Origin of the sequence: Marinomonas aquimarina, from assembly GCF_900089755.1 — a bacterium.
GTDB classification, from domain to species: Bacteria; Pseudomonadota; Gammaproteobacteria; order Pseudomonadales; family Marinomonadaceae; genus Marinomonas; species Marinomonas aquimarina.
The window spans coordinates 1-107,554 of sequence record NZ_FLOC01000016.1; the positions used below are offsets into that span (position 1 = coordinate 1).

The 107,554-nt window shown below is 48.9% G+C and carries 94 protein-coding genes; 56 read left to right on the top strand and 38 right to left on the bottom strand.

Features of this window, described 5'->3' with window-relative positions; translation table 11 throughout:
* Nucleotides 1-158 precede the first annotated feature (158 nt).
* Complete coding sequence (locus tag MAQ5080_RS12965; RefSeq protein ID WP_067210864.1) at nt 159-1,937, bottom strand: Na/Pi cotransporter family protein; 1,779 nt, start codon at nt 1,935-1,937, stop codon at nt 159-161.
* Between the two features lie 358 nt (nt 1,938-2,295).
* Here MAQ5080_RS12965 and MAQ5080_RS12970 point away from each other — a divergent pair, with 358 nt between their 5' ends.
* Nucleotides 2,296-4,269, top strand: a complete 1,974-nt coding sequence (locus tag MAQ5080_RS12970; protein WP_067210866.1) for a methyl-accepting chemotaxis protein — start codon at nt 2,296-2,298, stop codon at nt 4,267-4,269.
* 61 nt (nt 4,270-4,330) lie between these two features.
* Here the strand turns inward: MAQ5080_RS12970 and MAQ5080_RS12975 are convergent, their stop codons facing one another.
* Together MAQ5080_RS12975 and MAQ5080_RS12980 are read right to left on the bottom strand one after the other, a co-directional pair.
* Entirely contained in the window at nt 4,331-4,660 is a 330-nt protein-coding gene (locus MAQ5080_RS12975) for a DUF1840 domain-containing protein (RefSeq protein ID WP_067210869.1), read from the bottom strand.
* Nucleotides 4,661-4,787: 127 nt separating this feature from the next.
* Nucleotides 4,788-6,005 (bottom strand): BCCT family transporter, encoded by a 1,218-nt coding sequence (locus tag MAQ5080_RS12980; protein WP_067210871.1) that lies wholly within the window; start codon nt 6,003-6,005, stop codon nt 4,788-4,790.
* 1,074 nt (nt 6,006-7,079) lie between these two features.
* Between MAQ5080_RS12980 and mqo the strand changes: the two genes are divergently transcribed.
* Entirely contained in the window at nt 7,080-8,717 is a 1,638-nt protein-coding gene (gene mqo / locus MAQ5080_RS12985) for a malate dehydrogenase (quinone) (protein WP_067210872.1), read from the top strand.
* An 89-nt stretch (nt 8,718-8,806) separates the two neighbouring features.
* Here the strand turns inward: mqo and MAQ5080_RS12990 are convergent, their stop codons facing one another.
* Nucleotides 8,807-9,559, bottom strand: coding sequence for a DUF4013 domain-containing protein (locus MAQ5080_RS12990; RefSeq protein WP_067210874.1), 753 nt, complete (start codon nt 9,557-9,559; stop codon nt 8,807-8,809).
* Nucleotides 9,560-9,774: 215 nt separating this feature from the next.
* Here MAQ5080_RS12990 and MAQ5080_RS12995 point away from each other — a divergent pair, with 215 nt between their 5' ends.
* Nucleotides 9,775-10,068, top strand: a complete 294-nt coding sequence (locus tag MAQ5080_RS12995) for a hypothetical protein (RefSeq protein ID WP_067210876.1) — start codon at nt 9,775-9,777, stop codon at nt 10,066-10,068.
* Between the two features lie 109 nt (nt 10,069-10,177).
* Here the strand turns inward: MAQ5080_RS12995 and MAQ5080_RS13000 are convergent, their stop codons facing one another.
* Nucleotides 10,178-12,976, bottom strand: coding sequence for a bifunctional aconitate hydratase 2/2-methylisocitrate dehydratase (locus MAQ5080_RS13000; protein WP_067210879.1), 2,799 nt, complete (start codon nt 12,974-12,976; stop codon nt 10,178-10,180).
* Between the two features lie 290 nt (nt 12,977-13,266).
* Between MAQ5080_RS13000 and MAQ5080_RS13005 the strand changes: the two genes are divergently transcribed.
* The gene (locus tag MAQ5080_RS13005) at nt 13,267-13,638 is read left to right on the top strand and encodes a YceB family lipoprotein (protein WP_197464620.1); all 372 of its coding nucleotides are present in this window, start codon (nt 13,267-13,269) and stop codon (nt 13,636-13,638) included.
* 88 nt (nt 13,639-13,726) lie between these two features.
* On the opposite strand, the gene MAQ5080_RS13010 is transcribed toward MAQ5080_RS13005, so the two are convergent.
* The gene (locus MAQ5080_RS13010) at nt 13,727-14,443 is read right to left on the bottom strand and encodes a YccT family protein (RefSeq protein ID WP_156496578.1); all 717 of its coding nucleotides are present in this window, start codon (nt 14,441-14,443) and stop codon (nt 13,727-13,729) included.
* Nucleotides 14,444-14,866: 423 nt separating this feature from the next.
* Here MAQ5080_RS13010 and MAQ5080_RS13015 point away from each other — a divergent pair, with 423 nt between their 5' ends.
* Nucleotides 14,867-15,976 (top strand): S-(hydroxymethyl)glutathione dehydrogenase/class III alcohol dehydrogenase, encoded by a 1,110-nt coding sequence (locus tag MAQ5080_RS13015; RefSeq protein ID WP_067211121.1) that lies wholly within the window; start codon nt 14,867-14,869, stop codon nt 15,974-15,976.
* A gap of 296 nt (nt 15,977-16,272) precedes the next feature.
* Nucleotides 16,273-17,436, top strand: a complete 1,164-nt coding sequence (locus MAQ5080_RS13020; protein WP_067210886.1) for an OprD family outer membrane porin — start codon at nt 16,273-16,275, stop codon at nt 17,434-17,436.
* Between the two features lie 65 nt (nt 17,437-17,501).
* Here MAQ5080_RS13020 and MAQ5080_RS13025 read toward each other — a convergent pair whose 3' ends face one another.
* Nucleotides 17,502-18,719, bottom strand: coding sequence for a ribose-phosphate diphosphokinase (locus tag MAQ5080_RS13025; RefSeq protein WP_067210889.1), 1,218 nt, complete (start codon nt 18,717-18,719; stop codon nt 17,502-17,504).
* Between the two features lie 331 nt (nt 18,720-19,050).
* Here MAQ5080_RS13025 and MAQ5080_RS13030 point away from each other — a divergent pair, with 331 nt between their 5' ends.
* On the top strand, nt 19,051-19,596 hold the full coding sequence (locus MAQ5080_RS13030; protein ID WP_067210892.1) for a hypothetical protein: 546 nt from the start codon (nt 19,051-19,053) through the stop codon (nt 19,594-19,596).
* A 133-nt stretch (nt 19,597-19,729) separates the two neighbouring features.
* Nucleotides 19,730-19,975: a DUF6868 family protein gene (locus MAQ5080_RS13035; protein ID WP_067210895.1), complete on the top strand. Its 246-nt coding sequence runs from the start codon at nt 19,730-19,732 to the stop codon at nt 19,973-19,975.
* A gap of 15 nt (nt 19,976-19,990) precedes the next feature.
* Here MAQ5080_RS13035 and MAQ5080_RS13040 read toward each other — a convergent pair whose 3' ends face one another.
* On the bottom strand, nt 19,991-21,352 hold the full coding sequence (locus MAQ5080_RS13040; protein ID WP_067210899.1) for a formimidoylglutamate deiminase: 1,362 nt from the start codon (nt 21,350-21,352) through the stop codon (nt 19,991-19,993).
* A gap of 113 nt (nt 21,353-21,465) precedes the next feature.
* Here MAQ5080_RS13040 and hutC point away from each other — a divergent pair, with 113 nt between their 5' ends.
* From hutC to MAQ5080_RS13075, 7 genes are all read left to right on the top strand, one after another.
* Nucleotides 21,466-22,221: a histidine utilization transcriptional repressor HutC gene (hutC, locus tag MAQ5080_RS13045; protein ID WP_156496580.1), complete on the top strand. Its 756-nt coding sequence runs from the start codon at nt 21,466-21,468 to the stop codon at nt 22,219-22,221.
* Nucleotides 22,222-22,366: 145 nt separating this feature from the next.
* Nucleotides 22,367-24,046, top strand: a complete 1,680-nt coding sequence (gene hutU, locus MAQ5080_RS13050; RefSeq protein ID WP_197464622.1) for a urocanate hydratase — start codon at nt 22,367-22,369, stop codon at nt 24,044-24,046.
* A 21-nt stretch (nt 24,047-24,067) separates the two neighbouring features.
* A complete protein-coding gene (gene hutH / locus MAQ5080_RS13055) occupies nt 24,068-25,606 on the top strand; it encodes a histidine ammonia-lyase (RefSeq protein ID WP_067211128.1) in 1,539 nt (512 codons plus the stop codon).
* A 14-nt stretch (nt 25,607-25,620) separates the two neighbouring features.
* Complete coding sequence (hutI, locus tag MAQ5080_RS13060; RefSeq protein WP_067210906.1) at nt 25,621-26,850, top strand: imidazolonepropionase; 1,230 nt, start codon at nt 25,621-25,623, stop codon at nt 26,848-26,850.
* Nucleotides 26,847-27,635 carry an N-formylglutamate deformylase gene (gene hutG / locus MAQ5080_RS13065; RefSeq protein ID WP_197464623.1) on the top strand — a complete coding sequence of 263 codons (789 nt, stop codon included), beginning with the start codon at nt 26,847-26,849 and terminating at the stop codon, nt 27,633-27,635. Before hutI ends, hutG begins: the two co-directional genes overlap by 4 nt.
* Nucleotides 27,636-27,720: 85 nt before the next feature.
* Nucleotides 27,721-28,389, top strand: a complete 669-nt coding sequence (locus MAQ5080_RS13070) for an SDR family oxidoreductase (protein WP_067210910.1) — start codon at nt 27,721-27,723, stop codon at nt 28,387-28,389.
* A 26-nt stretch (nt 28,390-28,415) separates the two neighbouring features.
* Nucleotides 28,416-29,111, top strand: a complete 696-nt coding sequence (locus MAQ5080_RS13075) for a phosphoglycolate phosphatase (protein ID WP_067210913.1) — start codon at nt 28,416-28,418, stop codon at nt 29,109-29,111.
* A 121-nt stretch (nt 29,112-29,232) separates the two neighbouring features.
* Here the strand turns inward: MAQ5080_RS13075 and MAQ5080_RS13080 are convergent, their stop codons facing one another.
* A complete protein-coding gene (locus MAQ5080_RS13080) occupies nt 29,233-30,723 on the bottom strand; it encodes an FAD-dependent oxidoreductase (protein ID WP_067210916.1) in 1,491 nt (496 codons plus the stop codon).
* A 371-nt stretch (nt 30,724-31,094) separates the two neighbouring features.
* On the opposite strand from MAQ5080_RS13080, the gene MAQ5080_RS13085 reads away from it, so the two are divergent.
* Both MAQ5080_RS13085 and MAQ5080_RS13090 read left to right on the top strand, forming a co-directional pair.
* The gene (locus tag MAQ5080_RS13085; protein ID WP_231870835.1) at nt 31,095-32,540 is read left to right on the top strand and encodes an FAD-dependent oxidoreductase; all 1,446 of its coding nucleotides are present in this window, start codon (nt 31,095-31,097) and stop codon (nt 32,538-32,540) included.
* An 85-nt stretch (nt 32,541-32,625) separates the two neighbouring features.
* A complete protein-coding gene (locus tag MAQ5080_RS13090) occupies nt 32,626-33,162 on the top strand; it encodes a DUF924 family protein (protein ID WP_067210921.1) in 537 nt (178 codons plus the stop codon).
* A gap of 2 nt (nt 33,163-33,164) precedes the next feature.
* Here the strand turns inward: MAQ5080_RS13090 and MAQ5080_RS13095 are convergent, their stop codons facing one another.
* Entirely contained in the window at nt 33,165-33,572 is a 408-nt protein-coding gene (locus tag MAQ5080_RS13095) for an acyl-CoA thioesterase (protein WP_231870836.1), read from the bottom strand.
* On the opposite strand from MAQ5080_RS13095, the gene MAQ5080_RS13100 reads away from it, so the two are divergent.
* Nucleotides 33,571-34,599 (top strand): DUF3080 family protein, encoded by a 1,029-nt coding sequence (locus MAQ5080_RS13100; RefSeq protein WP_067210924.1) that lies wholly within the window; start codon nt 33,571-33,573, stop codon nt 34,597-34,599. The genes MAQ5080_RS13095 and MAQ5080_RS13100 overlap by 2 nt on opposite strands.
* Here the strand turns inward: MAQ5080_RS13100 and MAQ5080_RS13105 are convergent.
* On the bottom strand, nt 34,596-34,919 hold the full coding sequence (locus MAQ5080_RS13105; protein WP_067211138.1) for a hypothetical protein: 324 nt from the start codon (nt 34,917-34,919) through the stop codon (nt 34,596-34,598). The genes MAQ5080_RS13100 and MAQ5080_RS13105 overlap by 4 nt on opposite strands.
* Nucleotides 34,920-35,125: 206 nt before the next feature.
* Here MAQ5080_RS13105 and MAQ5080_RS13110 point away from each other — a divergent pair, with 206 nt between their 5' ends.
* From MAQ5080_RS13110 to MAQ5080_RS13130, 5 genes are all read left to right on the top strand, one after another.
* Complete coding sequence (locus MAQ5080_RS13110) at nt 35,126-36,190, top strand: diguanylate cyclase (RefSeq protein ID WP_067210927.1); 1,065 nt, start codon at nt 35,126-35,128, stop codon at nt 36,188-36,190.
* Between the two features lie 111 nt (nt 36,191-36,301).
* Nucleotides 36,302-37,276 carry a glucokinase gene (glk, locus tag MAQ5080_RS13115; protein ID WP_067210930.1) on the top strand — a complete coding sequence of 325 codons (975 nt, stop codon included), beginning with the start codon at nt 36,302-36,304 and terminating at the stop codon, nt 37,274-37,276.
* 20 nt (nt 37,277-37,296) lie between these two features.
* Complete coding sequence (gene zwf / locus MAQ5080_RS13120) at nt 37,297-38,772, top strand: glucose-6-phosphate dehydrogenase (RefSeq protein ID WP_067210932.1); 1,476 nt, start codon at nt 37,297-37,299, stop codon at nt 38,770-38,772.
* An 18-nt stretch (nt 38,773-38,790) separates the two neighbouring features.
* Nucleotides 38,791-39,414, top strand: a complete 624-nt coding sequence (locus MAQ5080_RS13125) for a bifunctional 4-hydroxy-2-oxoglutarate aldolase/2-dehydro-3-deoxy-phosphogluconate aldolase (protein ID WP_067210935.1) — start codon at nt 38,791-38,793, stop codon at nt 39,412-39,414.
* Nucleotides 39,415-39,538: 124 nt separating this feature from the next.
* A complete protein-coding gene (locus MAQ5080_RS13130) occupies nt 39,539-39,733 on the top strand; it encodes a hypothetical protein (RefSeq protein ID WP_067210938.1) in 195 nt (64 codons plus the stop codon).
* A 132-nt stretch (nt 39,734-39,865) separates the two neighbouring features.
* Here the strand turns inward: MAQ5080_RS13130 and MAQ5080_RS13135 are convergent, their stop codons facing one another.
* On the bottom strand, nt 39,866-40,237 hold the full coding sequence (locus MAQ5080_RS13135; protein ID WP_067210941.1) for a glutathione S-transferase N-terminal domain-containing protein: 372 nt from the start codon (nt 40,235-40,237) through the stop codon (nt 39,866-39,868).
* 172 nt (nt 40,238-40,409) lie between these two features.
* Here MAQ5080_RS13135 and MAQ5080_RS17285 point away from each other — a divergent pair, with 172 nt between their 5' ends.
* Nucleotides 40,410-41,273, top strand: a complete 864-nt coding sequence (locus MAQ5080_RS17285) for an N-acetyltransferase (RefSeq protein WP_197464624.1) — start codon at nt 40,410-40,412, stop codon at nt 41,271-41,273.
* A gap of 17 nt (nt 41,274-41,290) precedes the next feature.
* On the opposite strand, the gene MAQ5080_RS13145 is transcribed toward MAQ5080_RS17285, so the two are convergent.
* Together MAQ5080_RS13145 and MAQ5080_RS13150 are read right to left on the bottom strand one after the other, a co-directional pair.
* A complete protein-coding gene (locus MAQ5080_RS13145; protein ID WP_067210944.1) occupies nt 41,291-43,729 on the bottom strand; it encodes a putative bifunctional diguanylate cyclase/phosphodiesterase in 2,439 nt (812 codons plus the stop codon).
* Nucleotides 43,730-43,746: 17 nt separating this feature from the next.
* Complete coding sequence (locus MAQ5080_RS13150) at nt 43,747-44,541, bottom strand: substrate-binding periplasmic protein (protein WP_067210946.1); 795 nt, start codon at nt 44,539-44,541, stop codon at nt 43,747-43,749.
* Between the two features lie 241 nt (nt 44,542-44,782).
* Between MAQ5080_RS13150 and MAQ5080_RS17430 the strand changes: the two genes are divergently transcribed.
* The 3 genes from MAQ5080_RS17430 (at nt 44,783) to MAQ5080_RS13165 (ending at nt 46,348) form a co-directional block, all read left to right on the top strand.
* A complete protein-coding gene (locus MAQ5080_RS17430; RefSeq protein WP_156496581.1) occupies nt 44,783-44,968 on the top strand; it encodes a hypothetical protein in 186 nt (61 codons plus the stop codon).
* Nucleotides 44,969-45,022: 54 nt separating this feature from the next.
* Nucleotides 45,023-45,715, top strand: a complete 693-nt coding sequence (locus MAQ5080_RS13160; protein WP_067210952.1) for an aspartate/glutamate racemase family protein — start codon at nt 45,023-45,025, stop codon at nt 45,713-45,715.
* Between the two features lie 96 nt (nt 45,716-45,811).
* A complete protein-coding gene (locus tag MAQ5080_RS13165; RefSeq protein WP_067210955.1) occupies nt 45,812-46,348 on the top strand; it encodes an NADPH-dependent FMN reductase in 537 nt (178 codons plus the stop codon).
* A 66-nt stretch (nt 46,349-46,414) separates the two neighbouring features.
* Here the strand turns inward: MAQ5080_RS13165 and MAQ5080_RS13170 are convergent, their stop codons facing one another.
* The 6 genes from MAQ5080_RS13170 to rpsU form a co-directional block, all read right to left on the bottom strand.
* The gene (locus tag MAQ5080_RS13170; RefSeq protein ID WP_067210959.1) at nt 46,415-48,196 is read right to left on the bottom strand and encodes an SLC13 family permease; all 1,782 of its coding nucleotides are present in this window, start codon (nt 48,194-48,196) and stop codon (nt 46,415-46,417) included.
* 158 nt (nt 48,197-48,354) lie between these two features.
* The gene (locus MAQ5080_RS13175) at nt 48,355-49,752 is read right to left on the bottom strand and encodes a PhoH family protein (RefSeq protein WP_067210962.1); all 1,398 of its coding nucleotides are present in this window, start codon (nt 49,750-49,752) and stop codon (nt 48,355-48,357) included.
* A gap of 381 nt (nt 49,753-50,133) precedes the next feature.
* Entirely contained in the window at nt 50,134-51,990 is a 1,857-nt protein-coding gene (gene rpoD, locus MAQ5080_RS13180; protein ID WP_067210966.1) for an RNA polymerase sigma factor RpoD, read from the bottom strand.
* A gap of 115 nt (nt 51,991-52,105) precedes the next feature.
* Nucleotides 52,106-54,139 (bottom strand): DNA primase, encoded by a 2,034-nt coding sequence (gene dnaG / locus MAQ5080_RS13185; RefSeq protein ID WP_067210969.1) that lies wholly within the window; start codon nt 54,137-54,139, stop codon nt 52,106-52,108.
* A 9-nt stretch (nt 54,140-54,148) separates the two neighbouring features.
* The gene (locus MAQ5080_RS13190; RefSeq protein WP_067210971.1) at nt 54,149-54,595 is read right to left on the bottom strand and encodes a GatB/YqeY domain-containing protein; all 447 of its coding nucleotides are present in this window, start codon (nt 54,593-54,595) and stop codon (nt 54,149-54,151) included.
* A 141-nt stretch (nt 54,596-54,736) separates the two neighbouring features.
* Entirely contained in the window at nt 54,737-54,952 is a 216-nt protein-coding gene (gene rpsU, locus MAQ5080_RS13195) for a 30S ribosomal protein S21 (protein WP_067210974.1), read from the bottom strand.
* Nucleotides 54,953-55,335: 383 nt separating this feature from the next.
* Here rpsU and tsaD point away from each other — a divergent pair, with 383 nt between their 5' ends.
* Both tsaD and folB read left to right on the top strand, forming a co-directional pair.
* Nucleotides 55,336-56,376: a tRNA (adenosine(37)-N6)-threonylcarbamoyltransferase complex transferase subunit TsaD gene (gene tsaD / locus MAQ5080_RS13200; protein WP_067210977.1), complete on the top strand. Its 1,041-nt coding sequence runs from the start codon at nt 55,336-55,338 to the stop codon at nt 56,374-56,376.
* 2 nt (nt 56,377-56,378) lie between these two features.
* Nucleotides 56,379-56,732 carry a dihydroneopterin aldolase gene (gene folB, locus MAQ5080_RS13205; protein ID WP_067210980.1) on the top strand — a complete coding sequence of 118 codons (354 nt, stop codon included), beginning with the start codon at nt 56,379-56,381 and terminating at the stop codon, nt 56,730-56,732.
* Between the two features lies 1 nt (nt 56,733).
* On the opposite strand, the gene MAQ5080_RS17680 is transcribed toward folB, so the two are convergent.
* From MAQ5080_RS17680 to MAQ5080_RS13245, 8 genes are read right to left on the bottom strand one after another with little or no spacing between them, the layout of a single operon-like run.
* Complete coding sequence (locus MAQ5080_RS17680) at nt 56,734-57,819, bottom strand: tRNA nucleotidyltransferase/poly(A) polymerase-related protein (protein WP_067210983.1); 1,086 nt, start codon at nt 57,817-57,819, stop codon at nt 56,734-56,736.
* On the bottom strand, nt 57,820-58,140 hold the full coding sequence (gene glpE / locus MAQ5080_RS13215) for a thiosulfate sulfurtransferase GlpE (protein WP_067210987.1): 321 nt from the start codon (nt 58,138-58,140) through the stop codon (nt 57,820-57,822).
* Nucleotides 58,141-58,147: 7 nt separating this feature from the next.
* A complete protein-coding gene (locus MAQ5080_RS13220) occupies nt 58,148-58,963 on the bottom strand; it encodes a symmetrical bis(5'-nucleosyl)-tetraphosphatase (protein WP_067210990.1) in 816 nt (271 codons plus the stop codon).
* A gap of 8 nt (nt 58,964-58,971) precedes the next feature.
* A complete protein-coding gene (gene apaG / locus MAQ5080_RS13225; RefSeq protein WP_067210993.1) occupies nt 58,972-59,349 on the bottom strand; it encodes a Co2+/Mg2+ efflux facilitator ApaG/CorD in 378 nt (125 codons plus the stop codon).
* 2 nt (nt 59,350-59,351) lie between these two features.
* A complete protein-coding gene (gene rsmA / locus MAQ5080_RS13230; RefSeq protein ID WP_067210995.1) occupies nt 59,352-60,146 on the bottom strand; it encodes a 16S rRNA (adenine(1518)-N(6)/adenine(1519)-N(6))-dimethyltransferase RsmA in 795 nt (264 codons plus the stop codon).
* Nucleotides 60,147-61,139 (bottom strand): 4-hydroxythreonine-4-phosphate dehydrogenase PdxA, encoded by a 993-nt coding sequence (gene pdxA / locus MAQ5080_RS13235; RefSeq protein ID WP_067210998.1) that lies wholly within the window; start codon nt 61,137-61,139, stop codon nt 60,147-60,149.
* 16 nt (nt 61,140-61,155) lie between these two features.
* Complete coding sequence (locus MAQ5080_RS13240; RefSeq protein ID WP_067211001.1) at nt 61,156-62,418, bottom strand: peptidylprolyl isomerase; 1,263 nt, start codon at nt 62,416-62,418, stop codon at nt 61,156-61,158.
* Complete coding sequence (locus MAQ5080_RS13245) at nt 62,418-64,682, bottom strand: LPS-assembly protein LptD (RefSeq protein WP_067211004.1); 2,265 nt, start codon at nt 64,680-64,682, stop codon at nt 62,418-62,420. The genes MAQ5080_RS13240 and MAQ5080_RS13245 overlap by 1 nt, the downstream gene beginning before the upstream one ends.
* A gap of 127 nt (nt 64,683-64,809) precedes the next feature.
* Between MAQ5080_RS13245 and djlA the strand changes: the two genes are divergently transcribed.
* A complete protein-coding gene (gene djlA / locus MAQ5080_RS13250; protein WP_067211007.1) occupies nt 64,810-65,598 on the top strand; it encodes a co-chaperone DjlA in 789 nt (262 codons plus the stop codon).
* A 34-nt stretch (nt 65,599-65,632) separates the two neighbouring features.
* On the opposite strand, the gene MAQ5080_RS13255 is transcribed toward djlA, so the two are convergent.
* On the bottom strand, nt 65,633-66,601 hold the full coding sequence (locus tag MAQ5080_RS13255) for a DUF3530 family protein (protein ID WP_067211011.1): 969 nt from the start codon (nt 66,599-66,601) through the stop codon (nt 65,633-65,635).
* Between the two features lie 74 nt (nt 66,602-66,675).
* Here MAQ5080_RS13255 and rpe point away from each other — a divergent pair, with 74 nt between their 5' ends.
* The 4 genes from rpe to MAQ5080_RS13275 all read left to right on the top strand — a co-directional run bounded on the left by rpe (nt 66,676) and on the right by MAQ5080_RS13275 (nt 70,601).
* Nucleotides 66,676-67,347 (top strand): ribulose-phosphate 3-epimerase, encoded by a 672-nt coding sequence (gene rpe, locus MAQ5080_RS13260; protein WP_067211014.1) that lies wholly within the window; start codon nt 66,676-66,678, stop codon nt 67,345-67,347.
* Nucleotides 67,347-68,027 carry a phosphoglycolate phosphatase gene (locus MAQ5080_RS13265; protein WP_067211017.1) on the top strand — a complete coding sequence of 227 codons (681 nt, stop codon included), beginning with the start codon at nt 67,347-67,349 and terminating at the stop codon, nt 68,025-68,027. The genes rpe and MAQ5080_RS13265 overlap by 1 nt, the downstream gene beginning before the upstream one ends.
* Nucleotides 68,028-68,150: 123 nt before the next feature.
* Entirely contained in the window at nt 68,151-68,537 is a 387-nt protein-coding gene (locus MAQ5080_RS13270; RefSeq protein ID WP_067211020.1) for a DUF2946 domain-containing protein, read from the top strand.
* 42 nt (nt 68,538-68,579) lie between these two features.
* Entirely contained in the window at nt 68,580-70,601 is a 2,022-nt protein-coding gene (locus MAQ5080_RS13275) for a TonB-dependent copper receptor (RefSeq protein WP_067211022.1), read from the top strand.
* A 65-nt stretch (nt 70,602-70,666) separates the two neighbouring features.
* On the opposite strand, the gene MAQ5080_RS13280 is transcribed toward MAQ5080_RS13275, so the two are convergent.
* From MAQ5080_RS13280 to MAQ5080_RS13290, 3 genes are all read right to left on the bottom strand, one after another.
* Nucleotides 70,667-71,875 (bottom strand): mechanosensitive ion channel family protein, encoded by a 1,209-nt coding sequence (locus MAQ5080_RS13280; protein WP_082861106.1) that lies wholly within the window; start codon nt 71,873-71,875, stop codon nt 70,667-70,669.
* 33 nt (nt 71,876-71,908) lie between these two features.
* Complete coding sequence (mgtE, locus tag MAQ5080_RS13285; protein ID WP_067211026.1) at nt 71,909-73,240, bottom strand: magnesium transporter; 1,332 nt, start codon at nt 73,238-73,240, stop codon at nt 71,909-71,911.
* A gap of 105 nt (nt 73,241-73,345) precedes the next feature.
* Nucleotides 73,346-74,062 (bottom strand): GntR family transcriptional regulator, encoded by a 717-nt coding sequence (locus MAQ5080_RS13290; RefSeq protein WP_067211030.1) that lies wholly within the window; start codon nt 74,060-74,062, stop codon nt 73,346-73,348.
* Between the two features lie 202 nt (nt 74,063-74,264).
* Between MAQ5080_RS13290 and MAQ5080_RS13295 the strand changes: the two genes are divergently transcribed.
* The 7 genes from MAQ5080_RS13295 to MAQ5080_RS13325 all read left to right on the top strand — a co-directional run bounded on the left by MAQ5080_RS13295 (nt 74,265) and on the right by MAQ5080_RS13325 (nt 80,897).
* Nucleotides 74,265-75,353: an aromatic ring-hydroxylating dioxygenase subunit alpha gene (locus MAQ5080_RS13295; RefSeq protein ID WP_067211033.1), complete on the top strand. Its 1,089-nt coding sequence runs from the start codon at nt 74,265-74,267 to the stop codon at nt 75,351-75,353.
* 9 nt (nt 75,354-75,362) lie between these two features.
* Entirely contained in the window at nt 75,363-76,328 is a 966-nt protein-coding gene (locus tag MAQ5080_RS13300; RefSeq protein WP_067211037.1) for a PDR/VanB family oxidoreductase, read from the top strand.
* Between the two features lie 220 nt (nt 76,329-76,548).
* The gene (locus MAQ5080_RS13305) at nt 76,549-77,790 is read left to right on the top strand and encodes a hypothetical protein (RefSeq protein WP_156496582.1); all 1,242 of its coding nucleotides are present in this window, start codon (nt 76,549-76,551) and stop codon (nt 77,788-77,790) included.
* Between the two features lie 214 nt (nt 77,791-78,004).
* Nucleotides 78,005-78,583, top strand: coding sequence for an anthranilate synthase component II (locus MAQ5080_RS13310; protein WP_067211044.1), 579 nt, complete (start codon nt 78,005-78,007; stop codon nt 78,581-78,583).
* A gap of 10 nt (nt 78,584-78,593) precedes the next feature.
* Nucleotides 78,594-79,643 (top strand): anthranilate phosphoribosyltransferase, encoded by a 1,050-nt coding sequence (trpD, locus tag MAQ5080_RS13315; RefSeq protein WP_067211047.1) that lies wholly within the window; start codon nt 78,594-78,596, stop codon nt 79,641-79,643.
* Nucleotides 79,644-79,657: 14 nt separating this feature from the next.
* Entirely contained in the window at nt 79,658-80,470 is an 813-nt protein-coding gene (gene trpC, locus MAQ5080_RS13320) for an indole-3-glycerol phosphate synthase TrpC (RefSeq protein ID WP_067211051.1), read from the top strand.
* Nucleotides 80,471-80,489: 19 nt separating this feature from the next.
* Entirely contained in the window at nt 80,490-80,897 is a 408-nt protein-coding gene (locus MAQ5080_RS13325) for an OsmC family protein (RefSeq protein WP_067211144.1), read from the top strand.
* Between the two features lie 81 nt (nt 80,898-80,978).
* Here the strand turns inward: MAQ5080_RS13325 and MAQ5080_RS13330 are convergent, their stop codons facing one another.
* Entirely contained in the window at nt 80,979-82,028 is a 1,050-nt protein-coding gene (locus tag MAQ5080_RS13330) for a GlxA family transcriptional regulator (protein WP_067211054.1), read from the bottom strand.
* A 499-nt stretch (nt 82,029-82,527) separates the two neighbouring features.
* On the opposite strand from MAQ5080_RS13330, the gene MAQ5080_RS13335 reads away from it, so the two are divergent.
* The 6 genes from MAQ5080_RS13335 (at nt 82,528) to MAQ5080_RS13360 (ending at nt 90,228) form a co-directional block, all read left to right on the top strand.
* Nucleotides 82,528-83,781 carry a sarcosine oxidase subunit beta family protein gene (locus MAQ5080_RS13335; protein ID WP_067211057.1) on the top strand — a complete coding sequence of 418 codons (1,254 nt, stop codon included), beginning with the start codon at nt 82,528-82,530 and terminating at the stop codon, nt 83,779-83,781.
* A gap of 15 nt (nt 83,782-83,796) precedes the next feature.
* Nucleotides 83,797-84,081, top strand: a complete 285-nt coding sequence (locus MAQ5080_RS13340; protein ID WP_067211061.1) for a sarcosine oxidase subunit delta — start codon at nt 83,797-83,799, stop codon at nt 84,079-84,081.
* Between the two features lie 11 nt (nt 84,082-84,092).
* A complete protein-coding gene (locus MAQ5080_RS13345) occupies nt 84,093-87,110 on the top strand; it encodes a sarcosine oxidase subunit alpha (protein ID WP_067211064.1) in 3,018 nt (1,005 codons plus the stop codon).
* Complete coding sequence (locus tag MAQ5080_RS13350; protein WP_067211067.1) at nt 87,103-87,756, top strand: sarcosine oxidase subunit gamma; 654 nt, start codon at nt 87,103-87,105, stop codon at nt 87,754-87,756. The genes MAQ5080_RS13345 and MAQ5080_RS13350 overlap by 8 nt, the downstream gene beginning before the upstream one ends.
* Before the next feature lie 66 nt (nt 87,757-87,822).
* Nucleotides 87,823-88,689 carry a formyltetrahydrofolate deformylase gene (gene purU, locus MAQ5080_RS13355; RefSeq protein WP_067211070.1) on the top strand — a complete coding sequence of 289 codons (867 nt, stop codon included), beginning with the start codon at nt 87,823-87,825 and terminating at the stop codon, nt 88,687-88,689.
* A 159-nt stretch (nt 88,690-88,848) separates the two neighbouring features.
* Nucleotides 88,849-90,228, top strand: coding sequence for an L-serine ammonia-lyase (locus MAQ5080_RS13360; RefSeq protein WP_067211072.1), 1,380 nt, complete (start codon nt 88,849-88,851; stop codon nt 90,226-90,228).
* 102 nt (nt 90,229-90,330) lie between these two features.
* On the opposite strand, the gene MAQ5080_RS13365 is transcribed toward MAQ5080_RS13360, so the two are convergent.
* The 5 genes from MAQ5080_RS13365 to MAQ5080_RS13385 form a co-directional block, all read right to left on the bottom strand.
* Nucleotides 90,331-90,795 carry a MarR family winged helix-turn-helix transcriptional regulator gene (locus MAQ5080_RS13365; protein WP_067211075.1) on the bottom strand — a complete coding sequence of 155 codons (465 nt, stop codon included), beginning with the start codon at nt 90,793-90,795 and terminating at the stop codon, nt 90,331-90,333.
* Between the two features lie 183 nt (nt 90,796-90,978).
* Entirely contained in the window at nt 90,979-92,298 is a 1,320-nt protein-coding gene (locus tag MAQ5080_RS13370; protein ID WP_067211078.1) for a TRAP transporter large permease, read from the bottom strand.
* Nucleotides 92,291-92,794, bottom strand: coding sequence for a TRAP transporter small permease (locus MAQ5080_RS13375; protein WP_067211082.1), 504 nt, complete (start codon nt 92,792-92,794; stop codon nt 92,291-92,293). The genes MAQ5080_RS13370 and MAQ5080_RS13375 overlap by 8 nt, the downstream gene beginning before the upstream one ends.
* Nucleotides 92,795-92,814: 20 nt before the next feature.
* A complete protein-coding gene (locus tag MAQ5080_RS13380) occupies nt 92,815-93,816 on the bottom strand; it encodes a TRAP transporter substrate-binding protein (protein WP_231870838.1) in 1,002 nt (333 codons plus the stop codon).
* A 183-nt stretch (nt 93,817-93,999) separates the two neighbouring features.
* Complete coding sequence (locus MAQ5080_RS13385) at nt 94,000-95,034, bottom strand: TRAP transporter substrate-binding protein (RefSeq protein ID WP_067211089.1); 1,035 nt, start codon at nt 95,032-95,034, stop codon at nt 94,000-94,002.
* Between the two features lie 303 nt (nt 95,035-95,337).
* Here MAQ5080_RS13385 and MAQ5080_RS13390 point away from each other — a divergent pair, with 303 nt between their 5' ends.
* The 9 genes from MAQ5080_RS13390 (at nt 95,338) to MAQ5080_RS13430 (ending at nt 106,942) form a co-directional block, all read left to right on the top strand.
* A complete protein-coding gene (locus MAQ5080_RS13390) occupies nt 95,338-96,903 on the top strand; it encodes an acyl CoA:acetate/3-ketoacid CoA transferase (protein ID WP_067211092.1) in 1,566 nt (521 codons plus the stop codon).
* Nucleotides 96,904-96,920: 17 nt separating this feature from the next.
* Nucleotides 96,921-98,129, top strand: a complete 1,209-nt coding sequence (locus MAQ5080_RS13395; protein ID WP_067211095.1) for a thiolase family protein — start codon at nt 96,921-96,923, stop codon at nt 98,127-98,129.
* Nucleotides 98,130-98,297: 168 nt separating this feature from the next.
* Nucleotides 98,298-99,059 (top strand): crotonase/enoyl-CoA hydratase family protein, encoded by a 762-nt coding sequence (locus tag MAQ5080_RS13400; RefSeq protein WP_067211098.1) that lies wholly within the window; start codon nt 98,298-98,300, stop codon nt 99,057-99,059.
* A gap of 20 nt (nt 99,060-99,079) precedes the next feature.
* Nucleotides 99,080-99,847 carry a 3-hydroxyacyl-CoA dehydrogenase gene (locus MAQ5080_RS13405; protein WP_067211101.1) on the top strand — a complete coding sequence of 256 codons (768 nt, stop codon included), beginning with the start codon at nt 99,080-99,082 and terminating at the stop codon, nt 99,845-99,847.
* Nucleotides 99,848-99,854: 7 nt separating this feature from the next.
* Nucleotides 99,855-101,606: an acyl-CoA dehydrogenase family protein gene (locus tag MAQ5080_RS13410; RefSeq protein ID WP_067211105.1), complete on the top strand. Its 1,752-nt coding sequence runs from the start codon at nt 99,855-99,857 to the stop codon at nt 101,604-101,606.
* Nucleotides 101,607-101,672: 66 nt separating this feature from the next.
* Entirely contained in the window at nt 101,673-103,523 is a 1,851-nt protein-coding gene (locus tag MAQ5080_RS13415) for a feruloyl-CoA synthase (RefSeq protein ID WP_067211108.1), read from the top strand.
* Between the two features lie 87 nt (nt 103,524-103,610).
* Nucleotides 103,611-104,360, top strand: coding sequence for an electron transfer flavoprotein subunit beta/FixA family protein (locus MAQ5080_RS13420; RefSeq protein ID WP_067211111.1), 750 nt, complete (start codon nt 103,611-103,613; stop codon nt 104,358-104,360).
* Entirely contained in the window at nt 104,360-105,289 is a 930-nt protein-coding gene (locus tag MAQ5080_RS13425) for an electron transfer flavoprotein subunit alpha/FixB family protein (RefSeq protein WP_067211115.1), read from the top strand. Before MAQ5080_RS13420 ends, MAQ5080_RS13425 begins: the two co-directional genes overlap by 1 nt.
* Before the next feature lie 27 nt (nt 105,290-105,316).
* Nucleotides 105,317-106,942 (top strand): electron transfer flavoprotein-ubiquinone oxidoreductase, encoded by a 1,626-nt coding sequence (locus tag MAQ5080_RS13430; RefSeq protein ID WP_067211118.1) that lies wholly within the window; start codon nt 105,317-105,319, stop codon nt 106,940-106,942.
* The last annotated feature ends 612 nt before the right edge of the window (nt 106,943-107,554 follow it).

Below are 107,554 nucleotides of genomic sequence, written 5' to 3' on the forward strand. Positions count from 1 at the left end.
TGGAAAACGAGCCGTTATGACTCGTTTCGAGATATCAAAAAATGAATGGCGGGACGGCATCAGGCAGTTGCTCCAACAGCTGGAGAAAAGAGTCTGATCATGAGTAAATTTGTGGGGATACCTCAGGATCTGACCCCTTAGAGTAGACCTCGTCTAAATCACCCCTCTTGCAATTGCATCTTGGCAATACGATTGGTCATCCCGTAAATGTTTTTCAGAATATGACCCCATTCCATTTCGTAGCGGAACACACGCAGGCGGTTAGGCTGGTCATCGGATAAATGCAACGCCTGATGTGCCAACACGGCATCCAACAGTGTATACAGCTCTTGTTTCGCTTCCACCGCCCGTCGCGCCAGGTCTGGGTCATTACGACGAATGCCATTAACACAGTCCAACAATAGGCCATTGACCATATCTTGTATGGTATCCAAGGTTTGGCGCATGGTGGCACTGACGCTGAGCTGGTCATTGAGCGCTTTATTGGATAGGGGCAATAGTCCATTAATGATCAAGTCGGCGATGTTTTCCAAGTGATCGGTCATGCCCACCAAGGTGATTTGTCGTGTACTTTGTTCGGCAGAAAGCGGGCCGCGACGGAGTTTTCCTAAATGGAATAAGATGGCGACGTGCAGTTGATCCACTTCTTCTTCTAGCGCTTCAATCTCTTTGAAGGTGGCCCGTACTTTAGCCAACTGCGCGGGTGTTTTCGCGTCGGGTGCCAAGGGCGGCAGCTGCGATAGCATGCGACAGACACGGCGACCGAGGCGTGCGACTTCTAATTGCGTTTGCTCAAGGGCAATGTCCGGCGTTTCTAGGAAATCGTCATTGATGTACTTGGGGGTGATAGGCGTCACGGCATCTTTGTCGGCCGGCGTCGGCGGGATCAATTTCTGCACGGCCCAGACAAAAGCCCCTGCAAACGGCAGCATAATCAGTGTGTTGATCACATTAAACAGGGTGTTGGCGTTGGCGATTTGACGGGGGATTTCTGCGGCGAGACGCTGAACGCCGTCGAGTTCTGGATACGCGGGGGACATGGCGATACTGCCTTGTCCTAAGTAGCTGATCAGTGGCAACCAAATCACCACCCCGAGCACGTTAAACAAAACGTGCACGGTGGAGGTTTGTAACGCTTCACGACCCTTACCGATAGCGGCCAAAATCGCTGTCACGCAGGTGCCGATATTCGCCCCCATCGACAATGCAATACCGGTTTCCAGCGGAATAAACCCTTGGGCCGCCATCACAATCACAATCCCTGTGGTGGCCGAGGACGATTGCACCAGCGCGGTAAACACCGCGGCAATCAGGATAGCTAGCAACACGTTGTCCATTTGTGCCATCAGATTGATAAAGGGCTCATAGCTGCGCAGTGGCGCCATGGCGTCACTCATCAAGTTCATGCCAAGGAAGATTAAGCCCAGGCCAAAAATCATATTGCCATATTGCTGTACGTTTTCTTTTTTCGAAGCAAAAAACATCATAAAGCCCACTCCGACCATGCCAAGGGCCGCTTTGGTGACTTTAAAAGCGATGATTTGAGCGGTCATCGTGGTACCAATATTGGCTCCCATAATGACGCCAATGGCTTGCGGCAAGGACATTAAACCGGCGGAAATAAAGCCGACCACCAATACCGTGGTGACAGAAGAAGATTGGATCACCGCAGTGAGTCCGGCACCGGTCAGCATACCGCTGAAACGGTTGGTGGTGAGTTTCGCTAACAGGTTTCTGGCTTTGGTGCCGGCCACTCGTTTCAGGGCATCCGACATGGTTTCCATGCCGAACAAAAAGATCGCCAGGCCACCTAATAGGCCAACCGACATCGAAAAGAACGCTATGTCATCGCTGGCATCGGCCGCCAGTAAAGGAAGAGAGAGCAGCAGTAAAGCAGGAAAGATGAGCCAGCGTGGCTGTCGGAGTCCTTGTTGCATGTGAGTGTCCGTTTGTATTTTTATTTAAGGGGGCAGCCCCGCTGTTAGCGTAAGAATAATCACAAAATGGCAGCTTGGGAATAATGTACCTTAAGACAAAAATTTGGCGCTCAGCCATTGGAGTCCAATAAAAGATACCTCCTATCTTGCAAGTGTTGCAGTTTGGCCGCGATACAGGAGAGAAAAATTAACTCAGATCAAATAATGATCAGAAAGCGTCCTTATTGTTTCCGTATTTTGGTGGATTTCATGTAATTCTAGGGAATGGGATGTATGAAGAACTTTCTCAATACTTGTACTTCGCTGTAGAGCCCTACAGACAAGAGCAATGTGACTCTATTAAAAGGACTTTGAGTTCATGAAAATCAAGACAAAACTGATGCTGGCGTTATCTATGGCGACGATTGTGCCAGTGTTAATCGTCTGCATTACGATGTCGCTGTTAAGTACCGAGCAAGCCCGTAGCGATTTTAAGCATAGTAGTAGTCAAACGCTTTCTGCGGTTGAGCACAATTTCGTTGGTTTCGTAGACAGCATTAAAGACACGGTTAAGTATTTAGCTAACCATCAACTGGTTACCTCACCCGAAGCGACATCTTATACGACTTACTATGAGGCAGATGGGAAATCACCTAGAAGCGTGGTCGAGCGTCGTGGTAGTTACGAATATGAAGTATTCAAATTGCTACAAGGGTTGGGAGAGTCGCATGATGATTTTGCCTATGTTTACAGCGCAGATTTAGACGGTGGCTATGTGGAATGGCCTGGAACCTATGCTTACAGCAATTGGGATCCGAAAAGCCGTCCTTGGTATCGCATGGGCATGCAAAATAATGGACAAGTGGCGCTGGGAAGCGCTTATTATTACCAGCCTGATGACGATGTCTATGTGTCGGCCGTCTCGTCTTTTAAACGCGATGGCCAAACCGCAGGGGTGGTAACGGTCGACTTTTCTATTAAGACGCTGATGAGGATGGCATCAGAAACAGTGATTGGTCAGCAAGGCAGCTTGATGGTGGTTGAGGGCTCTGGTGCCATCTTGGTCGATGTGATTAATCCTGAAAATAGCTTTCAGCAGTTGTCCCAGCTATCGGGGGAGGCTTATCAAACCTTGGCCAATACTCAGTCCGGTGTAATCAATGTGGCGTTAAATGGTCAGGACTACCACGCCAATGTGTATACGTCGCAGGACTTAGGTTGGAAGTTTGTTGCACTCGTGCCTGAGACTGAGATTTATGCCAGCGCTAATCGTATAGCACAAACAACAGTGATCATCAGTGCGTTATTGCTCGCCCTGTTCTTATTAGTCAGTTTTTTCCTTGCAAAACGTTTAGTGACACCGATAGAAGCGGTGTCTGCGGTCTCTCAAGATTTGCAGGTAATTGCCAAAGGTGAAGGGGATTTGACGACTAAGATAATGGTGGACAGTAATGATGAAACAGGCCTGCTGTCAAAATGGTTCAATCACTTCTTAGAAAGTATTCGTATATTGATTGGCAATATTAAGCAGTCTGCTGTCACCATCGCTGGGGCAGCCGAGCAAACCTCAGCGAAAGCACAGCGTGTGGCAGAGGCGACCTCGAAGCAGTTAACCTCCATTGAGCAGATTGTGGCTGCTGGACAACAGATGGTGGAGGCGTCTAATGATGCGGCACAAAACTGTGCTGACTCGGCGCAGTTTTCAGAACAGGCGCTAGCGAAAACCCTGCATGGTAAAACCTTGATTAAGCAAAGTTCTGAAGGCGTTAATCGCCTAGGTGAGCGTTTAAGTGATTCGCGGAAGGTCATCATCGAATTGGAAAATGAAACCAGTGATATCAATCAGATATTGTCGACCATTCAAGAAATTGCTGAGCAGACGAATTTATTGGCCTTAAACGCTGCCATTGAAGCGGCACGTGCCGGTGATCAAGGGCGTGGCTTTGCCGTTGTCGCGGATGAAGTCCGTGGTTTAGCCAAACGCACTCAGGAATCAACCGAGCAAATTAATAAGATACTGAGCTTATTATTGCAGCGTACCAAGACAGCAAGTCACACGATGAATGAAAGTTTCACGGAGTCCGAAAAAGCGATTGCCCTGTCAGAGGAGGCTTTGGAGGCGTTTGAAACGGTGGAGACCATGGTTGGTCAAATGAAAGATATGACCTTGAGAACGGCAGCATCGGCCGAGCAGCAACGCACCGCGACAGGGGATATCAACGACAATATTAATCGCATCAGTGAATCAGCCCAGGAGTTGTCACATATCTCCGATGAAGTGGCTGAACTGTGTCATCAAACGGACGATTTGAGTCAGCAAATCTATGGTATGGTCGCGGGTTTTAGAACTTAAAGAAATGGGGGGCAGATGAAGCTTAGGCGCTCTTTTCATCTGTCCCAATTTAGCGAAAGGCTTACTTGCTTTCCCACATAATCCCGCATTCATCACGGGTAGCCGCGTTCAGCATCTCGATCAGTGGTAGGGCGCGCTTAGCTAAGCTGACGACGACCTCTTGTTGTTCCTCATCCTCCTCGTCTTCGTCTTGTTCGAGGTCTGGCTGCTCGATGTCCTCTGGCGTATTAGATAAGCCAGTTTGTAGACGCGCCAGTGCCTGTGGAATGTCTTCTGCTTTGATGGCGCCCGATGAGGATTCTCCGTAGCCCATCATCTTTACCAATTGCAGGCCAACCGAGCCAAACATCATAATGTTGGCGTAAGCGTTACAGCGGAAAGTCATTAACATTGTCGAGCCTCATTGTTAGATCTTTCAAGTTAAAGGGTCAGATCCCTAGCGATAGCGATTTGTGCTTTGACAAATTGTATCAGTGTAGAAGAGATCTGACCCCTAGGCTCTATCAATGAACTCTGATTTAGCCTGTTACATCGACTTGTTTAAACTCGTAGTTTGTTTCCTCACATGGGCCTGTGATGCTGGCTACTTCGGCACGCTTTTTCAGTAGGATGTAGCCACAGCAGCTGAAGTACAGACCGATCACCAGCGCGCCCACCCATTCTATTTTTAGGAAATCCAGTTGGAATAGCAGCGTTAAGCCACACATCACCACTAGGTTACCGGCTAGGTAAGGAACCAAACCAAAGCGTTGTACGGTTAGGTTCAGGTTGTCGGTGTAAAGGCGAATCAAAGAGTCCAACGAGTTCACCACCATCAAGATGCCGACGATGATCATTAAGGCATTGATAAATCCTGCAATCTGTAAACCTTCGACATGGTAGTGGTACAAGATCGTGAACCAGACGCCGATGGCGATCGATGGAAACACCACCATGGCCAGCAGTAGCTGCCAAGTACGAATGCCACTGACGAAACGTGCGGTGAATTGGCCGATCATGATGCTCCAAGAGAACCACCAGAATAAGTAGAACGCATGGTAGTCATTCAGCGGTAGCATGAAGTGGTGCAGGTTGGTGAAGTATTCACCGATAAGCCCGGCATTATTAACGAAGTCGGCTGGGTTGCCATTGTCCGTCATATAAGCACGGAACCACATAATACCGATCAATGCGATAAACAGAATGCTTGAGCCAAGGCTAAGCAGACGCAGTAGTTTCATACTGCTGCTGGAGTAGACCGCCAAGCCGATCGAGGCGAATACGATCAAGTAAAACGCTGGCATCATAGACTCACCATCGCCCATTTGTGGCAGATACCAAGGTAAGTTAATCAGCAGTAGGCAAGCGGTGAAGGCACAGGTGCCGATGATCACGATATTGTTGATCAGTTTGACCAAAGGAATTTCAAAGAATTTAACGCGTGGTTCAATGATGCAGAAGTAGAAGCAGGTGAGGAAGTAGAAGCCCCAGATCAAGAATGCCCAGTAGCCAAACTCGATCGCTAGGGGATTGGCAAAGCTGTACTCGGGGTTCTCGACCAAGTTGGCGTAGCCACTAAACTCCGTCAGTGGGAACATGATCAAGCCCACATCCAACCCAGACGTAAACAGTATCGCGATAAAGGTCAGGGTGCTGACTGGGGTGACTCCGACGCATTTCACATTCCACCACTTGAACAAAATCACCGCGATGGCGATGAAAGAGAAGATCAGGCCGGAGGATAACAGGATATTCATAGTGCTGCCCCCTGCTGAGCGTTTTCAGTGCCTTGCAAATTTCTCTTGTTTTCAGTCAATCGGTTGGCTGGCACACAACTGACAGAGCCCGCATCCACAATCATGTGATCATATTGTCTTGCTCGCATCGAATGTCTCCTGGTCGGTTCGCCGACTTAAAGCGCTGCTTATCTATCCTGCATTTCCGTTTCTCTTATCGCTGTGACAGTGGACTTGTGCACTGGCAGCGTTCGAGGTTCCTTGTACGGCTTTAGGTCTTGTAGTTATAAATTCTTTTTTAATTAAACGTTCAATTAAGAAAAATCCTAAAAGAACTATGGAAACATTTCAATAATATTAAGGATGAGGGATTTCCCAGATCTGGGTAGGAATCGAGCCTGTGGCAGCGCGTTAAGCCGAGTCAATTTCTGAACAAGATGAGCACTGCTGGCTTTCTTCAATAATGAGTAATACAGGCCTATTTTCTAGAAAGTAAGTGATTTTTTATTAATTTTAGCGACACTTTTGCTTGGTTTTGAGTAGTTGCCTGAAGCACAAGGTCACCATGTTCGTGCTTGTGTAGACAATTTAAACAGCAGCATGAGCTTGATCATGGTTTAGTGAAGTTTTTAGTTGGAGTGTCGCTTATGGATAATTTCTGCTCGCAATTTGTAAGCCTTAAGTGTTGCTAGAGTATCGCATTGAGCCAATTTCTCGACGAGTGTCGAGCTTGATTGGCCTGACGGTTGGCAGGCAAGGTTAGGAAAAAGGGGACGCTTTGCATGCACATTTGTACACAAAAAGGCCAAAAATAGCAGTGTTAAGAAAAGGGATCGGGCGCTTAGATGAGAGTCTGCCCATCAAGAAAAATAACTTACATAAGCCACCAAAACGCTCTAAACCTTTCCTATTTACCAAAGATTTTCTGTGACCTAGCGCAATGATAATTTAGCGCTGTTTTAGGGCAAGGGCTACCAAAATGGTGCAAAACCTTTCGCTGTCTTCTGACCTAAGTCCCCATTATTGGTTCGCGTTGGACACCGGCTTCGCGCGCGGCTGCCTCCATGCGAACTCACTATTACAGAGCCAATCCATATGAAAAAAATCAAACTGGTGCTGCTTACCGCCTTGGTAAGTGTTGCTAACGTGCTGACACCAGCACATGCGAAAGATGAACAAGTGGATGTCCTGCTTATTGGCGGCGGCATCATGAGTGCGACCTTAGGCACCTATTTACAAGAGCTAGAGCCAAACTGGAGCATGGCCATGGTGGAACGTCTAGATGGCGTGGCACAAGAAAGCTCGAACGGCTGGAACAACGCAGGTACGGGTCACTCTGCGTTGATGGAGTTGAACTACACGCCAGAAATGCCAGATGGCAGCATCAACGTTGAGAAAGCGATTAAGGTGAACGAGGCGTTCCAAATCAGTCGTCAATTCTGGGCTTACCAAGTGAACAACGACGTGATGCATGACCCTGAGTCTTTCATTCGTACTGTGAACCATATGAGCTTTGTCTGGGGTGACAAGAACGTTAACTTTCTACGTAAGCGTTATGCAGAGCTGCAACAGCACAGCTTGTTCCAAAGCATGGACTACAGTGAAGACCCAGCACAGATCGCTGAATGGGCCCCTTTGCTAATTGAAGGTCGTGACCCGAACCAGCCTGTCGCTGCGACCCACTCTGTGCTGGGAACGGATGTGAACTACGGTGAAATCACGCGTCAGCTAGTAAGCAACCTAACGACGAAAGATAACTTTGATCTGCAGCTAAACAGCGAAGTGCGTGGCCTTAAGCAAAACGCCGATAACAGCTGGACAGTCACTGTTGCTGACTTAGCTAACGGTGAAAAAGAGCGCACGATTGATGCGAAGTTTGTTTTCATCGGTGCTGGTGGCGCTTCATTGCCATTGCTACAAGCATCAGGCATCCCTGAAGGTGAAGCTTATGCAGGTTTCCCTGTGGGCGGTCAGTTCCTAGTGACTGAAAACCCAGAGGTGGTGAAGCAGCACATCAATAAGTCCTACGGTCAAGCGGAAGTGGGGGCGCCACCAATGTCGACGCCGCACTTGGATGCGCGCCGTATCGATGGCAAAGAAGTGCTACTGTTTGGTCCATTTGCTACTTTCTCAACCAAATTCCTGAAAAACGGTTCCCTATGGGATCTGCTGGGGGCGACCACTACGGATAACGTAGTGCCGATGATGAACGTTGGCCTAGATAACTTCAACTTGGTTCAATACCTAATCGAGCAGGTAATGTTAACTGACGAAGATCGCTTTGCTGAGCTACAGAAGTACTACCCAAGCGCGAAGCAAGAAGACTGGAAGTTGATTACTGGTGGCCAACGTGTACAGATCATTAAGAACGATCCTGAAACAGGTGGCCGTCTGCAGTTTGGTACCGAAGTAGTGTCGTCTGCTGACTCAAGCTTAGCGGCACTATTGGGCGCCTCGCCAGGTGCGTCAACGGCTGCGCCAATCATGTTGAACGTTCTGGAAGAAGTGTTTGCTGATAAAGTAGCTGGTGAGTGGAATGCCAAGCTAAAAGAAATCATTCCTTCATACGGTACAAAGCTAAACGGCAACGTCGAAGCGACACACCGTGAGCTAATGTACACCAGTGAATCATTGAAACTGCATCCACCACAAGCGCCGCAAACCGTAGCGCCCGCGGGTGATGAGTCGGTAACCATGCCAGTACGAGAAGACATCGCCAATATCGAGCTGTAATTTACGGTTATTGATCTGATTCTAAAAGCCCCGCTCAGTGAGAACTTAGCGGGGCTTTTTTGTGTTTCAAATTCTAATAATGTTGTCTATCAAGGCTGGCTAGATAATGCTGCTACTTCTGTACTTTCTACTCTATTTTCCTTTTTATTGATCTTGTAGGCCAAATGACCTAATTCATGCGCTGATGAAATATAGTAGAAAACGAAGCTTACAATAGGTACTAAAAGAAGGCCTATTCCTGTAACAGAAAGAACAGAGTCCATTGCAACTACAAGGATTATTAGCATGATCCAAGCAACATAGAACTTAAGAAAATAATGGATATATCTTAAAAAGAACATGAAATTCACTGGTACATTCACTAAAGATTTCCAATCACCAGAGATGACATAGCGGATCATTCCTGATTGAAAAACAGGGGCAGAAATAATCCCCCATACTACATACACGATTATCTTTAGTAATAAGTCTTGTGACTGAGATTGTGCCCATCCCGAAAGCCCATTGGCAAAGAACTCATAGATATCTTGGATTAAGCCTAGGGGACCACTGAGACCTAATAGGGCGCAAATGACACCAGGAATAAACATGTGGGCTATCATCACAGCCCAAAGCAACAAGCCTCTTTGAAACATGGTAACTATATCGAATTCAGGAAGGCTTCTATCGCCCGTGCTGAGTCGTTTAACCATCTCGAAGCGCCATCCTTTTAGAAGGATTACGCTAAGCACTCCAATGATGGGAAGTATTGCTAAAAGAGGTAGGGGCCAAAGCTTTTGGATCCATTGACTGTCCTCGAAAGGATAAGTTAAAGAATCCTTAAAATCCTGAATAAACGACATCTAGCATTCCTTTGTTGAGTTATTTGAATAATCCATTTGAATAAGAGTGTTGATCTAATCAACAACTTAATTTAGCAAAGAAGTGTAAGTAAGAGTTTACATAATGTCGATATATTTATATTAAGTCACAAGGCGTAGGACTATCTGGTAGATATAATTGATTTATGTCAGGTCTATTTTCAGAAAATCTAGGGTAATAAAGGGTGATTTAAATAATGAAGTGGAATTATAAAATAGCTGCAATAACGGTTTACTTTTTCTGTGTTGGCAGTGTGGGCGCGCAAGATATTGATCAGGCAAATCTGTGTGTCACTAAAAGCTGGAAGGCTGCAGACAATAGTACACTGTGTAAGGTCGGTCAAAAAGTGGCATTTTTGCCAAATAGTTTTGGAAATGAGCAATTGCCTGTGATGTTTGCTGCGTTGAATTGTGATCTAAAATATGGCATTGCTCTTACTAATGGTGGAGCAACTTGCATTTTCAAGCCTGTAGAAAAAGTGATTGAATAAGCGCTAATCTAGCCGCGAAGCAGATTGGCCTTTACAAGAATAAAAAAAGCCCTGACTCATTGAGTCAGGGCTTTTTGATTTCGCTTACGCTGTTCTAAGTCGACTTAGATTAGGCTACTGGCGTGATCGCGATGTCGCCGCCTTTAACGCTTAGGTCTTCGCTTGGTGGCGCGAAAGACGTTAGGTTAATGCCTGCAACCGCTTCTTTGTACTCTTCTAGAGAAGGGAAGCGACCAAGAATACAAGATAGAACCACCATAGGTGTTGAACCTAGTAGCGATTCACCTTTCTTCTCAGCTGTGTCTTCTACCACACGGCCTTGGAATAGGCGAGTAGACGTTGCGATGACTGTGTCACCAGGAGCAGCTTTCTCTTGGTTACCCATACATAGGTTACATCCAGGACGCTCTAGGTACATGATGTTTTCGTATTTAGTACGCGCTTCTTCTTTTGGGTTCTCGTCAGAGAATTCGAAGCCAGCGTATTTCTCTAGCAGTTCCCAGTCGCCTTCAGCTTTTAGCTCATCAACGATGTTGTACGTTGGTGGCGCAACAACAAGAGGAGCTTTAAACGTGATTGGGCCTTTCTGCTCTAGGTTACGAAGCATGGCAGCGATGATTTGCATATCACCTTTGTGAACCATACAAGAACCCACGAAGCCTAGGTCTACTTTACGGCCATCGTAGTAAGAAGTCGGACGGATCACGTCGTGCGTGTAGCGCTTAGATACGTCTTCGTTGTTTACGTCTGGGTCAGCAATCATTGGCTCGTCGATGGCGTCTAGGTCTACAACCACTTCAGCGTAGTACTTAGCTGTATCGTCTGGAGCAAGTGCTGGTGCTTCGCCTGACTTGATTTCAGCGATACGCTTGTCAGCAAGATCGATTAGGCCTTGAAGCATGTTGGCTTCGTTGTCCATGCCTTTGTTGATCATGATCTGGATGCGAGACTTAGCAAGCTCTAGAGATTCGATCAAGGTTTCATCAGTTGAGATACAGATAGAAGCTTTCGCTTTCATTTCTGCCGTCCAGTCTGTGAAAGTGAAGGCTTGGTCGGCAAGTAGCGTACCGATTTGTACTTCGATGACACGGCCTTGGAAAACGTTTTCGCCTTGGAACTGCTTCAACATCTGCGCTTGTGTCGCGTGTACGATGTCACGGAAGTCCATGTGCGGCTTCATTTGGCCTTTGAAGGTTACTTTAACAGACTCAGGGATTGGCATTTCTGCTTCACCAGTCGCTAGAGCAACCGCAACCGTACCAGAGTCGGCACCGAACGCTACACCCTTAGACATACGAGTGTGAGAGTCACCACCGATGATGATCGCACGATCGTCCACTGTGATGTCGTTCAATACTTTGTGGATTACGTCAGTCAGTGGCGCATAAACACCTTTAGGGTCACGTGCTGTGATGACACCGAAGTTGTTCATGAAAGACATTAGCTTAGGAATGTTTGACTGAGCTTTTTTGTCCCATACAGACGCTGTGTGACAGCCTGACTGGTAAGCACCGTCCACTGTAGGAGAGATAACAGACGCCGCCATTGACTCAAGCTCTTGGCAAGTCATTGGACCAGTGGTGTCTTGAGAACCTACGATGTTTACTTTAACGCGAACGTCAGAACCTGTGTGAAGAGGTGTCTTAGACTTAACGCCTACCGCATTACGGTTAAAGATTTTCTCTACCGCTGTTAGGCCTTGGCCTTCGTTAGAGATTTCTTTATTTTGTGCGTAAACCTCTGGAGTTTCGATGCCTAGCGTTTCTGCTGCGAAGGTTTGTAGTTTCTTACCGAATGTTACCGCGTAAGAACCACCCGCTTTCATGAATTCCACTTTTTGTGGTGTGAAAGCAGAAGAAACGTCGACTAGCTCTTTGTCACCGTTGTAAAGCTTCTTCGCCTTCGTATCGATAGTTAGAACCGTACCTGTTGCTACAGAGTACGCTTCTTCTAGGATTGGATCGCCGTTTTCGTCACGAACGATTTCACCGTTTGCGTCGGTTTTCTTAACCCAGTTTTTAAGGTCAAGACCGATACCACCGGTTACACCAACCGTTGTTAGGAAGATCGGAGCGATACCGTTAGTACCAGCAACGACAGGACGGTTGTTCACGAATGGAATGTATGGAGACGTTTTTTCACCGGCCCAAAGTGCAACGTTGTTTACACCAGACATACGTGAAGAACCTACACCCATTGTGCCTTTCTCAGCGATTAGCATCACTTTCGCGTTAGGGTGTTTTTTGCCTAGCTCAACGATGTCTTTTTGAGCTTCTGGGCTGATCATGCAAAGGCCGTGTAGTTCACGGTCAGCACGAGAGTGTGACTGGTTACCAGGCGATAGCAAGTCAGTAGAGATATCACCTTCTGCTGCAACGTAAGTTACAACGTCGATCTTCTCTGGAATGTCATCAAGCTTAGTGAAGAACTCAGCTTTGGCGTAGCTTTCTAAAAGTTCTTTAGCAATGGCATTGCCTTCTTTGTACGCTGCAGACAAACGGTCGTAGTCAGCGTCGTATAGGAATACTTGAGATTTAAGTACTTCACCTGCTGCTGCGGCTTGTGCGTGGTCAGACAGTGCAACGTCTAGTAGCGCGGCAACCGATGGGCCACCTTTCATGTGCGAAAGTTGCTCTAGAGCGAACTCTGGAGAAATCTCTGCAACCACTTCGTTGCCAAGCACGATGTCTTTAAGGAAAGCTGATTTTACAACCGCTGCTGGTGTGGTACCTGGCAGAGTGTTGTAGATGAAGAAGTTCAAAGAATCTTCACGGTGTTCATTGGCTGTATCTTTGATTTGCTCAATGATTTCAGACAGTAGTTCTGCACCGTCGATTGGTTTTGGGGCAAGGCCCAAATCCTTTTTACGAACTTCAATTTCTTGTAGGTATTCTGAATAGTAACTCATAGCGCCCCAATTCTCTCTCAAATCCAGTTTTGGTTGATAACAAGATATTAAAAACTGGCCTACAGCTCAACGGAAACCCTTCATAAGCGACTAATATTCGCCATCATCAAAATAAATAAACGCCCTAGGAATGTTCAAATAAGACCATGGGGTTGCGCAGCCAAGGTGCATACTGGCGTTGGTCACGCTAAACTAGTTTTTTGAATCGACGTTATGGACCCTAATATGAAAGCTTTCATGATCGCTTGCTTGACCGTCCTGATCAGTGGTTGTGCAACCTTGTCACTGCCGTGAACATCGGACCAGAAGGGCGCGATGTGGTGCAGTTAGGTACCATGGCGACAGCCAGTATCAATATCTTAGGGTTTACTTATCCAGCGAAACTCAATCTTGAATTGGAAGGTACGCCTTATTACGACAGTGAGAAGAAGGCGATCTTTGTGCACTCACTAGCCTTGCTCAACAGCTCAATTGATGCCGCGGGCTACCAAGGTAACTTGGCCCCTGTGAGTAAAGAGGTGATGATGCTGATCAACGGTTACTTGGCTTCAAACCCAGTGTACACCTTGGATACCAGCAATAATGCTGTACGTCTGTTGTCCAGCGTACCGTTGAACCTGACCATCGAACAGGGCCAACTGGCGTTACAACCGCGACAGTAACACGGCCATTGAGGTCGACAGGATCACTCTGAGCCAAAACAAAAAAACCGACTTATCGCAGTCGGTTTTTTTATGGCGCAGCGGTGGTTTATTCGTTTAACAACCAGATTTGAAAAGCTTTTTGGTCTTCTTTGGAAGCCTTATTGAACCAAAAGCCTAACATATCATAAGCGGTGCTAGGCGCTTTGGCTTGATGGGACGAGTCCACCATCCAAATGCGTATGTCTTTACGCGTGCTGGCGTCGGCTTTGTTGTACCAGAACTTCAGCATTTCCAGTTCTTCTGTCGCCGTGGCGCTGGCCGCAGCGGGGACTGGGCTATCAACCACTGGTTGCTTATAGGTGGCGGTGAAGTCTTTTACTTCGCGCTTGTAGTCACGCATGATTTGTACGCCAGATTGCTTAGGCAGCATGCGCACTTCGTAGTCAGGTTTGGCGTCTGTGGTTTTGTTAAGCAGCGAGAATTCAGGCTGTTTAGCAAACTTTGCCGCATCGTTTTTGCGGAAGAAGTAAGGCGCTTGCAGAACAATTTCAGCGTCTTCTGCCAGTTTAATATCAATGATGAAAGGCTCAGATTGGAACTGCTCGGCATTGCTGCCACCGCCCACGCGCTGATTAAAACGCACCACAAATTGGTGTTCGCCTGCCGCGACTTCGGTCTCGAAATCGCCACCGAAGCGACCTGGGTCTTCGAGATTCAAATACATAATTTCAAAGTTGCGTGGCACTTCAAATGAGGCCGCAAATGCTGGCAGACTGCTGGTCGCCAACAACATACCCATAACAACACTCGAACGTAAACTCACCTTGGTGACTCCTTAACAGTGGAACTGAGCGATTATTCTTAGAGGTTGTAACCTACCACAAACCCTTTAGAGATTATCTTCTCTAACCAGATCGCCAAATGGAAATGCTTATTTTTGCCTTTTTGATGAGGAAATTAGACTTAAAAAGGATGAGATGACGATTTATTTATATCTATCCGTGGCACAACAAGCGTTGGATTCTATCTCGCTATTGTTGCATATATGTAAAAGTAATTTTCAAAATCGCCTAATTATCATTATCAGTGAAACAAAATACAGTACGCCCCACTGAGTTGCTCGAGCCAACAGCATTCGAAAGTCATGCTGCTGCAGAGAGTAACGCACTTAAGCGCCGTATGAATGCGCCATCTATCCGCCGCATACGGCAATCAAACCTCTAGTGTCTAGTGGAGACCTAAGATGATAAAAACTCGTGCTGCCGTTGCCTTTGCGCCAAACCAACCGTTAGAAATCGTGGAGTTGGATTTAGAAGAACCAAAAGCCGGCGAAGTGCTGATTCGAAATGTGGCAACCGGTGTCTGTCACACCGATTACTTCACCTTGTCAGGTAAAGATCCTGAAGGCGTATTCCCTTGTGTATTGGGCCACGAAGGTGGCGCCGTCGTTGAAGCCGTGGGCGAAGGCGTGACCAGTGTAAAACCAGGTGACCATGTGATCCCACTTTACATCCCGGAGTGTGGTGAATGTAAATACTGTAAATCCGGCAAAACCAACCTTTGCCAAGCGGTTCGTGAAACCCAAGGCCGTGGCTTGATGCCAGATGGCACGACACGCTTTAGCTACAACGGCGAGCCTATCTACCATTACATGGGCACATCGACGTTCTCTGAGTATTCTGTGGTAGCAGAAATCTCTCTGGCGAAAATCGACAAAGAAGCGCCACTGGATAAAGTGTGTCTGCTCGGCTGTGGTGTCACCACAGGGATCGGTGCGGCACTGAACACTGCCAAAGTCGAAGAAGGCTCAACTGTGGTGGTCTTCGGCATGGGCTTTATCGGTTTGTCAGTCGTTCAAGGTGCTTTAAAAGCCAAAGCAGGGCGTATTATTTGTGTTGATATCAATGATTACAAACTGGAGAAAGCCAAAGACTTTGGTGGTACTGAGTTTGTAAACCCAAGCCATTACGATAAACCGATTGCCGAAGTGATCATCGAAATGACCGATGGTGGTGCCGACTACTCGTTTGAATGTATCGGTAGTACTGACATCATGCGTTCCGCGCTTGAGTGTACTCATAAAGGTTGGGGGAAAAGTGTGGTCGTCGGTGTGGCCGGTGAAGGCGAGGAAATCTCGACTCGTCCATTCCAGCTAGTGACTGGCCGTCAGTGGTTAGGTACTGCCTTTGGTGGTGTCAAAGGTCGAAGTGAGCTACCGGGCATGGTGGATGAATACTTGGACGGTGACATCATTATCGACCCAATCATTACGCACAACATGGGGCTGGAAGACATCAATACTGCTTTTGATTTGATGAAGAGTGGTGAATCGATCCGTACCATTATCCATTATTAATTCTGGGTAAACATCGGTTTCAAACTCAGTACCGAGCTAGTGGCCTGCCTTAGGGCAGGTTGCTAGTTTTCCTGTATCACGCCTTTTAGCTCTGTTCCTGTCGTGCTCCTGTGTCGCGATTGTGCCGCCTGAATAAGGCGCTTCCACTAATGTTGCAATAATATTTCACATTTAGATCAATATGATAGAAATGTTTTGTTATAACATAACTATAATTGATCTGGTGCTGCATGGCAGCCTGCCAACGCTTATCAAATCAGAAGCCCTTTCACCTAATGTCATCACAGGAAATTACCATGAAACGCCTTAACAACGGCTTTGCTGCGCTTGCAGTAGTGCCCGTGATTGCTACTTTTTCAGCCAGCAGTGCGACTGCGAACTCTTTAAATGAAGCTTTCAAAAACGGTCAGGTCAGCGGAACTGCCCAGGCCTATTATTTCGCCCGTGATAACCAGTCCGGTCCTGATAATGAGATTGCGACACTGGGTTTAGATTTAAGCTATCAGACCGCAAAGTTTCACGACGTTAGCTTTAAAAGTACGTTCCAATACACCAGCTCACCTTGGGCCAATGAGCAAGCCAAGCAGGCACGTCGTAGCAATATGTACGGCTCGGGTGGGCAGTTATCAGAGGCGTTCCTGTCTTATGAGTTCGGCAATACCAAGGCACAACTTGGTCGTATGTACTTCTGGTCGCCATTAATGGGCGGCAGTGGCTCCCGTGTCACCAAAGAAGCTTTCCAAGGTCTGTCTTTGGTTAACCGAGATCTAGCGGATACCACCATTACCTTTGCCTACATGGACAAGTTCCAGGCACGTACCGATCGTAACGGTAATATTGGCGAATTCACGGAAACGTTCCGTGTTGCGGGGGCACCTTGGGCGTTTGATCTAGACGATGGCGCTTACACCTTGGCGCTGAAAAACACGTCAATTGATGATGTCACGCTAACAGCTGCTTACGTCGATGCCATGGATGCGTTCGAAACGGCCTACCTCGAGTCGAGTTTTCAGTTCGATAACTATGCTATTGCTGCACAGTACTACAGCAGTAAAGAGCAGGGTGAGGAGCGCAGTGACTTGTTTGGTGTAAAAGGTGATGCGTCTTTTGGCCCAGTGGATGTGACCTTAGCTTACACTACGGTTGGCGATGATGCGGATGTCATTCCAGGTGTTGGTAATGGCGCTGATTTGGCTTATACCTGGTCAGATGTGTTTGCTTACCAATATCAAGCAGGTCAAGAGTCGACTAAGATCGCAGCGAAATACAATCTGACTTCGAACGTTTACGTGGGCACCAGTTACCTAGTAGAAGATGGTGTGGACTACAAACGTGCCTACACGGCGATTAATGGTGGCTATACGTTCGCTGGCGGTTTAAGTCTGACGGCGGCCTTTGAAATGGGCAGTAAAGATGCGCAAAACGATGAGTTACGCGTGCGTGCCAACTACCACTTTTAAGCCTTAGGCGAGCGAGCCTTGCGGACACAAAAAAGCCCGTCTCAGACGGGCTTTTTAAACGCTATTTAAGCATCGTTATTCAAGTCGTGTAGTTCTTCACTAAACCAGATTTTACGCTTAAAGCGAGGGTTTTTAGACGACATATCGATCTTGTAAGGGTTTTGCTCTTCACTTTGTGGCAAGCCTAAGATTTTGCTCAGCTCTTGGCCTAGCCATTTTTCGACTTTTAGCACCACCATTTTCTTACGTAGACGGCCTTGCTCGTCACGGTTAAGGATGGTTGGTAGTGTGTTCAGCGTCAGGATTTCACCTAGGGCAGGGTGCGCCATGCGCTCACGGCCTTCATTGCTGGCGTAGAAGTGTGATACTGCAAAGACCATGCGCTCAGGGTTAATTTGCTTCAAGAATTGGCAAGATTTGATGATAGTGGAGCCGGTGCGGACCATGTCATCAAACAGCACGATGCTGGCACCGTCTAGGCCTTCAAAAGTGTGTTCGCTTTCTTTGTGTAGGGTGATTTCTACTTTACGCTCAGCGGTACGCTCTTTGTCTAGCATGATGAACTTAGCTTTGGTCAAACCAAGTGTGTTGTACATCTGTTTAACGAAGTCACGGGCACCTTTATCAGGCGCACACAAGACTAGACCTTCACCGTCTTCGCCGTAGCTTAGAATGTTCGAGTTCAGTAGGTAGTGAGCGTAGATTTCGTAAGGGATCAGGTTGTGGAAGTCACCATCAAACACTTCACTGAAGATCTGTTGCACAGAATCAGAGTGATTGTGGATGGTCATCACAGTGTCGACACCGGACATTTTCAACATTTGCGCATACAGCTTCGCTGTGAACGGCTGACCATCAAATTTCTTGATGTCTTTGATATCACGCTCGAAGCTAGTTTTGCCTAGATCTTTGCTTGGGCCTCGGTCTTGTGCGCTGTAGAACAAATCTGGCTCAACCAAGATAACGCGCTCAGCACCGTTTTCTTTTGCTGCACGCGCCATAATGAAGTTCGCCATAGCGAGTTCTTGGCGGCTTTGCACATGACTAGTAGTACTGACGATAACGACAGATTTACCTTTTAGCTTGCGGCCGATGTTGTCAAAATCCGCTTCATCAGAGATGAAACGCGGGCAAAACTCGGAGTTCATGAAGTGCTTCATGCTGATGATATCAGCGATGTCTTCATGTTGGCCCATCGCATAAGCGACATCGATGGCAAAAGGGTTGTCAGAGGAGTTACTAACAATAACGACGTTGGATGACTGGCTGGTCGACAAAGTCATGGAATATCCTTTACTAGAGGAAGTAGTGTTTTTCCGCATTTTAACACGTCTAGGTTAAGAAAATCCTCACAGCGACGACGTCTATTCATAGATTTTAGTAGGGGTGGTGCGCTGTTTTAATATGATTGTTCTACTAAGTGCGTGCAAGACAGCAAAATATCCTAGCTCTCAAGCCGCAGCGGCAGCGGCTTTGGTTGCACAATGGTGCGGTTCAGTCAGTATCTTGCTAGGTTAAATACGGCTTTGAGTAAAACTCAGACTTGTCGTAGACGGGCCATTTTCGCGGTAATAGCATGACGTTCTGAACCAATTTATTGAAGAGAGTAGCGTCATGATTCGCCTTCGACCTGTGTTTAAAGTGGCCATTCCGTGTCTAATGTTATTGTCTTATGGCCCAGCCATGGCGTCGGATGCGCCGCGTTATCAAAATCAGCTGCAAGATATCATCGAACAAGTCGTGGTGGAGGTGGTGGAAGTTAAGATCCGCGATGTGCACGATGACATTCGCATTCGGATTGGCTCTGACGACCGCTATTACGATCAAAGGCAAGACTACCGCTACAACGATGAGTATCGCCATCGACACGAACGCCTTTCTTATGAATCACGTCGAGCCTTAAAGCGCTTAGGTGCGCAGCATGATCGAGCCATGCGCCGTCTCGAATCAGAGTTGGTGCATAAGCTGCGCGAAGCGGAGCATGATTTTAGGTACGACACTCGTCGCGCGCGCCATGGCAAGAAAATTGCCCACCAGCGTAATAAACTGAGCAAGAAAGTGGATAAGGCGTACCGTCAGTTTGACCGTAAAATGGCCAAAGAAGTCGATCGCTTTGAAGAACAGCGCCATCAAATTCTCTCGAGCAGGTGGGGAGCTTAATTGTCAAAGCCACAGGCTGTCACTATGGTCTGCTAGCAACTAAACTGATATTGCAGAATTGCTAATGTAGAAGCGATCCAGTGGCCTATATTATTCATGGTCGTATCTGACGTCGTATGAAGAGGGCTCTATCATGTTTGAAGTGGATCAAGTGACCGCTTTGCTGGGCTGGTGTGTGGTCATCAACATCGCCTTATTAAGTTTTACCGCGATTGTGATATTACTGTTTAAAGAGCAGGTTGTTGGTATTCACATGCGCCTGTTTCGCATTGAAAGGGGGGCGCTAGAGCGTCTGTATTTTAACTGGCTCGGCCATTATAAGCTGATCAATGTGGTCTTTTTTCTGGTGCCTTATATCGCCTTAAAGATTATTACTTAGCCCGAACGGCAACCTTCATATGAAGCTTTGGCGTAAAAGCTTTCCAAATGCCGTGTTGATTTCATTCTCTAGGGCGTGATGACCGTTTTCGATCACCTTTTGCCCTGCCACATAGACGTCTTTTATCGGATTGACATTTAGGCCAAACAGCCAGCGGTTGAGCAAGTCCTGCGTTTGACTGGCATAAATAAAGGGCTCTGTGTTATCCCATACCATCCAGTCGGCGCGACAACCTTCTGCCAAACCAAGCGCTACGCCACAGGCTTGGTTGCCCCCTTGTAAGGCTTTACTAAAAAGGTGGTCGCCGATGCGAGGCTGTTGCGCACTGTAAAGTCGATTGCGTTTATGCTGGTTAAGCCGTTGGCCGTATTCGAACCAACGTAGCTCTTCTTGTAATGAGGTGCTGACATGACTGTCGCTACCTATGCCCCAGACACCGCCAGCCTGCTCATAAGCTAACGCTGGAAAGAGTCCATCGCCTAAGTTTGCCTCTGTGGTAGTACAAATCCCCACACAAGCACCGGACTTGGCAATGGCTTGAATTTCTTCGTCCGCTAAATGAGTGGCGTGAATCAGGGTCCAATGGTGATCGACAGGGCACTCTTCCAATAACCACTGCACTGGACGCTTACCCGAGTGGGCGCGGCAATCGTCGACTTCTTTTTGCTGCTCAGCAATATGGATATGTATCGGTTGACCGTGATGTAAGCTCGCCATGACGTGCTTGATGGCGTCAAAATCGGTGGCGCGTAGAGAGTGGAAGCACAGGCCTAATTGATGCTGCGGGTAGGCATTAAGCAGTGCTTGGTAAGCTTGCTGCTGTTCAATATAGGCTTGGCTGGATTGAATAAAACGTTGCTGACTGGCATTTGGGGCTTGTTGGCCAAAGCCTGAGTATTGGTATAAGGCCGGCAATAGGGTGACGCCCATGCCTACGCTTTGGCCTGCGTTGAAGATGGCTTCGCCTAACGCTGTGCTGTTGGCATAGGGCGTGCCATCTGGCTGATGATGGACATAGTGGAACTCGCCCACTTGGCTAAAGCCACCTTTTAACAGTTCGATATAAAGCTTGCTGGCTATGACGTGCAAGGCTTCGGGCGTCAGTTCGCTGGCAGTTTTGTACATCAGCTCGCGCCAGCTCCAAAAACTGTCCTCAGGGTGGTGAGCGATTTCCGCCTTGCCTGCCATCAATCGTTGAAACGCATGGGAATGCAGGTTCGCTACCGTGGGCAGAATTGGGCCGTCCAGTATCACATCCGCCTGTGTGGCCTTGGCGTTGGTTTCAATCTGGCTAAAGTGGCCATCTACCACGGTTAGCAAAACATTATCTGCCCAGCCCTGTTGCAAATAGGCCAAAGGAGCAAAGTAGCGCGTCATATCCAAGTTGCCTTTTTATTATTGGTCTAATATGTATATACAAGCTAATGTTTTTAAATACAAGCAACAAGGGTATACTTTCACTTTCTGTTAACGCTCACCAAGGAACCGTTGTGACCGATTCGACTTCTGCTTTGCTGGACAATTTCTTTGCCGATCTACCGGATACGCCGGCGCCGATTTATGCCCGCTTGAAGCAAGCCATTGCCCACAAAGTCGCCTCCGGTCAATGGCAAGCCAATCAGCGTGTGCCGTCTGAAGCGGAGTGGGTCAAAGCCTTGAATGTCAGTCGTATGACGGTCAACCGGGCGTTGCGTGAACTGACCGCAGAAGGCGTGCTGACTCGCCAGCAAGGTTTGGGCACCTTTGTGGCGCAGAAAAAAGCCCATTCAGCGTTGTTTGAAGTGCACAATATTGCCGAAGAGGTCGCCTCTCGTGGCGCCGTCTATCGTGCTGAGCAGTTGCAGTTGAGCCGTGGTAAAGCGACCGTGGAAGAGGCCGTCACTCTTGGCGTACGCACCAATCATGAGATTTTTCGCTCGGTGATTTTGCACTTTGAAAACGACCTGCCGATCCAGTTAGAAGAGCGTAGCGTCAATGCTGAACTGGCCCCCGCTTACGCCGAGCAAGACTTCACCCGCCAAACGCCCTATGTCTATTTGATGCAAGCCGCGCCCATGACTGAAGGGGAGCATTTGGTGGAAGCCGTGTTACCCAATGCCCGCGAATGTGAGTTGTTACAAGTGACTGCCAATGAGCCCTGTTTGCAAATCAAACGCCGCACCTGGTCGGGGGCGAAGATCGTGACCGCGGCCCGTTTGCTGCACCCAGGCAGTCGTTTCCAATTGTTTGGACACTTCAGTCGTTAACCACATCGTCTAAGCAATATTCCATAGCGTTCTAAAAAATCCTTGCATCGGCTCGCGATCCCTTCTATTTTCTAAAAATAGCTTGTATATACATGTTTATAAAATAACGTCCCCCATTAGACGATGACAATAAGAAGGTATGACCATGACAGACAATCGCTATCGCCAAGGTGAAATTCGCGCCCCACGTGGCACCACGCTGAACGCCAAAAGCTGGCTCACCGAAGCACCTTTGCGCATGTTGATGAATAACCTCGACCCAGAGGTGGCAGAGAATCCGGAAGAATTGGTGGTGTACGGTGGTATTGGCCGCGCCGCGCGCAACTGGGAGTGCTATGACCAGATCGTCGCCACCCTGAAAACTCTGGAAGCCGACGAAACTTTGCTGGTGCAATCGGGCAAACCAGTAGGCGTCTTCAAAACCCACAGCAATGCACCGCGCGTGTTGATCGCCAACTCTAACTTAGTCCCCCACTGGGCCACTTGGGAACATTTCAATGAGTTGGATGCCAGGGGCTTGGCCATGTACGGTCAGATGACCGCGGGCTCGTGGATTTACATCGGTAGCCAAGGCATCGTACAAGGCACCTATGAAACCTTTGTTGAAGCGGGTCGTCAGCATTACGACGGTGATTTAACGGGGCGCTGGATCTTAACCGCCGGATTGGGCGGCATGGGGGGCGCACAACCGCTGGCCGCCACCCTAGCGGGCGCCTGTTCACTCAATATTGAATGTCAGCAAAGCCGTATCGATTTTCGCTTACGTACCCGTTATGTGGACGAGCAGGCGACGGATATCGACGATGCCTTAGAGCGCATTAAACGCTATACCGCTGAGGGCAAAGCCATCTCCATTGCCTTGTGTGGTAATGCCGCCGATATCTTACCGGAGCTAGTGAAACGGGGCGTGCGCCCAGATATGGTCACCGACCAAACCTCCGCTCACGATCCTCTTAACGGTTATTTACCTCAAGGAATGAGTTGGCAAGAGTACAAAACGGCCGCCCAGCAAGACCCCGCTGGCACCACCAAAGCCGCTAAGCAAAGTATGGCGGTGCATGTTAGCACCATGTTGGACTTCCAAAAAATGGGCGTGCCTACCTTTGATTACGGTAACAACATTCGTCAAATGGCCTTGGAAGAGGGCGTTGAGCACGCCTTTGATTTCCCCGGTTTTGTGCCCGCTTACATTCGTCCTCTGTTCTGTCGCGGTATCGGCCCGTTCCGTTGGGCGGCGTTATCCGGTGATCCTGAAGACATTTATAGAACCGATGCCAAGGTGAAAGAGCTGATCCCTGATGATGAGCATTTACACCACTGGCTGGATATGGCTCGTGAGCGTATTCAGTTTCAAGGTCTGCCTGCGCGTATCTGTTGGGTCGGGCTTGGTCAGCGCGCCAAACTCGGTCTAGCCTTTAATGAAATGGTGCGCTCGGGTGAGCTATCCGCTCCTGTGGTGATTGGCCGCGACCATCTGGACTCAGGCTCGGTGGCGAGTCCAAACCGTGAAACCGAAGGCATGCGCGATGGCTCGGATGCAGTGTCCGATTGGCCGCTATTAAACGCCTTACTTAATACCGCCTCGGGGGCCACTTGGGTGTCGCTCCACCATGGTGGTGGTGTTGGCATGGGCTTTTCACAACACGCTGGGGTGGTAATTGTTTGTGATGGTACGGATGAAGCCGCAGAGCGCATTGCCCGCGTATTACACAATGACCCTGCCACTGGGGTGATGCGTCACGTGGATGCGGGCTACGACATTGCCATTGAATGCGCCAAAGAACAGGGCTTGCACCTGCCGATGATCACCACAGCGACCAAATAAATGACGGATGAGAAGCAACCTATGTTTGAACTAACTTTACAACCCGGCCAGTTGACCCTAGCCCAGTTACGCCAGATCAGTCGCCGTCATGTGAAACTCAGTCTTGATCCTGCAGCAATCCCCGCGATTGAGGCCAGTACCCAAGTGGTTAACGATGTGATACGCGAAGACCGCACTGTCTACGGCATCAACACTGGTTTTGGTCTGCTGGCCAATACTCGTATTGCTCCAGAGGACTTAGAAGAACTGCAGCGCAGTATCGTGCTTTCCCATGCGGCCGGTATTGGTGAGTTGATGGACGATGCCACCGTGAAAATGGTGATGACGCTGAAGGTCAACAGCTTAGCGCGGGGATTTTCTGGGATTCGTTTGGCGGTGATCGAAGCGCTGATCACCTTGATCAATAAAGAGGTCTACCCCTGTATTCCCAAGAAGGGTTCGGTCGGTGCCTCGGGGGATTTGGCTCCGCTGGCGCATATGAGTGCTTTGCTATTAGGGGAAGGCAAAGCCCGTTACCAAGGGGAAATTCTGTCGGGTAAGGCGGCGCTCGCGGTGGCGGGATTGGAGCCGATTACTTTGGCACCCAAAGAAGGCTTGGCGCTGTTAAATGGTACCCAAGCCTCGACAGCATTTGCTCTAGAAGGATTATTTGAAGCGGAAGACTTATTTGCCAGCGCTGTTACCTGTGGTGCCTTTTCCGTGGAGGCCGCTCTGGGCAGTCGTCGTCCGTTTGATGAGCGTATCCATCTGGTGCGCGGTCATCAAACGCAAATCGATGTGGCCGCGGCTTACCGTCATTTATTAGATGAAACCAGTGACATCGGCAGTTCCCATGTGGGCTGTGAAAAGGTGCAAGACCCGTATTCATTACGCTGTCAGCCACAAGTGATGGGCGCTTGCTTGGAGCAAATTCGCAATGCAGGCAACACCTTAGTGGTAGAAGCCAATTCCGTGTCCGATAACCCGCTGGTATTTGCCGAAGATGGTGACATTATTTCCGGCGGTAACTTTCACGCTGAGCCGGTGGCCATGGCAGCGGATAACTTAGCCTTAGCGATTGCTGAAATCGGCAGTTTGTCCGAGCGTCGTATGGCGCTCTTGATCGACAGTAGCTTAAGCAAATTACCACCATTTTTGGTGGACAACGGCGGAGTGAACTCTGGCTTTATGATTGCTCAAGTTACCGCTGCGGCGTTGGCCAGTGAAAACAAAACCTTTGCTCATCCCGCGTCCGTGGACAGCTTACCGACTTCCGCTAACCAAGAAGATCATGTGTCCATGGCGACCTTTGCCGCACGTCGTTTGCGTGATATGGCGGAAAACACCCGCGGCATTTTAGCGGTGGAGATGTTGGCCGCAGCACAGGGTTTGGATTTTAGAACGCCCTTAAAAACCACGCCGATCTTGGAACAGGCCAAAGCGGAACTGCGTTCTCATGTGCCGTTTTATGATAAGGACCGTTATTTTGCTGCAGACATTGAGAAGGCCAGCGATCTGATTAAGAGCGCGGCGCACAATGGCTTAATGCCGACAGGTCTATTGCCAAGCTTGGGGCACTAACAGGAGGGATGAATATGGCAGATCCTACGACGGCACAGGATTGGGATAGCCTATGGCTTGGGGCTAATATCGCGACCATGGTCCATGGGCGCTACCAACTGCTCGAGCAAGGCGCGATTGCGGTGAAAAATGGCCATATTGCCTGGCTAGGGATGGTGGCGGATGTACCTGAGCATTCTGTGATGCATACCTATCAGTTGGAAGGTGGTCTGATTACCCCTGGTTTAGTGGATTGTCATACTCACCTGGTGTTTGCTGGCAACCGTGCCAATGAATTTGAAATGCGTCTTAATGGCGCCAGCTATCAAGAGATCGCTAAGGCGGGCGGCGGTATTATGTCGTCCGTTCATGCGACCCGTGCAGCCAGTGTCGAGCAATTGTTGGCAAGTGCCGAACCGCGTTTAAAAAGCCTGATGGCCGATGGCATCACCACGTTAGAAATCAAATCCGGCTATGGTTTGTCCACGGCCAGCGAAATTGCCATGTTGCAGGCGGCGAAAGGCTTGCTTGATCTGCATCCGGTAGACATTAAAACCACCTGTTTGGCGGCCCATGCGCTGCCGCCCGAGTTCGCAGAACGTGCCGATGATTATATCGACTATCTATGTGATGAGTTATTGCCTAAGGTGGCGCAGCTGGGCTTGGCCGATGCGGTGGATGCCTTTTGTGAAGGCATTGGTTTTTCCGTGGCGCAAACCGAACGTTATTTCAAAGCGGCTAAGGTGCTCGGCTTACCGGTGAAATTGCACGCGGAACAGCTCTCAGCGTTAGGTGGCTCGGCCATGGCGGCCAGCCATCAAGCCTTATCCGCCGATCATTTGGAATACGTCACGGAAGACGATGTCAAAGCCATGGCTAAAGCGGGGACAGTGGCGGTGATTTTACCTGGCGCCTTTTATGTGTTGCGCGAAAAACAGCGGCCTCCGATCGAGCTGTTTCGTAAACATGGGGTGCCTATGGCCATTGCTACCGATGCTAATCCTGGTACCGCGCCCGTGTTGTCGCTACGCTTAATGATGAATATGGCTTGTACGCTGTTTGCCATGACGCCAGAAGAAGCCTTAGCAGGCGTTACTCTAAATGGTGCCAAAGCCCTCGGTATGGCTGATCAAGTGGGCTCGTTAGAAGTGGGTAAAAGAGCCAACTTTGTCCACTGGAATGTGTCTTCGCCTGCTGAGCTCAGCTACTGGATCGGTGGGCAATTGCTGCAACAGCGGGTGTATAACGGGGAGATCTGCTTATGACAATGGCTGCATTTCAATTCACTCAAGGTGACTCGCCGCTATTGGTGAGTATGCCCCATTCGGGGCTGAGTTTAACCGATGAAGTGGCCGCTGGCCTGACCGAAGCAGGGCAAGGTTTACCGGACACGGATTGGTATATTCCTGAGCTTTATAATGGCTTAGCCGAGCGTAAGGTCAGTTGCATTGCTGCCAATTACTCACGCTATGTGATCGATCTGAATCGCCCCTATGACGATAAGCCCTTGTACCAAACTAAAACCACGGGTTTATTTCCTGAGGTGCTATTTACCGAAGCGCCGCTGTTTAAAACAGCAAAAACGCCCTCGGCTGAACATCGACAGTGGTGCAAAGACAACATCTGGACGCCTTATCATCACACCATCGAACAAGAGCTGGCGCGTCTAAAAGCCAAATTTGGCTACGCTATTTTATTTGATGCCCACTCCATTCCGGCTCAAGTGCCCATGCTATTTGATGGCACCTTACCGGACTTTAATTGGGGGACTAACGATGGCAAGTCCTGTGCGTCGGCCTTGTTAGAGGCGGTCAGTGAGGTGATCGACAAGCGCTATAGCCAAGTCTGTAATGGTCGTTTTAAAGGGGGCTATATTACGCGTCACTTTGGCCAACCAGAGCAGGGCATCCACGCCATCCAGCTGGAGCTGTCGCAAGCCACTTATTTGGACAGTGAGCGTGCTGACTATCAACTTGATCAGCAAAAACTGCCGCTGATTCGCGCGCAATTACAGCAAGTAATCGAAGCCGTACTGGCCGTGTCTGTATAAAGGCGCGGCTTATACATTCCCCCCTTGATCTCTGCACCTCTGTCCCCAACTATCTGATATACACTCACAATCAATGAGCATTCTTATGTCAGCTAAAAATGTTGTTATAACTGGGGCAAGTCGTGGTATTGGCTTGTCGTTCGCTAAGCTTTATCAAGCCCGTGGTTATCATGTCTACGCCGCCTGTCGCCGAGCCAGCGCTGAGTTAAAAGCCTTGGGTGTTAATGTAATTGATGATGTGGATGTGACAAAAGATTCAGGTATTGAGCGCCTCGCTAATGCAGTAAAAGGTGTCAGCATTGACCTGTTGATCAACAACGCGGGTATCCTGCGCGATGAAAAGTTAGGGGCGATTGATAAAGACTCCATTCGTCGTCAGTTTGAAACCAATGCCTTGGCGCCTTTGGCGGTAACCGAAGCTCTGATGTCTAACTTTAGCGCCAATGCTAAGCTCGCTCTGATTACCAGTCGTATGGGGTCCGTAGCGGATAACACCAGCGGTGGTCGCTACGGTTATCGTATGTCTAAGTCAGCGTTGAACATTGCTGGCATGTCCCTATCCCATGACTTAAAACCTCGCGGTGTGGCGGTGGCACTTTTGCATCCAGGTCTAGTGGGCACAGAAATGATTGGTGGTTACGGCGATATCACGCCTGATCAAGCGGCTGAGCGCCTGGCTAAGCGAATTGAGGAACTAAATTTAGACAACACGGGTACCTTTTGGCATTCCAATGGTGAAGTGTTACCTTGGTAAAAAATATCATATCGAGAGAAGACACAGTGAGTTTAGACGATAAACGCGTTTTGTTATTTGATTTGGACGGCACCTTGGTCGACAGTGCGCCAGACTTAGCCGCCGCGGTAAACCAAACCCTAGTACATTTAGGTCGTGAACCTTTTCCTGAAGCTACCGTACGCAACTGGGTCGGTAATGGTGCTCTACCTTTGATCTCCCGAGGTCTCAGTGGCGCGAAAGAAATTGATGCAACTCTGCCACAAGATTTGGTAGATCAAGCCTTGGCGGCTTTTTTAGACTTCTACGCGCATAACGTGTGTGACAAGTCGGTGTTGTATCCAGAAGTAAAAGAAACCCTACTAGCGCTAAAACAACGCGGCTACCGCTTGGCGATCATTACCAATAAACCAGAGAAGTTTATTGAACCGATGTTGCAAGGCTTAGGTTTAAGTGGTGTGTTTGAGTTTTGTCTAGGTGGCGATTCGCTACCAGAGCGTAAACCGAATCCGCTGCCATTGTTTACCGCTTGCGCCATGATGAACGCGGAGATTGCTGACTGTGTCATGATCGGCGATTCGAAGAATGATATTTTGGCGGCCAAAGCAGCCAAGATGGACAGCATCGGTGTCAGCTACGGCTACAATTACGATGAAGATCTGGGCATCCATGAGCCTGACTTCTTGTTCGACCACTTCAACGAGCTACTCAGCGTTTTAGACGATCTGAAAACGCCAGCGTAAACTCATAGTAAAGGGGTCAGATTACTAATATAGAAAAGGGGTCTGACCCTTTAGCCCCCAGTCTAAAAAATTACTGATTAGCTATTTAGGGTCAGACCCCTGAGAGGGACCACTTGTCTACTTAGTCCTGAAACACTCGCGCTAGCGCATCGGGATAATGACGCTCGCGGGCGAGTTGCTCCGCTCTGATGGTGACTTCTTCATGTCCACATTGTTGCGTCACAGGGAAGTAGTGCTCAGTCAAATAGCGCTGCGCTAGTTCCGAGGTCACCACACCCGACTCCAGCAGATCCTTAAGAATGGCATCGGCGGTTGCAAGTGCAGACGACGCCTTAACAATCTCTGCTCGGGCGTAACCATTGTGATGGAAAGACACATCTGCGGCACGTAAGTCTGGGTCTTCCCCTGGGATTTGCTGCGCGCCAAACAATGGCTTAGACGCGGTCTCGGCGGTCTTAAAGCTCGGAATAAATTGGGCAATATGGTTAATGTTGCCTTCGGTGCGTTCATGCACAATCTGCTCTGGCCATTCGCCATCGATCTTTTGCAAGAAGTGAGGCGCCAATTTCGGTTGCGAGCTTTGCTCACAGCTGGCCACCAAACCACCTTGGAACAAGGTGATGGCTTGGGTCATACCATGCAGCTGGAAGTAGCCACCTGGGTACGGCGTTAGCTGTGCCATGCCTTGCGGTGTGCCACGTTCACCGTGGAATACCACTTCTGGCCAAAGGCCGTTGCATTGCGGCCAGTGAGTCACAAATGAGGCTTTGAATTCCACCATACGTTGGCGTTTGGCTTCGATCATATCGTCCAATTCACCACTCTTAAAACCACAAGCATTGACCACATAGTCGTATGCACAGACTTGTATGTCAGCATCGTCAGAAGAGGAGGTTGGCCGAGTGCTGACGAGCCAGCCAGAACCTTTTGGACTGTGCTGGATATTGATCACGCTGGTACTGGTCTGGAGGTGGCAGCTTGGTAGACGGGCAATGGCTAAGTCGGCAATAGCCGCCCAACGAAAGGCCGACAGGCCGTATTCTTGCACCATCACCAGCGGGAATTTCAGAGCATCTAGGTTGGTTTGTTTGGCAAACGCCACCAACCAGTCTTCATCGCAATTAGCCTGCTCAGGTAACTCACGTTGCGCGAGTGCTTCAATCTCGGCACGTTCATAAAAGCGGAAGTAGTGCTCAGGTTGCCCTAATACCTGGTTGTCAGCGTCTTGCTTTACCAGGGATTGGTACAGGTCACGCAGCTTTTCCAAGCGTGGCAACAAATCCATAGGCTCACTGCGATCACCTTGGGGGACCGCCAATAGAGTTGGGCGCACGTTGATGCTTTGAGGGTAAACTTTTACCGTATCAATTGACTGTTTTAATAACGTCAGGCATTGCTCATCGGAGATTTCGCGATACAGATTACCGCCCGCGTGCAGGTGGCAAAACGGCGGACCATTGACCAGACTTGGGCCGCGTTCAATCAGGGTCGTATCGATGCCAAGCTCGGCCAGACGTAACGCGATGGTTGAGCCTGCGGCCCCGGCACCAATCACTGCCACGGTTTTTGCTGGCGTTGTCTGTACGGTTTCACCTGTATGTGTTTGAGTCATTCACGTCGCTCATTCAGTCAAAGGTTGAAAGTTTGGTCGCTATTCTACGTGGCTCATGTCTGTTTTTGTAGCAACAAAAATGGAGATCACCAGCGCGGCCGTGAAAGCAGTCGCTTTCCGACTGCTTTTTCAAATAGCACCTTATAAATCAAGCGCTTCTACGAATCCGCGTAAAGGATTAGATCAGTCTGGTAAGGTGAGTTTTCGAAATGCACTCAAAAGCAACATGTGTGACGAGTCCAGGCGATTTTTCAGTGGTCTATCAAGGTTTACTGTGCAAACAGGCTGAGTCGGTAACTCTTTTGCCACAAGCTTGAGTAGATCCGCTATTATTCATGCCATTGAACTTCTAGCTGATCAGGCAATTTGAATTGAGCAATATAGCAACCGAATCCACTTATTGGGTCATGTGCCCTGACTGCCAAGGCCGTGGTAAACGCAGCCGCCGCATACGTAAAAAAGTCCGACTAGACTATCAAAAAGCACTCGAAGCCTTCGCAAAAGATGACCGCCTCACCGAGGCACCGCCACGGCCAAGAGGCCATTTAGAGTCTTGTGCGAAATGCGCTGGTCAAGGTGTCATCCGCGCCAAGGAACCTCAAGCGATCGATAGTGAACGCTTACCTCACGTGGCGATTATTGGCGCCGGTATTGGTGGCATGGCACTTGCCGTGGCTTGCAAACATCGTGGCATCCCATGCACCTTGTATGAGCGGGACAGTGGTTTTGATGCCCGTTCTCAAGGTTATGGTTTGACCTTGCAGCAAGCCAGTCGTGCCATGTCTGGTCTGGGCATTACTGAGCTGGATGATGGTGTGGTATCGACACGCCATTTAGTGCATACCACAGAAGGCAAGGTCGTAGCAGAGTGGGGCATGCGCCGTTGGATGGAAGGCAAGCCGTGTGCCACGCCGAAGCGTTCCAATATTCATATTGCCCGTCAGTCCCTGCGCTGGCAGATGATGCAGCAACTGGGTGGTGCCGACCAAGTTCAGTGGAATCATCAATTGCTTGGTTTTGATCAAGACGTTGACGGTAAGGTACAGCTAACGCTCAGTGCCAATGGCCAAGAAAAACAGGTGGCTGCGGATCTCATTGTCGGTGCTGATGGTATTCGTAGCGTGGTGCGCAAACAGATCATTGGTGATGAAAAGACGCCCCTGCGTTCTTTAGATTGCATGGTGATTCTGGGGATCTGTCCGTTGTCTGCGCTAAATGGTCTTGAGTCGGACTTGCTGGATGGCGCGACCGTGTTCCAAACAGCCAACGGCAATGAGCGCATTTATATGATGCCTTACAAGGCCGATTCTGTGATGTGGCAGCTCAGTTTCCGTATGCACGAAGAAGACGCTAAGGCATTGAGCGCACAAGGCTCTGAAGCATTGAAAGCGGAAGCTTGTCGTCGCTTACCTTGGCACGCGCCGATTCCTGAGATTCTTAGTGCGACCCCCGCCGAGTTGGTGTCGGGTTACCCTGTGTATGACCGTGAACTGTTGACCCCCGAGCATTTCGCGAACAGTCCAAGGGCCACCTTGATTGGCGATGCTGCCCACCCGATGACGCCGTTTAAAGGGCAGGGGGCAAACCAAGCTATCTTGGATGCCTTATCCCTCGCCCGTCAAATTAGCCAAGGTTGCTGGTCTGCTGAAGTGTGGAGTGAAGCAGGGATTCGCCAAGCGGTGTTGGCTTCTTATGAAGAGGAAATGCTAGCGCGCAGTGCCGTGAAAGTAGAGGGCTCTGCCGCGGCGGCGGAGTTTTTACACTCAGACATTGTGCTAGAGCCAGTCGACCAACCACGTCGTCTAAAAATTAAATAGCCGTGACCAACTCTTTGAGCATGGCGGTCAGCGGGATTTTCGCCCAGACTTAAACGCAACTAAGCATTGCTCCAAGGAGATTAGCATGTATCAAACGGTGTTAGATTTTTGGTTTATTGAAATAGAGCCAGCGCAATGGTGGCAAAAAGATGTGGCGTTTGATCGGGATATTGAGCGCCGTTTTGCTGTGCTGCATGAGCAGGCCAAAGCAGGTGAGCTGTATGATTGGCGCGCCACAGCCCATGGCAGTTTGGCGGAAATCATCGTGCTCGATCAGTTCTCACGTAATATTTATCGTGATCAGCCCGAGGCGTTTGCTTGTGACCCTTTAGCACTGGCGCTGGCGCAGTTTGCCATCGAAAAGGGCATGGATAAGTCATTATCACAAACCGAACGCAGCTTCCTTTACATGCCGTTTATGCACAGTGAGTCAAAACGCATTCATAGCCAAGCATTGCGACTGTTTGAAGACTTGGGCAATGCCAATAATTTGGATTTTGAACGCCAGCACAAGGCCATTATTGATCGCTTTGGCCGCTATCCGCACCGCAATGACATCCTCGGGCGAGAGTCGAGTGCAGAGGAGCGGGCCTTTCTTGAGCAGCCTAACTCAAGCTTTTGAGATTAGGCTTCGTCGTCAAAAATCGGTGTCGGTTTCTTATTTTCATCAATGGCAACAAAGTTGAACGCACCAGTGATGGCTTTCTCACGCTTGTCGCTGTAAAGCTCCTCTAAAAAGATATCCACTTCAACCTTAAGCGACGTACGGCCAACTTTGACCACACGGGCCACCAGTTCAACTAAAATACCAGAAGGGATTGGGCGTTTGAAATCCACTTGCTCGGTGGAAATCGTAACCACTTGTTTACGGGCAAAGCGTGTCGCGGCAATGTAGGCGACTTCGTCCATCCACTTAAGTGCTTCGCCGCCGAATAAGGTGTCATAATGATTAGTGGTGCTGGGGAACACCATCTTCGCGACACGGGTTTCGGAAATTTCCTCACGTTTTTGAATTAGAAGAGTGTTCATCATGACGTTACTGCTCTCTCGAAAGTCGATTGTATTACTGCTAATGGGTACGTTGCTGATTGGCTGCGCTCAGTTTGCTCCACAGACTTTGTTTGAGTCGTATATCAAAGACCTCAACCGATCCGAATACCTTCAAATCGAGATGGATTCAGAACTGTCATGGCAGTCGTTACCGGCATTAAGAACGCGGCAAATGGAACTGAGTCAGTTTGATGTTGGCTTATTAGAGTTTTTGTCGCTGCAACAGTGTGATGTCGGCGCGGTGGCTGGACAGCGTAATAGTATACTGGGGCGGGTGATGCCGACAAGCCAGCGCTTTGTCTATGAGCTGGATATCATCCGTGCGATCCGCAGTTGTGAGATCGAAGACACTGATTTACGGACTAAACTGACCGATGTGGCCAATATCAAAGCCAGCGAGTTACCGATCGCCTTCTCTAATATGCTTTGGGCTGGAGAAGAGACGGCCAGCTTGTTTAGTTTGGCCAATGGCTTTATTCCCGTGTCACCGGAAGCGTCTCAGTACCAAGATTTGATCACGGCATTACAGCACCTAGAACGCATTGCAGGGAATTTAGAAAACATTCCTAATGTACGCAGTGCTGACATCGAAGCGGATATGAAAGTCATTTATGAAAGTGAATACCTCGGCAAGTTGCTCTATAGCATTGTCCATATTCGTCACTACTTAGAAGCAACCACCCAGGCGTTGGAGCCGCTCAGTCAAAACCAATCGGTGTGTGGTGCGCCGCTGAATTTCTTGAAGCAGCAATTCGAAGCCCATTATATCAAGCTACTCCAACCCTATATGGCGCGTATCAATCGAGTGGCTTATCAAGTGCTGCCCCTGCTGCAATCCTTGGTGCAGCAAAGTCCACTGCAAGCCCCCGAGTGGCACAGCTTTATTCGTCAATTTGATGTTCGAGACAGTCACAGTGCTTGGCAAGGTTATCTGAGTGCCTCGCGGGAGCATGGCCGAGCATGGAGTCGAATCTTTGCGGTTTGTGGTGAAGCGGTGGGCAATGCTTAAGCGTGAGTAGAGATCAGGTTATCAACGGCGGCAACGGCATCGTAGGCGGCGACGTTGCCTTGTGCTAGGGGCTCATGACTGAGGGCCTTGAGCAGTGCTAGGTTGGCCGTGGGGTTACTGCTAATGCCTCCGGAAAACTGAATCGGGCGCGTCACGGCATGGGGTTCGTGCAGGCTGAGGGTGTCTTCTGCCGTGCGTAAGCTTGGTCCTGGCTGAGTAAAGAGACTCATGAACAGCGCAAAGTTGGCATTGCCGGAGACTCGGCCGCCCGCTTTCACCTCATGGGTTAACTGTGTTTCTAAGACGTCTCTAATATTCATAAATAAGCCAACTCTCTGGATAACAAATTTATCGGCCAAAACGAGATTTCTTTAATAAAGACAGCAAATTAAGCTAAAGTTTTTCATAGATGGTACGTTTATAAGAGTATTCCATGTAAAAACATTTGCACAAAAACTAGACAGAGAAAAAAGGATAGTGTTAGCTGGCTAGTGTCGTTGTCCAAAGTCTGATGTAGGTTGGTTGGATGCATAATATTAATGAGCTGATAGAGAACGTTAGACATAACGAGCAGATTGCGCTGAAGTTTTTCGACATCGAGCGTTGTATCTTATCTATTGGCCGTTGTGATCAATTTGTCTCCACCCTTACCAAAGAAGTGCAAAAACAATTCAATGTGCCGTTTGTCTGGATCAATTTGATCACTGAAGCGCCATTGGCCCACCTAGTGGAAACCTTAGAAAAAACCGTTGGTCTGCGTGATCGTGTTTTATTTACCCGCCGGAGCGCCATGATCGATGCCATCGGCACCGGTAATAAAACCGTGTTGGTGAACCAAGATATCGGTCATTACTGGGAAGTCATTCCACAATCTTATCGCAGTATTATCGGCTCGGTTGCCATTTCTCCCCTTACAATAGACGGCGAGCTGGTTGGCTTGTTTTGCCAAGCTGACCAAGACGTGCATCGTTATGATCCCACGGCCAAAGACACTTTCTTGCTGGATCAGCTGTCGATAAAAATCTCGATCTGCTTAAGCAACGTGACCGCCCGTGAGAAATTAGAATATCTGGCGACGCGTGACCCGTTAACTGGCTTATTGAACCGTCGCCAGCTAGAGTTGATGTTGGAGCGGGAATTTAGTCGTTGTAAAAGTCAAAACCGCGACTTAACTGCCGTGTTCGTCGACTGTGATGCGTTTAAGTCGATCAACGATACTTTAGGCCACAATTGTGGCGATGAAGTGTTAGAATACATCGCGAAACGTCTTTTGAAGCATGTCTATAAGCAAGGGTTGGCATTCCGTTTTGCGGGTGATGAATTTGTCTTTGTAATGCCGGGGAAAAGCTATGAGCAAGCGCTAGAGGTCGCGGAGTCCATCCACGACTATTTGCATGCCAATCCATTGCGTTACAAAAGTAATCTCGTGCCAATCACAGTCAGTTATGGTGGTGCCAGTGTCTTATCGGATGCGCCTACCAGCTATAAGCACTTGCTGAAATTAGCGGACGAGCGCCTCTATAACTACAAAAACAATCGCAAGCGATCTGTTCCTACAAAAGTCTTCAAATTTCTGAACAAAATACGCTGATATGTAATTAAATTACATTATTTGGCTGTTATTTTTGGGTTCAGGTGTTTTTACACGCTTTTTCGTTGTAAAATTTCAAAAAAAATTAGAACTCCTATTAAGAGGTTTACTATGTCTCATGCTTTGATCGCGGATTTGGGAGGGACAAACGCACGTTTTGCCTTAGTACCGATCAATCAATATCAGCCACAGGAAGTGAGTGTTTACTCTTGTAAAGAGTATGAGTCTTTCTTTGATGCTGTTTCTGCTTACGTTGAGCAATGTAGCGTAAACTTCGACTCCATAGATGCCATTGTGTTGGCGATTGCGGGGCCTGTGAACCAGGAAGTGATTCGCTTCTCGAACAACCCTTGGCACTTTACCCGTCAACAGATCCAAGACCACTTTGGTCATGATAAGAAAATTGCACTGCTGAATGACTTTGATGCGATTGGTCACAGCTTAGAAGTCATCCCCCAAGAAGAACTGGTGCAAATTGGTGAACCTGCCACAGTCGACCCGAAAGCGGCAGCGTGGGTATTAGGGGCTGGTACGGGCCTAGGTGTGGCCTGTGTGGTACCACAAGAGAATGGCGCCAACATCGTTTTACCTGGTGAAGGCGGACATGTGGATCTAGCCACCTGCAACGATCAAGAAGATTACATTCTGCGTTTTCTACGCGAACGTCATCACCGCGTCTCGGCAGAGCGTGTATTGTCGGGTATGGGCCTTGAGAATATTTATGAAGCCCTAGCACACCGCCAAGGTATTGAACGACGTTTGTCGGCACCGGAAATTGGCGCGGCGATCGAAGCGGGCAATGACCAGATAGCGGACGCCACCTTGGCGCAATTTTTCACCTTTCTCGGTCGTGTGACAGGTGATCTTGTATTGTCCGTGGAAACGCGCGGCGGCGTGTACATTGCCGGCGGTATCGTGCCACGTTATTTAGAACATATGAAACGCAGCGCGTTCCGCGACGCGATGCAAGACAAGGGGCGTATGAAGGCGTTTGTGTCGCCAATCCCGACCTTTGTTGTGATGTCAGAATTCCCTGGGCTGATGGGGTGCGCCAATTACGCATCGTATCTTGTTAATCAAGCCTAATTAGAATCGGAGAGAAAAAGATGAAGGCAAGTTTAAAAGCCTGTGATGTGGTGATTTTTGGTGGCGGTGGCGACTTGGCCATGCGCAAGCTTCTTCCAGCTCTCTATCATTTGGATCAAGATGGTCTGCTGGCGAAAAACACTCGCATCATCGGTGCATCACGCCGAGACATGAGCGCAGAAGACTACCAAGCGAAAGTACGTGAAGCGCTCGACGAGTTTGTCCCTAAGAGTATCGGTGATGAAAAAACTTGGCCACGCTTTAAAGAGCGTTTGAGCTATGTATCGGTAGACGCTCAGCAAGAGTCAGACTTTGCCCGTTTCAATGAAGCGAATGTGGGCGCGGACGACAAAGATGTGGTGTTCTACTTGGCGACGTCGCCAGACCTATTCGGTTCGATCTGTTCTTCGTTGGCAAACCAAGGTCTCAATCAAGAGCGCATGCGTGTGGTGCTTGAGAAGCCACTGGGTCGCGACTTGCAATCGTCTCGTGCGATCAACGATGAAGTGACGCAAAACTTTGGCGAGAAACAAATCTTCCGTATCGACCACTACTTAGGTAAAGAAACCGTTCAAAACCTATTGGCGATCCGTTTTGGTAACACCCTGTTTGAGCCGCTATGGGACAGTGCACACATTGATAACGTTCAGATCACAGTCTCTGAAACGGTCGGTGTAGAAGGCCGTTGGGGCTACTACGACAAAGCGGGCGCGCTACGTGACATGGTGCAAAACCACCTTGTGCAGCTGCTATGTTTGGTGGCGATGGAGCCTCCTGGTCGTAACGATGCCGACTCAGTACGTGATGAAAAGATCAAAGTATTGAAAGCGCTGCGTCCCATCGAAGGGGCCAATGCTTACACCAAAACCGTTCGTGGTCAGTACGCCAAAGGCATGATCAACGGCAAAGAAGTGAAAGGCTACTTTGACGAAGAAGGCTCTAACCCAGAGTCACGTACGGAAACTTTCGTGGCGCTGCGTGCTGACATTGATAACTGGCGTTGGGCGGGGGTGCCGTTCTACCTACGTACCGGTAAACGTCTTGGTCAGCGTTACTCGGAAATCGTGATTCAATACAAGTCGATTCCACACAGCATCTTTAACGATGAAAGCAACCGCCAGCTGCAGCGTAACCAGTTGATCATTCGTCTACAGCCAGAAGAGAAAATCTCGCTAACGGTGATGAACAAGGTACCAGGCGCGGGCGAAGGCATGAACCTTCAGCCAGTGGATTTGAACCTAAGTTTGAGCGAAGCCTTCCACAACAAACGTAGCCCAGAAGCCTACGAGCGACTATTGCTAGACGTGATGCGCGACGACGCAACCCTGTTCATGCGCTACGACGAAGTAGAAGCGGCTTGGAAATGGGTCGATGGCATCATGGCCGCTTGGAACCAAACCAGCGAGCGTCCAAAAGAATACGCTTCTGGCTCATGGGGCCCTGCGGCATCCATGGCTTTGCCAATCAAAGATGGCCGTAACTGGCACGACTACTAAGCAAAAGAGGATTTACCTATGACAACTTACACAGCCGCTCAAGTGATGACGGCAACGCCAGTGGTGCCAGTGATCGTGGTCGATGACGTGGAACAAGCGGTCAACCTAGGTAAAGCCTTGGTGGCGGGGGGCGTTCCGGTTTTGGAAGTAACGCTTCGTACCGACGCGGCGTTGGAAGCGATCACGGCTTTGCGTCAAGAAGTGCCGGATGCCATCGTTGGCGCGGGTACGGTTTGCTCTCGTGAGCAATACGTCAAAGCAGTGGAAGCGGGCTCTCAGTTTATCATCAGCCCTGGGATGACGCCTGATCTGTTAAAAGTGGGTAAAGAGTACGACATTCCTTACCTACCAGCGGTAGCGACCATTTCCGATATCTTGTTAGGCCTTGAACACGGCTACGACCACTTTAAATTCTTCCCAGCGGAAGTGAATGGTGGCGTGAAAGCCTTGAAAGCGTTTTCTGGTCCATTACCACAAATTCGTTTTTGCCCAACGGGTGGCATCAATGAAAAGAACTTTAAAGAGTACTTAGCTCTAGACAGCGTGCTATGTGTCGGTGGCTCTTGGATCGTACCGACGGACCTTGTTAAGGCTGGTAAATGGGACGAGATCACGGAACTGGCGAAGTCAGTGCAGCAGTAATCCGTATAAGTTTTGTGTCCTATCAAATGCCCTATTGCTTGCAATAGGGCATTTTTGTTTGTCCTGAAACACCTTTGCAGTATTGTTGGAAGACTATCCAATCCATATTAAAAGGACCTTTGTTATGTCAGATAATTCTTCAAAACAAGAAGTAACAGTTGTTGATGTGAAAATGCCATTTCTATCGATGGTTGTTTTTCTGATTAAACTTGCGCTGGCGGCGATCCCAGCCATGATTATCCTGTCATTTATTTTTATGGCGCTTTCTATGGTTTTTGGCGGTATGTTCTACGGTATGGTGGGACATGGGCGCTATTAATCTCATTAGAGGTTGCATCTGAAAGCTCATGCTATTCTGTTGGAGTTGCTAAATCAGCGTATTGGTAAAGCCAGAAACAAAAAAGCCCTGTCACGAAACCGTGACAGGGCTTTTTAATTATATTTTTTGCAGTTAAGCGAAGCGCTGCTCAAGGTAGCGCACGATCTCTTTGGATTCGAACATCCATTCTACTTGACCGTCTTTTTCGATGCGTAAACAAGGTGCTTTGACACGACCGGCGCCCGTTTCTAACTCCTGGCGGTAAGGCGAGCCTTGTGCCGCACTGCGTTTTTCAATCGGCAAGTTTAACTTGTAGATTGCACGGCGCGTTTTGGTGCAAAAAGGGCAGGCGGCAAAATGGTATAGGGTTAGGTCTTTTGCCTGTTCATTGACCGCTTGTTGTTGCTCTGGTGTGCGTTTCTTTTTGAAACCACGAGTCAGCAGGTCTGCCAACACAATGATGCCACCAAGTAGGTTACGGATCAGTTTGATCAATAATTTCATGGGTTAGGTTCTCTCGTTCGATCAGATCGTTGTAATGGTGGCTATTCTAGCGATAAAGGGCGCTAAGCATAAGTGTCAGATGTGGAAAATTTGCACAAGCAGAACACGGATTCTGTTTCACAATGGGCTAAGATTAAGAGCAGTACAAGAACCTAGGTAGTAGGTGGTCGTTGTGTTTGAAAAGTTAGGCTTTAAAAAGCGTCCCCAACAACAGGACAACAGTAGCTTGCCGGTGTTGACGCCGGTCGACCTTGATGACGTTGCAGAAGAATACGCTGAGGCGTATGACGAGCAAGGCTTTTGGAGCAAGTGTAAACGCTATGCACGCTCGATTGGCCGGGTGGGCTTGGAAAAAGCCTTTACGTTGTATTACGCCACTGAGCACAAAAACTGTACCTTGGCCCATAAAACGGCGATTTACGGTGCTCTCGGTTATTTGTTAACCCCGATTGATGCGATTCCTGATTTAACGCCTTTTTTGGGCTATACCGATGACATCAGTTTGATCGGTGCTGCCTTGATTGCGGTGGCCTCTTGTATTGATGAGAGTGTAAAACACAAAGCCAAACATCGAGTCAGCCGCTTACTCGGTGAGGGCGCATTGGAAGGCGTACGCGAGTGCAAAGTCGAAGATAGGAATGCAGTGTTAAGTGTTTGGTTGACCGCTTCGATCAAAGCGCATGACTTTGTGCCACCAGACTTTTGGGCGGAGCAAGTGTCCGCCATGCGTGATGGCTATTTGCCATCGGCGCAGGTCTATGTGTATGAAAGAGAGGGCCAAGTGGTGGGCTTTTATGCCTTGCGACACAATACCTTAGCGGCTCTGTTTGTGGCACCAGACTACCAATCTCAGGGCATCGGACGAGAGTTACTAGAGCATGCGAAAGCAGAGCAGGATAGTCTGACCCTAAGTGTCTTTAAAGCCAATGGCGCGGCCATCGGCTTTTATCTCCGCCAAGGCTTCAAAGTGGCCAGTGAGCAGGTTAACCCTGCCACCGAACAACCGGAGTTCGTGATGGTCTGGGTGGCTGGGTAAGCCGCGCTCTGGCTGGGCTACTCAGGCTGGTACTCTAAGCTTGCTGTGTGAGCTTCCTCGAGAGGGAAATGACTGGACTGTAACAGCTGTAGATTCAGGGCCTGTTTCTCCAACGGTTTGGAAAAATGGTAACCCTGGTAGCGTGTGCAGCCAATGCTGGTGAGTACCTCTTTTTCAAACAGGGTTTCCACGCCCTCGGCAATCACCGACAGCTTCATATGTTTGGCCATGGAAATAATGGTATGGATGATCTCATAGCTGTTTGGATCGTCGCTGATATCTCGTACAAAAGACTGGTCGATCTTTAGCTGACTGAGTGGCAAGTATTTTAAATAGCGCAGCGAAGAGTAGCCGGTGCCAAAATCATCGATGGAAAAGTGCACCCCATGCTGCCTTAAACGCTGCATCTTGGCGGCCACGGATTTGATGTTCTCGACCAGCATGTTCTCAGTAATCTCTAAGTCGATATAGCTTGGGTCCACCTGGGTTTGCTCAAATACTTTGAGCACTTGATCGACAAAATCTTCGCGCGAAAACTGATAGGGACTGATGTTGATCGCCAGACATTTGAACGTCTCGGGTAAACCTGTGACTTGCTGCCAAGCACGCAGCTGTTGGCAGGCTTCGGTCAGTACCCATTCCCCCAGTGGCACAATCAGTCCGGTTTCTTCGGCGATCGGGATAAAACGATTAGGCGGGATCATGCCCAATTCTGGGCTGAACCAACGCACCAAGGCTTCAAGGCCGATCAATTCACCTTTGCTGTTTACCTGGGGCTGATACACCAAGCGCAGCTCATTTCGCTCCAACGCATGGTGTAAGGCTTTTTCCATCTTCAAACGGTCGGTAGCATATTGCTGCATTTCATTGCGATAGAAGTGGAAGCCACTGCGACCATTCTCTTTAGCACGGTACATGGCGGTGTCGGCTTGTTGCAGAATGCGCATACCATCGGATTGATCCAACGGGAACAGGCTAATGCCAATACTGGCTGAGACATACAGCTCGACATCTTGAATGATAAACGCTTGGCTAAGGGTCTCAAGTAGGCGCTCCGCCAAGTGCGATACCTCGGTCTGTGCTTCTTCTAGGTGGTTGGATAGGTCTGGTAGCAGCAGCACGAATTCGTCACCGCCTAAGCGTGATGCACTGTCCCCTTGCGCCAGCAAGCTGGTGATGCGTTTGGAGACCTCCACTAGCAGCTGATCCCCCGCATGATGGCCCATGGAATCATTAATGGTTTTGAAGCGATCTAGGTCGATAAACAAGACGCCACCGATGTGGCCGTGTTCACGACATACTTCGATGGCGTTCTCGAGGCGGTCGTGCAATAGTCGGCGATTGGGCAGGTTGGTGAGTGCGTCGTAATAGGCCAGATACTTCACTTGCTCTTGGTCTTTGATACGCTGGGTGATGTCACGAACGGAGACCAAATAGCGTGGCATTTCGTCCAAATTGATGATGCTGGCGCATACTTCAACAGGGACACGGGTGCTGTCTTGACGGCGGTAATGGGTTTCAAAAGTAGACACTTCCCCGAGCGAGTTTTTCGCCCATTCAATCAGCTCGGCTCGATCAAAGGTGTCATCGATGGCTTTTAAATTCATCGACAATAAATCGCTTTCGCTGTAACCCAAGAGTTCGCGTGCGGCGTTATTACAGTCCAAGATTTGGCCATCCTGTGTGGTTAGCAGCATGCACTCCCGTGACTGATGAATCACGGCGCGAAAATAGGCTTCACGTTTTTCCAGCTCAACCTGAATGTTCTGGCGTTGATGCCAAAGTGCGGTAAAGGTTTGAGCCAGAACTCCGAGCTCATCATCGCGGGCAGATTCTGGAAAATACACGCCACCTTGAGTCGATTTGCTTTTCGCCAATAGGCTTAATCGCTCAATGAACTGTGAAATCGGGCGTGAGGTTTGAATATAAATCAGGGTCAACATGGCGGCACCGACCACTAGGATGGCAAAGAGGGTGGTTGACACTAAGCGAATACTTCGATTGATAAAGGTCTCTGTGACCACCGCGTAATCGACTTCGACTTTCAGATGGCCAACGATACTGTTTTCGCGAATCAGGTCCAATTGATAATTTGGGGAAAGCTCTGTCGAGAGGTAGTTTGAAATCCAGCTGAAGCGCTTTTCGGTCAAAGGGCGCAGATAGAGTGCCATTTGGTTGCCTAGGTCATCGCTCAGATGCATACGATAGAAAATATTGCTGCGCGCCAAGCCTGCTAAGACTTTCCCTGCCAGATTGTTGTCCAGCGTATAGGCCGACTCGGTGGCGGCGTTTTGCACCATTTCTAGGGTGCCGATGACCCGTTCATGGATATTGTTCTTCTCTTCCTGCCAGTCTGAGTAGATATGGTACATGCTCACAGAAACCGCCATGATCAATAGCAGTAGCAGTGCCCATTTGGTTTGTTTGTACGATAAGCGTTTTCTCAGAGCCAACATGTTTTCTCTTTCCTGAGTTATGGGGCAGCGGAGGGGGTAGTGATGCCATATTTTTGGTAAATAGCTTGAGCGCGTCCGGTTTCCTTAAGGCGCTCTAGACCCTGATTCAGCGAATGCAATAAACGCTCCGCATCAGGGTATTTTTTACTAAAGCAGACACCGTAGGTTTTGTAGTCGATGTGCTTGATATTGTAAAAACTGAACTGGTCACGCACCTCCATCTGGTCGAGCACATACAACAGACTCTCTTTATCCGTCATAAACACGTCTTGATTACGATGCAGTACCAATGCCACCCCCTGGCTTATGCCATTGACGACGGAGTAGCTAATGCCGTGATGGGTTAACACGGCTTCTTGAGCCCAGCCGGCGTTCACAATATTGTTATATTGCTGCAGGATATCTAATGAATGTTGTGACTGGGGGCCGAGAAAATCTTTCGCCGTGGCCAAGACCATGCTGGAGTAACTGACTGGGTCTGAAAAATAACTAAAATTGGCCCGAGAAGTAATGGCGCGGCACGAGGCGGTGCCGAGAATCAGTCCCTGCTCCACATCGCGCATAATACGCTTCCAAGCCCCCATCTTGAAGCTGACATCTATCCCTTGGCTGGCATAGGCTTCACGGATGATTTCAATGTCGACACCATATATGCCATCAGCGTGTAGTTCTGTGTTATAGGGCGGGACAATATGGGAATCAATGGCATAAGGGGGGAAATGAATACCATAAAGTTCGATACTTTCTGCCTGCGCTTGAGCATTGACCATCAACATGAGAGCGACAATCTGTAAACGAATCCAATGCTTCAATGCTAACTCCTTGTCAGATGAACTGGTTGCTTTCTAGATGAGAGAGATCAACTTTTATACTAATTTTTTGCATTATTTTGTAGTGAATATTCACATTCTGTCTCATATTGAACAACTTGGTCGCATAAAGACCCCTTTCAGTTCATTTCAACCTCCCCCTGCCTTGCTTTCAAGCGCCAACAACGGCCATAAATTGACTCAGAATTTGGTTATCGTGTTGGCCATTCTGATAGTCGAACCCATGTCTGGCTCAGCGGGTGTGATTGTTCCGCCGGTGGGCTATGTGCCTGAGTCAAAAGTGACCACACCGATCATCTTGAAGTATTCAACAGATACCAAGTTCAACCCCTATACCATGTCCAGCCAAAGTCAGTTAGCCATGATGTTAGAGCTGAGAGAGCATGTCTCGGTTGAGAATGTCGGATAGGCATGTTTTCATCGTTAACTCTTATTTAGCTTAATCAAAAGAGTGCGATGACTTATGAAGACAATCGGTATGCTTGGGGGAATGAGTTGGGAAAGTACACAAGGCTATTACCGAGCGGTCAATGAAGGAGTCAAGCAGACTTTGGGTGGTTTGCACTCGGCGAAAATTGTCTTAAACAGCGTCGATTTTGCCGAAATAGAAGCTTGTCAACGCAGTGCCGATTGGCCCCAAGCTGGTAAGCTTTTGTCGCAGGCGGCTCAGAGTGTTGAAGCGGCGGGTGCTGACTTTCTGCTGATTTGTACCAATACCATGCATAAAGTCGCAGACGATATTGAGGCCGCGATCAATATTCCTTTGTTGCATGTTGCCGACGCCACCGGTGCGGCACTGCAACAAGCCGGCGTGACAAAAGTCGGCCTTTTAGGCACGGCGTTTACCATGGAGCAAGACTTCTATAAGGGGCGTTTGCGTGCGAAATATGACCTTGATGTGATGGTGCCAAATGACGCCGACCGTCAAATGGTGCATCAAGTAATTTTCCAAGAGCTTTGCTTAGGCGTCACCAGCGCTGCCTCGAAAGCCGAATATTTACGTGTTATTCAAAGCTTAAAAGCGCAGGGCGCACAGGCAGTGATTCTTGGCTGTACTGAAATTGGCATGCTGGTTTCACAAGCGGATACTGAGGTGCCTTTGTTCGATACCACGGCGATCCATGCGCAAGCGGCCGTGACTATTGCATTAAAGTAAATATTGCATTAACTTTTGAGTGATTTGTGAACATATTTCATCCTCATTCGCGTGTTATTTTGACAGTATGTTAAACACTTATATGAGGGATTAACCGTGAAAGTATTAGCCTTTGCCGCAACAAACCATAAAGCATCGATCAACAAGCAGCTTGTTACCCATGCCGCGAACCTAGTTGCTGAAAACAAAGGGGCGGACATTGAAATCCTAGACATGAACGATTACGAGCTGCCGCTATACAGCATCGAGCGTCAAACAGAGAATGGTATGCACCCACTAGCGCAGCAGTTCTTTGACAAAATCGGTGCCGCGGACGCAGTGATCATTTCCTTCGCTGAGCACAATGGTTCCTACGCGGCAGTCTACAAAAACCTATATGACTGGGTGTCTCGTATCGATATGAAAGCGTACCAGAACACACCAACGGTATTGCTAGCAACGTCTCCAGGTCCTGGTGGTGCGGGCAGTGTGCTAGCGAGCGCGGTCGGTTCCGCGGCGTTCTTCGGTATGGATCTAAAAGGCAGCTTGTCTGTGCCTTCTTTCAACGACAACTTCGACACTGAAAAAGGTGTACTCGTGAACGAAGAGCTGTCGGCGCAGCTGCAAGAAATTCTATCTGGTCTATCTGAATAATTTTTCAGGCGACTCAGCAAATTAAAAAGCGGCTTAATCAGCCGCTTTTTTTGTGCCTCGCCATGGCTAAGGCGTACTCAGACTTAGCGACCAGAAGCTTGCCAGTAAGGTAATGGTGGCGATTCCGATAAAGAGGTTCATTGGTAGGCCAATGCGTAAAAAGTCGGAAAAACGGTAGTTGCCAGGCCCCATGACCATCAAGTTTGTTTGATAGCCCAAGGGGGTGGCAAAGCTCGCTGATACCGCCATCATGATGGCAAAAATATAGGGCTCTGGATTTAAGTTCGCCTGCGTGGTGATGTCTAAAATCACCGGCAAGATCAGAATCGCTGCCGCATTATTGGTAATCATCTCTGTCATAATCGATACGCAGAGGTAGGTGAGAATCAGCAATAGCAAGGCATCGCCGGCACTGAAGTCGACAATGGCGTGGGCCAGATATTCACTGGCCCCTGTTTTCTGTAACGCACTGCCCAACGCGAACGAGGCGGCAATGGTTAAATAGATGCCCAGGTCGAGGCTCTTTTCCGCCTGTTTGATCGACAGGCATCGGCTGGCCAACATGCCCCCTGCTGCGAGCAAGGCGGCGTTCAGCATGGAAGTGAGGCCCAGGGCAGCTGCCGCCACTGCTGTGCCAAGAATCAGCCAAGCGAGTGAGGCTTTCGTATGGTTGGGGATGTCCTGCTCAATGTTGTTGACCAGCAAAAAGTCCTTATTGTATTGCTGGCGGCTGACAAAGGCTGGGCGCGCTTCGAGTAACAGGGTATCGCCTGCTTGCAGCTTGATGTTGCCAAGGTTGCTGGTCAGGCGCTCGCCGTTGCGTGCCACCGCCAGCACTACCGCACCGTAGCGGTTACGGAACTGGGCGTCGCGAATATCACTGCCGATGGCATCACAGTGGGTAGAGACCACGACTTCGACCAGCACACGCCCTGCATGGGGATCTTCTAGAGACGATTTCTCAAGCTGGGCGGGGGCTTCTAAACCATGAATACGCATCAGCTCGGTAATACTTTGCGATTCACCGGTAAACACCAGACGGTCACCGCCATAGAGAATTTCATCGGACGACACGGCCGATAACACCGTATGGCCACGTTCGATCTCCACCAGATACACTTGTTTCAGGTCCCGAAGGCCCGCTTGCTTAATACTTTTGCCAACCAATGGACCCGCGGGGCTGACACACACCTCAAGGGTAAACTCGCGCAAGTTAGAGAACGGGTTTTGTTCTTGTCGATTGGGCAGCAGCGCAGGGGCAATAAAATACATGGCGACTAGGCCCAGTAAGGCTACTGGTAGGCCTACCAAGGTGATGTCGAACAAGCCAAAGCCTGCGGTCCCCGTCAAACTCTGGTATTGGCCATTGACGACTAGGTTGGTACTGGTACCGATTAATGTCAGGGTACCCCCTAAGATGGCCGCATAGCTCAGGGGAATCAGGAGTTTGGAGGGGGGAATATCGGTTTTTTTCGACCATGAAATAAGCGCAGGGATCATGGTGGCGACCACAGGGGTATTGTTTAAAAAGGCGCTCAGTGGCACCACGGGTAAGAATACGCGCAGGAGGGCACTTTTCAGAGTTTGAGGCTGACCAAGCAGCTTATTGACCAGCAGCTCAATGCCACCTGAGTGCTGAATGCCAGCGGCGACCACAAACATTGCCGAGACCGTAATCAGACCAGGGTTGGCAAAGCCAGCCAAGGCTTCGCTCGCGTCCAGAATGCCTAACACGCTTAGCAGTGCTAGGGCGCTCATCATGACCATATGTGGCTTGATACTTGTTTTAATAAGCGTCAACAGTACTGCTATGGTTAGCAGAGAGGTTAACCAGCCTTCCCAACCCATTGTGCGTGTCCTTTAGTCCAAGAAGAAGGCATGGTAGCAAGCTTTTATTTATTCCTAAAAATACTATTAAATCGATTTAATATATCTTTATGGAATTAAGAAGGCGAGGGCGTCGGGTGCATGGAAAGCGCAGTCAGACTGCGCTTTCCTCATGGAGGTTATAGGTTTTCTTCGGCGAATTCCGCTAGACGGCTACGCTCAATGCCATTCACATGCATGATGCTGGTGTATTTAAAGGATTTGCAACGCTCCACTAGGTAGGTTAAACCTGAAGTTAGGGGCGTGATGTACTTATTGTCGATTTGGGCCAAGTTCCCCAAGACAATGATTTTAGAGTTTGAGCCCACGCGAGTGACAATGGATTTCAGCTGGAATTGCGTTAAGCCCTGGGCCTCATCGACAATGATCAAGGCGTTATTAAACGAGCGACCTCGCATAAAGTTGAGTGACTTAAACTGAATGTTGGCTTTTTGTTTAACGTAATCAATGCTGCTCACGGCGTGTTCATCACTGCCGTGTAGGATCTCTAAGTTATCGTCAAAGGCGGCTAACCAAGGTGCCATTTTCTCTTCTTCGGTACCGGGTAAGAAACCAATGTCTTCTGCTAGTGGTGGTGTTGAGCGGGCCACGATGATCTTGTTAAAGCGCTTCTCTTCCATGGTCACATGCAGACCATAGGCCAGTGCCAACAAGGTTTTACCTGAGCCTGCCGGCCCCGTCATAATCATCATGTCGCTGTTGTCATGGCGTAGTAGGTAAAAGGCCATGGCCTGTTCAAGGTTACGTGGTGTGATGCCCCAGAAGGACTGATGCATCAAGCTGGCACGGTTCACATCGATAAGGTAAATGTATTTATCATCAATGTTCACCACAAAGCCGGCGAACTCTTCATCGTCGACCACAAACATATTCAGGTAAAGCTCTTCAGGAAGCTCCGACTTCTGGATCTTATGCACGGTATGCACGCCGTGGTTTTCGGTGTTGACCTCACTGATGGTATCCCAGAAGCGTCCTTCGATGGCGATATAGCCTTTGTTGAGTAGGTCGACATCGTCCAGTACCTTATCTTTACGATAGTCTTCCACGCGCTCCAAGCCTGAGCCTTTGGCCTTGATACGCATATTGATGTCTTTGGTCACGAGGCAAGCGCTAGCACGTGGGTTGGTCGCTTGCAGGCTTAGGGCCACGTTGATGATACGGTTATCGTTAGCGTGGTGATGATTACCGTTTAGAAACGGCACATTGTCCGTATGGGTGATTTGCTGGTCCGGAAAGATCGCCAGTGTACCATGGGCTTTGGCGACTTTTTCCGATTCCGGGCTGTGAATAGGAACGCCTTCTTGTAGGTCTTTCGGAGAGGCGTCGTCGACGATCTTGTCGATGATATTAATGGCTAAGCGAGCTTCGCGGCTAACGTCTTTATCTCTGCGATCTTTAATCTCATCCAACTCTTCGAGTACTGTCATCGGAATGACGACTTTGTGCTCCGCAAAGGCGTAGATGGCCATTGGGTCGTGAAGTAACACGTTGGTATCTAACACATAGATCTTTTCCATAGTACTTCTCTCCTCTACTTAGAGATAAATAATCCATTAGATAAGCTGGTGCATTATGTGAGGAATACGATGAAGAGTTGCGTACGGCCAACGCGCGGAGTGGGAAGTAGGGCTGAGGTCTCTGAGTCATTAAGTATCACGCTTCCCATGTGGATGGAGGTGTTCTTTTTGCGCCTTGTCGTTAACTGCATTCACTAACATAAGGACTAGCAAACTCTGTATTACCTTGAGCATATTTTCAGTGTATGACAAAAATGCGACGGCAGGGAAGAGCGAATACAAAAATAATACACGGCTTACAATAAGCGAATTAAAAACAAAAAAGCCCTTTCTAGTGTGCACCAGAAAGGGCTTTTTGAATCTTGTATGAGACGATGATGATTATTCGTCTAGGAAGCTACGTAGGTGCTCAGAGCGGCTTGGGTGGCGTAATTTACGCAACGCTTTCGCCTCGATCTGACGAATACGCTCACGGGTGACGTCGAACTGCTTACCGACTTCTTCAAGCGTGTGGTCAGTGTTCATATCGATACCAAAACGCATACGCAGTACTTTGGCTTCACGAGCAGTTAGACCAGAAAGAACCATTGTTGTGGATTCTTTTAAGCCTTCGATCGTAGCGGTATCACTTGGTGATACTGCACCATCGTCCTCGATGAAATCACCTAGGTGCGAATCTTCGTCGTCACCGATAGGGGTTTCCATAGAGATCGGTTCTTTGGCGATCTTAAGTACCTTACGGATCTTGTCTTCTGGCATGTCCATACGCACTGCCAATTCTTCTGGTGTCGCTTCACGACCCATTTCCTGCAGCATTTGACGAGAGATACGGTTCAACTTGTTGATCGTTTCAATCATGTGCACAGGGATACGAATGGTACGTGCTTGGTCGGCAATCGAACGCGTGATCGCCTGACGAATCCACCAAGTGGCATAGGTCGAGAACTTGTAACCACGACGGTATTCGAACTTGTCGACGGCTTTCATCAGACCGATGTTACCTTCTTGGATCAAGTCCAAGAACTGTAGACCACGGTTGGTGTATTTCTTAGCGATCGAGATAACCAGACGTAGGTTGGCTTCCACCATTTCTTTCTTGGCACGGCGCGCACGCGTTTCACCAATGGAAATACGACGGTTGATCTCTTTTAGCTCAGCGACTGACAAGCCAGTGTCTTTTTCAATGCCACGTAGTTTACGTTGGCAACGCATAAATTCTGCTTCGTTGTCTTGTAAGCCTTTAGCGTAGCTTACGCCAGAATCAATGCGCTCTTGAATCCAATTTGGGTTGGTTTCATTATTCGGGAACAGCTTCAAGAACTCAGTACGTGGCATGTTGGCTTTACGTACACATAGTTGCATGATTAGACGTTCCTGCTCACGCAGTTTGTCCATGCGTGAACGGATGCGCTCAATTAGCTCATCAAAAATCTTTGGTGAAAGCTTGATTGGCGCAAACATGATGCTTAGCTCTTCTTGCTTCGCGGCCACGTCAGGGTGTCGACGACCGTGTTGCTCAAGCAATACAGCTAGCTCGCGATGGGCGCGACGAATCTCACCAAAACGAAGCGCAGTCTCTTCTGGATCTGGACCGCTTTCAGTTTCATTGTCATCGCTGTCGTCAGAGTCGCCGTCTTCTTCGTCTGAATCAGAGTTGTCTTCTGCGGCTTCTTCGTCTGTTTCTTCGACAACTTCTTCTAGAAGCTCTTCAAAAACAGGCTCTTCACCGTCACCATCGATAAAACCGCTGAAGATATCGCTTAGGCGACCTTCTTCTTCTAGGGTGCGGTTGTAGGTATCTAGTAGTACTTCTACGGCGCCAGGGTAGTAGGACAATGCCGCCATCACTTCTCGTGTACCTTCTTCGATACGCTTCGCAATCGCGATCTCGCCGGCACGAGTCAGTAGTTCTACGGTACCCATTTCACGCATGTACATACGTACAGGGTCGGTGGTGCGGGTCACATCACCTTCTACAGCCGCTAGGGCTGCAGCAGCTTCTTCGGCTGCATCGTCATCGGTTGAATCGCCTTCTTCCATTAGAAGGCTTTCTTTATCAGGCGCGTATTCAGAAACCACGATGCCCATGTCGTTAATCATGGCAATGATTTCTTCAACCTGCTCTGGATCAGAAAGGTCATCAGGTAGATGGTCATTAACTTCCGCAAAAGTTAAGTAACCTTGTTCTTTACCTTTGGCGATCAGCTCTTTAAGACGTGACTGTTGAGTGTCTGGCATTCGACAACCTTCGTTTAGAAATTCGTTTGGGAGATTTGCAAGCCGCGTATTATAACAAAAACCTTGGATTTTATCCAGATTTTCTCGTTTTCATTGGGTAATAATTAGTCAGCTATTATGACTTCTTCTTACGCAACTGTTCCATTAACGCACGCAGCTCCTGCTGTGTCTGAGGATTGTTAATGGCGTCATTGCCGCTGTTTTTCAAGCGCTGAATGCTAGAATTTAATCCTAAAGCATCAGATTGAACGGCAACTAAGTCCAGAACTTCCTGTTTTGCATTACCAAGCTTCTGTTTGGTGGTGGCATCTGGATGATTGAGCAACTCATAAATGGTGTGCAGCAGCTCTTGGTTACGTTCCTGGTACAACAAGTGTCCGGCATTGTTGTTGGGATGCTTGACGAAGTAGCGCCAGACACGGCTAAACGCCTGGCGTTCAGGGGTATCACCGGACAGTAATGGGTCCGGCACATCAACTTCTTGTGCGATCGCAGGGTGCATTAATAAGCATAACGTGGCATGCGCGACGCGGCCAAGCTTGGGTTGCTGCGATAAGGGTGTAAATTGCTCGCGCTCATGGTTTTGCCATTTGCCTTTGCCTTTGCCCTTACCTTGCCATTTGCCCTGATCTTTTTTGCCCTTAAATGACCCTTTTTGGCCAAAGCCCGATTTTCCTGATGGAGAAGGGGAGTGGGCTTCGTCGGGATAGGGGGCGTAGCCTGCATCTTCGTAATCATGGGGCGCATAGCCATCGTCCATCTGATCATAACCGTAATCATCGTAATGCGGTTGATCAGGGCTTTGTGGGGCATGGCTGTGTGACTGGGAATGGTCGTAGTGACGGGCGACTGGGGCGCTTGCGCTAAGTGTTTCGGAGCTTAAGCCTGATTGTTCGGACAGCTGCTTGATCAGCAGTGAGCGTAACGTGGCTTCTACGGGAATGCTTTGGATCAATGCCATGGCATTCTGGGTAAACTGAGCTTCGCCTTCTTCGTCGGCCAGCGTTACCAAGGAGCGGGCGTGCTCAAACAGCACATGGGCCAGTGACGAGGAGTCGTCTAATAGGTTTAAAAAACCGTCCGCGCCTTCTTTGCGTACCAAGGAATCGGGGTCTTCCCCTTCCGGCAAGAATAAGAAGCGTACCTGCTTGCCATTTTGAATGACAGGGAGGGTGGCTTCCAAACCACGAATGGCCGCGGCACGACCGGCCTTGTCGCCATCAAAACACAGGGTGACCTTGTCGACCAGTTTAAACAGCTTTTTAAAGTGCTGACTGTTGACCGAGGTACCTAGGGTGGCCACTGCATTGGTGATACCGTATTGCGCCAACACAATCACGTCCATATAGCCTTCGACCACAATTAGGTGATCCAGTGTCGGCGTGTTTTGTTTGGCTTCGTAAAGGCCGTACAGTTCTAAGTTTTTATGGAAAACTGGGGTTTCTGGTGAGTTCAGGTATTTTGGCTTTTCATCGCCAAACGCCCGCCCACCAAAGGCGATCACACGACCACGGGTGTCGCGAATCGGGAACATGATGCGATCGCGGAAACGGTCGTAGTAATGCCCCGCTTGTTCTTTTTTCTCGATCAGCATGCCGCCTTGCAGCAGCTGCTCTTGCTGCTCAGCGCGAGGTCCGAGTTTTTTCAGCAGATTATCCCAGCCAGGTGGGGCAAAGCCTAAGCCATACACCTTAGCGATTTGGCCGGTGAGGCCGCGATCATTGGCTAGGTAGTGGCGTGCTTTGTCTTTATGGGGGCTTTGGGTTAACTGCTCTTGGAAATAGGTGGCGCACTCACTCAGACGTTTGAGAAGTTCGCTGTTTTGTTCATAACGATCCGGCACACCTTGCTCACGCGGTACTTCCATACCAGCATCTTTGGCCAGTGTTTCGATGGCTTCCACGAAATCTAAATGGTCGTGCTCCATGACGAAGGAAATGGCATTACCACCGGCACCACAGCCAAAGCAGTAGTAAAACTGTTTGTTGGGGTTGAGGCTAAAAGAAGGGGATTTTTCGTTATGAAACGGACACAGAGCGGAGTAGTTCTGACCGGTCTTTTTTAAGGTGATGCGAGACGCCACGACATCGGTGATGTCGGTGCCGGCCAAAAGCTCATCAATAAATTGATCTGGAATGCGTCCCGCCATCGTCGTGTCTTAGCCTAGTAGTGCTTTGACTTGCTTACTAACCACTGACATATCGCCACGGCCTTGCACTTGCGGCTTAACAATGGCCATCACAGCACCCATTTGCTGCATGCCCGTGGCACCTGTTTCTGCGATCGCAGCCTTAACGATATCAGTGATTTCTTCTTCGGTAAGTTGCTGTGGTAGGAATTCAGCGATCACTTCCATTTCTTTCTTTTCGACTTCGGCTAGGTCTTCGCGGCCACCGTCAGTGAATTGTTGGAAGGAGTCTTTACGCTGCTTAACCATCTTATCCAGAATCGCCAATACACGGTCATCTTCCACTTCGATGCGTTCGTCAACTTCTACACGCTTGATCTCAGCTTGGATCGAACGAATGATGGTGACACGCTCTTTTTCTTTGGCGCGCATAGCAGTTTTAAGGGTATCGGAAATAAGTTTTTTCAATTCTGACATGGTTGTCTTCCTCAGGAATGGGCAATCGTGTTATTGAAACAAAAAAAATCGGCTAGTTGCATAACTAGCCGATTTCTTATCGTAAAGCTTTTCAACTCTACTGCAATCGGTATTGCTTAAAATTAAGCAATCAACAATTGCTTAGTACAGGCGTTGGAATTTCTTCTGTTCGCGAGATACTTTCTTAGCGTGACGCTTAACGGCTGCAGCTGCTGCGCGCTTACGTAGAGTCGTTGGTTTTTCGTAGCACTCACGGCGACGAACTTCAGCTAGGATACCTGCTTTTTCGCAAGAACGCTTGAAGCGACGTAGTGCAATGTCAAATGGTTCGTTATCTTTAACTTTAACTGATGGCATATCTATTTACCTATAAATAATTTAGTCGTTTGTATACACAAAACGGCGCGAATCATACCGATTTTTCAACATAAAATAAATTGGTACGAGCCGTTATGTGCGGCTATCACTGTGTGTACCCAAATGTTGTACAAATTTTTCTTTGGGTGCCCCTGACTTAGTTATCCCTTGCTCTAATTGTAGAGTCTTATAGGGGACGGGACGGAAACAAATCACCTGCCTTTTAATTAAACGATTAAATCGGGCGGCATTGTATAGGAACTGATCGCTACTGTCTAATGCTTTGTCAACTAACTTCCATGGCGCTGGATGTGAATAGAGCCTACGTTGTCAAAACAGTTTGAGGTACAATGCCCCGCATTAGCGAAGAGCGTAGGAATACCATGAAAGTTTTAGGCTTAGAGACCTCTTGTGACGAGACCGGTATCGCCATTTACGATACAGATAAAGGTCTGCTGACACACAAGATTTATACTCAGATTGCACAGCATGCCGAATACGGTGGTGTGGTGCCAGAATTAGCATCGCGCGATCACGTGCGCAAAACCTTACCTTTGATTGATGAAGTGTTGGCCGAGGCCAAGCTGAACAAAGCAGATTTGGACGCAGTGGCTTACACCTCAGGCCCAGGTTTAGTGGGGGCATTGATGGCGGGGGCTACTATCGGTCGCTCGATGGCGTACTCGTTGGGCATTCCAGCCTTGGGTGTCCACCATATGGAAGGCCACCTATTGGCGCCTATGCTGGAAGAAAAACAGCCGAAAATGCCCTTTATTGCCTTGCTGGTATCGGGCGGTCATACGCAATTGGTGCGTGTCGATTCGATCGGTCAGTATAAACTGCTAGGTCAGTCTTTGGACGATGCCGCGGGCGAAGCCTTTGATAAAGCGGCGAAGATGATTGGCTTGCCTTACCCAGGTGGTCCTTACATCGCTAAGCTGGCGCAAACCGGTAACCCTGATGCAGGCATTAAATTCCCCCGACCAATGACCGATCGTCCAGGCCTAGATTTTAGTTTTAGTGGTCTAAAAACCGCCTTTTTAACGGCGGTACACGATGCTTTGGATCGCGATGCCTTTAATGATCAGTTCCAAGCGGACATTGCCTTGGCGTTTGAGCAAGCCATTGTCGATACCTTGGTGATCAAATGTCGTCGTGCATTGGAGCAAGAAGGCCTGACACAGCTGATTATCGCTGGTGGTGTGAGTGCCAACAAGCGTTTGCAAAGCCAATTAGAGACCCAATTGGCGAAAATCGGTGCAGGTGTCTTCTATGCGCGCCCAGAGTTTTGTACCGATAATGGGGCCATGATTGCTTACGCTGGTGCGCAGCGCTTGCTGGCCGGTCAGCATTCACCGCTTAACCTGTCGATTCGTGCCCGCTGGCCCTTGGCAGAGCTACCAGACATCAACGAGGAAGTTTAATCATGCAAGACATCGTGTTTATTGAAGGTTTGCACACCAAAGCTGTGATTGGTGTGTACGAATGGGAAAAGGTGATTTGGCAGGAGTTGGTGTTCGATATTGAAATGGAACATGACAACCGTGTGCCTGCAGCCAATGACGATATCCATAAAACCTTGGATTACGAAGCTATTTCCAATGCCATCAAAGGTTTTTGTAAGGAACATCAGTTTGAATTGATCGAAACCTTGGCTGAGCGTCTGTGTGCGCTATTGATCGATCGCTTTGGCCTGACCACCATTACCATGACGCTGCGCAAGCCTGGCGCGGTACCATCGGCCCGCGCGGTGGGTGTGAAGATTCGTCGTAGCGCCTAAGCTACGCTTGCAACAGCAGCGGATTGTTAAGCCCTTCTAGGGCTTCAATTCGCGCTTGTTTCAAGGCTTGTCCTAATTCCGCACCACTAAATCCCTGCTTCATCAACGCTTGCGCATTAATCTTGGCAATGCCAGCCCGCAGTGCTAACCAATGCTTCACATCTGTTGCGCTCAAATGTGCCAAGATCGTCACCAGCTTTTCAAACGGCTGTGGCTTTTTGATCGCAGCAACGCTGGTTAACCAGTTTTCCCAAACCGTGGCGGGCAGTGGCAAAGTATTGCTTTCCAAAAAGGAGCGGCTTTGCTCGCTAAACCAGCAAAATTGATTAGGGGTACGCAAGCGGGCGTTCAGCTCAGTCAGTGCCACAATCGGGGTATCCGCTGTGACCAAGCTCCAGCGCGCATGTTTGTCCCAGTGGTCTGCGAACACTTGCGCACGGTATTCTAAATTTGGGAACAGATGGGACAGTGCGCCCACTTCTTGTAACACATCGAAGTACACATGAGCGGTTGGGCTCTGTAGAGCGTTTTCGGTTTCACGCCACACACGTTCTGGCGTAAGGCTGTCGAGTTCACCGGAGTCGGCGATAGTCGCCATTAACGCTTTGGTTTCTGGGGCAATATGGAAGCCAAATTTGGCGAAACGCGCCATAAAACGTGCTACTCGCAAGACGCGTAGAGGGTCTTCGATAAACGCATCAGAGACGTGTCTTAAGACACGATCTTGCAAATCTTGCTGGCCGTTAAACGGATCAATTAGTTGGCCGTCTTCGCTCTTAGCGATGGCATTGATGGTCAGATCGCGGCGCTCTAGGTCTTCTTCCAAACGGATGTCGGGAGCGAAATCGCAGACAAATCCCGTGTAGCCAGTGCCTTGTTTGCGTTCCTTGCGTGCCAGTGCGTATTCTTCTTTGCTCGTGGGGTGTAGGAAAACAGGGAACTGTTTGCCCACTTGTTGGTAGCCCTGAGCCAACATTTGCTCAGGTGTGGTGCCTGTGACCACCCAATCTTTATCTTTTACTGTCAGGCCGAGCAGTTCATCACGAACCGCTCCGCCCACTAGATATATCGTAGGTGTGGGGTGCATTTAGCCTTGCTCACACTGATCTGGGTACATGGCGCTCCATTGGCTAAAGCCGCCATTCAGTGAGTACACTTCCTCGAAGCCTTGGCCCGCTAAAAACTCAGCTGCACCTTTACTGCTGTTGCCGTGGTAACAGCAGACAATCACTGGCAGGCTTTTGTTGGTGCTGGCGATAAAAGCTTGAACATTGTCGTTGTTCAAGTTGATGGCTGCGTTCATGTGGCTCGATTCAAAGCTCACCGCGTCGCGGATATCCACCACCACAGCGTCGTTTTCTAGAATGGGAAGGGCGTCACTAATATCAATACAAGAATAGGTGCTCATGGTTCTCTCAGCCTAAGTTACAGGGGGTGCTAAAGCGCTGGTTGTCGTCCAATCTCAGTGCGGTCAGGGCGCCGCCCCAAACACAACCCGTGTCCAGTGCATGGATATTGGTCATGTTGGTAATACCTTCAAGTGCTGCCCAGTGGCCAAACACCACTCGCGTATCTTGTGGCAATTTGCTTGGTTGTAAGAACCAAGGAGCGTAGCCTTGACGGGCCGTATTTGGACCTTCTTTTGTTTTTAGGTCCAGCTTGCTATCAGCATTGCAAAAACGCATACGGGTCAGATAGTTGGTGATCGCGCGTAGGCGATCCATACCGCGTAGGTCGTCAGACCACGTATCCGGCTTATTACCATACATGACCTGAAGAAATTCCTCTAGCTGCTCCGAGCGCAATACGGTTTCGACCTCGCCACTCAAGCGAATGGTTTGCTCAAGGTCCCAGCATGGTGGGACACCAGCATGGGTCATGATGACATTGAAGTCAGGATCGTAATGGCACAGCGGTTGTTGGCGTAACCACTCCATCAGCTCATCACGGTCACTAGCTTGTAGAATGTTCATCAGCGTGTCACTGCGCTTGAGCGTGGCAAAGCCATGGGCGACGGCTAATAAATGCAGATCGTGATTACCCAGTACCACCTTCGCTTTATCGCCTAGCGAGCTGACGAAGCGGAGGGTTTGCAGGCATTCCGGACCGCGGTTAATCAGGTCACCGGCAAACCAAAGGGTATCGGCATCGGGGTTGTATTGAATGTGTTCGAGTAATTTTAACAGTGGCGTGAAACAGCCCTGTAAGTCACCAATAACATAGGTAGACATAGAAAACCTTAATGAACTTGATTGGGCACCGCTAAAGTAAAGGGTGCGATGGGGGCATCAAATTCAGTGCCATCGTCGCTTAAAAAGCGGTAGCTGCCGTGCATCACGCCAACTACGGTTTCGAGTACCGTACCACTGGTGTAATCGTAAGATTCCCCAGGGGCGAGATACGGGTACTCGCCGATGACACCAGCGCCTTTTACTTCCTGTACTTTTTCATTGCCATTGGTGATGATCCAATGGCGTGATAGTAGCTTTGCAGATTCCGTACCACAGTTGGTGATGGTGATGTGGTAAGCAAACACATAACGATCTTCTTCAGGCGTGGATTGCGCTTCCAAATACTCGGTACGGACGGTGACCACGATATCGTGCTCTGGCTGCATGCTTAGTCCTTTTTACTCACATGATTGGCGATGTTAACAAAGTCTTCTACGTCTAAACGTTCTGGTCGCAAACTTGGATCAATACCCAGCGCGGCAAAGTCTTCGTCGTTTAGCACGCCCTTGTAGTTGTTACGTAGGGTCTTACGACGTTGCTGGAAGCCGATGCGGACCATGTCTTCCAGCATTTTCAGATCGTTGGCGACAAACGGTAGTGTTTTATGGGGCATCATGCGTACGATTGCCGAGTCCACTTTTGGTGGAGGGTCAAACGACTCTGGGCCGACGATAAACAGTGATTCGACACGGCAGTAGTACTGTGCCATGACGCTCAAGCGACCGTATAGGTTGTCCCCTGGACGCGCAGCAAGGCGATCGACCACTTCTTTTTGCAACATAAAGTGCATGTCATCGATCTTCTCAGCAAAGCTCAGTAGGTGGAAAATCAATGGCGTTGAAATGTTGTACGGCAGGTTACCGACCACACGAATGTTGCCTTCATTGGCGAGGCTTTCGAAGTCGAACTTCATTGCGTCCGCTTCATGTACCGTGAGGTCAGGGTAACGGAATAGGTTGACGCGCAAGATTGGGATCAAGTCGCGGTCTAGCTCCACCACATCCATGCGTTTAGTGACACTGATAATGCCTTCCGTTAGGGCGCCTTTACCGGGACCGATTTCAACAATGCGTTGACCTTCTTTTGGTGCGATACAGGCAACGATACGGCGAATAATACCCATATCGTGGAGGAAGTTTTGACCAAAGCGTTTACGGGCTTTGTGGGGATGTGATTTGCTCATTTAATGTCTTTTTTGGGCGTTAGTTGCCATGGTAATGGCATTTTCAATGGCAACTTTTAAGCTGCCATTACTCGCTTGTCCGGTTCCCGCAAGGTCGAGAGCCGTTCCGTGATCAACGGAGGTTCGGATGATCGGTAGGCCAAGGGTGATGTTCACCGCATTGCCAAATCCAGAATACTTTAACACAGGTAGCCCTTGATCGTGATACATGGCCAAGACACAGTCCGCTTGCTGCAGATATTTATTCTGGAACAGGGTGTCCGCTGGCAAGGGGCCGATTAAGTTCATACCTTCTTGGCGAAGCTCATCTAAGGTTGGGTTAATCACCTCGATTTCTTCACGGCCAAGGTGACCGTCTTCGCCAGCGTGAGGGTTCAACCCACACACTAAAATTCGCGGCTCGTCACAACCAAAACGGGTCTTAAGGTCATGATGCAAGGCACGGGTAACGGTCTTGATGGTGTCTGGTGTGATCGCCGCAGGGATGTCTTTGAGTGGTAGATGAGTGGTGACCAAGGCCACGCGCATGGCTTGGCTTGCCAACATCATTACCACTTGCGGGCTGTTGCACAGCGTTTGGAAAAACTCCGTATGGCCAGAGAAGTGGGCGCCGGTTTCACATAGCACGCCTTTGTGTACCGGTGGTGTTACGACCGCATCAAAGTCGCCATCGAGGCAACCTTGACCAGTGATGCGTAGGGTTTCTAACACATACGGGGCATTTGCCACGTCTAACTGTCCACAGGTGACCGTGTTAGCCAACGCCGTCGGCAGTACTTGTACCTGACCTGCTTGATGCTCTTGAAGGTCTGCCAAGTTATTACAGACTTTGACATCAACCGTTAAGCCTAACTGCGCCGCCCGTTGACGGAACAATTCTGGGTCGCCTATGACGACTAGCTGCGCGGCAAAGTCATCTTGCAGCGCAGACAGAATGATGTCGGGACCAATGCCGGCCGGTTCGCCAGAGGTGATGGCAATGCGTGGGCTCACGATAGTCTCCTACAGTTTATTGGCCTTTGCGGTCGATGAAAGCATCGGCGCGTAGCTCAGATAGCCAGTTGTCTAACACGAAGTCTTGTTTCTGCGCCATGATGGCACGTTCCGCGTTACGGCGTTTCACCTGATCGCTGATGTCGTTTTGACGGCGACCGTCCACTTCCAAAATATGCCAACCGAACTGAGAACGGAACGGTTCACTGATTTGACCCACAGCGGTTTGGTTCATGATGTTTTCAAACTCCGGCACCATGGTACCAGGTGTGACCCAACCTAGGTCGCCCCCTTGTAGGGTAGAGCCTTGGTCTTCGCTGTATTCGCGGGCTAGGTTGGTAAAGTCTGCGCCGTTTTGTAGACGGCTGTAAAGTTGCTGTGCCAGGGCTTGAGTTTGTTCGTCGCTACGAATTTCGTTAGGACGCAACAACAAGTGGCTGACCTTAGTTTCTTGTTGCAGAGCCACGTCTTGAGAGCGCTTTTCAACCACCCACAATAGGTGGAAACCCGCATTACTTTGCAAGGGGCCGACCAGTGCACCTTGAGTTTGTGCGTTGATGGCTTGGGTAAACAAGCGTGGTAACTCATTGGCTTTGCGCCAGCCTAGATCGCCACCTTGAATGGCAAACTGGCCTTCTGAATGGGCAATGGCTTGGTTGATAAAGTCTTGCTCTGAGCCAATCTGGCTGGCGATGCTCTCGATTTCGCTACGTGCTTCAGCGACATCCGCAGCACGCACCACGATATGGCGCAGACGGAATTCCGCTTGGTTTTGGCCATTGGCTTGCTGGCTCTGCAGGTAGTCGTCAATTTCTTGCTCAGTCACGGAAATACGCGATTGCGCCACTTGTTGACGAGCTTTGCTGATCAAGATTTCATTTTCGATCTGCTGTCGGTAGGTGTTGTAGTCAACGCCTTGGCCCGCCAACATTTGTTTTAACCCATTTAAGTCGGTGTTGAAGTTACCAGCCACACTCATAATGGCTTGGTCCACTTCTTGGGTGCTGGCACGAATGCCTTGCTTACGGGCATAGTTAACCTGTAGCGCTTCTTCGACCAATTGAGTGACGATTTGACGCTGGATAGTTGAGGTTAGAACACCACCTGGTACACGGTCTTTAACGACTTGGAAGCGCGCGCGGACGTCACTGTCTAAAATCGGACGTGAATCCACGACCGCAGCCAAACCGTCGATTTTTACCGGCTCTGCCGCGACTGGTGCAGCGGTCCATACAGCGGAAGTCACTAACAGTGAGCAAATAAACTTCTTATACATCATTAATATCCGACCTTGCCTTGGTTCCAGTAGTCGTCTGCGATGGTGTCGATGTCCGAGTTGGTTCGACCCACGCCACTTAAACTACGTAAAATAAATTGTACGAAAACACCTTCGTCAAACAGTCCGTCGTCATCGCGCCAGCGTTGGTAACTGAAGGAGGTTTTTATACAGCAGTTTTCATAGCCAAATCCTTCCACTTGAGCGGTCTGCTCACGGTCAATCCAATCGTAGGATTGCTGATGGAAGAAGTGCCAATTGTCATTAATGGGGATGATGGTGCCAAAACTCGACTGTTTGGTCATCTCATCCTCATTGTCATCGTGTAGATATGAGAAACTAAGATTGAAGACAAGACCACTGTCTGGCGTGTATTTCAAGGCACTTTGCGCAAGATCTACACGATTCTCATCAAAATCATAGTTAAAGTGGTTTGCTAGGGTGAAATCATCACCGTTATAAGACGCTGTAGTCAGGAAGGCGCTGCGCGCACTGTCATCGACTACGTCACCGGTTTGCCCTGTGGTGCCAACTTTACGATCGTCTAGATAGAAAACTTGACCCCCTTGCAGGGTCCAGCGATTGACGTTGTTGTCGTCGTAAATACGGCTTTCTAAACCTAGCGCGATTTGCTCACTGTCCCCGATACGGTCATTACCACTGAAGCGGCGATGGGAAAAGGCTTGCGCGTAGGTCATCTCCATTTCATTGGCATCAAAGTCAGGGATGTCCGATTGTTCCTTGTACGGGGCATACAGATAGCTGACTTGCGGCTCAAGAGTCTGGCGCCAGCTGCCGTTGAAGCGACGCTCGAACACTACGCTGGTGTCTAAGTAATAGGACAAGTGGTTGACGCTGGCACGACGATCTTGATTCAGATCGTAATCGTGTAACTGATAGTCGCGGTATTGATGCAGCATACCGGCAGTCACTTCGCCCCATTCGTTGCCAAAGCGGGCATTGAAATCTTGGTTCAGTACCGCTCGTTCGCCGTCTTGACCTTCCTTATCAGGTTCGTAGAAATCGGTGAACTCAACATCCGGTTGGTAACTGTATTGAGTGTTTGCATAACGATAGGAAGCATTGATGCGTGGTAACCACTCCAGCGGTTTGTCTTCCAGAGGATCTGGGGTTTGGAAGCGGCGCACCTGTACATTCGAGCTAAAGTTACCCAAGTTATAACGGGCGTAACCACGACGTTCGTAATTATCTTCTTCTTGAATGCTGGTGTTGTTCAGTTCCGGGACACGGTTGTCGGTTGGGTTATCTTCTAGGTAAGCCCCCACAGCAAAGCTTTCCGTAAGATGCTGATCGGTGGTGAACTTACGCAGTGTGGCTTCGTCACCGCCTTCATCATAGAAGGTCGATTGTTCATAGCGGGTTTCACCGTATCGGCTTAAGTGGCGCAGCTCGATGTCGAGCCCTTGACCAATTTTGTCTTTGTCCTCAGCATCCGACGCGGCGATCGGCAGCGCCAAATTCGGGGTAATGGTGGCATCGTATTCAGGCGCTAGGTTGAGATAGTAGGGCGCAGTCAGGGTCAGTCGCTTGGCACTGATGCCAAAACTTGGGAATAAAAAGCCGGACTGTCGACGGGTATCCAACGGGAAACGTAACCAGGGAAAGTAGAACACTGGCACATCGTGAATACGAATTTGCACGTGCTTGGCGGTACCAAAGCCACTGTCTGGGTTCAACTCAATGCTGGAGCCGTATAACTGCCAGCTGTTTTCACCCGGCTCACAGGTGGTGTAGAAACCTTCTTTGATAAAGATCAGACCGTCCCGTGTACGCGAGATTTCCCCCGCTTCACCGCGAATGCGACTGCTATGGGAGAGGAACTTGGCCTGATCAAATTGTGCGGTTTGGTTACCATCTTTGGAGCTGATGTAAGCATTGTCACTGCGAATCAGCTGCCCTTGGGCGCGCAAGGACACGTCCCCTTGAGCCTGGTAATACTCACCGGGCACCCCTTTGATGGAGTCGGCATCCAGCTGCGAAAGTGGCTGACGCAAGGTTGCTGCGCCATCCATGTATAGAGTGCCTTGTTCATCCCGATAGATCATATCGGCCAGTAAGTGGGTATTGTTACCCTCCATTACTTGCCAGTTATCGACGTAAGCGCCACGGCAGTATTGGCTTAGGGTTGCTTGCTGCGTTTCGCTAAGCGACTCCTTGGGTACCCAGTCCCACTCATTTGCCTGAGCCATAGGCAAGATGAAAAGACTTTGAAATAATAGCGCGTAAGAGCGTAAATGCTTTGGCATGCGGAGTATACTAAATCTCAATTACGTGCTGGCGCGAACACAGGCGCGGCACATGTCGGTCCATATTGACGACAAATAATAATCTATGCGCCCCCTAGGGGGCTACCGATTCTGGAGAAATATCTTTATGTGGAAATGGGTAGGGGCAATCGTCGGGATGCTGTTCGCAGGCTTCTTCGGCCTGATCGGTGGCTTTTTTATCGGTATGTTGATTGATCGAGCGAAAGGCAACAGCAATGGTTACCGTCGTACTGGCGCGTCTTTGTTCGAACAGCAGCAGGTATTTTTCCAAACCTTATTTCAGCTGATGGGGCGTTTGGCCAAGTCTGATGGTCGCGTATCCCAAGAAGAAATTGAATTGGCGAAAGCGGTCATGCAGCGTTTGCGTTTATCGCCGGAGGCGCAGCGACAAGCGCAGGAGCTGTTTAATCAAGGTAAGTCAGAAAACTTCGATGTTGACGCTGCCCTGAACCGTTTTAACAGCGTGGTAGGTGGTGGCATGATGCGCCGCTCCTTGGTTGAGGTGCTGTTGTTGTCTGCCTACGCTGACGGTTACTTCTCATTGGAAGAAAAAAACTTAATGAGCCAGATCTGTGCCAAGCTGGGCATGTCTCAGGCAGAGTACAATAGCCTGCATGAGCAGGTGAAGCGTCAGGCGCACTTCCATCAAGGTTACCAACAACAGGCTTCGGGCAAATCCTCGCCAGACCTGTTGAAAGCCGCTTACGATGTCTTGGAAGTAGATGAAAGCATGAGCGATGCCGAGATCAAAAAAGCTTACCGTCGCTTGATGAGTCAAAACCACCCCGACAAATTAAGCGCTCAGGGCTTACCGGATGAAATGATTGAGCTGGCCAAAGAGCGCACCCAAGAAATTCAATCGGCTTACGAGCTGATTAAAAAATCCCGCAAATAGCCTCCTGCGAAGATCATCCTGCGCGGCAGGATGATCAATCATTTGGGCTGTCGTAGAACAGTTCCTTATCAAGTTCTGGCAGTTCTTTACGCTGACTTTGCTGGTTAGTGTTCTGCTTCATAAAGCCCCATACTCGCTGTACAAGGCGTTTATTGCCTGATGGGTCATAACGGGCGTCGGGCAGGGCATCGATCTGGGTATAAGCCGCTTGACGATTGGTACGCTTGTTGGCCGCCGCTTGGCGTTGACGGGCAAAGCGAGTGTCGCGCGCGGTGCGGTTAAAGTAATAGTCCAGCACCGGCAAACGCAAACGTTCGATGTTTTGCGCCAAGTCGAATTCCGACACTGGGGCAAAGGTTCGTGGCTCAATCAAGATCAAAGCTTGATTGCTGGTGCCGCGCTCCGCAGCAAAACGTAGCGCATACGCCGCCCCTGTGCGATAGCCCATATACGCGACTTGGCTGTAGCCTTTGTCACGGATTAGCTGCACCGCCGCATCAATGCGGGCAAACACTGTTTCTTCGTTAGGTAGCGCTGGGTTCTCTTCTGGTGCTGCGCCATCGTCTTCGTTCGCGCTGATGCTCACTGGCGTTGCGCGACCACCAATGTCTGGTACTTCCACTGACAGCGTACACCAGCTGTGCACCGGCAGCTGTTCGCGAATAGGGGAGATCACCTGTGGCCAATCTGGGTGGCCATGATCACCATGCAGCATGATTAAACAGCCCTGAGGGTCACCGCTTTCGGATTCTCTAAATAAGCCTAAAAAGTCCGTGCCCTGGGCATTTAAGGTTTCGATTTCATGGCCATAGTTGCCGCTTAATCGGTCAATCAATCCGGCAATGCGCGTCTGCTGTGGGGTTGGCATAACGCGCTCGACATCCGCTTGCACGACGCTTGAGCTAGAGGCAGGCGTATCGGCGGCTGTCGTGTCCTCGTCTTCTGCCCAAGCACTGCTCAGCGACAGCGTCAAAAGCCATGTGGTCAGGGTTAATTTCTTCATTGAATCCAATACTTATGCAACGGGCCTTGTTAGAATATTGCGCAAACAACATTCTGTCACTGCCGGAGACAAATATGAAAGATTTTCTTATTGCACCGTCTATTTTAGCTGCGGACTTTGCTCGTTTAGGCGAAGAAGTCGACAACGTGCTGGCTGCAGGTGCCGACATCGTTCACTTCGATGTTATGGATAACCACTATGTGCCGAACCTAACCATTGGTCCTATGGTGTGTAAGGCGCTGCGTAACCATGGCGTGACAGCCGACATTGATGTGCATTTGATGGTGAAACCGGTGGATCGTTTGATCGGTGACTTTATTGAAGCGGGCGCAAGCTACATTACTTTCCATCCACAGGGCAGTGAACACATCGACCGTTCTTTGCAGATGATTCGTGACGGTGGCTGTAAGTCTGGTCTGGTGTTTAACCCAGCGACACCTCTGGATGACCTGAAATACGTGATGGACAAGGTGGATATGATTCTACTGATGTCGGTGAACCCAGGCTTTGGTGGCCAGAAGTTTATCCCAGCAACGCTGGATAAATTACGTGAAGCGCGTCGTTTGATTGATGAAAGTGGCTACGACATCCGTCTTGAAATAGACGGTGGTGTGAGCGAGAAAAATATCGCGGAATGTGCCGCTGCGGGCGCTGATACCTTCGTGGCAGGCTCTGCTATCTTCGGTAAGCCAGACTACAAAGCTGTGATCGATCAAATGCGTGCTGAGCTGGCTGGCGTGAAGTAATGAGAACTCCGCAACATTTAAAGCGACTGTTTGAAGGTTGGCCTGAGCTGGTTTGTTTTGATCTGGATGGTACGCTGGTAGACAGCGTGCCCTCCATTGCCGCAGCCTTGGATAAAAGTCTGATCACCATGGGCGCTAATCCTGCCGGGGAAGAGCGTGTCCGTGGCTGGGTCGGTTATGGCTCAGCCAAACTGGTACAACAAGCTTTAGAGTGGGCCAGTCTTCCCGATGAGCGTCTTGAAGAAGGCTATAAAACCTTCCTCAAAGCCTACTTTGATAACCTCGCGACAGGTTCGACTTTGTACGCTAACGTGGAGTCCATCCTGAAAGCGTTCAAATACCAAAAAGTCCCAGTGGCGCTGATTACCAATAAGCCAAGCTTGTTTATTAAGCCGCTGTTGGATCATTTTGGTATTTCCACTTACTTTAGCTGGATGCTGGGCGGCGACTCTTTGGAAGATAAAAAACCATCCCCCGTACCCCTGTTACACTGCATGGAAGACATTAAGGCGGCACCGGAGAAATGCCTCATGGTAGGTGATTCGTTAGCTGACTACCGTGCAGCCAAAGCCGCCGGCTTCAAATGTGCCTTAGTGACCTATGGTTACAACCATGGGGTGGATTTAACCGAGCTGGAAGCCGATGTGCTGATCGATGATTTGGCTGAGCTATTGATGTGATCTAGCTGCTAGGTTTATGCGTTAAGTCTAATAAATGGGTGGGTAAGTGTCGTTATCGGCATGACCTGCCCATTTTTTTTGGTTAGAATCCAAGCCGTTTTAACCAGAACGATGATGCTGTAGATGTTGCAAACCTTCCTAACCCAAGCAAACGCGCTGGCACGCATCGGCCTTTTGGCCATGCTGTTGTTGACGTTTGGCCCCTTGGTCGGACAGATTAGCGCTGCATCGCACCAAGCATCGATGGCCGATTGGGTCTGTGGTGATGACATGGCCATGAGCGCTATGCCACATGACCACGGTGCCGATCATGAACATGCTTGGTATGAGCAGTGTGAATACTGTTCTCTCGTTCAACACTTTCCCTTCTTAAGTGTTTACACGCCTGAATTCACGGCCGCCAGTGGCCTTGTGGAAACAGGTCCCGTTGCAGCGGTACGCAGCGCCTTTCGTAATCAGGCCTTGTTTGCCCATGCCCCCAACCGCGCCCCGCCTGCTCTGATCAGTTAACCGTTTATTTTATTTTTCATTAACTGATTTAGAGATGTCATCATGACGCAATTTTTTGATGCTGGACACGCACGTCCAGAGACTACTGTACGCCCTAAATTTATCGCTCGTCGCCCACTGCTGGCGATCGCACCGTTAACCTTAGCCGTGGTGTTTGCTAACCAAGTGCTGGCGCAAGAGGCGCTACAGGCCAATGCCATTGTGGTGAGCGCGCCAGAAATCACAGCGCCAGTGACAACACGTGTCAATTTAGACGAAACCCCTGTGCTGCAATCGGCGACGGACGGTGCCACCGTCTTGGCGCAAATCCCAGGCTTTGCCGCGATTGGCAATGGTGGCACCAATGGTGACCCGACGTTCCGAGGTATGTTCGGTTCGCGCTTGGCGATATTAACCAGTGGCGCGCAAATGGCTGGTGCCTGTCCTAACCGTATGGATAACCCTAGCGCCTACATCAATCCGTACTCTTATGATGAAGTGGAAATTGTCAAAGGGCCGCAAACGGTGCTTTGGGGGCCGGGCGCATCTGCGGCGACCGTGCGTTTTGAACGTGCCCGTGAAGATTTCAGTGACAAGCATTACCGCTTAGATGCCAGCGCTTTGGTGGGCTCTAATGGACGTTTTGATCGTTACCTAAATGGCGCGGTCGGTAACGAGCAGGGCTACTGGCGTTTAGAAGCCAATGCCTCTGAAGCCGATGACTACCAAGATGGCAATGGTGATCTGGTGCCATCCGAGTGGGATAAATGGAACACTTCCACCGCCATTGGCTGGACACCTGATCAAGATACGCTTTTGGAGTTAGAAGTGAGCCGTGCTGATGGTGAGTCCAAGTACGCGGGGCGCACCATGGACGGCACCAAGTTCCTACGTGAAACGGCAGCACTGCGGTTTGAAAAGCAAAACCTGAGTGACAACTGGTCTAAGCTCGAAGCACAGCTTAACTACGGTTACGCCGATCACGTGATGGACAACTTTACTCTGCGTCAACCACCGATGATGCCTATGGCAATGGAGTTAGATCGTCGTACCCGCAGTGGCCGTGTGGCCTCTACATGGGATTGGAGTGATTACTCGATCATTGTCGGTTTAGACGCCAAGGAAGAAGAGCACCGTCGTGGCTTAAATATGGCGATGACCATGCTGGATTACAGCAGTGAACAGGTCGGTGCGTTTTCTGAATTGACTTGGTTTATCAATGACACCCAACAACTGGTATCGGGGATCCGCTTTGACCGAGTCAGTGCCACCGATGAAATGATGAACACTGCCACTGCTGGGCAAGAGCGCTCGGATAACCTAGTGAGTGGTTTTGTGCGCTTGGAAAGCGATCTGACTAGCCTTCCGGCGACCACCTATATTGGCTTAGGTTATGCGCAACGTTTCCCTGATTACTGGGAAATCAAACCAAGCAATGGCAGCTTATCGGGAGCTGTGAATGCCTTTGCCGGTGTACAGCCTGAGAAGACCACGCAAATTGATGCTGGGATTAACTACCAGCATCAAGACCTGAGCTGGTGGCTATCGGGTTACGCTGGCGTGGTGAATGATTACATTCTGTTTGATTATTCTAATGCGACGCAAGTGGGTAATGTGGATGGCTACATTGCTGGTGCTGAAGCGGGGGCGCGTTACCAGTTGAGCGGTAACTGGAGTGCTAATGGCTCGTTGGCGTACGCTTGGGGCGACAATCGTGACAGCGATGAAGCCTTGCCACAGATTGCACCTTTGGAAGCCAAGTTTGGCTTAACTTATGAGCAGCAAGCGTGGACGCTAAACTCTGTATTGCGCATGGTGGCGAAGCAGGACCGCGTGGCCATCGATCAAGGCAATGTGGTGGGCTACGATTTTGCTGAGTCGGCGAGCTTTGCTACCTTGGATCTCAACGGTAAGTACCGAATGAATGACGTGGTGACGCTGCGTGCTGGGGTCGATAACCTATTTAATCGTGCCTACAGTGAGCATCTCAATAAAGCGGGCAGTTCGGCGTTTGATTACCCAGCGGATACGGCGTTTAATGAGCCGGGTCGTACCGTTTGGGCCAGTGTGAACGCGTCTTTCTAAGCGATAAACTAACCAAAAAGGGGCCTCACTGAGGCCCCTTTTTTATGACGAAGGAAACATCATGGTTAGTTTGATTCCGCGTCGCCAACCTGCGAGGTGTCGGCCTGATTTTGATTGCCGTTTTGGCGTGAGTGTCGGGCCGATAGCTTAGGCTTGGCCGCTGCAGCGCTTTGGTCGGCAATAAATTCCTCGCTATCCTGTTGCTCGTTGAACAAATGCAGGGTACGGGTAGGGAAGGCCACTTCTGCGCCATGTTGCTCGATGATCTGCATCGCTTGGAACAACACATCTTGTTTCACTTCATGATATTTGGCCCAGCTCGTGGTGCGCGTGTAGGCGTAAATAAAGAAGTCCAGTGATGACGGACCAAACTGGTTAAAGTTGACCATGTAGATCTGGCTGTTATCGATTTCTGGATGATTGCCGACCATGTCTTTAATATCGTCCAGAATCGTTGCCAACTTACCAAAGTCATTGTAGCGCACGCCCACGCTTTCATTGATACGGCGGTGAGACATACGTGATGGGTTTTCCACCGAGATGGTCGAGAAGGTGGCATTTGGTACATATAGCGGGCGCATATCAAAGGTGCGAATGCGAGTTTGACGCCAGCCAATGTGCTCGACCGTACCTTCAATATTTTTATCTGGCGAACGAATCCAATCGCCCACTTTGAAAGGGCGATCCAGATACACCATTAAACCGCCAAAGAAGTTGGCCAGTAGGTCTTTTGCGGCAAAACCGACCGCGATACCACCGATACCACCAAAGGCCAAGACGCCAGAAATGCTGTAGCCAAGGTTTTGCAGAATCACCAACGCCGCGGTAATAATTACCGCTGCACGCAGTAGCTTGCTGATGGCGCTGGCGGTGGTGTAATCCACTGCTTTGCTGGCACGACCGGATATGAGAGTCGCTTCAATGCCTTTGACGCAGCGTAATAGAAACCAAGCAATGATGGCAATGACACCGATTTCACGCACTTTTGCAATGATGGTAATGAACTCTTCATCGAGCTGTTTCTCAGAGATTTGCGCAGCGATGCTTAAGCCAATTAACCAGATAAACAAACGCAATGGCGGGATGGCTGCCTCAACGATCATATTGTCCCACGGTGTGCGGGTGCGCTGTAGCTTGTCATCAATGCGTAGTAGCAAGCGGCCGACAATGAAGTTTAAGGTAAGCGTGATAAAGACCACGATAAACACCTTAACAATCCAGTGCATCTGGCCTTCACCGATGCCCAAGTATGGCTGAATGGTTTCCCAAGTCATGCTTGAATCCTTTTCTATTTAAAAAGTGACTTTTTACAAAAGTAGCAAGGTACCCAAGCCGAGGAAGGCGATGTAACCGGCGATGTCTGTCACTGTGGTCAGAATCACCGAGCCAGACAAGGCAGGGTCGATTTTTAATTTATCTAATACCACGGGGATTATGACGCCTGAAAGTGCAGCCATTAAGATATTAATAACGATAGCCATCGCAATCGTAAAACCAAGCATTGGGTTTTGGAACCAGAACAGTACCGCAGCACCGATACAGAGCGACCAAACAATGCCGTTCAAGCCGCCCACTTGCAGCTCTTTCTTCAATAATGATCCAAAGTTGGCGCGGGTAATCTGCCCCAAAGCCAAACCACGCACAATCAAGGTTAACGTCTGACTACCGGCGATACCGCCCATAGACGCAACGATTGGCATCAGTACCGCCAACGCCACTACTTGTTCAAGGGTGGCTTCAAATAGACCGATAAACGCCGATGCCATAAAGGCCGTGAGTAAGTTGATGCCGAGCCAGAAGCCACGGGACGCGGCACTGCGTTTCACCGGCGAGAATAAATCCGAATCTTCGTCCAAACCGGTGTTCGACATCTGCACCGATTCTTGTTCTAAGCGTCGTGCTTCGAGCGCGTGGCCGGCGTGGAAACGACCGACCAGCAATTGGTTACTGTCTAACACGGGGAGCGCCGTGACTTCGCTTTTCTCCAGTAAATCGGCGGCTTTGATGACATCCGTCTCGGCATCAATAAAGGGGTAGTCTTCTTCCATCAAGCCAGAAACGTATTCATGGGGCTGGGCTTTGAGCAATTCCTGCAGATTGACACAGCCGACCCAGCGGCCAGTGCGATTGACCAAGTAGATGGTGTCGGAATAGGGCGCGGAGGCACGACGGAATAAACGCATGGCTTCCGATACTCGAATGGTTTGTGCCGCTACGACGAGCTCGTGATCCACCCAGCGGCCGGCTTCGTCGTCTTCGTAAGTGACACCCTGTTGGTAGTATTCGCGCTGCTTGGCATCCATCTTCTTCAGCGCGATCTCGATCATCTGATCGGGAAGGGAGTCAGCGATCTCCAATAGATCTTCCGCATCCACATCCGAAAACAGCTCAGCGATTTCAATGTCATTCAGCTCTTTGAGCAACAGTAAGCGCGACTCACCACGCATCTCCACCAAAATATCGAGACGATTGGTTTGCTTGATACTGTCCCAAACAAAACGACGCTGGGAGACGGGGATAGACTCGAGGGCAAGGGCGACGTCATCCGGCGGCATCGAACTGATGGCTTTGTTGATAGCGTCATTGGAAATATTATCTTGAGTCAGTAGCTCAATCAGTTCTGCAATTGGATTGGACATTGGCTTGCCCCTTATACGACTTTATTAATGCTATCAGTTTGAGCGAATTCATCTTTAGAATCAATGAAGTAAGCATCGATAAAAACGTCACTTTACGGGGCTTTTTCAGTTTCGCGTACGGTCTCGCTCACTGATGACGGTTAACTCATCAGTATTGCGTGGATTGTTGATATAGCCAAGTGTGGCGTTGGCATGTTCGCGCATAATGCCTTCGGCCCGTGAGCCCAAACCATTGATCATGGCATAAAACACATGATGGTGTTGTTGATGGGCAAACTCGAAGCGCTTAGTCTCTTTGCTCATTTGTTTCTTATCAAACGCCAGTGCACTGGATGACGCAAACGGTAAATGCTCATTACGGCTCAAGGCGGCTTGAATGGCCGGATTATGGGCCGCTTCAATGACAATATCGTGAAAGCGCTTGTTCATCTGTTGGTAGCGCTCAAGCTCCGCTTCGTTTAATTCATCCCCCGCTAAGATCTCATCACCGAGGTCGAGTAGGGCTTGCAGTTCGCTTTTGTGGGCATCGCTCAAACCGTTCTCGGCGGCTTGGCGTGCTGCTAGGCCTTCTAATACGCCGCGCACTTCCACCGCGCCTATGATTTCTGCGACAGACACTGAGCGTACTTCATAGCCTCGTCCAGGCAGCTTGGTCAGCAGGCCTTCTTGCTCTAGGGCACGAAAAGCGATGCGCACAGGCGTGCGTGACACCCCCAGTTTTTCTGCGGTGGGGATTTCCGCTAAGCGTGTGCCGGCGGCCAGCTCTTCCTCCAGAATCATCTGACGTAGGGTAGTGACCACATTCGTTTGCGTCTTTTGCATAGTGCTGTGTGACCTTATTTAGGGTGTGATATTGGATCCAATATTATGCGTTAAACCAAAGTATAAGGGAAAAACTAGCCTTTGATTGTTTTAATATCGATTAATTGGATCCACTTATGCGTTTTTTTTATGGGAAATACCCCGTATTTCGGTCTATATTGGATCCATTAAAGAACAAAAATAATACAATTAGGAGAAAATCATGAGCCAGTTAACCTTCCCTAAGAACACTTGGTATGTGGCGGCGATGTCAGAAGAGATCGGCACAGAGAAGCCATTAGGGCGCAAGATCTGTGGCGAAAGCATTGCTTTTTACCGTCCTTCTGCCAATGAAGTCGCCGCGGTGCGTGACTTTTGCCCACACCGTGGTGCTGCCATGTCTTTAGGCTATGTGGAAGATGGTCTATTGGTGTGTGGTTACCATGGATTGAAAATGGGCGCTGATGGCAAAACCAAAGAAATGCCATTACAGCGTGTGCAAGGCTTCCCTTGTATGAAGGCGTTCGCTGTGGAAGAGCGTTACGGCTTTATTTGGGTGTGGCCAGGTGACCAAGATCTAGCCGATCCAAGTCTGATCCCCGTGCAAGAATGGGCAGAAAGCGATGAGTGGGCCTACGGTGGTGGTCTCTACCACATTAATTGTGATTACCGCCTGATGATCGATAACCTGATGGATCTGACCCATGAAACCTATGTCCATGCTTCAAGCATCGGCCAAAAAGAGATCGATGAGTCGCCCGTAGACACCAAGGTAAACGGCGATGAAGTTATTACTAGCCGTACCATGGAAAACATCACCGCACCGCCATTCTGGCAAGCCGCATTAGAAGCCAATGGCCTAGCAAAAGACGCACCAGTGGATCGTTGGCAGCGTTGTCGTTTTACACCGCCGTCTCATGTGATGATTGATGTGGGGGTGGCGCTGGAAGGTAACGGTGGCTTTGAGGCGCCAAAAGAGAAGAAAGCCAGCAGTATCGTGGTGGACTTTATCACCCCTGAAACCGAAGACACCATGTGGTACTTCTGGGGCATGGCGCGTAACTTCAAAGCCGATGATGCCGAGCTAACCGATAAAATCCGTGAAGGCCAGGGCGGCATTTTCCAAGAAGACTTGGAAGTACTGGAGTATCAACAAGCCAATCTAAAAGCCTTCCCAGAATATGACCTATTGAAACTCAATATCGATGCTGGTGGGGTGCAATCTCGCCGTGTGATCGAGCGTCTGATTAAAGCGGAAAGTGCGGCGAAAATTGCGGTAAAAGACGTGCCATTACAAACGATCTCTTTCTAAGGTGGCACTATGATTGAAGTAGCAGTGTTGAACAAAGTTGAAGAAGCGGCGGCGGTGGTACGTCTGGTGCTGGGAAAAGCTAATGATAGCGCTTTGCCGCCGTTTGAAGCGGGCGCACACATTGATATCAAGTTGCCGAGTGGCTTATTGCGTCAGTATTCCTTATGCCGTTTGCAGTCGGATCCACGCTATTACGAAATCGCGGTGTTAAAAGACCCGCAATCCCGTGGTGGTTCAGAGGAAGTACACGATTTAAGCATCGGTGATCTGGTTCAAATTAGCGAGCCTAAGAACCACTTCCCTCTGCGTAGCAAAGAAGCCAAATCCTTGCTGATCGCCGGTGGCATTGGCGTCACGCCTTTGCTGCCGATGGCGCAAACTCTGCAGTGTGCCGGAACGCCGTTTGAGTTTCACTACTGTGGTAAGTCGCCGCGTACCGCCGCCTTTAGTAGTGTCCTGAAACAGGCATCGTTTGCCGACAAAATGCATTTTCATTTTAGTAGCGAACCACAAAGCTCAGGCCGTATGGATATCAACTCAGTGTTAAGTCAGCATGTGGCCGACTCGGATCTTTATGTTTGTGGTCCAGCGGAGTTTATCTCCAGTGTGCTTGAACACGCGGAGGCACTTGGTTGGCCCGAAGAGCGTGTGCACCGTGAGTTCTTTGCCGCGCCTGCCATGGATGTCGATCATGGTGACAACCATGCTTTCCAAATCAAAGTGGCCAGCACTGGCCAAGTATTAGATGTCGCTGCGAATCAGGCGATTACTGATGTGCTAGAAGACAACGCTATCTTTGTGCCTGTGTCCTGTTGTGAAGGGGTTTGCGGTACTTGCTTAACCGACGTGATCAGTGGCGACGTCGAGCATCGCGATGTCTTCTTAAGCAAAAAAGAAAAGGCCGAAGGTAAGCAAATGCTGACTTGCTGCTCCCGTGCTAAGGAAGAAGGCGGCTTGATCGAATTGGATCTTTAAGTACAGCCTCAAAGGATTGTTAAAAAGCGCTGGACCAAGGTTCGGCGCTTTTTGTTTCTACTGCACCGTAGAACTCATTCTTCTTCCTTCTAATATGCTTACTTACACCTAATGATAGAATCGTTCAAGTTCGTCATGCAGTTAAAGTATGGTAAATACTGAGAGTTGCTCAATAAGATTGATTGGCCAAAACAAGGGAGTAGAGATGCAAGAGATGGAGATGACGCTTGAAACTGAGGATCAAAATAAAGTCTTTTTGAATTACTTGGATTCTTATATTGATCCATTTGTAAGGGGGAGCTTTGCAAGTGCTCACTCTGAAAATGGTCATTTCATCAATCGAACAAATCTCACTTTAGATATTGATGGAGAGTTATCGAGAGTAGGATTTGAGGTTGTTTATTCAATTGAAACTGGGTTGATGACTAGTATCAAATTCGACTGTAAAGAAAGGCCAAGTGTTGAAGGTAAGATACAAGCTTTAATTTATCAGGCATATCAAGGGGTTATTTCAAATAAAAAGGAAGTCTTTTACAAACGATATCTATATAGATATGTAGGGGGAAGGCTTAATGGTGCATATTCTAAAGGAAGAACTCTTTTGATTGCTCCGTATTGGCCTGATCAAGACAATGTTACGACAGACATTGAAAGGTTTTTTAGTGTCGATGTCAAAGTGGAAGCAGTAGATCATGAAGATGCAAATGTAAAAGGCAATATTTTGGCAGATAAGCTAGCTGCAAAGTTGTCATTCTGGCTGAACCTAGGAATAGAGGGGTTGAGCATAGAGCACATTTGGGGCGTTAGTCATAAAAGTGGAGCTCCTGAAGGTGTCTTATTCCAGCGCTGTGTTCCTCCTGAGGCACCAAGAATCCCAAAAGAAATGCCTAGTAAGAAAGAGTTCAAAGCAGGAGAGGTCAGTGATTTTCAGGCGCAGGGAATTCATAACATTATGGGAGATGTTTATTTGCCTCGTTGCTGGAAAAATTTGTTATCTGCTTTAGAAAAGAGTGGTGACGAAATTAATCAGGCTTATGACAGCTGTTGCTTCATGTATCAAATGGGGTTGAATGCGGGGCGCTATCATCCAACAGTTCAAGCTTCATATATGGTGGCTGCAATTGAGTCTCTTGCTCTGAGTGAGAAAGAACCTAGCCTCAGGCATTTTTCAAACTTTATGAGATTTTATTGTGATCTGACGGAAAATCATAAGAATGAAAATGAGGTATTGAAGTTTTTGTATGAGGATGTGAGATCAAAGCATTTTCATTCTGGACGATTTACAGCTGGTGAGCATGAATACAGTCGGAATTCACATATCTCATTTCAGAATGTAAAAAGTAGGATGCTGAGAAAAAAACTAGATATAGGGCGTTATCTTGTTCGGATTGCAATTTATAACTGGGGAATGGATTTGATTGGTAAAGTTAATACCCCAACGGAGAGAGGTTCAAGCAAATGATTAGCGGCCTTTTGGGGGATCGATACATTAGTGTTGATATTGGTTGTCAAAAGCATCTCTCATTTCTGTATCGCGACATGAAATGGCGCTCATTATGACAATCATGTAGTATTGTCCGAGCTCAAATTCCCTCCTTTTTATATGCTCCACGCAGTATGCAGGAAACCATTGGGCTGACTGTCCAAAAAGCTTTAAATATCAATGGTTTATTAAAATGGTTTTGATGATAGACAACTACGATTCGTTCACCTATAACTTGGTGCAATACATTCGTGAGTTGGGTTATGACGTTGATGTGCGTCGAAATGACACCTTAACAATTGCAGATATTGAAGCCTTGGCTCCGAGCCATATTGTGATCTCGCCTGGACCTTGCACACCGAATGAAGCGGGTGTGTCTCTAGAAGCGATTCAATATTTTGCCGGTAAGATCCCTGTGTTGGGCATTTGCCTAGGACACCAGAGCATTGCCCAAGTGTTTGGGGGTGATGTGATTCGTGCGAAAACAGTAATGCACGGTAAAACCTCTAAGGTGTACCATAAGGGAATCGGTGTGTTCCGTGATTTGCCAAATCCTTATAACGCCACCCGTTACCATTCTTTGGTGGTGAAACAAGATAGCTTGCCTGAGTGCTTAGAAGTCACTGCGTGGACGCAGGACGAGCAAGGTGAGCTGGATGAAATCATGGGCTTACGTCACACAAGTATGAACATTGAAGGGGTGCAATTTCACCCTGAGTCGATTTTGACAGAGCATGGTCACGCTCTGTTAGACAACTTTTTCAAACATTAGGAGTTGGCTGGTGGATATACAACAAGCAATCGCTGCGGTAGTAAATAAGCAGAACCTAACGAGCGAAGAAATGCGTGATGTGATGAATGGCATCATGACCGGACAAGCTACCCCAGCACAGATCGGTGGTTTTCTGATTGGCTTGCGCATGAAAGGCGAGACGGTAGAAGAAATTACCGCTGCGGCCCAAGTGATGCGTGAATTGTCCACCAAAGTCGATCTTGGTGAGGAAGCACTGGTCGATACCTGTGGTACGGGCGGTGACGGCGGTAATCTATTTAACGTATCGACCGCGTCGGCCTTTGCCGTGGCCGCAGCGGGTGGCCGCGTAGCAAAACACGGTGGTCGTTCGGTATCGTCAAAATCAGGTAGTGCGGATGTATTAGAAAAAGCCGGTGTCTACCTAGGTCTTAGCAGCGAACAGGTGAAGCGTAGCGTACAAGAACTAGGTTTGGGCTTTATGTTCGCACCAAACCACCACTCAGCGATGAAATACGCTGTGGGGCCACGTAAAGAAATGGCCACGCGTACTATCTTTAACCTATTAGGTCCCTTGACGAACCCTGCCGGTGCTAGGCGCCAAGTGATGGGGGTATTTGGCAAGGAGTGGGTGCGCCCAATCGCTGAGGTACTAAAAGCCTTGGGCAGTGAGCACGTTATGGTGGTGCACTCTGCCGATGGTCTAGATGAGATCAGCATTGCTGAGCCGACTTATGTGGCTGAGCTGAAAAATGGTGAAATCACCGAATACGAAATTACGCCGGAGCAATTCGGCATTGCGCGTCAGCCGTTGTCGTTAGTACAAACGGAGGATGCCGAGAGTAGTCTAGAGATGTTGAAGACTGCATTAGAAGGTAAGGGTAAGGAAAACGCGCCGCGTGACATTGTGTCATTGAATGCGGGGGCGGCGATCTACGTGTCTGGCGTAGCGGATTCCTTGGCGGAAGGTGTTGCGATCGCGGAAGATGTGATCTGCGGTGGCTTAGCGAAAATTAAGCTGCAAGAGTTGGCGAGTTTCTCTCGTTGCTACATGCCTGACGCGACTGAAACAGCGAATTAAGACAGAGAGCTATTATGCAAGTCGAGACTCCAACAATTCTAAAGAAAATCGTAGCGCGTAAGTACGAAGAAATTGCTGAGCGCCAAGCGCGTACGCCGTATGCCAACCTTGAGATTGCGGCCGCGGCGGCCAATGCTCACAATCCAACACGTGGTTTTGCACAAGCGTTGCGTCGTAAAATCGGCCAGGGTAAAGCGGGCGTGATTGCCGAAGTGAAAAAGGCGTCGCCAAGCAAAGGTATCTTGCGTGATCCGTTTTCCCCTAAAGACATTGCCATCTCCTACGAGAAGGGCGGTGCGGCGTGTTTGTCTGTGCTAACGGACCAAGACTTTTTCCAAGGCCATGAAGATTACCTAGTCGAAGCGCGCGCGGCGTGTGGTTTGCCGGTGATTCGTAAGGACTTTATTGTCGATCCTTACCAAGTGATGGAAGCGCGCTCGATTGGGGCGGACTGTATTCTACTGATTGCCGCTTGCCTAACGGGGAAAGAATTGCGTGAGCTGGACCAAATGGCCCGTGACCTGTCGATGGATGTGTTGGTCGAAGTGCATAACCGCGCTGAGCTTGAATTGGCGTTGGAATACACCGAAACCGAGCTTTTGGGTATCAATAATCGCGATTTGCACACCTTTGAATTAAGCTTACAGCATACCTTTGAGTTGATGAATGATGTGCCGAAAGACCGTCTAATCGTCACTGAGAGCGGCATTCATACCCGTGATGATGTGGCGGCCATGCGTGAAAACAACATTCATGCTTTCCTTGTTGGCGAAGCCTTTATGAAAGCAGACGATCCGGGCGAGAAGCTGGCGGAATTGTTTAAATAAGATTTGAGAGATGAACCCCATGAAAACAAGTGTTGTTTGGCAGGAAGACGTACATTTCACTGCAGAAACGGGAACGGGCTTTAAAGTCGAAATCGATGGCAACCAGACCGCAGGTCCACGTCCAATGGAGCTGATCCTAGCCGGTTTAGGTGGTTGTACGTCCTACGATGTGGTGAATATCCTGAAGAAGGCACGCCAGGATGTGGTGTCTTGTGTGGCCCATATTGATGCCGATCGTGCCGATTCTGTGCCATCAGTGTTCACTGAGATTCGCGTACATTTTGTCGTGACTGGCCGTAAGATGAAAGAAAGTCATGTGGCGCGTGCGGTGAAATTGTCTGCTGAAGAATACTGCTCTGCGTCCTTGATGCTAGAGCGCGGTGGCGTGAATATTGTGCACAGCTACGAAGTGATTGAAGTCGAGTAAGTCTTCACTTACTGAGTTTAAATGCATTTAAAAGGCCTCATTTGAGGCCTTTTTTGTGTCGTTTTCGCAGAGTTTGAGCGTTTATTGTTGGTTGGAACGCTTGCGGAAATTGCTTGGTGCGACGCCAAAGTAGTCTTTGAAACAGTTACTAAAGTGACTCGAGCTGACAAAACCGCTGGCAATGGCAACTTCGATAATAGGCTTGTTAGTCTGTTGCAGTAAACGACGTGCGTAAGTGATCCTTAGCTCAAGGTAATAGCGCGAAGGACTGGTTTCCAAGTGGTTTTGGAATAAGCGCTCAAGCTGACGACGCGACACGCTGGCGTAGTGCAGCAGCTCTTCCAGCGTTAATGGCTCTTCGATATTGCTGCGCATTAACTCCAGAACCTTTTTCAAGGCTTCGGGGTATTTAGCGTCGTCCGCTGGTTGGGTAAGCGGCGTGACCGTGCTTTCTGATAGCTGATCACAGGTCAGGATCTCTTTCACCGCACGGGCAATACGATTGCCTTGCAAGTGTTCCACGAGCACTAACATCATGGCTAGGGCGCTGACCGGGCCCGAGCAGCTGAGAATCTGACCATCCAATAAGGAGGTCTCTTTGGCAATCACGGTATCTTGAAAGTGCTCGCGCACATAGGGGTGATTGTCAGGGTGTACGGCGATACGAGTATTGTTGGTCAGGCCTGCGTGTGCCAGAGAAATGGCGCCATTCCACAACCCACCCAGGTAGGCATCCTGCTTATGGTGGTTCTTTAAGTACTCGGTTAATTTGGCTTGTTCAGACAGCTGGCAGCGATATCCGCCACAAACGATCAAAACATCGAACGGATGACTGGCGCCTTGTAATTGTTCTTCTATACTTGTGCCCGTTGCGATTTCAATACCCAAATCACTGGTCACAGAAGAACCCGAAATGCTGAGGGTGGCATAGTCGAACAGTTTTTCTGTTTGCACTAGGTTCGCCGTGACTAAGGCATCGACGGCTCCTGTGAAGGCGACCATGGAGAAATGCTTTAGCAATACGAAGCCAATCATGATCGGTTTGTTGTCGCATTCAGGGGACGCGACATGCGCATGATTATGATCTGCGTTCGACGGGCTAAAGTGTTTTTTGTGATTGGTTTGGGTCATTTGTAACTGTGATTCCTGAAAGGGGATTTCGTCAGTAATTGTGCAAGTTTAAAATAAACATGAATCCAAGGTAAGGCTCTCTTGCGTATTTATGGTGAAAATGTTGCTACAGCATAGGAATTTGGCACATTTGGGTGGCTGGAAATGTTGCATTTTTACTGTCGTAAATAACCATCTATGTGACGCATACGAGAATGTGACAAATAGGTGGTTTTCATAGTATTTCTCTCGTAAATTGTTTCTTCGTTAGAGCAGCAATTATTGAGAGACAGTCGCAATGACGTGAACCTTCTTTATCGGCATTTGGGTCGCCTAGATAAAGCAGGCTTCAGACGGATCTAACTCTGTTGTTTCAATCATTGAGATAACCAGAAGAGAAAATCAACGCAGTGAAAGAGCAAGTAAAAGCGCCTCTCGCGCCGACTACCCAGTCTATCGCTAGTATTACCACTTTGTAATGCAGTCCTAATACGGGCTGCCATGATAAGGAGCTGACACAATGCAGCAGTATTCCGGATTTGGCTTGTTAAAGCACAGTCTAAGCCATCATGAAAATTGGCAACGGGTTTGGCGCAACCCGACACCGAAGAAAAAATACGATGTCATCATCGTTGGTGGTGGTGGTCACGGTTTGGCCACAGCTTACTACTTAGCTAAAGAGCACAACATCACTAACGTTGCTGTGATCGAGAAAGGCTACCTAGGTGGTGGTAACACGGCACGTAACACGACTATCGTTCGTTCTAACTACCTTTGGGACGAAGCGGCGCACCTATACGAGCACGCTATGAAATTGTGGGAAGGTCTATCTCAAGATCTTAACTACAACGTAATGTTCTCTCAGCGCGGCTGTCTAAACTTGGGTCACACACTGCAAGACATGCGTGACATCGAGCGTCGTGTAAACGCGAACCGTCTAAACGGTATCGACGGTGAAGTACTTGATGCGAAACAAGTTAACGAAATCGTGCCGATCCTAGATTGCTCTGACAATGCTCGTTACCCAGTAATGGGTGCTTCTTGGCAGCCACGTGCGGGTGTAGCTCGTCACGATGCGGTTGCATGGGGCTTTGCTCGTGGCGCAGACATGCGCGGCGTTGATTTGATCCAACAAACTGAAGTAACTGACTTCATCATTGAAGACGGTACTGTTGTTGGTGTTAAAACTGACCGTTACGGCGACATCAAAGCTGATCGCGTAGGTTGTGTGGTTGCTGGTCACTCTAGTGTGATGGCGGCGAAAGCTGGTTTCGAACTACCGCTTGAGTCTCACCCACTACAAGCGTTGGTATCTGAGCCAATCAAACCAATCCTAGACACAGTTGTAATGTCTAACCACGTACACGGTTACGCATCTCAATCTGACAAAGGTGACTTGGTAATCGGTGCAGGTATCGATAGCTACACTGGTTACGGCCAGCGTGGTTCTTACCCAACAATCGAGCACACAGTGCAAGCGATCGTTGAAATGTTCCCGATCTTCAGTCGTGTTCGTATGAACCGTCAATGGGGTGGTATCGTTGATACATGTCCAGATGCATGTCCGATTATCTCTAAGACGCCTGTTAAGAACCTATTCTTCAACTGTGGTTGGGGTACGGGTGGCTTTAAGGCGACTCCTGGTTCAGGTAACGTCTTCGCTGCTTCTTTGGCGAAAGGTGAAATGCATGAGATTGCTGAGCCATTCTCTATGTTCCGATTCCACAACGGCGCGCTTATCGATGAGCACGGCGCAGCTGGTGTAGCACACTAACGGGAGATTTAATTCATGTTTTATATTTATTGCCCTTACTGTGGTGAACACCGCGAAGAAGAAGAGTTCCACAACCATGGCCAAGCTCACATTGAGCGCCCATTAGACCCAGATTCTTGCACAGATGAAGAATGGGGTAACTACATGTTCTTCCGTAAGAACCCTAAAGGTCTTCACCATGAGATCTGGGTACACGCGGTAGGCTGCCGTAAGTTCTTCAACGTTACTCGCGACACAGTAACGTATGAAATTAAAGAAGTTTACAAAATGGGTGAGCAACCAAAAGTGGTTGCGAAGTAAGGGAGCGGATCATGTCTCAAAAAAATCGTCTACAAAGCGGTGGCCGAATTGACCGTTCTAAGCCACTTACTTTTACCTACAATGGTAAGCAATACGAAGGTTTCGCTGGTGATACACTAGCGTCTGCACTTCTTGCAAACGGTGTTGACCTTGTTGGTCGTAGTTTTAAATACAGCCGTCCACGCGGTATCGTTGCAGCAGGCGCGGAAGAGCCAAACGCAATCATGCAGCTTGGTGCGACTGAAGCGACACAAGTACCTAACGTACGTGCAACACAACAAGAGCTTTTCTCTGGTCTAGTATCTGGTTCAACTAACGGTTGGCCAAACGTAGACATGGATATCATGGGTCTTGTTGGTAAGCTTGGTGGCAAGATGATGCCTCCTGGTTTCTACTACAAAACCTTCATGTACCCACAATCTATGTGGGAAACATACGAGAAAGTTATTCGTCAAGCGGCGGGTCTAGGTCGTTCTCCAAAAGAATACGACGTAGATATCTACGACAAGATGAACCAACACTGTGACCTAATGGTTGTTGGTGCAGGTCCTGCTGGTTTGATGGCTGCATTGACTGCAGCTCGTGGCGGCGCTCGCGTAATCATCGCGGACGAGCAAAACGAATTCGGTGGCAACCTACTGTCTAGCAAAGAAACTGTTGACGGCAAAGCCGCTGCAGCTTGGGTTGCTAGCGTAACTAAAGAACTAGAAGCGAACGAAAACGTTATCGTTCTGCCTCGTTCTACAGTGAACGGATACCACGATCACAACTTCCTAACAATCCATCAGCGTATGACTGAGCACCTTGCTGATCGTGCTCCAAATGGTCAAATTCGCGCTCGCTACCACCGTGTACGTGCGAAATGGGTTGTGCTAGCGACGGGTGCGCACGAGCGTCCACTTGTATTCGCTAACAACGACGTTCCAGGCGTAATGCTTGCAGGTGCGGTATCTACTTACATCAACCGTTACGGTGTTGTTCCAGGTAACGAACTTGTTCTTATGACGACGAACGACAACGCTTACCGTACTGCGCTTGACTGGCACGATGCTGGTCGTAAAGTACAAGCAATCGTTGATACACGTAAGAACCCAACTGGTGCACTAGTTGAAGCAGCGCGCGAGCGTGGCATCACAGTGATGGCTGGTTCTGCGGTAATCGACGTTCAAGGTAGCAAGCGTGTTTCTGGTGTATCTGTTGCATCTATCAGCGAAGACGGTTCTAAAGTAACTGGTTCTGTTAAGAAACTAAGTGCTGACACTGTTGCTTCTTCTGGTGGCTGGAGCCCAGTTGTTCACCTATCTTGTCACACAGGTTCACGTCCACAGTGGAACGACGAAATCATTGGTTTCGTACCTGGTAAGACAGTACAGAAACAACTTATCGCTGGTGCCGTGTCTGGTAACTTCACAACGTCTGGTGCTCTAGAACAAGGTCACCAAGCTGGTGCTGAAGCCCTAGAAAAACTAGGTCTTAAAGCCGCTGACGTTGCAGTACCTGCCGCTGCGGAAGTGAAAGAATCTAAGCCAATGGCTTTGTTCCACATTCCACACACTAAACCAACGTCTCAAGCGCCTAAGCAATTCGTTGACTACCAGAACGACGTAACTGCGTCTGGTATCGAGCTTGCTTGTCGTGAAGGTTTTGAGTCGATCGAACACGTTAAACGTTACACTGCAATGGGCTTTGGTACTGACCAAGGTAAATTGGGTAACATCAACGGTATGGCGATCGCTGCGAAATTCTTGAACCAGTCAATCCCAGAAACTGGTACAACAATCTTCCGTCCAAACTACACGCCGATCACTTTCGGTGCGATTGCGGGCCGTGATTGTAAAGAACTATTCGATCCAGAGCGTTACAGTGCAATGCACAAGTGGCACCTAGAGAACGGCGCTAAGTTTGAGGATGTAGGCCAATGGAAACGTCCTTGGTACTTCCCGAAAGCTGGCGAGTCTATGCAAGAAGCATTGAACCGTGAATGTCTAGCGACTCGTGAGTCTATCGGTATCCTTGATGCTTCGACACTTGGTAAGATCGATATCCAAGGTAAAGATGCGCGTGAATTCCTAGGCCGCGTATACGCTAACGCTTGGGCGAAACTACCTGTAGGTCGCTGTCGTTACGGTCTAATGCTGAAAGAAGACGGCATGGTATTCGATGATGGTGTTACATCTTGTCTTGGTGAAAACCACTTCTTGATGACAACAACATCTGGCGGTGCTGCGACGGTTCTTAACTGGTTGGAGTTCTACCATCAAACAGAATGGCCAGAACTAGAAGTATACTTCACTTCTGTAACTGACCACTGGGCGACTATGACTATCTCTGGTCCAAACAGTCGTAAGCTGCTTGAAGAGTTGACTGATGATGATGTATCAAAAGAAAACTTCAAGTTCATGGATTGGAAACCAGCGACTGTTGCAGGCGTTCCTGCTCGTGTATTCCGTATCTCGTTCACTGGTGAGTTGTCTTTCGAGATCAACGTACAAGCGAACTACGGTCTGCATGTTTGGGAAAAACTATTCGAACATGGCGCGAAGTACAACCTAACTCCATACGGTACTGAAACAATGCACATCCTACGTGCTGAGAAAGGTTTCATTATCGCGGGTCAGGATACTGACGGCTCTGTTCACCCATACGACTTAGGTATGGGTTGGGCTGTGTCTATGAACAAACCATTCAGCTTCATCGGTAAGCGTGGTATGCAGCGTGAAGACTGTGTACGTGCTGATCGTAAGCAAATGGTTGGTATCAAGACAATTGATCCAAACATTGTATTGCCTGAAGGTGCACAAGGCGTATTTGATCCGACTGCATCAATCCCAATGCCAATGGTTGGTCACGTAACTTCTAGTTACTGGTCAGCGAACTTAGGTCGCTCTGTTGCTCTAGCCTTCGTTAAAGGTGGTCTAGACAAGATGGGTGAAAAAGTTTACTACCCACTTGTAGATGGCCGTATGGTTGAAGCAGAAATCTGCAGCCCAATTTTCCTAGATCCAAAAGGGGAACGTCAAAATGTCTGATGTTAAAAACGAAACAGCAACTGTATCAATCATGAACCAGTTGGCTGATGCTTCAATTCAAGCCCAGTCACCACTGTTCCACGCTGACCTAGCTACAGTTGCTAAAAGCGGCCCAAAAACAGGCGGTGTAACGTTTAAAGAAGAAGCTTTGTTAGGTCACCTAACGCTTCGTCTTAACGCAGAAAATCCTGACCAGATGAAAGCTGCAGAGAAAGTGTTGGGTGTGGCTGTACCAACTCAACCACTGACTTCTGTTACCAAAGGTGATGTGGTTGTTCGTTGGATTGCTCCTGACGAATGGTTGATCACAGTACCTGGCTTGAAAGCTTTCGAATACGAAGCTGCGTTCCAGAAAGAAATGAAAGGTCATTTCCAAGTGGTTAACGTAAGTGGCGGTCAAACGATCGTTAAGCTATCTGGTAAGAACGCTAAAGATGTGATCAAGAAGTCTTCTCCGGCTGATGTTCACGATAGCCAGTTCCCAGTAGGCAAAGTGGTTAACACTCCTTTCGCTAAGAGCGCAGTGATCCTTCGCCGCACTGGCGAAAATGAGTTTGAATTGGTGATTCGCCGTAGTTTCTCAGACTACCTATGGCTATGGATTCAAGACGCTAGCCGTGAATACGGCTTGGTTGTTGAAGCCTAAGTAATCCCCCCCATATAAGCCGACCTGTGAAAGCAGGTCGGCTTTTCTTTCCAGAGAGAACTTCCTATGAAAGCAACTACAAAACCATGGATTTTCACAGCTAACTGCCCAAGTGTTATTGGTACTGTTGACGTGGTAACACGTTACATGGCAGAAGCGGGCAACTATGTTGAAGAAATTCATTCTTTTGACGACCGCGAAGCGAATCGTTTTTTCATCCGTGTTGAGTTTTACCCTCAATCTGCAGACTTCACTGCGGAAGAGTTCACGGCTGAATTCATGTCACGTGCTAAGCAATTTGAGATGGAATGGGAACTAACTCCACCAAATCATCGCCCTCGTGTTGCAATCATGGTATCAAAGTACGATCACTGTCTAAACGATCTGCTTTACCGCTACCGTACAGGTCAGCTGAATATTGAAGTACCGGTTATTATTTCTAACCACCCAGATTTAGAGTCATTGGCACAGTGGCACAACATCCCTTACTACCACTTGCCGATCACTGCAGAAACAAAGCAGGAACAAGAAGCGAAAGTTCGTGAGCTGATCGAACAATACGACGCTGAACTTGTGGTCCTAGCACGTTACATGCAGGTGCTTTCTTCAGAAATGTGTCAGTACCTAGATGGTCGTGCGATCAACATCCACCACTCATTGCTTCCTGGTTTTAAAGGCGCACGTCCTTACCACCAAGCATGGGAAAAAGGTGTGAAAATGGTGGGTGCAACGGCTCACTATGTCAACGATGACCTAGATGAAGGCCCAATCATTGCCCAAGGTATCCAGACAGTGGATCATGCACATTATCCTGAGGATTTGGTCGCAAAAGGGCAAGATATTGAACGTGTTACATTGTTTAATGCGATCAAGTGTCATGTTGAAAAACGCGTATTTTTAAATGGTAAGCGTACGGTTGTGTTTGGTCGTTAAGACCCATCCCCTTCCTTAATCTGCTGTTCTTTTTCTCCATTTAACCATGTCGTACATAGCTAAGGCAGGATCAAGAAAAATCTTGATCTTGCCTTAACATGGCTATTCTTATAATAATACATCTATATATTTCCGAGATTGGAATTTTCTGGAGGCTTTATGTCTATCAGTGTATTTGACCTTTTTAAAATCGGCATTGGTCCTTCAAGCTCTCACACAGTAGGCCCGATGGCAGCCGCGGCCGATTTTGTGGACGCTTTGACAGCGAAGGAAGCAACACAAAATACAGTGCGTGTGGTCTGTGATCTTTACGGCTCATTGAGTGCAACAGGTGTGGGGCATGGTACCGACAATGCTGTCATCATGGGTTTAATGGGTGAACGCCCAAATCGCATCGACCCAGAATGTGTATTAGGTCGTATCGAAGCACTGAAAGAAAACCATCGCTTGCAATTAGCCGGCGGTCATGAAATTGAATTCGTTTGGGAACGCGATATGCTTCTGTTAGAAGAAGATTTACCATATCACCCAAATGCGATGCGTTTGACGGCGTACGATGCGTCGGAAAATGTACTTTACCAAAACACCTATTACTCCATCGGTGGTGGTTTCGTCATCGATGAATCAGAAGCGACTGCGGATGCTCGTCTGGTGCCTCAGGTAGAGGTACCTTACGACTTCAAGAACGCAGTTGAGTTACTTAAATTATGTAAAGAGCATGATTTAAGCATCAGCCAGCTAATGATGGAAAACGAAAAGGTACTGCGCTCTGAGAAAGAAGTGCGTGAAGGCCTGATGGAGATCTGGGGAGCGATGAAAGACTGTATCGCTAACGGTCTTCACAAAGATGGCAAGTTGCCGGGCGGCCTAAACGTTCGTCGTCGTGCAATGACGCTGCATAAATCTTTGATTCGTGCCACTCGTCCTAACATTATCAGTTCCACTTTGAGTGCGATGGATTGGGTGAACCTTTATGCGCTTGCGGTGAACGAAGAAAACGCAGCGGGTGGTCGCATGGTGACTGCGCCGACTAACGGTGCAGCGGGTATCATTCCTGCGGTACTGATGTACTACATGGAATTTATGCCAAACCCAACCGACGACAACGTGGTGGATTTCTTCCTAGCGGCAGCGGCGATTGGCTCATTGTGTAAGATGAACGCTTCTATCTCTGGCGCCGAAGTAGGTTGTCAGGGTGAGGTGGGCTCAGCCTGTGCCATGGCAGCGGCAGGTCTATGTGAAGTATTGGGCGGAACACCGGCGCAAGTTGAAAACGCGGCGGAAATCGGTCTGGAACATAACTTAGGTCTGACCTGTGATCCTGTTGGCGGTCTGGTACAAGTACCTTGTATCGAGCGAAATGCGATTGCAGCGATGAAAGCGATCAACGCGACGCAAATGGCATTACGTGGTGATGGCGAGCACTTTATCTCATTGGATAAAGTTATCCGCACCATGCGTGATACCGGTAAAGACATGCAAGACAAGTACAAGGAAACCTCTCGCGGCGGCTTGGCTGTCAACGCGATTGAGTGTTAATAGTTCTAAGTACTGGTTACAAAAAAAGCCCTTGCGAGTGATCGCAAGGGCTTTTTTTATGGGGCGCTGACTTGGCTTTTCAGGCGTTGTGCCAAGCTATGGCTATAACGATTTATTCGCCAAGCGCTCTAACGCATTTAGCAGCCACTGCTTTTCTTGTTCGCCGTCTAGGCATTTCGCCATTTCATTTTCATAGCAGCTGACGCGTTCGACCGCATTGACGAAAAACTGGCTACCGGCGTCCGTCATAAACAGCGCGTAAGAGCGTCGGTCATTAATCGCGGGACGGCGCTCTAATAGGTTTTTACTTTCGAGCTTATCGACCGCTGCCACCATGGCAGAACGATCGTTACCCAATGCTTGAGCAACGGCCGTTTGAGTTAATCCAGGATTACGTTCGACAATTGCAAGAACGGCAAATAGTCCGGGGCTAATACCTAAGTCTTCACAAACCTCGCCAAACTTTGCAAAAAAGTTCATCTGAGCGCGACGCAAGCGATAACCTAAAAATTCGTCTAAAACACCAAAATCAATTTCTTGATCCGACTTTTTTGGTTGATCTTGCATGTATTGAGTTCCTAGCATGGTCAAATATAAAGCGCCGTATTGTATACCAACGCATTAGTTTGGTGAAAGCTATAACAATTGAAGCATCTATCTAACAAACATTGAGTGAATTGAATTGAGTTAAAAAGAAGGGCTCAGAAGAGCCCTTTAAGTTCGACTACTACAGTCACTCACTCGTTTAAACTAGCCGATGGCATGGACTAACCAAAGCGTAATGCCTGGGAAAAGTACCAACAGTGCCACACGGACGAAGTCTGAAATCAAGAAAGGCACCACACCTTTGAAACACTCTTTAAGTGGTAGAGAGTTATCAAACGATTTAATGATAAAGATGTTCATCCCCACAGGCGGTGTAATCAATCCGACTTCTACCACCACTAGGGCAATGATACCGAACCAGATCCCCAGATCCGCGGCAGGAATACCAAAATCCATCGCCATAATGATTGGGAAGTAAATCGGAATGGTCAGCAAGATCATCGCCAAACTGTCCAAGAAACAGCCCATGATCAGGTAAGTAATCAGCATTACGACCAGGATTGTGTAAGGTGACAAACCTGAGTTGGTCAGTACTTCGACACCGATTTCAGGCAATTTAGACAGTGCGATAAAGACACTGAATAAGTCAGCACCCAAGACAATAAAGAAGATCATGGCGGACGATACGGCGGTACGAATTAAGCTCGATAGCAGACCATCCATGCGCATTTTGCCGTGGGTCACCGCCAGAATTGCGGTCAGCACAACACCTACCGACGCCGCTTCAGTTGGGGTGAAGAAGCCGAAGTAAATACCACCTAAAACGATTAAGAAGATGGTCGTAATATGCCACACGTCCTTGGTCGAACGGATCTTTTGTGCCCAGGTAGTTTGCTCACCACGTGGTCCCGTATGTGGGTACATACGCACATAGATAGCGATGGTCAGCATATAACCCGCAGCTGCCAAGAAGCCTGGAATAAAGGCCGCGATAAACATTTTAGAAATGTTTTGCTCGGTCAGTACCGCAAAGATGATCAATACCATAGAAGGTGGGATCAAGATGCCTAAGGTACCACCTGCTGCCAGCGCACCAGCGGCTAGGCTGCCGGAGTATTTCAAGCGACGCATTTCCGGTAGGGCCACTTTACCCATGGTCGAAGCGGTGGCCAGTGATGAACCACAAATGGCACCGAAGGCGGCACAGCCAGCCACTGCGGCCATGGCAATACCACCTTTCTGGCGTCCAACCCAAGTATTACAAGTTCGGAACAGTTCGGTAGTGATACCAGAGCGTGTGGCGAGCTCACCCATTAATAGAAACAGTGGTACAACGGACAGGTCGTAAGTGGAAAATTTGGCCACTGGAGCCGTGCCTAAGTATTCGAGTAGGGCCGGCATACCGCCGATCATCACATAGCCCACAGAGCCACACACCATCATAGATAGGGCAATCGGGATACGAATACTCATGAGGACCAGTAGAATCCCCATCATTAAGAATGCTAATTCAACGTTACTCATCACCTTCTCCCGAATGGCATGTCAGCATGCGATTGATACCACAGAGGGCACAAAGGCTAAAACAGATCACCCCGACAACATAAACCCACCACATTGGTAGTTCGAGAATCATGGTTTGCTCGTAGTAGTCCTTTGACTCGATACCGCTGAGTGTCATGCGGTAGGCAAAGGCAATGGATACAAGCGTGAAAATTAGGTTTCCTAGTTGATCTAAAAGGTAAAGCGTTTTGGGTTGGCAGTTGGCTGTAAACAGGTCAACGATAATGTGCCCCTTTCGCAAATAACATTCAGGTAAGAATAGGAAAACAGACATGGCCAGACCGACTTCGGTCAGCTCATAGTCACCTTCAACAGATTGGCCAAAAAATGTCCTGCCGATGATGCTGGCGACCGTAATGATCGCCAGCGACAGCATGATTAGACCCCCTAAGAGAGCGAAGCTATGCGCGACACGCTTTAATCCACTCTCAACAACATTTACAACGGATAACTTCATGCTTCATCACCGAACAGCTGTTACATTGACTCGTATTTCTTGATCAAGCCTTCTGCTTTCTCAAGTAAACGTTCTGCTTCGTAATCGTCATCGTTCATGTCTTCGACCCACTCGGTACGAACAGGCGCTAGCATTTGCTGCCAAGACTGGTATTCAGCACCTTCGATGAAATCAAAGCTGTTGCCTTGTTTGACTGCGTAGCTGCGAGCGTGCTGCTCGTAGTTGTCGAACAAGTTACCGATGTGACCGGCTAGTGCAACACCTGAGTTATCGTCGATGACTTTTTGCAGGTCGGCTGGTAGGTCGGCGTAGACATCTTTGTTCATGGCAAAGATAAAGAACTGGGTGTAGAGACCACGATCGCCTTTGATTTCAGTATGGTGTTTAACCAACTCATAGATCTTAGTCGGTAGTACTACTTCGTAAGGTAGCGCGGCAACATCCAGTACGCCTTTTGAAATGGCACTGGCCATTTCCGTCACTGGCATAAAGATGGTGTTGGTGTCGAAAACGTTGAAAGCTTCAGACATCACCTTGTTGGGTGCGCGCACTTTCAGTCCATCTAGATCGGCCGCTGTTTTGATCGCTTGCTCACGAGAGTGAAGTGAACCTGGGGCGTGGGTATGCATGGCCAGTAGATGAACGTCCTTCATTTCATCTTGCATTTCCGTTTCGGCGTATTCTTGCAGTGCCATAGACGTGGCTTGTGCCGTGCTTGGCATGAACGGTAGTTCAAATACAGTTGCTTTTGGGAATCGGCCAGGCGTGTAACCGCCAACAGTCCAAGTGATATCAGAGATACCTTTACGAACTTGGTCAAACAATTGTGGTGGTTTTCCGCCAAGTTGCATCGCAGGGTAAAGCTCAATGTCGATACGGCCGTTGGATTCGGCTTCAACTTTCTCTGCCCAAGGCTCTAAGAACTTAGAGTGGGCCATCGACATAGGTGGCAAAAAGTGATGAAGCTTCAATGTGTACTCCGCTTCTGCCATAGCATTGACCGAAAGTACTGCACTAGCCACAAGTGCTAGACCTCTTCGTCCTAGATATTTCATTATTCACCTCACATTGTTTTTTTTATATGTGTCTTTAGGCTTTAGTCACTGACCTGTGTCCATGATCATTACACTTGAGTTGAGCTGGACATCCTTGTCCTAGTGCAGCATCAGTAACCGATAGCATCATGCTTAATTACTGAGCAGTGATTACATTGCTTCGTATTTCTTGATCAAGCTTTCTGCTTTTTCAAGCAAACGTTCAGCTTCGTAATCGTCGTCGTTCATGTCTTCGACCCATTCTGTACGAACTGGGGCAAGCTTGGTTTTCCAAGCTTCGTATTCAGCACCTTCAATGTAGTCAAAGCTGTTACCTTGTTTAACTGCATAGCTGCGAGCGTGCTGCTCATAGTTATCAAATAGGGTGCCGATATGACCTGCTAGCGCGACACCTGAGTTGTCGTCGATGATTTTCTGCAAGTCTGATGGTAAGTCGGCGTAGACGTCTTTGTTCATGGCAAAAATAAAGAACTGAGTGTACAGACCACGATCGCCCTTGATTTCAGTGTGATGTTGAACCAGTTCGTAGATCTTAGTCGGCAACACAACTTCATAAGGTAGCACTGCCACGTCTAGTACTCCTTTGGAAATCGCACTGGCCATTTCGGTGACAGGCATAAAGATGGTGTTGGCACCAAACTCTTTGAAGCCTTGTGACATGATTTTGTTTGGTGCACGCACTTTAAGGCCGTCTAGATCAGCACCCGTTTGGATGGCTTGTTCGCGAGAGTGGAATGAGCCTGGCGCATGGGTGTGCATGGCCAGTAGATGCACATCACGCATTTCATCCTGCATTTCTGTTTCTGCATATTCTTGCAGCGCCATCGATGTGGCTTTAGCAGTGCCTGGCATGAAAGGTAATTCGAATACTGTGGCCTTAGGGAAACGGCCTGGGGTGTATCCGCCGACGGTCCAAGTGATATCTGAGATACCTTTACGAACTTGGTCAAACAGTTGAGGTGGCTTGCCTCCTAGTTGCATAGCTGGGTATAGCTCGATGTCGATACGCCCATTTGACTCAGCTTCAACCTTCTCAGCCCAAGGCTCTAAGAATTTCGAGTGTGCCATCGACATCGGTGGCAGCATGTGGTGTAGCTTGAGCGTGTATTCCGCTTCAGCCATTGCGTTTACCGAAAGTACTGCGCCAGCGATCAGGGCTAGACCTTTACGTCCTAGATGCTTCATTGTCCACCTCACATTGTTTTTTTTATACGTGTTTTTATGGCTTAGATTGCGTCAACAGATATTAGCTGATGACGATTTATACATTTTTTGCACATATTGTTGAGCATTTCAACAATCTGCGTCATAGAATTTTTCCTGTGCCCATCGGAAAAAAAGATAACTCCCTTTCCCTTTTTAGAATAATTAACAATAGAAAGCAAAACTATTTGTAAAAATAATTGTTGTGTAGTACAACAAAAGCACAACTACATTAGGTAGTCCGTTTTTACACACCGGAACAATGCTAAAAATAGAAGGTGAAACATGAGCAAGGTGATTTCTCTAGAGCAGGCTGCAAGCCTGATCAAAGACGGTGATTCGGTTGCATGGTCGACCATTGGTATGTCGTATTTCGCAGAAGCTGTGGCTAGCCAGCTAGAAAAACGCTTCCTAGAAACAGGGCAGCCAAAGAATCTAACATTGATCCACGACTGTGGCTGTGGTGATGGTAAAGATGCGGGGATGTCCCATCTTGCTCATGAAGGTCTTGTGAAGCGATTGATTTCTGGTCACACCGGCCAAGCACCCAAGATGGCGGGCATGGTGGTTGAGGATAAAATCGAAGCCTACCTATTGCCGCAAGGTGTTCTCACCACTATGTGGCGTCAAATCGCCGGTAATAAGCCTGGCGTGATCACTAAAGTGGGCATGGGGACTTACGTTGACCCACTGATCAGTGGTGGCAAAGTGACCTCAAAAGCAACCGACGACTTGGTGAAGCGCATCGATATCGAAGGTGAAGACTGGTTACTGTATAAAAAATTCCCGCTAAACGTCGTGGTGATTCGTGCCACCACAGCGGATGAGCACGGCAACCTTTCTGTTGAAGAAGAGGCGCAGCTTGCTGAGATCCTACCGATGGCGCAAGCGGCGCGTAACCAAGGCGGTATCGTGATCGCGCAGGTGAAGTACCTAGCGGAAGCGAAAACGATCAAGCCAAAAGATGTCAAAGTCCCAGGTGTGCTCGTGGACTACGTGACAGTCGCGCCAGCAGAGCAGCACATGCAGACCATCACCACGGAATATAACCCAAGTCTGGCCGGCAATGCTCGCATTCCTCTTAATGCCATTCCGCCAGTGCCATTTGGTGAGCGTAAGATTATTGCTCGTCGTGCGGCAATGGAGCTTTATGACAACGCTATTGTGAACCTAGGTATCGGTATGCCGGACGGTGTGGCATCGGTGGCCGCCGAAGAAAATGTTGCTAGCCGCTTTATGCTGACCACTGAGCTGGGGACTTACGGTGGTATTCCAGCATCAGGTGGTGACTTTGGTGCGGCGTGGAACGCAGAAGCGATTATCGAACACGAAGCCCAATTCGATTTCTATGATGGTGGCGGTTTGGACATCGCTTTCCTAGGTCTGGCGCAAGCGGATCAGAACGGCAACTTAAACGTCAGTAAGTTTGGTCCTAAAGTGGTGGGGCCGGGTGGCTTTATCAATATTTCGCAAACCGCTAAGAAGGTCGTCTTCTGTGGCACCTTGGTAAATGGCGCCAAGCTATCGTTTGAAGGTGGCAAGGTCGCGGTACTGGAAGAAGGCCGTACCCGTAAGTTTGTTGAGCAAGTGGATCATGTGACCTTCAGTGGTGAATTTGCCCAAGCGAATGATAAGCCAGTGTTCTTTATTACCGAGCGCTGTGTATTGGAGCTGCGCAAAGAAGGCATGGTGTTGACTGAGATCGCACCAGGTCTTGATCTAGAAAAAGACGTATTAAGCATGATGGATTTCAAACCAATCATTGCCGACGATCTAAAAACCATGCCTGAGGCCATTTTCCAACAAGCTTGGGGTGGTCTAGGTGAGTACATGGTTAGTACCGCAAAATAACAATAAGGGTGAGCTAAATGACAATGCAAAATGTAGAGATTCCATACGGTGCTTATTGGAGTACGCCGTTCACTAAATGGCAGGGTTCCTTGCAGTACCTGCATTCGATGAAGTTTGCGGCACACGTAGCGAAACAAGAGTTAGCCAAGCGCTCAATTGATCCAACCGTGTTTGATTCGGGTGTGTTGGGGATGACCATTAACCAGTATCAATCCTTTAACGGTGCCCCTTGGCCTTTATTTGATATTGGTGCGGTGCACACGCCAGGTCACGCGGTGAACCAAGTGTGTGCCACCAGTGCTCGTGGCCTGTTTGCAGCGGCCTCAGAAGTGATGTGTGGTATGGCCAGTGTGTCGCTATTGATGGCGGCTGACCGTTGTTCCAATGGTCCGCACATTGTTTACCCGAACCCACAAGGTATCGGCGGTGCCGGGCAGTCGGAAGACCAAGTGTTTTACAACATGATGAATGACCCAATGGGTGGTCATTCCATGATGCAAACCGGTGAGAACGTGGCCAAGCGTTTCGATATTACCCGTGAAGAATTGGATGCGGTCACGCTGCGTCGTTACGAGCAATACCAAGAAGCGCTAAAAGACGAACAGGCGTTCCAAAAACGCTATATGACGCTGCCGCTTTCTGTGCCAACGGCGAACTTTAAGAAAGAAGCGACGGTACTGACTGGTGATGAAGGGGTGTTCCCGACCACAGCAGAAGGCCTGGCGAAGCTAAAGCCGGTGATGGAAGGGGGCGTGATTACCTTTGGTAACCAGACGCATCCAGCAGATGGTAATGCCGCGATCATCGTTTGTCACAGCGATAAAGCCCAAGAGCTTTCCACGAACAGCTCGATCAAGGTTGAGGTCGTAGGTTTTGGTCAAGCCCGTGATGACTTGGCTTATATGCCAGCAGCGCCAATCGAAGCGGCCAAGCGTGCCTTGCAGATGGCAGGTATTGGTATTGATCAAGTGGCTGCGATTAAGACCCATAACCCGTTTGCGGTGAACGATGTGGCGTTCGCCAAAGCCATGGATATTGATGTGATGCAGATGAACAACTTCGGCTGTTCCTTGATTTGGGGGCACCCACAAGGACCTACTGGTCTGCGTGCAATGATTGAAATGATTGAAGAGTTGGCCATGCGTGGCGGCGGCTACGGTTTATTTACCGGCTGTGCCGCGGGTGATACTGGTATGGCCACTGTGATCCGAGTGTCCGATCGTTAAGTGTTGAAGTCTCCGTTATTAGCCACACCTGAGTGTGGCTTTTTTTTGCGAAAAAGTTAAATAGTTGTGTTTGACATTTGTTTAGTTATACAACTATTATGTTTTCAATTAGTAGAACAACGTATTTAAGGCGCCTCAGCCATAAACATAACAAAAAGAGGTAAGCGAATGACAAGCTATCAGTTCATCGAATTTTCAGTAGATAATGGCATTGGTCACCTTCGACTGAATCGACCTGAAAAAAAGAACGCGATCAACGACTCTCTATGTCTAGAGATCGAGCATGCGTTTATCAACCTTCCTGATGACGTTAACGTTATCGTCTTCTCTGGTGCTGGCCCTGAATTTTGTGCTGGTCTGGATCTAGCAGAACACAAAGCCCGTGAGCCATTTGAAGTGGTAAAACACTCAAACATGTGGCACCGCGTGTTTGGTCATATCCAAAACTCTGGTGTGCCTGTGATTGCCGCAATGCAAGGCGCTGTCATTGGTGGTGGTTTGGAATTGGCAATCTGTGCGCACATCCGTGTCACTGAAAAGAATACCTTCTACCGTTTACCGGAAGGCCGCCATGGCATCTTCGTCGGCGGTGGTGCATCGGTAAGCGTTGCACGTGTGATCGGTACTAGCCGTATGACAGAAATGATGTTGACCGGTCGCGATGTGGATGCCGAAGAAGGCTACCGCATTGGTTTAGGTCATTACGTTGTGGAAAACGGTGCATCCTTGGATAAAGCAATGGAGCTTGCTGCCAGCATCGCGAAAAACTCGAAGTACTCAAACTGGGCGATGACCACTGGTCTGGCGCACATCAGCAATATGGCCGCTGATGACGGTTTGTACACTGAGTCACTTATTTGCGGTATCACGCAAACCAGTGATGAAGTGAAAGCACGTATCGAGTCCTTCCTAAACCGTAAGAAAAACTAAGTCATTCCAGGAGTCCCATCATGCAAGTTCAAGGTCGTCATTTCGTCGTAACAGGTTCAGCTTCCGGCATTGGTGAAGCGGTTGCACGTCGTCTACATGGTTTAGGTGCCAGCATTTCTCTAGCAGACATCAATGAAGAAGGCTTAAAACGTGTCACGGAAAGTCTAGGTGAGCGCGTCCAGTATGCAGTAACAGACATTTCTGATGAAGCGTCTGTGCAAGCTTCATTGGATCAAGCGGTTGCTACCTTTGGTGAAATCAATGGCGTGGTTAACTGTGCCGGTATTCCTGGTGCAGAGCGCGTGGTCGGTCGTGAAGGTCCGCACTCGCTAGCAGGTTTTGAGCGTGCACTACGCATCAACCTACTAGGTACTTTTAACATGATTCGTTTGGCAGCCGATAAAATGCAGCACAACGAACCTCAATCTACCACTGAGCGCGGTGTGATCATTAACACGGCATCGGTGGCAGCGTTTGATGGCCAGATCGGTCAAGCAGCTTACTCCGCATCAAAAGGTGGCGTGACAGCGATGACATTGCCGATTGCTCGTGAACTCGCGCGCTTTGGTATCCGTGTCATGACCATCGCTCCAGGTATCTTCAAAACACCGATGATGGATGTGCTACCAGAAGAGGTGCAGCAGTCACTAGGTGCAGCGGTGCCATTCCCACCACGTTTGGGCGATCCAGATGAATTTGCCATGTTGGCACAACAAATCATTGAGAACTGCATGCTGAACGGTGAAGTCATTCGTCTAGATGGCGCCATCCGTATGGCGGCGAAATAGGAGATCGATGATGAGCTACCAAGCCCCTTACAAAGACATGCAATGGTTGGTTGAGCAAGCGTACCAAACGCAACAATTGGGCAACCTTGAATCCCTGCAAGACTTCGATCTAGATCTTGCTAACGCGATCATTGATGAAGCGAATAAATTTGCCAGTGGCGTACTCGCCCCGTTAAACATGGTGGGGGATGAGGAAGGTTGTAAATTCTCTGATGGCCAAGTGACGACGCCAACGGGTTGGAAAGATGCCTACGCACAATTCCGTGATTCCGGTTGGATCGGTTTAGCACTACCAGAAGAGTTTGGCGGCCAAGGTTTGCCAAAGTACATTGCTCAGCCAGTGAACGAGATGTGGTTGTCGAGCAACCTAGCATTCGTCATGTTCGCGGCGTTGGCGCAAGGTGGCTCTGAAATCCTATTAAAGTTTGCTTCTGATGAACTGAAAGCCCGTTATCTAACGCAAATCGTTACGGGTGAATGGACCGTGGCGATGGCGCTGACTGAGCCGAATGCAGGTTCTGATCTAGGTGCATTGACGACAAAAGCGATTCCACAAGCGGATGGTACTTACCAAATCAAAGGCCAAAAGATCTACATCACCTATGGTGAGCACGACATGGCCGACAATATCGTGCACTTGGTATTAGCACGTACGCCAGATGCCCCAGCAGGCAGTCGCGGTATTTCGTTGTTTGCGGTACCAAAATACCGTGTTAACGAAGACGGTTCTTGCGGTGAGTTCAATGATATCCGTTGTACTGGGATTGAGCACAAAACCGGTCTACACGGTAGCCCAACGTGTTCGATCAGCTACGGCGATAACGATGCTTGTGTCGGTGAATTAATTGGTAACCTAAACCAAGGTCTTATGGCGATGTTCGTACTGATGAACGAAGCTCGCTTAAGCTGTGGTATGCAAGGTGTGGGTCTAAGTGAATTAGCCCTGCAAAAAGCACTGCAATACTCAAAAGAGCGTGTCCAAGGCGCCGGTGCTGATGGTCAACGTGTGGCCATCATTGAACACCCTGATGTGAAACGTATGTTGCTGAACCTGCGCTCGGAAAGCTTTGCGCTACGTTCACTCGGCTATCAAATCGCGGCCTTGATCGATGTCACGGAGCAGTCTGACGACGAAGCGGCCGTAAAAGCCGCGGAAAAACGAATTGCCTTGCTGACACCTATCTTTAAAGGCTTTGCCACCGAGCAAGCGAACGAATTGGCAGGTGATGCAATTCAAGTCTATGGCGGTATGGGTTTCGTTGAAGAAACTGGTATTGCGCAAGTGATGCGTGATGCGCGCATCACAACGATTTATGAAGGCACCACCGGTGTGCAATCGAAAGACTTGGTACACCGTAAGATTCGCATGGACCAAGGTCAGGCGATCAGTGAGCTACTGGCAGCAATGCGTGTCGATATCGCTCAAGCACCAGAAAATGTGGTGAATAAGCGTTTGTCCGCCGCAGTGGACCAGCTAGCGCAAGTATTGGATACCACCGTATTAAGCCCTAATGCAGATCTTGCTCAATTAGATGCGGTGGCGGTGCCATTCTTAAACGCAATGGGGGGCATCTGCTGTGCGTGGCAATTGGCTCGTTTAGCGCTTAAAGCGCAAGAAAGCAAAGCACAAGACGAAGAGTTCTTTGGCAACGTAGAAGCACTAGCGGAATTTTACAGTGCATACAAACTACCGCTGGCTCAAGCCGCTCTAACAACCGTCACACAGGAACAAAATGGAGTAGATGCTTATCAGTTTTAGCGTCTAACACATAAGGTGTATAGCCTTCTTTGAACGAATAAAAATAACAAGTCTCAGGAGTATAAAATGACCAGCGAATTCCATCCAATTAAGGTGGTGAGTCACTCTGTTGCGATCGAGAAACGTGATAATGGTGAGCAAATTGTAAGCTGCGCAACGCCGCTAGCTGAGTACGCTCGTTGCCTAACGGATCGACTTGAATACTGGGCGGAAAAAACACCGGATGCGGTGTTTGTCGCACAGCGCGATGATAATGACGAGTGGGATCGTTACACCTACGCCGAGGCGCTAGTAAAAGTTCGTCAACTAGCCTCTTGGTTACTGGAGCAGCCGGTATCACCAGAGCGCCCAATTGCCTTTTTATCTGGTAACAGCCTAGAGCACTTGATGCTGGCGATGGCGGGTTACTACATCGGTGTACCTCATGCGCCGGTGTCACCTGCTTACTCATTGATTGCCACAGACTACGGCAAACTTAAGCACGTCATTGAGCTGCTAACACCGGGGCTGATCGTGGTCGATAAGTTAGGCCCTTATGAAAAAGCGATTAATGCGGTAGCGGACACAGATGTGCCAGTCGCGGTCATGTACGGTGACACCAAAGCCGAGCTGATTAAGAACCCAACAGTGTCGTTTGCTGAGTTCTGGGATCACGAAGAAAATTCTGCCATCGAAGAGCGCAACGCAGAAGTCACCGGCGATAGCGTGGCTAAGATCCTATTCACATCCGGTACCACAGGCATGCCAAAAGGCGTGATGAACACTCAGCGTATGTTGTGTGCCAACGCGGTGATGATTCGTGACACCATGGCTTTCTTAGCCGAAGAGCCGCCAGTGATGGTGGACTGGCTACCTTGGAACCATACCTTTGGTGGTAACCACAATGTGAGTATTGCTTTATACAACGGTGGTGCTTTCTACCTTGATGACGGCAAACCCACCGAAAACCATTTCCATAAAACGCTGAACAACCTAGCGGAAATTGCTCCGACGGTTTACTTCAACGTGCCGAAGGGCTTTGAGCTGCTGGTGAAAAAGCTTCAGCAAGATGATGAGCTAGCGAAGAAATTCTTCTCTCGTCTGCAGTTTATGTTCTTTGCCGCCGCCGGTATGGCGCAACATATTTGGGACGATATTGATGCCCTGGCGATCAAATACACAGGTAAGAAAATCCCAATGCTGACGGGCCTTGGTGCTACGGAAACGGCGCCGTCTGTCACCTTTGCATCGATTGAAGAGAGTGCTTCTGGGGTGATCGGTAAGCCTGCGCCTGGCGTGACACTTAAGTTGGTGCCAAACGAAGGTAAACTGGAAGCTCGTGTCAAAGCAGTAACGGTTATGCCGGGTTACTGGCGTCAGCCTGAGTTAACTGCCAAAGCGTTTGATGACGAAGGCTACTATTGTCTAGGTGATGCGTTTGCCTATTTGGATGAGAATAACCCAGACCGTGGCTTCCGTTTTGATGGTCGTGTATCAGAAGACTTTAAACTCGACAGTGGTACTTGGGTGAGTGCTGGCACATTGCGTGCGAAATTTATCAGTGCTTGTGCGCCCTTGGTTCAAGACGTGGTGCTTTGTGGCACAAACCGTGCGTACATTACTGGTTTAGTGTTCCCTGATTTCGTGCATTGTCGCAAATTGATTGAAGGCGGTGATGTGTTGACAGAGCAACAGTTGGTTGAGCATCCTGAAGTCAAGGCGGCGTTTGCTGAAAAGCTAAAAGCCTTCGCAGCGCAAGGAACCGGATCATCAACTGTGGTACAACGTATATTGTTGCAACATGAAGCACCAAATTTGAATGCTCATGAAGTAACCGATAAAGGCTCTCTAAACCAACGTAATGTTCAAGCACATCGCGCTGATCAGGTAGAAGAGTTATACCAAGAGCCTAAATCTGTCAGTGTAATTAGCGTTTAATGTTATTGAAGAATGCCAGTATAGCAGCGACTCTTAAATCCTAGCTGGCGTTTATTGTTATAAGAAAAGTATCTTTAGGTGACGATTATGAAAGTATTAGTCGGTGTCAAACGCGTAATAGATTACAACGTTAAAGTACGCGTTAAGTCAGATAACACAGATGTAGATCTAAGCAACACGAAAATGGCGATCAACCCATTTTGTGAAATCGCAGTCGAAGAAGCGATCCGTTTGAAAGAAGCGGGTGTGGCAACAGAAGTTATTGCAGTGAGTGTCGGTACGAGTGCCAGCCAAGAGCAGCTTCGTACGGCGATGGCGCTAGGTGCTGATCGCGCAATTCTAGTTGAGTCCGAAGATGGCGCTGAACCGCTAAATGTTGCTAAAGCGTTTGCCAAGATCATGGAACAAGAAGAAGTAGGTCTCGTCATTCTGGGTAAACAATCGATCGATTCAGACAACAACCAAGTAGGTCAGATGCTCGCGGCGTTAACTAAGCGTCCACAAGGTACCTTTGCTTCTAAGGTTGCAGTTGATGGCAACTCGGTTTCGGTAACACGTGAAATCGATGGTGGTTTGCGTACCGTGAAGCTTGAGCTTCCTGCGATCGTAACCACGGATCTTCGTCTGAACGAGCCGCGCTTTGCGAAACTTCCTGACATTATGAAAGCGAAACGTAAGCCGCTGGAAACGAAAACATTTGCTGACTTGGGTGTGGAGGCGAAACAACACATTCAACTAGATAAGGTGGAAGCACCGGCTGCACGCCAAGGTGGTGTGAAAGTTGGCTCGGTTGATGAGCTTATCCAGAAACTGAAAGACGAAGCGAAGGTGATCTAATGGCTACTTTACTTATTGCAGAACACAACGGAACAGAATTGGCTCCTGCAACGCTAAGTGCTTTGACGGCTGCGCAGCAGATCGGTTCGGATATTACAGTTTTGGTAGCGGGTGCGGAGGCAAAAGCCGCAGCAGATGCCGCAGCCCAGTGCGCTGGCGTCAGCAAAGTCTTGCTAGCGGAAGGTGACAGCCTAGCCCATGACCTAGCGGAAAACCTAAGTGAGCTAGTTCTTTCTCTAGCAGGTGATTACTCGCATGTCGTGGCACCTTCTAATTCAGTGAGCAAAGATGCCATGCCACGTGTGGCTGCGCTGTTAGATGTGGGCCAGCTATCTGATATTACAGCGGTATTAAGCGATGCTCAGTTCCAGCGTCCAATTTACGCTGGTAACGCCATTGCAACCGTGACGTCAAAAGATGCGACTAAGGTTATCACTGTTCGCGCCGCAGCATTTGATAAAGCGGCGGCAACGGGTGGTTCGGCTGCAGTGGAGACTGTTTCTGCACCGGCTGCCAACGCTGCTAGTGCTTGGGTAGCGGATGAGTTGTCTGAATCAGAGCGCCCAGAGCTAACCGCCGCAGAGCGTATCGTATCGGGTGGTCGTGGTGTCGGCAGTGCAGAGAATTTTGCCCTAGTCGAAGCCCTTGCTGATAAGTTAGGTGCAGCAGTCGGTGCTTCTCGTGCCGCGGTCGACTCTGGCTTTGTTGCCAACGATCTACAAGTCGGTCAAACCGGTAAGATCGTCGCACCAAGCTTGTACATGGCGTTTGGTATCTCAGGTGCGATCCAGCATTTGGCCGGTATGAAAGATTCGAAAGTCATTGTTGCTGTTAACAAAGACGAAGAAGCGCCAATCTTCCAAGTAGCGGATTACGGCTTGGTAGGTGATTTGTTTGATGTTCTCCCAGAACTGACTGAAAAACTATAACGATAAAGTAATAAGAGGAGTGCAGTTATGCGTGAATCGATGGAATTTGATGTAGTCATCGTGGGAGCTGGTCCTTCCGGCCTGTCTACTGCCATTCGCTTGAAACAGCTAAATGCTGAGTTGAACGTGTGTGTATTAGAAAAAGGGTCTGAGGTCGGTGCGCATATTCTTTCTGGTGCCGTGCTAGAACCTAGATCGCTCAACGAGTTGTTTGAAAACTGGCAGGAACTGGGCGCTCCTTTGAATACGCCCGTTACGAAAGACGAAGTTTACCTACTAAAAGATGGTGAGCTGAGTAAAGAGATACCACATTCTTTGGTACCCAACTCGATGAAGAATGATGGTAACTACATTGTTAGTGTTGGCAATTTATGCCGCTGGTTAGCAGAGCAAGCGGAAGGTCTTGGCGTTGAGATCTTCCCAGGCTTTGCCGCTGCTGAGATTCTGTACCATGAAGACGGTACGGTGAAAGGCGTGGCAACGGGCGACATGGGAGTGTCGGCATCTGGCGAAAAGCTACCAACCTATATGGAAGGTATGGAGCTGCATGCGGCCTACACGGTGTTCTCAGAAGGGTGTCGCGGTCATCTGGGTAAGCAACTGATCGAGAAATTCTCATTAGATAAAGATGCGGATCCACAACACTACGCACTGGGCATTAAAGAGCTTTGGCAAATTGACCCAAGTAAACATCAGCCAGGTTTAGTCGTGCACGGTGCCGGTTGGCCACTAGAAGAGGCGAGTGGTGGTTTCTTCTTATACCATACCGACAATAACCAAGTGGTTGCGGGTCTAATTGTCGATCTTAACTACAAAAACCCTTGGATGAGTCCTTACGAAGAGTTCCAGCGTTTGAAACACCACCCTGTGTTCAAACAATACTTAGAGGGCGGTGAGCGTGTTTCTTACGGTGCTCGCGCGATTACTAAAGGTGGTTGGAATGCATTACCAACCATGACCTTGCCGGGGGCCTTATTAGTCGGTTGTGATGCGGGGACTTTGAACGTAGCCAAGATCAAAGGTACGCACACCGCGATGAAGTCGGGTATGTTGGCGGCAGAAGCGATTAATAAAGTATTAGCCGATGACGCACTATCCATTGGTGACACTTACAGTGAGTTGTTTGACGCCTCATGGTTGAAACAAGAGCTGTACAGCACTCGTAACTTTGCCCCAGCGATGCATAAGTTCGGCACATTCTTCGGTGGTGCTTTTAACTACATCGATCAGAATATCCTTGGCGGCAAAATGCCAATTACTCTACACGATACCTCGTTGGATTACGCGCAGTTGCAAACGATCAACGAAGCCAAGAAAATTGACTACCCTAAACCGGATGGCAAACTAAGCTTCGATCGTCTGTCTTCGGTATTCCTTTCGAATACCAACCATGAAGAAGATCAGCCATGCCATTTGACGCTAGCGGATGACAGCATTCCAACAGGCAGTAACTTGTCTTCGTTTGCTGAACCTGCACAGCGTTACTGCCCAGCAGGTGTCTATGAGATCGTTGAGCAAGAAGCGGGCCCGAAGCTTCAGATTAATGCGCAGAACTGCTTACACTGTAAAACCTGTGACATTAAAGACCCAGCTCAGAACATTACCTGGGTAACACCGGAAGGCACCGGTGGTCCAAACTACCCGAATATGTAATAGAAGCATGACATTGCTTAAAAGCCCGCTACTGATTTCCGTAGCGGGCTTTTTGTTTTTAAGGAGCACGGCTAATTCTTTAACCCCCTCCCGGCCTCCCACTTGGCAAGGGGGAGGAGCTTAGTCTTGTAGCGCTGCCATATTGCTACTTCCTCTCCTTTCTACTGGGGGAAGGGGGGGCTTAGTTTTGTGGGGCTGCGATATTTCATGTTCCCTCCCCTTAGCAAGGGGAGGGTTAGGGTGGGGTTGGAGGTCTAGCAACCTCCGTGATGCTGGATTTAGCATGACTTGTCTATTTATTGATCGATAAATGCTTGATTGTGATCAATAAATAATCAATTCTGCGTTTTTCTCTTATAAAATCGATGTTTTTTAAAATTAATTCAAAAAGTGCTTGCGCTGAAAATCCTGATGCGTATTATACGCCTCCACTGACACGGCAGACCACAACGGACTGCGAAGCGAACTGGAAACAGCAAGCAACAGTGTCAACGCTCTTTAAAATAGATAATCAGATAATTTGTGTGGGCGCTCGCTGGAGACTTCTCAAAAACTTTGAAGTCTTAAGCAAGTGACCATGTCAATTCGCTTTACGTTCTTTAATCTTAGGGT

What these genes read in the sequence shown, in the direction of transcription:
- purU (WP_067211070.1), top strand. Translation starts at nt 87,823, where the DNA reads ATGAAAGCAACTACAAAACCATGGATTTTCACAGCTAACTGCCCAAGT.
- MAQ5080_RS12990 (WP_067210874.1), bottom strand. Translation starts at nt 9,559, where the DNA reads ATGTCGTTTATTCAGGATTTTAAGGATTCTTTAACTTATCCTTTCGAG.
- trpC (WP_067211051.1), top strand. Translation starts at nt 79,658, where the DNA reads ATGCAAGTCGAGACTCCAACAATTCTAAAGAAAATCGTAGCGCGTAAG.
- MAQ5080_RS13330 (WP_067211054.1), bottom strand. Translation starts at nt 82,028, where the DNA reads ATGACCCAAACCAATCACAAAAAACACTTTAGCCCGTCGAACGCAGAT.
- MAQ5080_RS13375 (WP_067211082.1), bottom strand. Translation starts at nt 92,794, where the DNA reads ATGAAGTTATCCGTTGTAAATGTTGTTGAGAGTGGATTAAAGCGTGTC.
- rpe (WP_067211014.1), top strand. Translation starts at nt 66,676, where the DNA reads ATGAAAGATTTTCTTATTGCACCGTCTATTTTAGCTGCGGACTTTGCT.
- MAQ5080_RS13080 (WP_067210916.1), bottom strand. Translation starts at nt 30,723, where the DNA reads ATGACTCAAACACATACAGGTGAAACCGTACAGACAACGCCAGCAAAA.
- MAQ5080_RS13265 (WP_067211017.1), top strand. Translation starts at nt 67,347, where the DNA reads ATGAGAACTCCGCAACATTTAAAGCGACTGTTTGAAGGTTGGCCTGAG.
- MAQ5080_RS13135 (WP_067210941.1), bottom strand. Translation starts at nt 40,237, where the DNA reads ATGAAATTATTGATCAAACTGATCCGTAACCTACTTGGTGGCATCATT.
- mqo (WP_067210872.1), top strand. Translation starts at nt 7,080, where the DNA reads ATGAAAAAAATCAAACTGGTGCTGCTTACCGCCTTGGTAAGTGTTGCT.
- MAQ5080_RS13430 (WP_067211118.1), top strand. Translation starts at nt 105,317, where the DNA reads ATGCGTGAATCGATGGAATTTGATGTAGTCATCGTGGGAGCTGGTCCT.
- MAQ5080_RS13360 (WP_067211072.1), top strand. Translation starts at nt 88,849, where the DNA reads ATGTCTATCAGTGTATTTGACCTTTTTAAAATCGGCATTGGTCCTTCA.
- MAQ5080_RS17680 (WP_067210983.1), bottom strand. Translation starts at nt 57,819, where the DNA reads ATGCACCCCACACCTACGATATATCTAGTGGGCGGAGCGGTTCGTGAT.
- MAQ5080_RS13310 (WP_067211044.1), top strand. Translation starts at nt 78,005, where the DNA reads ATGGTTTTGATGATAGACAACTACGATTCGTTCACCTATAACTTGGTG.
- mgtE (WP_067211026.1), bottom strand. Translation starts at nt 73,240, where the DNA reads ATGTCCAATCCAATTGCAGAACTGATTGAGCTACTGACTCAAGATAAT.
- MAQ5080_RS13145 (WP_067210944.1), bottom strand. Translation starts at nt 43,729, where the DNA reads ATGTTGGCTCTGAGAAAACGCTTATCGTACAAACAAACCAAATGGGCA.
- MAQ5080_RS13035 (WP_067210895.1), top strand. Translation starts at nt 19,730, where the DNA reads ATGTTTGAAGTGGATCAAGTGACCGCTTTGCTGGGCTGGTGTGTGGTC.
- MAQ5080_RS13095 (WP_231870836.1), bottom strand. Translation starts at nt 33,572, where the DNA reads ATGATGAACACTCTTCTAATTCAAAAACGTGAGGAAATTTCCGAAACC.
- rpoD (WP_067210966.1), bottom strand. Translation starts at nt 51,990, where the DNA reads ATGCCAGACACTCAACAGTCACGTCTTAAAGAGCTGATCGCCAAAGGT.
- MAQ5080_RS13395 (WP_067211095.1), top strand. Translation starts at nt 96,921, where the DNA reads ATGACAATGCAAAATGTAGAGATTCCATACGGTGCTTATTGGAGTACG.
- MAQ5080_RS13420 (WP_067211111.1), top strand. Translation starts at nt 103,611, where the DNA reads ATGAAAGTATTAGTCGGTGTCAAACGCGTAATAGATTACAACGTTAAA.
- MAQ5080_RS13410 (WP_067211105.1), top strand. Translation starts at nt 99,855, where the DNA reads ATGATGAGCTACCAAGCCCCTTACAAAGACATGCAATGGTTGGTTGAG.
- MAQ5080_RS12995 (WP_067210876.1), top strand. Translation starts at nt 9,775, where the DNA reads ATGAAGTGGAATTATAAAATAGCTGCAATAACGGTTTACTTTTTCTGT.
- rpsU (WP_067210974.1), bottom strand. Translation starts at nt 54,952, where the DNA reads ATGCCATCAGTTAAAGTTAAAGATAACGAACCATTTGACATTGCACTA.
- MAQ5080_RS13280 (WP_082861106.1), bottom strand. Translation starts at nt 71,875, where the DNA reads ATGACTTGGGAAACCATTCAGCCATACTTGGGCATCGGTGAAGGCCAG.
- MAQ5080_RS13020 (WP_067210886.1), top strand. Translation starts at nt 16,273, where the DNA reads ATGAAACGCCTTAACAACGGCTTTGCTGCGCTTGCAGTAGTGCCCGTG.
- MAQ5080_RS13400 (WP_067211098.1), top strand. Translation starts at nt 98,298, where the DNA reads ATGACAAGCTATCAGTTCATCGAATTTTCAGTAGATAATGGCATTGGT.
- MAQ5080_RS13245 (WP_067211004.1), bottom strand. Translation starts at nt 64,682, where the DNA reads ATGCCAAAGCATTTACGCTCTTACGCGCTATTATTTCAAAGTCTTTTC.
- MAQ5080_RS13070 (WP_067210910.1), top strand. Translation starts at nt 27,721, where the DNA reads ATGTCAGCTAAAAATGTTGTTATAACTGGGGCAAGTCGTGGTATTGGC.
- MAQ5080_RS13290 (WP_067211030.1), bottom strand. Translation starts at nt 74,062, where the DNA reads ATGCAAAAGACGCAAACGAATGTGGTCACTACCCTACGTCAGATGATT.
- MAQ5080_RS13300 (WP_067211037.1), top strand. Translation starts at nt 75,363, where the DNA reads ATGATTGAAGTAGCAGTGTTGAACAAAGTTGAAGAAGCGGCGGCGGTG.
- hutU (WP_197464622.1), top strand. Translation starts at nt 22,367, where the DNA reads ATGACAGACAATCGCTATCGCCAAGGTGAAATTCGCGCCCCACGTGGC.
- MAQ5080_RS12980 (WP_067210871.1), bottom strand. Translation starts at nt 6,005, where the DNA reads ATGAATATCCTGTTATCCTCCGGCCTGATCTTCTCTTTCATCGCCATC.
- MAQ5080_RS13295 (WP_067211033.1), top strand. Translation starts at nt 74,265, where the DNA reads ATGAGCCAGTTAACCTTCCCTAAGAACACTTGGTATGTGGCGGCGATG.
- tsaD (WP_067210977.1), top strand. Translation starts at nt 55,336, where the DNA reads ATGAAAGTTTTAGGCTTAGAGACCTCTTGTGACGAGACCGGTATCGCC.
- hutG (WP_197464623.1), top strand. Translation starts at nt 26,847, where the DNA reads ATGACAATGGCTGCATTTCAATTCACTCAAGGTGACTCGCCGCTATTG.
- MAQ5080_RS13325 (WP_067211144.1), top strand. Translation starts at nt 80,490, where the DNA reads ATGAAAACAAGTGTTGTTTGGCAGGAAGACGTACATTTCACTGCAGAA.
- MAQ5080_RS13175 (WP_067210962.1), bottom strand. Translation starts at nt 49,752, where the DNA reads ATGGAAAAGATCTATGTGTTAGATACCAACGTGTTACTTCACGACCCA.
- folB (WP_067210980.1), top strand. Translation starts at nt 56,379, where the DNA reads ATGCAAGACATCGTGTTTATTGAAGGTTTGCACACCAAAGCTGTGATT.
- MAQ5080_RS13040 (WP_067210899.1), bottom strand. Translation starts at nt 21,352, where the DNA reads ATGACGCGCTACTTTGCTCCTTTGGCCTATTTGCAACAGGGCTGGGCA.
- MAQ5080_RS13390 (WP_067211092.1), top strand. Translation starts at nt 95,338, where the DNA reads ATGAGCAAGGTGATTTCTCTAGAGCAGGCTGCAAGCCTGATCAAAGAC.
- MAQ5080_RS13335 (WP_067211057.1), top strand. Translation starts at nt 82,528, where the DNA reads ATGCAGCAGTATTCCGGATTTGGCTTGTTAAAGCACAGTCTAAGCCAT.
- MAQ5080_RS13170 (WP_067210959.1), bottom strand. Translation starts at nt 48,196, where the DNA reads ATGGGTTGGGAAGGCTGGTTAACCTCTCTGCTAACCATAGCAGTACTG.
- MAQ5080_RS13110 (WP_067210927.1), top strand. Translation starts at nt 35,126, where the DNA reads ATGCATAATATTAATGAGCTGATAGAGAACGTTAGACATAACGAGCAG.
- MAQ5080_RS13385 (WP_067211089.1), bottom strand. Translation starts at nt 95,034, where the DNA reads ATGAAGCATCTAGGACGTAAAGGTCTAGCCCTGATCGCTGGCGCAGTA.
- hutI (WP_067210906.1), top strand. Translation starts at nt 25,621, where the DNA reads ATGGCAGATCCTACGACGGCACAGGATTGGGATAGCCTATGGCTTGGG.
- MAQ5080_RS13105 (WP_067211138.1), bottom strand. Translation starts at nt 34,919, where the DNA reads ATGAATATTAGAGACGTCTTAGAAACACAGTTAACCCATGAGGTGAAA.
- MAQ5080_RS13345 (WP_067211064.1), top strand. Translation starts at nt 84,093, where the DNA reads ATGTCTCAAAAAAATCGTCTACAAAGCGGTGGCCGAATTGACCGTTCT.
- glpE (WP_067210987.1), bottom strand. Translation starts at nt 58,140, where the DNA reads ATGAGCACCTATTCTTGTATTGATATTAGTGACGCCCTTCCCATTCTA.
- MAQ5080_RS13100 (WP_067210924.1), top strand. Translation starts at nt 33,571, where the DNA reads ATGACGTTACTGCTCTCTCGAAAGTCGATTGTATTACTGCTAATGGGT.
- MAQ5080_RS13305 (WP_156496582.1), top strand. Translation starts at nt 76,549, where the DNA reads ATGACGCTTGAAACTGAGGATCAAAATAAAGTCTTTTTGAATTACTTG.
- zwf (WP_067210932.1), top strand. Translation starts at nt 37,297, where the DNA reads ATGAAGGCAAGTTTAAAAGCCTGTGATGTGGTGATTTTTGGTGGCGGT.
- MAQ5080_RS13350 (WP_067211067.1), top strand. Translation starts at nt 87,103, where the DNA reads ATGTCTGATGTTAAAAACGAAACAGCAACTGTATCAATCATGAACCAG.
- MAQ5080_RS13030 (WP_067210892.1), top strand. Translation starts at nt 19,051, where the DNA reads ATGATTCGCCTTCGACCTGTGTTTAAAGTGGCCATTCCGTGTCTAATG.
- MAQ5080_RS13275 (WP_067211022.1), top strand. Translation starts at nt 68,580, where the DNA reads ATGACGCAATTTTTTGATGCTGGACACGCACGTCCAGAGACTACTGTA.
- MAQ5080_RS13190 (WP_067210971.1), bottom strand. Translation starts at nt 54,595, where the DNA reads ATGTCAGAATTGAAAAAACTTATTTCCGATACCCTTAAAACTGCTATG.
- apaG (WP_067210993.1), bottom strand. Translation starts at nt 59,349, where the DNA reads ATGCAGCCAGAGCACGATATCGTGGTCACCGTCCGTACCGAGTATTTG.
- glk (WP_067210930.1), top strand. Translation starts at nt 36,302, where the DNA reads ATGTCTCATGCTTTGATCGCGGATTTGGGAGGGACAAACGCACGTTTT.
- hutH (WP_067211128.1), top strand. Translation starts at nt 24,068, where the DNA reads ATGTTTGAACTAACTTTACAACCCGGCCAGTTGACCCTAGCCCAGTTA.
- MAQ5080_RS13370 (WP_067211078.1), bottom strand. Translation starts at nt 92,298, where the DNA reads ATGAGTAACGTTGAATTAGCATTCTTAATGATGGGGATTCTACTGGTC.
- MAQ5080_RS13255 (WP_067211011.1), bottom strand. Translation starts at nt 66,601, where the DNA reads ATGAAGAAATTAACCCTGACCACATGGCTTTTGACGCTGTCGCTGAGC.
- MAQ5080_RS13425 (WP_067211115.1), top strand. Translation starts at nt 104,360, where the DNA reads ATGGCTACTTTACTTATTGCAGAACACAACGGAACAGAATTGGCTCCT.
- MAQ5080_RS13240 (WP_067211001.1), bottom strand. Translation starts at nt 62,418, where the DNA reads ATGATGTATAAGAAGTTTATTTGCTCACTGTTAGTGACTTCCGCTGTA.
- MAQ5080_RS13220 (WP_067210990.1), bottom strand. Translation starts at nt 58,963, where the DNA reads ATGTCTACCTATGTTATTGGTGACTTACAGGGCTGTTTCACGCCACTG.
- MAQ5080_RS13130 (WP_067210938.1), top strand. Translation starts at nt 39,539, where the DNA reads ATGTCAGATAATTCTTCAAAACAAGAAGTAACAGTTGTTGATGTGAAA.
- MAQ5080_RS13160 (WP_067210952.1), top strand. Translation starts at nt 45,023, where the DNA reads ATGAAGACAATCGGTATGCTTGGGGGAATGAGTTGGGAAAGTACACAA.
- MAQ5080_RS13270 (WP_067211020.1), top strand. Translation starts at nt 68,151, where the DNA reads ATGTTGCAAACCTTCCTAACCCAAGCAAACGCGCTGGCACGCATCGGC.
- MAQ5080_RS13340 (WP_067211061.1), top strand. Translation starts at nt 83,797, where the DNA reads ATGTTTTATATTTATTGCCCTTACTGTGGTGAACACCGCGAAGAAGAA.
- rsmA (WP_067210995.1), bottom strand. Translation starts at nt 60,146, where the DNA reads ATGAGCAAATCACATCCCCACAAAGCCCGTAAACGCTTTGGTCAAAAC.
- MAQ5080_RS12975 (WP_067210869.1), bottom strand. Translation starts at nt 4,660, where the DNA reads ATGTTAATGACTTTCCGCTGTAACGCTTACGCCAACATTATGATGTTT.
- MAQ5080_RS12970 (WP_067210866.1), top strand. Translation starts at nt 2,296, where the DNA reads ATGAAAATCAAGACAAAACTGATGCTGGCGTTATCTATGGCGACGATT.
- djlA (WP_067211007.1), top strand. Translation starts at nt 64,810, where the DNA reads ATGTGGAAATGGGTAGGGGCAATCGTCGGGATGCTGTTCGCAGGCTTC.
- MAQ5080_RS13125 (WP_067210935.1), top strand. Translation starts at nt 38,791, where the DNA reads ATGACAACTTACACAGCCGCTCAAGTGATGACGGCAACGCCAGTGGTG.
- MAQ5080_RS13090 (WP_067210921.1), top strand. Translation starts at nt 32,626, where the DNA reads ATGTATCAAACGGTGTTAGATTTTTGGTTTATTGAAATAGAGCCAGCG.
- MAQ5080_RS13365 (WP_067211075.1), bottom strand. Translation starts at nt 90,795, where the DNA reads ATGCAAGATCAACCAAAAAAGTCGGATCAAGAAATTGATTTTGGTGTT.
- MAQ5080_RS13000 (WP_067210879.1), bottom strand. Translation starts at nt 12,976, where the DNA reads ATGAGTTACTATTCAGAATACCTACAAGAAATTGAAGTTCGTAAAAAG.
- MAQ5080_RS13405 (WP_067211101.1), top strand. Translation starts at nt 99,080, where the DNA reads ATGCAAGTTCAAGGTCGTCATTTCGTCGTAACAGGTTCAGCTTCCGGC.
- dnaG (WP_067210969.1), bottom strand. Translation starts at nt 54,139, where the DNA reads ATGGCGGGACGCATTCCAGATCAATTTATTGATGAGCTTTTGGCCGGC.
- MAQ5080_RS13415 (WP_067211108.1), top strand. Translation starts at nt 101,673, where the DNA reads ATGACCAGCGAATTCCATCCAATTAAGGTGGTGAGTCACTCTGTTGCG.
- MAQ5080_RS13025 (WP_067210889.1), bottom strand. Translation starts at nt 18,719, where the DNA reads ATGACTTTGTCGACCAGCCAGTCATCCAACGTCGTTATTGTTAGTAAC.
- MAQ5080_RS17430 (WP_156496581.1), top strand. Translation starts at nt 44,783, where the DNA reads ATGTCTGGCTCAGCGGGTGTGATTGTTCCGCCGGTGGGCTATGTGCCT.
- MAQ5080_RS12965 (WP_067210864.1), bottom strand. Translation starts at nt 1,937, where the DNA reads ATGCAACAAGGACTCCGACAGCCACGCTGGCTCATCTTTCCTGCTTTA.